Annotated in this window: 98 protein-coding genes and 6 pseudogenes (2 of these 104 only partly in view); 67 read left to right on the forward strand and 37 right to left on the reverse strand. The window is 55.6% G+C overall.

The genetic code is table 11. The features are described 5' to 3' along the window. Positions 1–17, forward strand: partial view of a hypothetical protein gene (locus AB5Y93_RS02045; protein WP_223929890.1) — the final stretch only. Its footprint begins 385 nt before the window's first position; the window shows 17 of its 402 coding nt (coding positions 386–402); the start codon falls outside the window, past its left edge; it ends in the stop codon at positions 15–17. 112 nt (positions 18–129) lie between these two features. Here AB5Y93_RS02045 and AB5Y93_RS02050 read toward each other — a convergent pair whose 3' ends face one another. Both AB5Y93_RS02050 and AB5Y93_RS02055 read right to left on the reverse strand, forming a co-directional pair. After that, positions 130–1,254 (reverse strand): anhydro-N-acetylmuramic acid kinase, encoded by a 1,125-nt coding sequence (locus tag AB5Y93_RS02050; RefSeq protein ID WP_324040987.1) that lies wholly within the window; start codon positions 1,252–1,254, stop codon positions 130–132. 64 nt (positions 1,255–1,318) lie between these two features. After that, the gene (locus AB5Y93_RS02055) at positions 1,319–2,629 is read right to left on the reverse strand and encodes a peptidoglycan DD-metalloendopeptidase family protein (protein WP_041212599.1); all 1,311 of its coding nucleotides are present in this window, start codon (positions 2,627–2,629) and stop codon (positions 1,319–1,321) included. 114 nt (positions 2,630–2,743) lie between these two features. Here AB5Y93_RS02055 and tyrS point away from each other — a divergent pair, with 114 nt between their 5' ends. After that, entirely contained in the window at positions 2,744–3,943 is a 1,200-nt protein-coding gene (gene tyrS / locus AB5Y93_RS02060; RefSeq protein ID WP_368228725.1) for a tyrosine--tRNA ligase, read from the forward strand. Between the two features lie 102 nt (positions 3,944–4,045). On the opposite strand, the gene AB5Y93_RS02065 is transcribed toward tyrS, so the two are convergent. The 3 genes from AB5Y93_RS02065 to AB5Y93_RS02075 all read right to left on the reverse strand — a co-directional run bounded on the left by AB5Y93_RS02065 (position 4,046) and on the right by AB5Y93_RS02075 (position 6,828). Continuing rightward, positions 4,046–4,849 (reverse strand): helix-turn-helix transcriptional regulator, encoded by an 804-nt coding sequence (locus AB5Y93_RS02065; protein ID WP_010673884.1) that lies wholly within the window; start codon positions 4,847–4,849, stop codon positions 4,046–4,048. Between the two features lie 11 nt (positions 4,850–4,860). Continuing rightward, positions 4,861–5,394, reverse strand: coding sequence for a YbhB/YbcL family Raf kinase inhibitor-like protein (locus AB5Y93_RS02070; RefSeq protein WP_049637270.1), 534 nt, complete (start codon positions 5,392–5,394; stop codon positions 4,861–4,863). Positions 5,395–5,571: 177 nt separating this feature from the next. Beyond that, on the reverse strand, positions 5,572–6,828 hold the full coding sequence (locus AB5Y93_RS02075; RefSeq protein WP_042880306.1) for an adenylosuccinate synthetase: 1,257 nt from the start codon (positions 6,826–6,828) through the stop codon (positions 5,572–5,574). A 190-nt stretch (positions 6,829–7,018) separates the two neighbouring features. Here AB5Y93_RS02075 and AB5Y93_RS02080 point away from each other — a divergent pair, with 190 nt between their 5' ends. Continuing rightward, a complete protein-coding gene (locus AB5Y93_RS02080; RefSeq protein WP_368228726.1) occupies positions 7,019–7,921 on the forward strand; it encodes a LysR family transcriptional regulator in 903 nt (300 codons plus the stop codon). A gap of 63 nt (positions 7,922–7,984) precedes the next feature. Here the strand turns inward: AB5Y93_RS02080 and AB5Y93_RS02085 are convergent, their stop codons facing one another. Both AB5Y93_RS02085 and AB5Y93_RS02090 read right to left on the reverse strand, forming a co-directional pair. Next, on the reverse strand, positions 7,985–9,340 hold the full coding sequence (locus AB5Y93_RS02085) for a TAXI family TRAP transporter solute-binding subunit (protein ID WP_368228727.1): 1,356 nt from the start codon (positions 9,338–9,340) through the stop codon (positions 7,985–7,987). A 148-nt stretch (positions 9,341–9,488) separates the two neighbouring features. Further along, positions 9,489–10,628 (reverse strand): MalY/PatB family protein, encoded by a 1,140-nt coding sequence (locus AB5Y93_RS02090; RefSeq protein ID WP_010673889.1) that lies wholly within the window; start codon positions 10,626–10,628, stop codon positions 9,489–9,491. Between the two features lie 164 nt (positions 10,629–10,792). On the opposite strand from AB5Y93_RS02090, the gene AB5Y93_RS02095 reads away from it, so the two are divergent. Then, positions 10,793–11,965, forward strand: a complete 1,173-nt coding sequence (locus AB5Y93_RS02095; protein ID WP_368228728.1) for an MFS transporter — start codon at positions 10,793–10,795, stop codon at positions 11,963–11,965. Positions 11,966–12,036: 71 nt separating this feature from the next. Here AB5Y93_RS02095 and AB5Y93_RS02100 read toward each other — a convergent pair whose 3' ends face one another. Both AB5Y93_RS02100 and AB5Y93_RS02105 read right to left on the reverse strand, forming a co-directional pair. Next, positions 12,037–12,921 (reverse strand): LysR family transcriptional regulator, encoded by an 885-nt coding sequence (locus AB5Y93_RS02100; RefSeq protein WP_049637266.1) that lies wholly within the window; start codon positions 12,919–12,921, stop codon positions 12,037–12,039. Between the two features lie 89 nt (positions 12,922–13,010). Next, positions 13,011–13,766, reverse strand: coding sequence for a YciK family oxidoreductase (locus AB5Y93_RS02105; RefSeq protein ID WP_368228729.1), 756 nt, complete (start codon positions 13,764–13,766; stop codon positions 13,011–13,013). A gap of 224 nt (positions 13,767–13,990) precedes the next feature. Here AB5Y93_RS02105 and sohB point away from each other — a divergent pair, with 224 nt between their 5' ends. Continuing rightward, entirely contained in the window at positions 13,991–14,998 is a 1,008-nt protein-coding gene (gene sohB / locus AB5Y93_RS02110) for a protease SohB (protein WP_368228730.1), read from the forward strand. A 165-nt stretch (positions 14,999–15,163) separates the two neighbouring features. Here sohB and astB read toward each other — a convergent pair whose 3' ends face one another. Beyond that, positions 15,164–16,501 carry an N-succinylarginine dihydrolase gene (astB, locus tag AB5Y93_RS02115; protein ID WP_161653753.1) on the reverse strand — a complete coding sequence of 446 codons (1,338 nt, stop codon included), beginning with the start codon at positions 16,499–16,501 and terminating at the stop codon, positions 15,164–15,166. A 360-nt stretch (positions 16,502–16,861) separates the two neighbouring features. On the opposite strand from astB, the gene topA reads away from it, so the two are divergent. Next, the gene (gene topA / locus AB5Y93_RS02120; RefSeq protein ID WP_368228731.1) at positions 16,862–19,483 is read left to right on the forward strand and encodes a type I DNA topoisomerase; all 2,622 of its coding nucleotides are present in this window, start codon (positions 16,862–16,864) and stop codon (positions 19,481–19,483) included. A gap of 115 nt (positions 19,484–19,598) precedes the next feature. Then, entirely contained in the window at positions 19,599–19,769 is a 171-nt protein-coding gene (locus AB5Y93_RS02125) for a hypothetical protein (protein ID WP_164882955.1), read from the forward strand. Between the two features lie 83 nt (positions 19,770–19,852). Here the strand turns inward: AB5Y93_RS02125 and AB5Y93_RS02130 are convergent, their stop codons facing one another. The 11 genes from AB5Y93_RS02130 to rimO all read right to left on the reverse strand — a co-directional run bounded on the left by AB5Y93_RS02130 (position 19,853) and on the right by rimO (position 34,332). Then, positions 19,853–20,203: an MGMT family protein gene (locus AB5Y93_RS02130; protein ID WP_039040524.1), complete on the reverse strand. Its 351-nt coding sequence runs from the start codon at positions 20,201–20,203 to the stop codon at positions 19,853–19,855. Between the two features lie 66 nt (positions 20,204–20,269). Then, positions 20,270–21,823, reverse strand: a complete 1,554-nt coding sequence (locus tag AB5Y93_RS02135; RefSeq protein ID WP_368228732.1) for a methyl-accepting chemotaxis protein — start codon at positions 21,821–21,823, stop codon at positions 20,270–20,272. Positions 21,824–22,015: 192 nt separating this feature from the next. Next, the gene (locus tag AB5Y93_RS02140) at positions 22,016–23,872 is read right to left on the reverse strand and encodes a beta-N-acetylhexosaminidase (protein ID WP_134996650.1); all 1,857 of its coding nucleotides are present in this window, start codon (positions 23,870–23,872) and stop codon (positions 22,016–22,018) included. Positions 23,873–23,939: 67 nt separating this feature from the next. Then, a complete protein-coding gene (locus AB5Y93_RS02145) occupies positions 23,940–24,812 on the reverse strand; it encodes a BadF/BadG/BcrA/BcrD ATPase family protein (RefSeq protein ID WP_039040527.1) in 873 nt (290 codons plus the stop codon). Beyond that, positions 24,805–26,532 carry a glycoside hydrolase family 9 protein gene (locus AB5Y93_RS02150; RefSeq protein ID WP_368228733.1) on the reverse strand — a complete coding sequence of 576 codons (1,728 nt, stop codon included), beginning with the start codon at positions 26,530–26,532 and terminating at the stop codon, positions 24,805–24,807. The genes AB5Y93_RS02145 and AB5Y93_RS02150 overlap by 8 nt, the downstream gene beginning before the upstream one ends. 107 nt (positions 26,533–26,639) lie before the next feature. After that, positions 26,640–27,638: an ABC transporter ATP-binding protein gene (locus AB5Y93_RS02155; protein WP_039040529.1), complete on the reverse strand. Its 999-nt coding sequence runs from the start codon at positions 27,636–27,638 to the stop codon at positions 26,640–26,642. Positions 27,639–27,649: 11 nt separating this feature from the next. Continuing rightward, complete coding sequence (locus AB5Y93_RS02160; protein ID WP_368228734.1) at positions 27,650–28,672, reverse strand: ABC transporter ATP-binding protein; 1,023 nt, start codon at positions 28,670–28,672, stop codon at positions 27,650–27,652. Beyond that, on the reverse strand, positions 28,669–29,574 hold the full coding sequence (locus tag AB5Y93_RS02165; RefSeq protein ID WP_010673904.1) for an ABC transporter permease: 906 nt from the start codon (positions 29,572–29,574) through the stop codon (positions 28,669–28,671). The genes AB5Y93_RS02160 and AB5Y93_RS02165 overlap by 4 nt, the downstream gene beginning before the upstream one ends. A gap of 1 nt (position 29,575) precedes the next feature. Continuing rightward, entirely contained in the window at positions 29,576–30,559 is a 984-nt protein-coding gene (locus tag AB5Y93_RS02170) for an ABC transporter permease (RefSeq protein WP_010673905.1), read from the reverse strand. A gap of 117 nt (positions 30,560–30,676) precedes the next feature. Then, entirely contained in the window at positions 30,677–32,359 is a 1,683-nt protein-coding gene (locus AB5Y93_RS02175) for an ABC transporter substrate-binding protein (RefSeq protein ID WP_010673906.1), read from the reverse strand. Positions 32,360–32,907: 548 nt separating this feature from the next. Continuing rightward, positions 32,908–34,332: a 30S ribosomal protein S12 methylthiotransferase RimO gene (rimO, locus tag AB5Y93_RS02180; protein ID WP_368228735.1), complete on the reverse strand. Its 1,425-nt coding sequence runs from the start codon at positions 34,330–34,332 to the stop codon at positions 32,908–32,910. 486 nt (positions 34,333–34,818) lie between these two features. Between rimO and AB5Y93_RS02185 the strand changes: the two genes are divergently transcribed. From AB5Y93_RS02185 to AB5Y93_RS02200, 4 genes are all read left to right on the forward strand, one after another. Further along, positions 34,819–35,844, forward strand: a complete 1,026-nt coding sequence (locus tag AB5Y93_RS02185; protein WP_104453241.1) for an IS110 family transposase — start codon at positions 34,819–34,821, stop codon at positions 35,842–35,844. Positions 35,845–36,639: 795 nt separating this feature from the next. Further along, positions 36,640–37,032, forward strand: coding sequence for a hypothetical protein (locus tag AB5Y93_RS02190; protein ID WP_128297483.1), 393 nt, complete (start codon positions 36,640–36,642; stop codon positions 37,030–37,032). Positions 37,033–37,056: 24 nt separating this feature from the next. After that, positions 37,057–38,766, forward strand: coding sequence for a hypothetical protein (locus AB5Y93_RS02195; RefSeq protein WP_202015444.1), 1,710 nt, complete (start codon positions 37,057–37,059; stop codon positions 38,764–38,766). 121 nt (positions 38,767–38,887) lie between these two features. Next, positions 38,888–39,610 carry a hypothetical protein gene (locus AB5Y93_RS02200; RefSeq protein WP_368228736.1) on the forward strand — a complete coding sequence of 241 codons (723 nt, stop codon included), beginning with the start codon at positions 38,888–38,890 and terminating at the stop codon, positions 39,608–39,610. A 370-nt stretch (positions 39,611–39,980) separates the two neighbouring features. On the opposite strand, the gene AB5Y93_RS02205 is transcribed toward AB5Y93_RS02200, so the two are convergent. Genes AB5Y93_RS02205 through AB5Y93_RS02215 form a run of 3 tightly spaced genes read right to left on the reverse strand, consistent with a single transcriptional unit; the run spans position 39,981 to position 46,213 of the window. Continuing rightward, complete coding sequence (locus AB5Y93_RS02205) at positions 39,981–42,194, reverse strand: DEAD/DEAH box helicase (RefSeq protein ID WP_368228737.1); 2,214 nt, start codon at positions 42,192–42,194, stop codon at positions 39,981–39,983. Beyond that, positions 42,169–43,464 (reverse strand): ATP-binding protein, encoded by a 1,296-nt coding sequence (locus tag AB5Y93_RS02210; RefSeq protein WP_039039928.1) that lies wholly within the window; start codon positions 43,462–43,464, stop codon positions 42,169–42,171. Before AB5Y93_RS02210 ends, AB5Y93_RS02205 begins: the two co-directional genes overlap by 26 nt. Next, positions 43,457–46,213: a TerB N-terminal domain-containing protein gene (locus AB5Y93_RS02215; protein ID WP_368228738.1), complete on the reverse strand. Its 2,757-nt coding sequence runs from the start codon at positions 46,211–46,213 to the stop codon at positions 43,457–43,459. The genes AB5Y93_RS02210 and AB5Y93_RS02215 overlap by 8 nt, the downstream gene beginning before the upstream one ends. 260 nt (positions 46,214–46,473) lie before the next feature. Between AB5Y93_RS02215 and AB5Y93_RS02220 the strand changes: the two are divergent. The 10 genes and pseudogenes from AB5Y93_RS02220 to AB5Y93_RS02265 all read left to right on the forward strand — a co-directional run bounded on the left by AB5Y93_RS02220 (position 46,474) and on the right by AB5Y93_RS02265 (position 57,407). Then, positions 46,474–47,436, forward strand: a pseudogene (locus AB5Y93_RS02220) (IS481 family transposase). Between the two features lie 714 nt (positions 47,437–48,150). Then, the gene (locus AB5Y93_RS02225) at positions 48,151–49,323 is read left to right on the forward strand and encodes an MFS transporter (protein ID WP_199770451.1); all 1,173 of its coding nucleotides are present in this window, start codon (positions 48,151–48,153) and stop codon (positions 49,321–49,323) included. Positions 49,324–49,589: 266 nt separating this feature from the next. Then, positions 49,590–50,453 (forward strand): AraC family transcriptional regulator, encoded by an 864-nt coding sequence (locus AB5Y93_RS02230; RefSeq protein ID WP_104452518.1) that lies wholly within the window; start codon positions 49,590–49,592, stop codon positions 50,451–50,453. Between the two features lie 54 nt (positions 50,454–50,507). Then, positions 50,508–50,915: a DUF2000 domain-containing protein gene (locus AB5Y93_RS02235; protein ID WP_104452519.1), complete on the forward strand. Its 408-nt coding sequence runs from the start codon at positions 50,508–50,510 to the stop codon at positions 50,913–50,915. 21 nt (positions 50,916–50,936) lie between these two features. After that, the gene (locus AB5Y93_RS02240; RefSeq protein ID WP_202015450.1) at positions 50,937–51,545 is read left to right on the forward strand and encodes a LysE family translocator; all 609 of its coding nucleotides are present in this window, start codon (positions 50,937–50,939) and stop codon (positions 51,543–51,545) included. Positions 51,546–51,802: 257 nt separating this feature from the next. Next, positions 51,803–52,783 carry an IS5-like element IS5 family transposase gene (locus tag AB5Y93_RS02245; RefSeq protein ID WP_234921232.1) on the forward strand — a complete coding sequence of 327 codons (981 nt, stop codon included), beginning with the start codon at positions 51,803–51,805 and terminating at the stop codon, positions 52,781–52,783. Positions 52,784–53,526: 743 nt separating this feature from the next. Continuing rightward, positions 53,527–53,814, forward strand: coding sequence for a hypothetical protein (locus AB5Y93_RS02250; protein WP_201896808.1), 288 nt, complete (start codon positions 53,527–53,529; stop codon positions 53,812–53,814). A gap of 163 nt (positions 53,815–53,977) precedes the next feature. After that, positions 53,978–55,789, forward strand: a complete 1,812-nt coding sequence (locus AB5Y93_RS02255) for a recombinase family protein (protein ID WP_202015454.1) — start codon at positions 53,978–53,980, stop codon at positions 55,787–55,789. A gap of 490 nt (positions 55,790–56,279) precedes the next feature. Further along, positions 56,280–56,513, forward strand: a pseudogene (locus AB5Y93_RS02260) (DUF4172 domain-containing protein); the annotation flags it as partial. Positions 56,514–56,579: 66 nt separating this feature from the next. After that, positions 56,580–57,407, forward strand: coding sequence for a Fic family protein (locus AB5Y93_RS02265; protein WP_368228811.1), 828 nt, complete (start codon positions 56,580–56,582; stop codon positions 57,405–57,407). A gap of 75 nt (positions 57,408–57,482) precedes the next feature. Here AB5Y93_RS02265 and AB5Y93_RS02270 read toward each other — a convergent pair whose 3' ends face one another. From AB5Y93_RS02270 to AB5Y93_RS02285, 4 genes are all read right to left on the reverse strand, one after another. Then, entirely contained in the window at positions 57,483–57,722 is a 240-nt protein-coding gene (locus AB5Y93_RS02270; protein ID WP_368228739.1) for a hypothetical protein, read from the reverse strand. Positions 57,723–57,804: 82 nt separating this feature from the next. Beyond that, positions 57,805–58,212, reverse strand: a complete 408-nt coding sequence (locus AB5Y93_RS02275) for an H-NS family nucleoid-associated regulatory protein (RefSeq protein WP_368228740.1) — start codon at positions 58,210–58,212, stop codon at positions 57,805–57,807. 351 nt (positions 58,213–58,563) lie between these two features. Then, a complete protein-coding gene (locus AB5Y93_RS02280; RefSeq protein ID WP_368228741.1) occupies positions 58,564–58,863 on the reverse strand; it encodes a hypothetical protein in 300 nt (99 codons plus the stop codon). 338 nt (positions 58,864–59,201) lie between these two features. Further along, positions 59,202–59,522, reverse strand: coding sequence for a hypothetical protein (locus tag AB5Y93_RS02285; RefSeq protein ID WP_202015473.1), 321 nt, complete (start codon positions 59,520–59,522; stop codon positions 59,202–59,204). Positions 59,523–59,775: 253 nt separating this feature from the next. Here AB5Y93_RS02285 and AB5Y93_RS02290 point away from each other — a divergent pair, with 253 nt between their 5' ends. The 4 genes from AB5Y93_RS02290 to AB5Y93_RS02305 all read left to right on the forward strand — a co-directional run bounded on the left by AB5Y93_RS02290 (position 59,776) and on the right by AB5Y93_RS02305 (position 63,383). Then, complete coding sequence (locus tag AB5Y93_RS02290) at positions 59,776–60,228, forward strand: antitoxin Xre/MbcA/ParS toxin-binding domain-containing protein (RefSeq protein ID WP_202015475.1); 453 nt, start codon at positions 59,776–59,778, stop codon at positions 60,226–60,228. Positions 60,229–60,879: 651 nt separating this feature from the next. After that, complete coding sequence (locus AB5Y93_RS02295) at positions 60,880–62,319, forward strand: SulP family inorganic anion transporter (RefSeq protein ID WP_327790219.1); 1,440 nt, start codon at positions 60,880–60,882, stop codon at positions 62,317–62,319. A gap of 132 nt (positions 62,320–62,451) precedes the next feature. After that, a complete protein-coding gene (locus AB5Y93_RS02300) occupies positions 62,452–62,715 on the forward strand; it encodes a hypothetical protein (RefSeq protein ID WP_231563164.1) in 264 nt (87 codons plus the stop codon). A 236-nt stretch (positions 62,716–62,951) separates the two neighbouring features. Further along, positions 62,952–63,383: a CopD family protein gene (locus AB5Y93_RS02305; protein WP_197055494.1), complete on the forward strand. Its 432-nt coding sequence runs from the start codon at positions 62,952–62,954 to the stop codon at positions 63,381–63,383. A 119-nt stretch (positions 63,384–63,502) separates the two neighbouring features. Here the strand turns inward: AB5Y93_RS02305 and AB5Y93_RS02310 are convergent. From AB5Y93_RS02310 to AB5Y93_RS02320, 3 genes and pseudogenes are all read right to left on the reverse strand, one after another. Then, positions 63,503–64,400, reverse strand: a pseudogene (locus tag AB5Y93_RS02310) (IS1595 family transposase). Between the two features lie 67 nt (positions 64,401–64,467). Continuing rightward, positions 64,468–65,145: a two-component system response regulator NarL gene (gene narL / locus AB5Y93_RS02315; RefSeq protein WP_139388398.1), complete on the reverse strand. Its 678-nt coding sequence runs from the start codon at positions 65,143–65,145 to the stop codon at positions 64,468–64,470. 9 nt (positions 65,146–65,154) lie between these two features. After that, complete coding sequence (locus AB5Y93_RS02320) at positions 65,155–66,750, reverse strand: histidine kinase (protein ID WP_162516530.1); 1,596 nt, start codon at positions 66,748–66,750, stop codon at positions 65,155–65,157. Between the two features lie 474 nt (positions 66,751–67,224). On the opposite strand from AB5Y93_RS02320, the gene AB5Y93_RS02325 reads away from it, so the two are divergent. Genes AB5Y93_RS02325 through narI form a run of 5 tightly spaced genes read left to right on the forward strand, consistent with a single transcriptional unit; the run spans position 67,225 to position 75,359 of the window. Continuing rightward, entirely contained in the window at positions 67,225–68,637 is a 1,413-nt protein-coding gene (locus tag AB5Y93_RS02325) for a NarK family nitrate/nitrite MFS transporter (protein ID WP_139388400.1), read from the forward strand. A 38-nt stretch (positions 68,638–68,675) separates the two neighbouring features. Next, positions 68,676–72,440, forward strand: a complete 3,765-nt coding sequence (locus tag AB5Y93_RS02330) for a nitrate reductase subunit alpha (RefSeq protein ID WP_042878717.1) — start codon at positions 68,676–68,678, stop codon at positions 72,438–72,440. Positions 72,441–72,442: 2 nt separating this feature from the next. After that, on the forward strand, positions 72,443–73,981 hold the full coding sequence (gene narH / locus AB5Y93_RS02335; protein WP_081999322.1) for a nitrate reductase subunit beta: 1,539 nt from the start codon (positions 72,443–72,445) through the stop codon (positions 73,979–73,981). Beyond that, positions 73,978–74,685, forward strand: coding sequence for a nitrate reductase molybdenum cofactor assembly chaperone (narJ, locus tag AB5Y93_RS02340; RefSeq protein WP_042878715.1), 708 nt, complete (start codon positions 73,978–73,980; stop codon positions 74,683–74,685). The genes narH and narJ overlap by 4 nt, the downstream gene beginning before the upstream one ends. After that, on the forward strand, positions 74,682–75,359 hold the full coding sequence (gene narI, locus AB5Y93_RS02345) for a respiratory nitrate reductase subunit gamma (RefSeq protein WP_081999321.1): 678 nt from the start codon (positions 74,682–74,684) through the stop codon (positions 75,357–75,359). The genes narJ and narI overlap by 4 nt, the downstream gene beginning before the upstream one ends. Positions 75,360–75,923: 564 nt before the next feature. On the opposite strand, the gene AB5Y93_RS02350 is transcribed toward narI, so the two are convergent. Continuing rightward, positions 75,924–76,346: a MarR family winged helix-turn-helix transcriptional regulator gene (locus tag AB5Y93_RS02350; protein ID WP_202015482.1), complete on the reverse strand. Its 423-nt coding sequence runs from the start codon at positions 76,344–76,346 to the stop codon at positions 75,924–75,926. 101 nt (positions 76,347–76,447) lie between these two features. On the opposite strand from AB5Y93_RS02350, the gene AB5Y93_RS02355 reads away from it, so the two are divergent. Together AB5Y93_RS02355 and AB5Y93_RS02360 are read left to right on the forward strand one after the other, a co-directional pair. Then, complete coding sequence (locus AB5Y93_RS02355) at positions 76,448–77,029, forward strand: flavin reductase family protein (protein WP_162516531.1); 582 nt, start codon at positions 76,448–76,450, stop codon at positions 77,027–77,029. Between the two features lie 63 nt (positions 77,030–77,092). Continuing rightward, the gene (locus AB5Y93_RS02360; RefSeq protein ID WP_050555278.1) at positions 77,093–77,461 is read left to right on the forward strand and encodes a putative zinc-binding protein; all 369 of its coding nucleotides are present in this window, start codon (positions 77,093–77,095) and stop codon (positions 77,459–77,461) included. Between the two features lie 72 nt (positions 77,462–77,533). Here AB5Y93_RS02360 and AB5Y93_RS02365 read toward each other — a convergent pair. After that, a pseudogene (locus AB5Y93_RS02365) lies at positions 77,534–78,126 on the reverse strand (IS1595 family transposase); the annotation flags it as partial. Positions 78,127–78,128: 2 nt separating this feature from the next. Between AB5Y93_RS02365 and AB5Y93_RS02370 the strand changes: the two are divergent. After that, positions 78,129–78,263: pseudogene (locus tag AB5Y93_RS02370) on the forward strand (IS5/IS1182 family transposase); the annotation flags it as partial. Between the two features lie 131 nt (positions 78,264–78,394). Here AB5Y93_RS02370 and AB5Y93_RS02375 read toward each other — a convergent pair. The 3 genes and pseudogenes from AB5Y93_RS02375 to ytfE form a co-directional block, all read right to left on the reverse strand. Continuing rightward, a complete protein-coding gene (locus AB5Y93_RS02375; RefSeq protein ID WP_227656876.1) occupies positions 78,395–78,685 on the reverse strand; it encodes a CZB domain-containing protein in 291 nt (96 codons plus the stop codon). A 63-nt stretch (positions 78,686–78,748) separates the two neighbouring features. Beyond that, positions 78,749–79,483 (reverse strand): annotated as a pseudogene (locus AB5Y93_RS02380) (methyl-accepting chemotaxis protein); the annotation flags it as partial. A gap of 492 nt (positions 79,484–79,975) precedes the next feature. Beyond that, complete coding sequence (gene ytfE, locus AB5Y93_RS02385) at positions 79,976–80,638, reverse strand: iron-sulfur cluster repair protein YtfE (protein ID WP_017408664.1); 663 nt, start codon at positions 80,636–80,638, stop codon at positions 79,976–79,978. Between the two features lie 161 nt (positions 80,639–80,799). Here ytfE and norR point away from each other — a divergent pair, with 161 nt between their 5' ends. Next, positions 80,800–82,341 carry a nitric oxide reductase transcriptional regulator NorR gene (gene norR, locus AB5Y93_RS02390; RefSeq protein WP_042655827.1) on the forward strand — a complete coding sequence of 514 codons (1,542 nt, stop codon included), beginning with the start codon at positions 80,800–80,802 and terminating at the stop codon, positions 82,339–82,341. A gap of 404 nt (positions 82,342–82,745) precedes the next feature. Here the strand turns inward: norR and AB5Y93_RS02395 are convergent, their stop codons facing one another. Beyond that, the gene (locus AB5Y93_RS02395) at positions 82,746–82,973 is read right to left on the reverse strand and encodes a helix-turn-helix domain-containing protein (RefSeq protein WP_080697938.1); all 228 of its coding nucleotides are present in this window, start codon (positions 82,971–82,973) and stop codon (positions 82,746–82,748) included. Positions 82,974–83,083: 110 nt separating this feature from the next. Here AB5Y93_RS02395 and AB5Y93_RS02400 point away from each other — a divergent pair, with 110 nt between their 5' ends. The 33 genes from AB5Y93_RS02400 to AB5Y93_RS02560 all read left to right on the forward strand — a co-directional run. After that, a complete protein-coding gene (locus AB5Y93_RS02400) occupies positions 83,084–83,323 on the forward strand; it encodes a hypothetical protein (RefSeq protein ID WP_042878959.1) in 240 nt (79 codons plus the stop codon). A 230-nt stretch (positions 83,324–83,553) separates the two neighbouring features. After that, entirely contained in the window at positions 83,554–83,856 is a 303-nt protein-coding gene (locus AB5Y93_RS02405; protein ID WP_202015484.1) for a hypothetical protein, read from the forward strand. A 947-nt stretch (positions 83,857–84,803) separates the two neighbouring features. After that, entirely contained in the window at positions 84,804–85,895 is a 1,092-nt protein-coding gene (locus AB5Y93_RS02410; protein ID WP_039039918.1) for an HD domain-containing phosphohydrolase, read from the forward strand. A gap of 383 nt (positions 85,896–86,278) precedes the next feature. Next, the gene (locus AB5Y93_RS02415) at positions 86,279–86,647 is read left to right on the forward strand and encodes a helix-turn-helix transcriptional regulator (protein ID WP_103243532.1); all 369 of its coding nucleotides are present in this window, start codon (positions 86,279–86,281) and stop codon (positions 86,645–86,647) included. An 84-nt stretch (positions 86,648–86,731) separates the two neighbouring features. Then, positions 86,732–87,796 carry an ACR3 family arsenite efflux transporter gene (gene arsB, locus AB5Y93_RS02420; RefSeq protein ID WP_279989828.1) on the forward strand — a complete coding sequence of 355 codons (1,065 nt, stop codon included), beginning with the start codon at positions 86,732–86,734 and terminating at the stop codon, positions 87,794–87,796. Positions 87,797–87,847: 51 nt separating this feature from the next. Beyond that, on the forward strand, positions 87,848–88,273 hold the full coding sequence (arsC, locus tag AB5Y93_RS02425; protein ID WP_368228742.1) for a glutaredoxin-dependent arsenate reductase: 426 nt from the start codon (positions 87,848–87,850) through the stop codon (positions 88,271–88,273). A 103-nt stretch (positions 88,274–88,376) separates the two neighbouring features. Then, on the forward strand, positions 88,377–89,153 hold the full coding sequence (locus AB5Y93_RS02430; RefSeq protein ID WP_041212621.1) for a lipoprotein: 777 nt from the start codon (positions 88,377–88,379) through the stop codon (positions 89,151–89,153). Between the two features lie 378 nt (positions 89,154–89,531). Next, a complete protein-coding gene (fliE, locus tag AB5Y93_RS02435; RefSeq protein WP_029314161.1) occupies positions 89,532–89,849 on the forward strand; it encodes a flagellar hook-basal body complex protein FliE in 318 nt (105 codons plus the stop codon). 55 nt (positions 89,850–89,904) lie between these two features. Continuing rightward, positions 89,905–91,605 carry a flagellar basal-body MS-ring/collar protein FliF gene (fliF, locus tag AB5Y93_RS02440; RefSeq protein WP_010673916.1) on the forward strand — a complete coding sequence of 567 codons (1,701 nt, stop codon included), beginning with the start codon at positions 89,905–89,907 and terminating at the stop codon, positions 91,603–91,605. Then, the gene (gene fliG, locus AB5Y93_RS02445) at positions 91,598–92,659 is read left to right on the forward strand and encodes a flagellar motor switch protein FliG (RefSeq protein WP_010673917.1); all 1,062 of its coding nucleotides are present in this window, start codon (positions 91,598–91,600) and stop codon (positions 92,657–92,659) included. The genes fliF and fliG overlap by 8 nt, the downstream gene beginning before the upstream one ends. 70 nt (positions 92,660–92,729) lie before the next feature. Continuing rightward, positions 92,730–93,533, forward strand: a complete 804-nt coding sequence (fliH, locus tag AB5Y93_RS02450) for a flagellar assembly protein FliH (RefSeq protein ID WP_042878970.1) — start codon at positions 92,730–92,732, stop codon at positions 93,531–93,533. Positions 93,534–93,607: 74 nt separating this feature from the next. Beyond that, complete coding sequence (gene fliI / locus AB5Y93_RS02455) at positions 93,608–94,939, forward strand: flagellar protein export ATPase FliI (RefSeq protein WP_029314163.1); 1,332 nt, start codon at positions 93,608–93,610, stop codon at positions 94,937–94,939. Positions 94,940–94,955: 16 nt separating this feature from the next. Further along, entirely contained in the window at positions 94,956–95,396 is a 441-nt protein-coding gene (gene fliJ, locus AB5Y93_RS02460; RefSeq protein ID WP_039039911.1) for a flagellar export protein FliJ, read from the forward strand. A gap of 87 nt (positions 95,397–95,483) precedes the next feature. Beyond that, positions 95,484–97,403, forward strand: a complete 1,920-nt coding sequence (locus AB5Y93_RS02465; protein ID WP_368228743.1) for a flagellar hook-length control protein FliK — start codon at positions 95,484–95,486, stop codon at positions 97,401–97,403. A gap of 57 nt (positions 97,404–97,460) precedes the next feature. Continuing rightward, positions 97,461–97,967 (forward strand): flagellar basal body-associated protein FliL, encoded by a 507-nt coding sequence (gene fliL / locus AB5Y93_RS02470; protein ID WP_010673922.1) that lies wholly within the window; start codon positions 97,461–97,463, stop codon positions 97,965–97,967. A gap of 10 nt (positions 97,968–97,977) precedes the next feature. Beyond that, a complete protein-coding gene (fliM, locus tag AB5Y93_RS02475; protein WP_041212627.1) occupies positions 97,978–99,051 on the forward strand; it encodes a flagellar motor switch protein FliM in 1,074 nt (357 codons plus the stop codon). A gap of 41 nt (positions 99,052–99,092) precedes the next feature. Next, positions 99,093–99,488, forward strand: a complete 396-nt coding sequence (gene fliN / locus AB5Y93_RS02480) for a flagellar motor switch protein FliN (RefSeq protein ID WP_010673924.1) — start codon at positions 99,093–99,095, stop codon at positions 99,486–99,488. Continuing rightward, complete coding sequence (gene fliO, locus AB5Y93_RS02485; protein WP_227263500.1) at positions 99,485–99,868, forward strand: flagellar biosynthetic protein FliO; 384 nt, start codon at positions 99,485–99,487, stop codon at positions 99,866–99,868. The genes fliN and fliO overlap by 4 nt, the downstream gene beginning before the upstream one ends. Beyond that, positions 99,855–100,613, forward strand: coding sequence for a flagellar type III secretion system pore protein FliP (gene fliP / locus AB5Y93_RS02490; protein ID WP_368228744.1), 759 nt, complete (start codon positions 99,855–99,857; stop codon positions 100,611–100,613). Before fliO ends, fliP begins: the two co-directional genes overlap by 14 nt. 123 nt (positions 100,614–100,736) lie before the next feature. Continuing rightward, positions 100,737–101,006 (forward strand): flagellar biosynthesis protein FliQ, encoded by a 270-nt coding sequence (gene fliQ / locus AB5Y93_RS02495; protein WP_010673927.1) that lies wholly within the window; start codon positions 100,737–100,739, stop codon positions 101,004–101,006. A gap of 85 nt (positions 101,007–101,091) precedes the next feature. Next, positions 101,092–101,889, forward strand: a complete 798-nt coding sequence (gene fliR / locus AB5Y93_RS02500; RefSeq protein WP_368228745.1) for a flagellar biosynthetic protein FliR — start codon at positions 101,092–101,094, stop codon at positions 101,887–101,889. Between the two features lie 74 nt (positions 101,890–101,963). After that, complete coding sequence (gene flhB / locus AB5Y93_RS02505) at positions 101,964–103,094, forward strand: flagellar biosynthesis protein FlhB (protein ID WP_010673929.1); 1,131 nt, start codon at positions 101,964–101,966, stop codon at positions 103,092–103,094. Positions 103,095–103,424: 330 nt separating this feature from the next. After that, positions 103,425–105,527 (forward strand): flagellar biosynthesis protein FlhA, encoded by a 2,103-nt coding sequence (gene flhA, locus AB5Y93_RS02510; RefSeq protein ID WP_183148779.1) that lies wholly within the window; start codon positions 103,425–103,427, stop codon positions 105,525–105,527. A gap of 16 nt (positions 105,528–105,543) precedes the next feature. Further along, entirely contained in the window at positions 105,544–107,043 is a 1,500-nt protein-coding gene (gene flhF, locus AB5Y93_RS02515; RefSeq protein ID WP_368228746.1) for a flagellar biosynthesis protein FlhF, read from the forward strand. Between the two features lies 1 nt (position 107,044). After that, positions 107,045–107,920 (forward strand): MinD/ParA family protein, encoded by an 876-nt coding sequence (locus AB5Y93_RS02520; protein ID WP_041212631.1) that lies wholly within the window; start codon positions 107,045–107,047, stop codon positions 107,918–107,920. Beyond that, on the forward strand, positions 107,913–108,632 hold the full coding sequence (locus AB5Y93_RS02525; RefSeq protein ID WP_041212632.1) for an RNA polymerase sigma factor FliA: 720 nt from the start codon (positions 107,913–107,915) through the stop codon (positions 108,630–108,632). Before AB5Y93_RS02520 ends, AB5Y93_RS02525 begins: the two co-directional genes overlap by 8 nt. Positions 108,633–108,742: 110 nt before the next feature. Continuing rightward, positions 108,743–109,126, forward strand: coding sequence for a chemotaxis response regulator CheY (cheY, locus tag AB5Y93_RS02530; RefSeq protein ID WP_010673934.1), 384 nt, complete (start codon positions 108,743–108,745; stop codon positions 109,124–109,126). Between the two features lie 12 nt (positions 109,127–109,138). After that, positions 109,139–109,879 (forward strand): protein phosphatase CheZ, encoded by a 741-nt coding sequence (locus tag AB5Y93_RS02535; protein ID WP_041212633.1) that lies wholly within the window; start codon positions 109,139–109,141, stop codon positions 109,877–109,879. Positions 109,880–109,890: 11 nt separating this feature from the next. Then, positions 109,891–112,041, forward strand: a complete 2,151-nt coding sequence (locus AB5Y93_RS02540) for a chemotaxis protein CheA (RefSeq protein WP_368228747.1) — start codon at positions 109,891–109,893, stop codon at positions 112,039–112,041. Positions 112,042–112,072: 31 nt separating this feature from the next. Beyond that, positions 112,073–113,188: a chemotaxis response regulator protein-glutamate methylesterase gene (locus AB5Y93_RS02545; protein ID WP_041215583.1), complete on the forward strand. Its 1,116-nt coding sequence runs from the start codon at positions 112,073–112,075 to the stop codon at positions 113,186–113,188. Positions 113,189–113,190: 2 nt separating this feature from the next. Continuing rightward, positions 113,191–113,928 carry a flagellar motor protein gene (locus AB5Y93_RS02550; RefSeq protein WP_199767353.1) on the forward strand — a complete coding sequence of 246 codons (738 nt, stop codon included), beginning with the start codon at positions 113,191–113,193 and terminating at the stop codon, positions 113,926–113,928. Positions 113,929–113,930: 2 nt separating this feature from the next. Then, positions 113,931–114,839 carry an OmpA family protein gene (locus tag AB5Y93_RS02555; RefSeq protein WP_045525215.1) on the forward strand — a complete coding sequence of 303 codons (909 nt, stop codon included), beginning with the start codon at positions 113,931–113,933 and terminating at the stop codon, positions 114,837–114,839. A 4-nt stretch (positions 114,840–114,843) separates the two neighbouring features. Then, on the forward strand, positions 114,844–115,343 hold the 5' portion of the coding sequence (locus AB5Y93_RS02560) for a ParA family protein (protein WP_010673940.1). The gene runs 295 nt beyond the window's last position; only the first 500 of its 795 coding nucleotides appear in the window; it begins with the start codon at positions 114,844–114,846; its stop codon lies off the right edge, out of view.

Consider the following 115,343-nt stretch of genomic DNA (forward strand, 5'->3'; position numbering starts at 1 on the left):
AAGAGCGGCTCGGGTAGGGAGCACAGAGTGACGGGTCTGCGCCATCTGGCGCCAGGCATAACAACAAGCCCGATCAGGTGCACCTGTTCGGGCTTGTTCCATTAGAGGGGAGGGCGCTCGGGAAGCGGCTCAGGCGGGATAGAGGGCGCCCAGCACCGCCGGGCGGCTAGCGCCGGTCACCGCAGGCAGGTTGCCTGGCTTTCGCTGGATAAAGCGTTGTGCCAGCCAGGCAAAGGCGGCCCCTTCCACCCAGTCCGGTGCAAGGCCGAGCTGGGCGGTACTGGTCAGATGCCAGTCGGGCAGCAGGGCAGCAAGCTCCGCCAGCAGCGGGGCGTTGTGGGCGCCGCCGCCGCAGACAAACAGCTCGGGCCGGGTTGGTGCGTCACTGTGGGCGGGCAACTGGCGGGCGATACTGTGGCAGGTGAGGGATTGCAGGGTACGCTGCACATCTGCGGGGGCGTATGTGCAGCCGTCCAGCTCGCCGTCGAGCCAGTCGAGGGTGAACATCTCACGCCCCGTGCTCTTGGGGGCGGGGGCGGCGAAGTAGGGGTGAGCCAGCAACTGCTCCAGCAGCGCAGGGATAAGCCTGCCGCTGGCGGCCCACTGGCCACCGGCATCATAGCTGTCACCGTGCGGATGGTGGCGGCGATACCAGCCGTCGAGCAGGGTATTGGCGGGGCCGGTATCGAAGCCATATACCCCTGAACCCGCCCCCCCGTCGGCCTGGCCGGGCAGCACCGAGATATTGGCAATGCCGCCGAGGTTCAGCACCACCCGAAGGGCGTCGGGGCGGGCAAAGAGCGCCTGATGGAAGGCGGGCACCAGGGGGGCCCCTTGACCGCCGAGGGCCATGTCCATGGTGCGAAAATCGGCCACCACGTCGATGCCGGTCAGGGCCGCCAGCAGGGCCGCGTTGCCTATTTGCAGGGTAAAGCCGAGGGCAGGGCGGTGGCGTATGGTCTGGCCGTGACTGCCGATGGCGCGAATCTCCTTGGGAGTCAGCGCCGCCTTGGCGAGCAAAGCCTGGGTGGCGGCGGCAAATTCGCGTGCCACCAGGTTGTCGGCTACCCCCATGCGGTCGATTTCGTTCTCCCCCGGGGTGCAAAGCGCATGCAGGGTGCGAGCCGTATCGGCAGGCCAGGGATGGCACAGCGCCGCCTCTACTCGAAGCGCTTCCCTATCCATCGTCACCAGCACGGCGTCGATACCGTCCATGCTGGTACCGGACATCAAGCCTATATAGCGTTCCGTCATGACAACCCCTTTCAATGATGCGGGGGAACCGTCCGATGCCGTGTTCCACCTTGGTCGACAGCGGTCAGCTGTCGTCGCCGTTGCCCTTGTTTCTGGCCAGTTGCAGCTCGGGGCTGTCCAGCTTGGCCAGCTGTGGCATGGCCTGGGCCTTGAAGCTGGCCAGCGCCCGCCCGCTGAGAGACTCCGCCTGGGGCAGGTTGAGGGTGCGCGGGTTTTTGTGCACGCCGCCCACCACGAATTCATAGTGCAGGTGCGGGCCTGTGACCCGGCCGGTGCCACCGAGCAGGCCGATGGTCTGGCCCTGCTTCACTCGCTGCCCCTTGTTGACGGTGCGCTTGGAGAGGTGCAGGTACTTGGTCACGTAGTTGCCCGCGTGCTTGATGAAGACGTAGTTGCCGTTGAACTGGTTGTAGCCGGCGGCCACCACGCTGCCGCCGCCCGCCGCCATGATGGGGGTCCCCACCGGCGCTACGTAGTCGATGCCGTTGTGGGGGCGCACCTTGCCGGTGACCGGGTGAAGGCGGCGCGGATTGAAGTTGGAGCTGATGTATTTGAAGTTGACCGGCGCGCGCAGGAAGCTTTTGCGCATCGCCTTGCCGTCCGGGGTGTAGTAGTTGCCATCCGTGTTCAGCACGGCGCGGTAGATGGCCCCCTGGTTGACGAACTCGGCGGCCAGGATGTCGCCGGAGGCAACCCGCTCGTCATCCTGGTATTTGTCCTGGTAGACCACCCGGAAGCTGTCCCCCGGTTGCAGGTCCTGGGCAAAGTCGATGTCCCAGCCGAAGATGGCGGCGAGATCCATGATCTGGTCTTCCGTCATGCCCGCTTCGACGGCGGCGCCCCAGAAGCTGGAGCGGATCTCCCCCTGGGCCACCTGTTCGCGGGTGTCGAGCTCGATCTTCACCGGCCTGGCCACGAAGCCGTCATCCCGGCGGTTCACCTTGAGCGCCTGCTCCAGGCTGTGGGGGTAATAGAGGCTGTGCAGCTCGCCGCCCTTGGTGAGCTTGAAGGTGAGCTCCTGACCGGGCTTGAGCAGGCGCAGGGTATCCGTGCCCTCGAGCTGATCGATGAGGTGCAGATCCGTGGTACTGAGGCCGAGGCGCTGGAAGATGACCCCCATGTTGTCGCCGCTGCGCACCTTCACCTGTCTGGTGACATAGCGCGGTTTGGGCGGAGTGACGGGCTCGGCCCGTGCCAGCTGCGCCTCCTCGTCGACCTGCTGCTCGACGGCCAGTTCGTTGTCGTTGTCATCGACCCGGGTGGCGACTGCCTGTTCGCTCGGCCAGGCCGCCAGCATCATCACCATGATGCTCAGGATAAGCACCATCTTGCGGTGCCAGTGAGGGAGAGAGTTGAAGGCGTGCCAAAGGACCATGAGAAGCAGACAAAGTTGAACCCGGAAGAAGGTCGGAGTTTACCGCCTTTCCAATTGGCCCGCCATTCCAGTAATATGTCTGGCCCTGTGGAATCGTGATTGGAGAGTCAAAAAATGTCCCAGCTCGAGGTGGCGCTAGCCGAGATCAAGCGCGGAGCGGAAGAAATTCTGGTTGAAGAAGAACTGATCGCCAAGTTGAAGGAAGGGCGCCCCCTGCGCATCAAGCTGGGGATGGACCCGACCGCGCCGGACATCCACCTGGGTCATACCGTGATCCTCAACAAGCTGAAGACCTTCCAGGATCTGGGCCATGAAGTGATCCTGCTGATCGGTGACTTCACCGCCATGGTGGGTGACCCCTCCGGCAAGAACGCCACCCGTCCGCCGCTCTCCGAAGAGGCCATCAAGCACAACGCCCTCACCTATGCCGAGCAGGCGTTCAAGATCCTCGACCCGGCCAAGACCCGCATCGAGTACAACTCCACCTGGCTGAGTGAGCTGGGCGCGACCGGCATGATCAAGCTGGCGGCCAAGCAGACCGTGGCCCGCATGATGGAGCGCGACGACTTCAAGAAGCGCTACAGCAACGGCCAGTCCATCGCCATTCACGAATTCCTCTATCCGCTGCTGCAAGGCTATGACTCGGTCGCGCTGAAGGCGGACGTCGAGCTCGGCGGTACCGATCAGAAGTTCAACCTGCTGATGGGTCGCGAGCTGCAAAAAGATGCCGGCATGGCGACCCAGTGCGTGTTGATGATGCCGCTGCTGGTAGGCCTGGACGGCGTCAAGAAGATGTCCAAGTCCGCTGCCAACTACATCGGCGTGCACGATGCCCCGGGGGAGATGTTCGGCAAGATCATGTCCATCACCGACGATCTGATGTGGAACTACTACGAACTGCTCTCCTTCCGTCCGCTCGCCGAGATTGAAGAGTTCAAGGCAGGTATCGCCGCCGGCACCCTCAATCCGCGCGACGTGAAGATCTGGCTGGCCAAAGAGATCATCGCCCGTTATCACGACGAAGCGGCGGCCGAAGCGGCCCACGAAGATTTCACCCAGCGCTTCTCCAAGAACGCCATTCCGGACGACATGCCGGAAGTCGAGCTGGCACTGGAAGGCGAAGGGCTGGCCATCGCCAACCTGCTCAAAGATGCTGGTCTGGTTGACACCACCTCCGAAGCGCTGCGCATGATCAAGCAGGGCGCGGTGAAGCGCGACGGCGAGAAGCTGGATGATGGCAAGGCCCTCATCGGTGCCGGTACCGCCGTCTACCAGGTCGGCAAGCGCAAGTTTGCCCGGGTGATCGTCAAGTAAGTCGCCACCTCTGGCGCCGCCATAAAAAGGCCTCCCTTGCGGAGGCCTTTTTGTTTTTTGGGAGCAGCATGGCGTTCGATGTCATGCAAAGGAGAGGGGCGATCAGCGTTCTCCTACCTGGCGAGCGGCATGGCTCCCAGGGCAGGTACGCAGGTATTGGTGGGGGGTCAGGCCGAACTCCTCCTTGAAGCGCGCGGCAAAGCGGCCGGGGGAGTCGTAGCCACAGGCGAGGGCGGTCTGAAGCGGCGTGAGCCCCTGTTGCAGCAGGGTGAGGGCGTGCCCCAGGCGTACCTGGGTCAGCACCTGGCGAAAGCTGCGCCCCTCGGCGGCCAGTTTGCGGACCAGGGAGGCGCGGCTCATGGCGAAGTGGGTCGCTACCGTCTCCAGCCGGTGATCGAGACCAGGCTCCACGCTGAGGTAACGGGCCAGCCGTTCCCCCAGGGTCATGGTGGTGGCAGGAAAGAGCAGGCCAAGGCCCCCCGCTTCCCTGAGCTCGCCATAAAACCCTTGCAGCAGCTGGGTCTGGGCCGTCTCGCAGAGCTGCCGCTGCGCCATGGTGGTGACGAGATCGAAGCAGAAGGCGAGGGCCGACGTCACCCTGATGGCCGGTGGCTTGAGGAGATCGAGGGGGCTCTCTGCCAGCCACTCGGCCGGTGGCGGGGCCAGCAGGGTGAGCGCCTGGGAGCGAAACGTGCCCTGCTCCGGCTGGTTGACGAAGGTGAGCCGGTGACCCGCCGGGATCAGCAGCCAGCTCTCCTTGTCAAAGGAGAGGCGCTGCTCCCGCCACCACAGCTGCTTGCGGCCCTGCTGCACCCAGATGAGGGTCGGCGCGTAGATGAGCACCCGGCGCAGGGGCTGCTGGCGGATCCCGAAGTAGTGATTCAGTTGCAGCAGGGGCGTGCTCATCGGGCGGGCTCCTAGGGGGTGGTGAAGGTGGCGGTCAGGGTGGCCTTGCCAAGGGCGAGGCTGTTGAGCATGTAGCCTACCATGGCGGGCGGGGTGTTGGCCTTCACCTCCAGCGCCTTGGGCAGGGCCCAGACGGTGAACTGGTAGCGGTGCATGCCGTGACCGGCGGGTGGGCAGGGGCCGCCATAACCCTGGGTACCGTAGTCGGTGCCAAGCTCCAGTCCCTGCTTGATCTTGCCGGAGGCATTGCTCGGCAGCTCGCTCTGGCTGGCCGGCAGGTTCACCACCAGCCAGTGCCACCAGCCGCTGCCGGTGGGGGCGTCCGGGTCATAGGCGGTGATGGCGACGCTCTGGGTGCCGGCGGGCAGGCTCTGCCAGCTCAACTGGGGGGAGCGGTTCTCGCCGCTGCAACCAAAGCCGTTGAAGCTGAAGACCTTGTCCATGGGTTCACCCTCGCGGATGTCGGTACTCTTGAGGGTCATGGCGCCGGCGGGCAGAGCCGCGAGGCAGAACAGGGGCAGCAGCGGGATAATGGGGGATCTCATGATGGGCACTCCTTTGTGTGAATATGGCATTCACTCTAAGGGGGCTGGCTCAAAACAGAGTGCCCGTATGGCTCAAATTATGCCATGCAGGCGGCTTTTGTGAGCTGTTCGGGGCTTTTGAGGGGCATAAAAAAACCGGCATCCTGGGATGCCGGTTTTTGGGAGAGGCGAGGGGCCTTAGCGCAGGATCATCTCGTCACGGCCCGGGCCGACGGAGACCATGGGCACCGGCACGCCCAGCAGGGCTTCGATGCGCAGCACATAGTCCTGGGCAGCCTTGGGCAGCTCGGCGAAGGTGCGGCAGGCGCTGATGTCTTCGCTCCAGCTCTCCATCTTCTCGTAGACGGGGGTGAGGGCGGCGGTCTGCGGCCAGATCGGGTTCTCGGTGTGGGCACCTTCGTAGGCCACGCAGATCTTCAGATCCGGCAGACCGGTCAGGCAGTCCAGCTTGGTCAGGGCCACTTCGGTAGCAGCCTGCAGCTCGACGCCGTTCTTGGTGGCGACGGCATCGAAGTAACCCACGTCACGGGGACGGCCGGTGGTGGCGCCGAACTCGTTGGTGATCTTGCGGAACTCGTCCTGGTTCTCCATGGCGGTCAGCAGGGTGCCGGTACCGACGGAGGAGCTGAATGCCTTGGCCACGGCGATGACGCGCTCCGGGCGCAGGCCCGGCAGACCGCCACCGATGCCGGCGTAGGCGCCGGAAACGTGGGAGGAGGTGACCCAGGGGTATTCGCCGTAGATGAGATCACGGCCGGCACCCAGCTGGGCTTCGAACAGCAGGGTCTTGCCTTCGGCTTGCAGCGCCTTGAGGGGCATGCTGACGTTGCAGACGGCGTCCAGCCAGGGAGCGGACACTTCCAGCAGCCAGTCGGCCATCTCCTGGGCGGTCTGGGTGAATTCGAAGTCCGGATAGAGAGCCTTCATCTGCGGCAGTTTCCAGTCCAGCATGAACTGGATGCGCTCGACCAGCACGTCCGGCTGTTTCAGCCAGCCCACCAGGATCGCTTTTTTCATGACCCGATCACCGTAAGCCGGGGCGATGCCCTGACGGGTGGAGCCGTAGGCGCCGTCACCCAGGCGTTGCTCTTCCAGGGTGTCTTCCAGCGCGTGCAGCGGCAGGCAGAGGGTGGCACGGTCAGAGATGGCGAGCTTGGGAATGACGCCGGAGGCCTTGACCTCTTCCAGCTCGACGGTGAGCTTCTCGGGGCTGATCACCATGCCGGGGCCCAGCACGACCAGGCAATCCGGGTTGAAGACGCCGCTCGGCACCTGGTGCAGCTTGAAGGTGCCCAGATCGTTGACCACGGTGTGGCCGGCGTTGTTGCCGCCCTGGAAACGAATACTGGCGCCAGCCTGGCCTGCCAGATAATCGACGATGCGGCCTTTGCCTTCATCACCCCAGTTAGCACCTACGACTACGATAGACGACATGACTCTTTCTCCTAAGACGTTAGGCGTCCATCCTAGGAGCCCCGTGAGGATTAGAAAAATTAATTATCTTTATAATTCCGATAAGGAAGCCATATAATTCCGGTGCAATTATCGACACCGCGCTCCCTTGTGTGGTGCCCGTGCCCTGGCGGCGCTGGCCCAGCCATCGACCCGGGAGAAGAGGAACCCCATGCTGGACATTCACTGGCTGCACACCTTCGTCACCCTGGCCCGGTTGCAGCACTTCGGCCAGACGGCCACCGAACTGCACATGACGCAACCCAATGTGAGCCTGCACCTCAAGAACCTGGAGCAGGCGACCCGGGTCAAGCTGGTGGAGCGCAGTCCGTTTCGCCTGACCCAGGCGGGGGAGCGGCTGCTGCAAAGCGCCGAGCGCGCCATCAACGAGCTGCAGCTCTGCCAGTCCGATCTCAATGCCCTGAGCCAGTTGAGCCAGGGGACGCTCGCCATCGCCGCCAGCGACATCATCTCGCGCCTGCTGCTCATCCAGCCGTTCCAGCGCTTCAAGCAGGCCTTCCCCGGTATCGACCTCACCCTGTTCAACACCACCTCGGATCAGGCGGCGGATCTGGTGCGGGCGGGCAAGGCGGATCTGGGCTTCGTGATGGCACAAAAGCGCAGCGAGCCGCTCTTCTACACCGAGTTGCAGCAGGTGACCTGGTGTGCCCTGGGGCGCGGCCTGGCCCGCTGGCAGGCGCGGGCCAGCTCGGGAGAGAGCGATCCTCTGGACGAGCCGACCCTGATCCTGCTGGGGCACGACACCCGGACCCGGGCATTGATCGATCCCTCCCTGCCCCTGCTCGGCCTGCCGAGCTGCCGCATCATGGAAGTGGGGAGCGTGGATGCCCAGCTTGACTGGGCCGAGGCGGGCTTTGGCGTCGCCATCGTGCCGGATTTCTCCCTGCACCCCAGGCTCAAGCTGACCGCCCCGGTGACCCGGCTCACCGATTTTCCCGGTACCAGCCTGGGGTACGTGGTGCGCCAGAACCAGGTGCTGTCGCGGGCCATCAAGCAACTGCTGCACTGGGTGGAGGAGGAGATCCAGAATCCGGCGCTGCTGCTGGCGCCGTGACAGGCCAGGCGCCCGTTCCCCATAACCAAGAGGCCACCCCTGGGGTGGCCTCTTTGTTGGTGTTCATTGCCCGGCGGGGGCTGTGGTCTCCACCGCGTGGCTGGGCGGGCTGGCCGGCATGGCCTGCGGTGATGGCGCCTCCAGCGGCGTTGCCGCCGAGGCGGGCGCCTCAGGCGGGGTCAGGGGATGGCCTGGCGCCAGGGTTGCGCTGCCCGGTGTGGGCGGCTCGGTCAGTGCCGGGGCCTGGTTGGTGGAGGCCGCCCCCGAACTGGTTGAGAGGGTCGCGGCGGCCGGCTGCTCCGGCAAGGTGTCGGACCCCTCCAGTGGCGCGGTGCCTTCCAGGGGGCCTGTCCCATCGGTCGGTGTGGCCGCGCTGCTCGCCGGGGACAAGGTCGGCAAGGCGCCCGAGGTGGCCTCTGCCCCGGATGCCGTGAGGGTGTCCGCCGGGAGGGTGGGCACGGCATCCAGCATGCCGGGATGGAGCAGGGCGATGCTACCCGCCTGCATGCCTTCCCAGGTGAGGGTGGTCAGTGCCGGATGCAGCCGGGTGAACTGCTTGAGCCGCTCGTTCAGCACGTCCCGCAGGGTGCGCACCTCGCTCTCGGGCAGACTGGCCAGCGCCACCAGTTCGGCGGTGACGGCGAAGGTATTGACGCCGCTGGTCTGCCCCGGATAGAGGTTGGCGCCGATGCGGCTGCGATCATAGTAGGGGTGCTGCTTGAGCAGCTTGTCCACCTGTTCCCCCTCGATGGGAATGAGGCGGGCCTGACAGCGGCCGGTGAGATCGCCGATGGCCTGATTGGGGTGACCGGCGACCACGAAGGCGGCATCCAGGGTGCCGTCACAGAGCCCCTCCAGCCGGTTGCCCGGGGAGATCACGGGCGGGCGGCTGAAATCGGCGACCCGCCACCCCATGGCATCGAGCAGGGCCCGGCTGGTGACGCTGTCCCCGGAGTTGGGGGCGCCGACATCGACCCGCTTGCCCTTGATGTCGGCCAGGGTGGTGATGTTGCTGGTGGCGCTGGCAATCAGGGTCAGGGACTCCTTGTGGAGCCGCAAGAGGCTGCGCAGCTGATCGTCCGGGGCCTGGCCCGCGAAGGGGCCGCTGCCGTGCACCGCATGGTAGAGCACATCCGACTGCATCAGGGCGAGCTGTACCTCTCCCTTGGCGAGCGCCGCCAGATTGGCGATGGAGCCCGAGGTACTCTGCACCGTGCAGTGCAGGCCGTGGCGGGCACTCTCCTCGTTGAGCAGGCGGCAGATGGCGCCTCCTGTCGGGTAGTAGACGCCGTTGAGGGCCCCCGTGCCGATGGTGACATAGGCGGGGGAGGCGAAGAGGGAGGGCGCCAGCACGGCCGCGAGCCAGGGCAGGGCGGTACGTGACAGACGCAACAGGGCAGAGAAGGCGAATGGGCGCATAGTGGACCGAAACCGTGGCTGAACATGAGGAGGAGGCGGGCTCATCCCGTGATGAGCCTCATCTTATCCGTATCAGACGGGAAGCTGAACGGATTTTACCGCTTTTGCGCGCACCGGGCGGCCTGGGGCCGCCGCCCGGGACGGTTCGCTAGCGGGTCTGGAGAATGGCTTTCTCCATGCGGGCCAGGGCCTCGGTGAGACGGGCCCGGGTGCAGCCAAAGTTGAGCCGCACGAACTGGCCGTTGCCGAACTGGGCACCGGGGGAGAGACCCACGCCCGCCTGTTCGAAGAAGGCGACGGGATCGTCCAGGCCCAGGGCGCTCATGTCGATCCAGGCGAGGTACGTGGCCTGGTTGCGGGCCAGCTTGACGCCGGGCCAGCGGGCCACGGCCTGCTCGATCAGGGCCAGGTTGCCGGCCAGATAGTCGAGCTGTTCATTCAGCCACTGCTCGCCCCCCTCATAGGCCGCCTCGGCCGCCACGAACCCCAGCAGATTGACGTCGGCGCTGATGCCGCGCATCGCCTGTTGCAGCTTGAGCCGCAGGCGGGCATTGGGGATCACGGCGAAGGAGCAGCACAGCCCTGCGATGTTGAAGGTCTTGCTCGGCGCCATCATGACGGCGGAGCGCTCGGCCGCCTCCGGGCTCAGGGCACCATAGGGGATGTGGCGGGCATCCTTGTCCAGCAGCAGGTCGCAGTGGATTTCGTCGGAGCAGATCACCAGGTTGTGGCGCTCGGCGATGGCGTCGATGGCCAGCAGCTCTTCCCGGGTGAAGACGGTGCCGCCCGGGTTGTGGGGGTTGCACAGCAGCAGCAGATCCGCCGAGGGGGCCTGACGCTCAAGCTCTTCGAGATCCAGCACCCAGCGACCTTCTTCCTCCACCACGGGGACGGTGAGCAGGGGGCGGTCATTGAAGCCCGGTGCCTGCAGGAAGGGGTAGTAGACCGGCTTGGGGGTGATGATGCCGCGCCCGTGCTGGCTCCAGGCCTTGCAGGCGAGATTGAGGCCCGGCACCACCCCGGGCAGGAAGACGAGCCATTCGGGCTGGATGGTCCAGCCATAGCGGCTGGCCAGACGCGATACGATGAGTTCGATGAGCCGGGGAGAGGGGCGCGAATAGCCGAAGATGCCGTGGGCGACCCGTTTGGTGAGGGCCTCCAGTACGGCGGGGGGAGAGACGAAGTCGGTGTCTGCGACCCACATGGGCAGGACATCCTGACCCTTGTATTTGTCCCATTTCAGGCTCATGGTACCGCTGCGATCTATTTCCCGGTCAAAATCAAACATGTTAAATCCTTGTACTGGCGCTGGATGGGCTTCCAATGTACGGACTTGGACGCCCCCCCGCAACCCTTGAGGTGGCTGTTGATAATGGCATAAAATAGCCGCCGCCATACGCCAAGCCCGCCCGCATCTGGCTCCTTTTTTTCTTCCATATCAATGGTATCTCTATGAGTTTGCTGTCTGCTGCCCGCAAGAGGCCGGATCCCGTCTCTCTCTCGTTTCTCGCCGTGACCTTCATGACCGGGGTGGCGGTGGCGCTGCAGGTGCCGACCTTGAGCCTGTTTCTGGCCGAGGAGGTGCAGGTGCGTCCCTTCCTGGTGGGGCTCTTCTACACGGTGAACGCGGTGATCGGCATCCTCATCAGCCAGTGGCTCGGCCACCGCTCCGACAACAAGGGGGATCGCAAGCAGCTGATCCTGCGCTGCTGCTTCGCCGGCATCGTGCTCTCCCTGCTGTTTGCCTGGAACCGGCAGTACTGGTTGCTGGTGAGCCTGGGGGTGCTGCTGGCGAGCCTGACCGCCACCGCCAGCCCGCAGCTGTTCGCCCTGGCGCGGGAATACGCCGACAGCCGCAACAAACAGGCCGACATGTTCAGTTCGGTGCTGCGGGCCCAGTTCTCCCTTGCCTGGGTGATAGGGCCACCCATCGCCTTCGCGCTCGCCATCGGCTACGGCTTCGAGGTGATGTATCTGGCCTCGGCGCTGGCCTATGTCATCTGCGCCTTCGTGGTGTGGCGCTGGCTTCCCTCCCTGCCGCTGCCGGTGATAGACAGCGAGGTGGAGCGGGTGAGCAGCTGGCGGGATCCGTCGGTGCGGGCGCTCTTCATCGCCTCCACCCTGATGTGGACCTGCAACAGCATGTACCTCATCAACATGCCCCTCTACATCACCCGCGAGCTGGGGCTGGAGGAGAAGCTGGCTGGTTTGCTGATGGGCACGGCGGCGGCCCTGGAGATCCCCTTCATGCTGCTGGCGGGCTACTACACCCGGCGCTTTGGCAAGCGGCCCATGATGCTGCTGGCGGTGCTGGCCGGGGTCGGTTTCTATGGCGGTCTCGTGACCCTGTCGAGCCAGCATGCCCTCATTGCGCTGCAACTGCTCAATGCCATCTTCATCGGCATCGTGGCCGGCATCGGCATGTCCTATTTCCAGGACTTGATGCCGGGGCGCGCCGGGGTGGCGACCACGCTCTTTTCCAACAGCATCCGCACCGGCTCCATCATGGCGGGGGCTATCGCGGGAACGGTGGCGGAGCTCTGGAGCTTCCACGGGGTCTTCATGGTGGCGGCGGCCCTGGCGCTGATGGCGCTGGCCGCCTGCTGGCGGGTCCCCAACGTATAGGGGATGCAAAGGGGAGCCGATGCCCGGATGTGCCGGCACCAGTGCCCCGGTCGTGCGGGGAAGAAGCGGTCTTACCTGGGGTTGTCTCCCTGGTATTCGATGCGCAGGCAGCGCAGCAGCAGCTCGGCCGCCGGCCCCAGCGCCTCCACCGAGGGGGTGAGCAGGTAGGTGTAGAGATAGCGCTCGCTGCCGCCGGTGAGATCGAGCTGCACCAGCGAGCCCTCGGCGAGCTCCTCCTGCACCAGGTGGCGGGGCACCCAGGCGTAACCCATGCCAAGGCGCACCATGTTGAGCACCTCATGATAGTGGGTCGCCTTCCAGCCGGTGTCGTCCGCATCGTTCCAGTCCACCGAGCGGTGGATGGGGGGATGCAGGCTTATCTGGTTGTGGCTGGCCAGCACCTCGGCGGTGATGGGCTCTCCCTGCTCCGCAAGGGGGTGGCCCGCTGCGCACAGAGGAAGCAGACAGACTTCGTCCAGCGGCAGGCCGGTGCGATCCTGGGGCAGGTGCTCGGAGAGCATCAGATCTCCCGCCTGCAGCGCATTGAAGTGGCAGTGGATCCGCTCGTGCAGGTTGATGCGGCAACCTCGGCTGCGGGGATAGAAGTGGGCCAGCGCCCGGTAGAGGCGCTCCCGCGGCTGCACCACGGACACATAGAGGTTGATCTGCGGCTCCCACTGCCGCTCCAGGTTGTTGGCCAGGTTCTCCAGCTCTTCCACCTGCTGGCTGAGCTGGCGCGCCCGCTTGAGGAAGATCTCCCCCGCCGGCGTCAGCACCGCCTTGCGTCCCCGCACCTCCAGCAGGGCCACCCCCAGACTCTGTTGCAGCTTGGCAACCGCATGATTGAGGGAGGATTGGCTCTTGTTCAGCGCCTCGGCAGCCTGGGCATAACCGCCGCAGTCCACCACTGCCTGAAAGATCCGCCATTGCTCAAACGTGCTCTTGGGACGAAACATAGTGCAACCTGTCTGGGGCCGATGGGATTCAACAGGGCGCGCCTTGGCACCCCCTCTTCACTGTAATCCCATCCGGTTGATTTGTTGATTTATTTGGGCTGGGCCACGAAGGTCTTGCCGCTCTGGCCCTGACTATCACGCCCCATCAGGTAGAGATAGAGGGGCATCAGATCGGCCGGGGTCTTGAGGGTTTGCGGATCTTCCGCCGGGAAGGCGCTGGCCCGCATCCTGGTGCAGGTGCCGCCCGGGTTCAGGGTGTTGACCCGCACCCTGGTGTTCTCCAGCTCGTCCGCCAGCACCTCCATCATCCCCTCGATGGCGAACTTGGAAATGGCATAAGTGCCCCAGTAGGCGCGCCCCTTGCGGCCCACGCTGGAGGAGGTGTAGACGATGGACGCCTCGCCGTGCTCCTTGGCGGTCTTACGAATGAGGGGCAGCAGCGCCTGGGTCAGCAGGAATTCGGATTTGACGTTGACCTGCATCACCTCGTCCCACTCCTGCTCCTGAATGTGTTCGAACGGCGACAGGGTGCCGAGCAGCCCGGCGTTGAACAGCACGCCATCGAGGCGGCCGAACTGCTGGGCGAAGGTCTCCGCCATACCGCGGTAGTGGGCGGCAGTAGCCCCTTTCAAGTCCACTGGTACGATGGCGGGCAGGGGGTGACCGGCCGCTTCAATCTGGTCGTAGACCGCCTCCAGCTTGGCACTGGTACGCCCGAGCAGGATCACGGTGGCGCCGTGGGCCGCATAGGTGAGGGCCGCTTCGCGGCCGATGCCGTCACCGGCACCCGTCACCAGAATGACCTTGTCCTTGAGCAGATCACGGGGGGCCTGATAGTCGAGCATGTGGACTCCTGTTAACAATGCCTGGCGGCTTGGCGCAACGAATCGAGTGGGCAAGTGTACTGACCCGGCCCGGCAGTTGACCAGTATGAGACGGCAAAAATGTGAATAAAACAGGGCGATAGCGTCGATCCCTCCGCCCTTGGCATGGGAGATGGCAGAGTTTTTGCGCGAGGGGGGCAAACTCCTTACTATGTGAAAAAACCGGACATTGAGCGGAGCATCAAGTGGCATTTTTGACCGAATACGGCCTGTTTCTGGCCAAGACCCTCACCTTCCTGTTGGCCATCGGCGCCGTCATCCTGATGGTGGCGAGCAGCCGCCAGCCCAAATCCCGCAAGGGGGAACTGGTGGTGACGGATCTCTCCGGCGAGCTGGAGCAGGGGCGCCATCAACTGCAGGCAGCCCTGGCGGGCAAGGCCGAGCGCAAGCAGATGGAGAAGACCCGCAAGGCCGAGCACAAGACCAAAGCCAAGGGGGAGGATGAGCGCAGCCGGCTGTTCGTCATCGACTTCAACGGCAGCATGGATGCCAAGGAGGTGGCCTCCCTGCGGGAAGAGGTGAGTGCCGTGATAGGCGTGGCCCGGCCCGGGGACGAGGTGCTGCTGCGCCTCGAATCCGGCGGCGGCGTGGTGCATGGCTACGGCCTGGCCGCCTCCCAGTTGCAGCGGCTGCGGGACAAGGACATCACGCTGACCGTGGCCATCGACAAGGTGGCGGCGAGCGGTGGCTACATGATGGCCTGCGTCGCGGACAAGATCCTGGCGGCGCCGTTCGCCATCGTCGGCTCCATCGGTGTGATTGCTCAGATGCCGAACTTCAACAAGCTGCTCAAGAAGCACGACATCGAATTCGAGATGCACACCGCAGGCCAGTACAAGCGCACCATCACCATGTTCGGCGAGAACGACGATCTGGGGCGGGAGAAGTTTCGCGAGGAGCTGGGGGCCATCCACGAACAGTTCAAGGCCTTCGTGGCCGAGCACAGACCCGGTCTCGACATCGACAAGGTGACCACCGGCGAGCATTGGCTGGCGAGCCAGGCCAAGCAGCTCGGACTGGTGGATGCGCTTTGCACCAGCGATGACTACCTGCTGGCCCAGGCCAGCCATCACAAGGTGGTCGGCATCCGCTACAGCAAACCCAGGACCCTGACCCAGAAGCTTGGCAAGCAGGCGGCACTGGGGCTGGAGGCCGGCCTTGGTCGGCTGTGGCAACAAAGCCCCTGGCGCTGAGGCGTCTTGTTGAATGAAAAAAGAGAGCCGGGCATTGCCCGGCTTTTTGATGGCTTTGTTGCGGCTTGGCACCTGTCTACGAGCTGTCGCGAGAGGTCGTCAGCAAGGCAAAGAGCAGTGCAGGAGTCTTGATCACGACCTGGCAGTCAGATCGTGACCAGGTTCTCAGCGTTGGAAGGGGTAGACGGAACCCAGTTTCAGGATCTGGGTCAGCTCGTCCAGGGCGGTGCGGGTCTCCAGCACCAGGGAGGGGTCGCGCAGATCGTCCAGCGCCAGGCTGTCGCGATAGTGCTTCTCGACCCACTGATCCAGGCGGGCAAACTGGTTGTCGGTGATGAGGCAGGCCGGGTTGACCGCGGCGAGCTCGGTGTCGTTCATGGCAACCCGCAGGCGCAGACAGGCGGGGCCGCCGCCGTTTCTCATGCTCTGCTTCACGTCCATGTAGTGGACGTCCTTGATGGGGGTGCCCAGGGTCACCAGCCTGGCCAGATAGGCGGACACCGCCGGGTTGTCGCGGCATTCGGTGGGGGCGATAATCGCCATCTCGCCGGATGGCAGGGTAAGGATCTGGGTGTTGAACAGATAGGACTTCACCGCATCCTGCACCGACACCTCTGCAGTCGGCACTTCGATGAAGTGCAGTTCCCCGTCGCCGAACTTGGTACGCACCTCGGCCAGCGCCGCCTCGGTATGGAGGAACGCCTGCTGGTGGAAGAAGAGCACGTTCTGGTTGCCCACCGCGATGACGTCGTTGTGGAACACCCCCTGATCGATCACGTCCGGGTTCTGCTGGATAAAGACGGCGCTCTCATCCCCCAGGCCATGCAGGCGGGCGATGGCCTGGCTCGCTTCCAGGGTCTGGCGGGCCGGATAGCGTTTGGGGGCGGGCTGGGAGACGTCGAAGGCGCTGCGGCCATAGACGAACAGCTCGACCCCCGCTTCGCCATAGGCGCGGCACAGCCGGGTGTGGTTGGCGGCGCCTTCGTCACCGAAGTGGTCGTTCTCCGGCAGATGCTGGTGGTGATAGAAGTGGCGATCGTTGTTGAACACGGCCCGCAGGATGCGCCCGGTCACCTCGGGCTCCAGGGAGCGGTGGAACTTGTTGGTCAGGTTGGCGGGGGTGAAGTGAATGCGGCCATCCTGGGTGTCGGCGCTCGGGGAGACGGTGGCGGCGTTGGCAGTCCACATGCTGGAGGCCGAATAGCAGGCGGCCAGCACGGCGGGGGCCTGTCTGGCGGCCTGGGCCAGGACGCTGGCGTCGTTGCCGGTGAAGCCCAGGCGGCGCAAGGTCGCGAGATCCGGCCTCTCCTGGGGCGCCAGCACGCCCTGCACCATGCCGAGGTCGGTCAGCGCCTTCATCTTGCGCAGCCCCTGCTTGGCCGCTTCCTTGGGGTTGGAGGCCTCTTTGGCGTTGCTCTGGGAGGCGACGTTGCCATAGGAGAGGCCGGCATAGTTGTGGGTGGGGCCGACCAGGCCGTCGAAGTTGACCTCGAAGTGCTTCATGATCACATCCTTTCGATTTTTATATGGGGAGCGGTTCCTTCCGCGCACAAAGCTGCGGTGTGCGGCCATTATAAAGAGATTTCATCCTTTGTAACAAGCTGATAACCAGAATGGGTTTTTATGTCACAAGGGTGGCTGGATATGTCATTTCCAATCTAAAAAAGGGGGGGATATAGCATAAAAACAAAAAAGCGGTTGCTTCCCGCGCCCCGGCTTCGCATTAATAAATAAAGCAGCAGGGCGGTTCGGGCTGTCGGGCAAATTGACCCGCAAGATTGCTTTTTCCCGTCAAATCTCTTATACAGCCCCACAAAACCGCACGCCAACCCCGTCGGGTGCAATGAGGATAATAGTTACAGCATGGGCAAATCACTGGTCATCGTGGAGTCTCCGGCCAAGGCCAAGACCATCAACAAATATTTGGGCAAGGACTACGTGGTGAAATCCAGCGTAGGCCACGTGCGCGATCTGCCGACCAGCGGCAGCGCCAGCACCGAGCCCAAAAAACCTGTCATTCGCGGCATCAAGCTCAGCGAATCCGAGAAGGCGGCCAAGGATCGCAACGCCCTGTTCTCAAGGATGGGCATCAACCCGACCGCAGGCTGGCAGGCCAACTACCAGATTTTGCCCGGCAAGGAAAAAGTGGTCAGCGAGTTGCAAAGTCTGGCCGCCAAGGCCGACACCATCTATCTCGCAACCGACTTGGATAGAGAGGGGGAAGCGATCGCCTGGCACCTGCGCGAGATCATCGGTGGCGACGACAGCCGCTACAAGCGCGTGGTGTTCAACGAGATCACCAAGAGCGCCATCCAGGAGGCGTTCGCCCAGCCGTCCGAGCTGAACATTCATCGCGTCAACGCCCAGCAGGCCCGTCGTTTCCTCGACCGGGTGGTGGGCTACATGGTCTCCCCGCTCTTGTGGAAAAAGCTGGCCCGCGGCCTCTCCGCCGGTCGGGTGCAATCCGTCGCGGTGCGCCTCATCGTCGACAAGGAACGCGAGATCAAGGCGTTCGTGCCGGTGGAGTTCTGGGATCTCAACGCCGACCTGCTCACCGCCGAGAAGAGCGAGCTGCGCATGGAGGTGGTCAGCCGCAACGGTGCCGATTTCAAGCCGGTGACCCAGGCCGAGACCTTCGCCGCCGTGGCGGCCCTGGAAGGGGTCGACTACAAGGTGGTCAACCGGGAAGACAAGCCGACCGGCTCCAAGCCGTCCGCTCCCTTCATCACCTCTACCCTGCAGCAGGCCGCTTCTACTCGTCTGAGCTTCGGGGTCAAGAAGACCATGATGATGGCCCAGCGTCTCTATGAAGCGGGTTACATCACCTATATGCGTACCGACTCCACCAACCTCAGCAAAGAGGCGGTGGACGCGGTGCGGGAATACATCGGCGAGCAGTATGGTGCCGCCTACCTGCCGAGCGATCCGAACTTCTATGGCGCCAAGGCCAATGCCCAGGAGGCCCACGAGGCGATCCGCCCCTCCAGCGTCCAGGTGACTGCCGAGATGCTGGAAGGGATGGAGCCCGATGCCATGCGGCTCTATGACCTCATCTGGCGCCAGTTTGTCGCCTGTCAGATGACCCCGGCCCAGTACGACTCCTCCACCCTGACCGTCAAGGCAGGGGAGTTCGAGCTCAAGGCGCGCGGTCGCACCCTGCGCTTCGCCGGCTGGACCAAGGCCCTGCCGCCCATGGGCCGCAAGGGTGAAGACAGCCAGCTGCCGGCGGTGACCGTCGGTGAGGTGCTGAAACTGGTCAAGCTGGATCCGCGCCAGCACTTCACCAAGCCGCCCGCCCGCTTCACCGAAGCGGCCCTGGTACGCGAGCTGGAAAAGCGCGGCATCGGCCGTCCGTCCACTTACGCCTCCATCATCTCCACCATCGTCGACCGTGGGTATGTGCGGGTCGAGAGCCGCCGCTTCTTCGCCGAGAAGATGGGGGAGATCGTCACCGACCGCCTGGTGGAAAACTTCGTCGAGCTGATGAACTACGAGTTCACCGCCAAGATGGAAGACAAGCTCGACGGCATCGCCGAGGGGAGCCTGGAGTGGAAGAAGGTGCTCGACGCCTTCTACGCCGAGTTCACCCAGGAGCTGGAGCAGGCCGACAAGGCGCCGGAAGAGGGAGGCATGCGTGCCAACCAGATGGTGCTGACCGACATCGACTGCCCGGATTGTGGCCGCAAGATGGGTATCCGTACCGCCACCACCGGCGTCTTCCTCGGCTGCTCCGGCTATGCCCTGCCGCCCAAGGAGCGCTGCAAGAAGACCATCAACCTGGTCAGTGCGGACGAGTTCGTCTCCGCCACCGACGGGGACGAGGCGGAAACCGATGCTCTGCGTGCCAAGCATCGTTGCGGGATCTGCGGCACCGCCATGGACGCCTACATCATCGACGACAGCCGCAAGCTGCACGTCTGCGGTCGCAACCCGGATTGCGATGGCTACGAGGTGGAGCAGGGGCAGTTCAAGCTCAAGGGCTACGAAGGGCCGAGCATCGAGTGCGATCGCTGCGGCTCCGAGATGCAGCTCAAGAACGGCCGTTTCGGCAAATACATGGGTTGCACCAACGAGAGTTGCAAGAACACCCGCAAGATCCTGAAAAATGGCGACATTGCGCCGCCGAAAGAGGATCCGGTACCCCTGCCCGAGCTGAAATGCACCCAGTCCGACGCCCACTTCGTGCTGCGGGACGGCGCTGCAGGTCTCTTCCTGGCCGCCAGCAACTTCCCCAAATCCCGCGAGACCCGTGCGCCCCTGGTGGAGGAGCTCAAGCGCTTCCGCGATCGCCTCTCTCCCAAGCACCAGTACCTGGCGGACGCCCCGGCGTCAGATCCTGACGGAAACGCCTCCGTGGTGCGCTTCAGCCGCAAGACCAAGGAGCAGTACGTGATGACCGAGGTCAACGGCAAGGCGACCGGCTGGACAGCCCATTACGACAACGGAAAATGGCAGGAGAGCCTGCCCAAGGCGAAGAAAGCCTGATGGCGACGCCGCTCACAGCATGATGAAAGAGGCCCCTTGCGAGGGGCTTCTTTGTTGGTGGATGGCGATATACTGGAATGGCTGCATGGATGGCAGCGCAAGACAGGGAGTTGTCATGGAGATACATGAAATACGGCCGGGCATGACCTGCCTGACCCGTGAAGGGACGGCCTATGTGCTGGAGGTGGACAGACAGAGTCTGCTGGTGCTCTTGCAACGGGAGGATGAGACCATCCCGGTACAGGTGCGCAGCGATGACATTCTGGGGCCCATTGCCGGCGACTAGGGAAGAGAACGTGACGGAGGGCGACCACAGAGGCCCTCCCTTTGTTGCAAGAGCCCCCATCCCTTCGGGGCGTGCCAGCCTCGTCAGAAGGGAACCAGAAAGAGCAGCTCGGCCAGGTCGGGCTGCCACTGCCACTCCCGCATCCTGACCCGCCCGCCAATCACGGGCACCCCCTCCTCCTGCAGCAGCCCCGCTTGCTTATCAAAGCCTGCGGATCCTTTTGGCAGCGAAATGGTGCCTGCCGCCCCCAGCACCCTGTGCCAGGGCAGCACCTTGTCGGTCTCCCGCAAGACTTTTCCCACCAGTCGTGCCCGTCCGGGGAGGCCCGCGAGATCCGCCACCTGGCCGTAGCTCACCACGCGGCCGGGGGGGATCAGGGCGAGGATCGCCTCGATGCGGGCCGTCTTGTCCAGGGGGGGCGCGTTCGTTCTCATGATGATGGCTCGTCAAAAACAGCAGAAGCGCCATTGTGGCGCTTCTGTCATGGGGCTTGCAATCTGTCAGCCGAAGGTCTGGCTCAGTCCCCTGAGCTCGCGGGCCCGCCTGAGCAGCTCCTGGCTGGAGTCGTCCACCGCCTGGATCTTCTGGCTGTTGGCGCGGGAGTATTCGGAGATCTGGTGGATGTTGCGGCTGATCTCCTCCACCACCACCTGCTGCTGCTCCGCGGCGGCGGCGATCTGGGTGGAGAATTCGGTCACCTGATCGATTTCACCCAGCACCAGGTGCAGGTTGCCTGATCCCTGGCGGGTCATCTCGACGCATGCCCGGGTCTGGGCCAGGTTGTCCTGCATCATGCCCTGCCAGCGCTCCAGGGTGTGCTGGATCTGGCTGATGCTGCCCTGGATCTGCTCGGTCGCCTTGTGGGTACGGGTCGACAGGGTGCGCACCTCGTCCGCCACCACCGCAAAGCCGCGCCCCTGCTCGCCGGCACGGGCGGCTTCGATGGCGGCGTTGAGGGCCAGCAGGTTGGTCTGCTCGGCGATGCCTTGGATTTCACCCATCACGCTGCCAATGCGCTCCGACTCGCTGGCGAGCTCCACCGCGGAGTGGAAGGCCTGCTCCGCCTGGCTGGCCAGCCTGGTCATCTGCTGCTGGGTCTGATCCAGCTGTTCCACCGTGCTCTGGCAACTGCTGCGCGCCTCGCTCACCTGGCCGTTGGTGTCCTGGATGTTGCGGGCGATTTCGTGGGCGGTGCTGGCCATCTGGGTCATGGCGGCCGCCATCTGCTGGGTCTGGGCATCCTGCTCGTTGATGTCGAGGAAGGCGCGGTGTGAGGAGTCCTGCAGATCGGTTGCCAGGGCCTGAAGCGGATGAGTGGCATCGTCGACCCGCCCCAGCACGGTGCGGATCCGGGCCTGCAGCATCTTCAGGTGAAAATCGGCGATGGCACCCGGGGCATCCCCCGAATAGACCAGCCGGGTCAGGCTGTCATATTGCTGACCGAGCTGCCTGAGATAGCGGGGCAAGGCGATGAGCTCGCGCCAGTAGGCGCCCGCAATGGCGAGGGGGGGAAGCAGCATCAGCAGCGCGGTGAGGGGGCCCTGGGTGAGGGCGGCCCAGACCAGCAGCGCCAGCAGCGGCAGGCCGAGCATCAGCGGCCTGAAACGGCGCAGCGAGGGGCGGGCAGGGGTGCCCCGTTGCTCGGCCGAAAGCAGTGCCCGATAGGCCTGGGCGGCTGCCTGCTTGAGCTGGGGGTCGGGCTTGCAGCGCACCGACTGGTAGCCGCTTATCTTGCCGTGCTCGTAGATGGGGGTGACGTAGGCGTCGACCCAGTAATAGCGGCCATCCTTGCAGCGGTTTTTCACCACTCCCCGCCAGGGGTTGCCCTCCTTGAGTCGATCCCAGAGGTCGGCGAAGGCGGCCTTGGGCATGTCGGGGTGGCGAACCAGGTTGTGGTTGTGGCCGACCAGTTCATCGACCTGGTAACCGGCGATGCGGCAGAAGGCGGGGTTGGCGTAGGTAATGACGCCGCGCAGATCCGTGGTGGAGACGAGTTGCACGTCGGCGGGAAATTCCACTTCACTGTCCACGACCTGGGCGTGTTTGCGGGCCATAAGGGTAAGCTCCGATCTGTTTGCTGATTGTTATTGTGGCGGAACCGCAGGGAGGTGCATCCCCTGTCTGGTTTCATCGGGGGCCTTATTTTGCCAACAAAGGCAGATGAAAAGTAGGGGCTAGGTTGGGTTTTTGTTGTTGATGGGTAAAAAAACGGCGACCAAAAGGTCGCCGAAAAGAAAAAGATAACACTACCTCTGTGGTACCCGGTAACGCACTTGCAACTGGTCGAGGATGTGCAGCTGGCCGGGCAGACGGGCGACGAAGTGCTCCCACACCTTGCGGGCGGGAGTGCTCCAGGCCACCTCTGCCGTGGCCAGCATGCGCGGGAACAACATGTAGTCGAGACGATCGCGAGAGGTGATCAGTTCCGACCACAAGGGGCTCAGCACCCCCAGGATGTTATCGTTGGCATGGAAATCGGCCGGGGCAGGATCGCATGCATGCACCTGCGCCAGGTTGAGGGTACCCGCCCAGTAGAGTCCCGGCTCGTGGATGTCCTGACTCCAGGCGAGATCCAGATAGAGGTGCTGGGCAGGCGCCATCACCACGGGGTAACCGGATGCGGCGGCATCCAGGCCGGCCTGGAAGCTGGTCCAGGCGAAGACGGTGGCCTCCCGGCTCACCTTGTCACCGTGCAGTATCTCCTCCCACCCCAGCATCTGTTTGCCCTTGCTGGTCAGGTACTGCTGGCAGTGGCGCAGCAGGTGGCCCTGCAGCTCGCGGCAATCCTGATACCCTTGCTCGGCCATCAGCTGCTGGCAGGCGGGACTGTCGGTCCAGACGCCGGTGGGCACTTCGTCCCCCCCCATGTGAACCTGACTCCCGGGGAAGAGATCGCACACCTCGTCCATCACGGCGTCCAGGAACCGGTAGGTGCCTGGCAGGGCCGGGTTAAGCACGTTGTCGTCGAAATATTGCACCGAGAGGTAGCGGGAGCGGTCTGCCTCTTCCACCAGCAGCTCGGGCAGCGCCTTGATGGCGGCGTGACAGTGCCCCGGGATGTCTATTTCCGGAATGATGGTGATGCCAAGCCCGGCGGCGTAGGCGACCAGCTCGCGCACCTCGCTCTGGGTGTAGTAGCCGCCGTAGGGATCGGGGCCGCCGCTCAGCTGGGGCCCCACCGCCAGGCCATGGCCGCGCCAGGCTCCCACGGCGGTCAGCTGGGGGAAGGCCTTGATCTCCAGGCGCCACCCCTCGTCATCGGTCAGGTGCCAGTGGAAGCGGTTGAACTTGTAGAGGCTCATCTGCTTGAGCAGGCGCTTGAGGGTGGCGATGGAGTGGAAGTGGCGGGCACAGTCGAGGAAGATGCCGCGAAAACCGAAGCGAGGTGCATCCCGCACCGTCAGGCAGGGCAGGCTCTCTCCGTGTTGCAGCGCCCACTGGGCCAGGCTCACCAGCCCGTGGCGCCAGCCCGCCTCGCCGGCGGCCCGGATGACGATCTCCTCAGGGGTGATGGTGAGCTCATACCCCTCGGGGGGAAGTGTCGCCTCGACGAGGTGGATCTCCGCATCGTGATCCTGGGTCAGGGCCAGGCCTGTCAGCTCGTTGAAATGGGCGAGCAGGGAGGCGAGGGGAACGGGGCCGTCGACGTGGGCCCGCTCGGCCAGCCGGAAGTTGCCTTCTGTATAAATCAGGTGGGCGGGCTGGGGCACGAGGCCGTTGACGGCCTCTACCGGTGGCAGGTCGGGGCCCGGGGAGGGCGGGTTGGTCAGGCCAAGGTCTTCCCCCTCCAGCACCAGGGGTTGCAGCTGTCCCTTGCTCTCCAGGCTCAGGAAGAAACCCTTGGGCATATCGGAGTCATGCTTGAGCGGGGTGTTGCGACAACAGAAGCGCAGCTCGCTCACCCCCTCATGGGGCACCATGACCTTGTAACTGCCGCTCTGGCGCTCCAGGGAGCCCCCTTCGATCGAGTGCGGATCGATCTGGCGGGCGAGGCAGAAGTGGAGTTTCCAGGGGGCTGCTGGCAGTTGGCTCAGGGTGAAGCGAAACCAGACATCGTCACCGTCACGGTGATCGACCCGGGTGTGGATCAGGGGTGCGGACATGGGAATTCCTCTGATGGGGTGAAGGAAACGGGAGCCTGTCCCGCAGGGGTTGTCGGCCCGGCAAGGCTCAGGGGTGCAGACATGGCAGCGCCTCCGTCCTGGCAAACAGGATGGCCCCCTCCAGCGCATCGCGCTTGGGGGCGACCAGATGGAAGTGGCCCAGACGGGGGGCGAGGCGCGTGCCAATGCCGCCCAGCAGGGCGATCCGGTCTGCCCCGAGCTGGGTCATGCCCTCCAGCAGCATGCCGAGCTGGGCACAGGTCTCATCCAGCAGGGCGGTGGCGAGCTCGTCCCCGTCGCTCGCGGCATCGAACACCCAGGGGGCGAAGCGGCCATAGTCGGCCGGGATGGCGCGCGCAGCCCAGCGCACCACCTCGGCCTGATCCCGCTTGAAGTGATCCATCAGGCGCACCGCCAGGGTGCTGGGGGGCAGGATGCCGTCGTGGCAGAGCAGGGATTGCTGGATGGCGCGCAGCCCGAGCCAGGCGCCGCTGCCGAGATCCGAGACGGGGAATCCGCGACCCGAGCAAGTGCGAAGGCGTCCCTCCCGGTAGATGAGCCCCGCCGAGCCGGTGCCCGCGATCAGGATGGCCCCCTCCTGGCCGTCGAAGGCGCCGAGGCAGGCACCAAAGGCATCGGAGGTGAGCTTCACCCGCGCAAACGGGAAGGGCATGGTCAGCATGGCGTGGTAGCAGTCGGCGAGCTCGGCGGAGGCGAGTGCGAGCCCGACTCCCATCCGCTGTTCGCTCTCCCTGGGCAGCCCTGCGTCGATGCGGGCCTGATCGATGGCAGCCAGTACATGGCCGTGGGCGAGGGCGATACCCAACTCAAGATTGGAGCCGGCGGCGCGCCCCTCGCCGAGCAGCTTGCCTGCGTTGTTGCGAATGCGGGCCCGGGTGTGGGTGCCGCCGCCGTCCACCCCGACCCAGAACTCAATCATGGGGGCCTCCCTGCGCGCTTTGCCAGGTGATGGCCAGGGCGAACCAGGCGGCGTGCGGGATCCATTGCTCCCCCCAGCGCCAGTTCTGATCCAGCCGATCCTTGTACGCCTCTGGAATAAAGGCCACGTCATTTTCGTCATCGAAGCCGGCGGTGATGCCGTTGCAGATCCCCCCCTGCGCATTGGGGTAGCCGGCGGTGTATTCCGGGTTGTTGATGCCCTGACCCGCCAGCATGCAGGCGTTGAAGGGGTTTCTCCCCAGGATCCAGTCGAGCTGCTGCTTGCCGAAGGTGCGCAGCAGTGCGCTCTGCCCGGGCAGGTGCTGTGCGGCAGCAAATGCCATGGTGGCGAGCGACGCCAGCCGGGCGTTCTCCCCCTGCCACCAGTAACCGGATTCGTTGTGGTGGGGCATGAAAAAGCTCACCCGGGGCGCCTCATCGACCCCTTTCACATACTGGCGGGCGAGAGCGAAGGGATTGCCTGCCCGGGCCGCGAGGGCCAGCTCGGCGGCCAGGGCCTGCTCGGCGACGGTCCTAGCCGCCCACTGGCGCGCCGGATCCGGCTCGATGGCGAGATACTCCAGCAGCGCCAGCACCGGCAGGCCCGCCTCGGCGGCGTGGTAGTAGGGGCGAGAACCATCGTCGTTGGCGGCCCAATGGTGGCCGAGATCGGGGTGGGCGCGCTGGCGGGCGCACAGCCGGCCGGCCCGATCCCGTGCCTCGGCGAGCCACTCGGCGCCCAGCGTTCTGGTGAGCTCGACAGCCGCCAGCAGGGCGCAGTAGTCGTCGATGATGTTCTCGACCCCGTCGTCCAGGTAGGCGAGGTTGTGCTCGCGCAGGTGCAGGTAGCCGCGTCTGGCCGCTTCAGCGTACTGGCTTGTGTCAAGGTCGCCGCCGCTCGGTTCCCGGGCGGCGCGGGCCAGGGCGGCGATGGTCATGCCGCCCCCCTGGCGAAAACCTGCCTGCCAGCAGGCGGACTTGATCCCCTGCTGGGTCGAATAGGCGCATAGCTCCCGCTGCTCGGGATCCTTGCTCCACTTGTCGAACAGGGTCATGTAGAAGAAGCCGCTCTCGTCCTGCATCCGGCAGAGAAAATCCGCCCCGTGCAACCCCTCGTCATTGAGCCGTTTGCACAGGTTCACCCCGTCGATGTCACGACGTGTCGCCAGGAGTTCCCGGCACTTGAGCAGGGACCAGACCACCATGGGGGTCTGCTGGGGATTGAGGTAGTTGGCGTAGGAGAGGTGACTCAGGTACTTGCTCATGTCGCCGCTGGCGTCGAACCAGCCGCCATGTACGTCCCGGCGCTGATCGGTGCCAAAGAGGCGTGCCCTGCGGTCCGCCCGGTCGAAGGTACCGCTGGCGCGTTGTCCCTTGAAGTAGTGGATGACATCGGAGAGGCAGCGGCGCGCCAGCAGCCCCCGGCCGATGGCAAAGGGGGGGGAGCGCACCAGATGCTCCTGTGCTCCTGTGGTCACGACGGCCTCCAGCCGGTAGTGGCCGGGCTCGGTGAAGGCGGAGAAATCGGCCCGCCAGTAGTGGCGCCCCTGCCAGCCGGGGACGCATCCCGCCGCCACCAGCGGCGTCTCCAGCAAAAGGTGGTCGTCCTCCTGGCGCAGCAACCTGACGTGGCCGCGGATATCGAGGTCGGCGCCGCACTGCAGCAGGGCGCTCTTCTCCCCGTCACATTCGTAACCCACCTGGTTGATCAAAAGTTCCATCAAGGTCTTACTCCGAAGGCTCGCCCCTGGCGGGCGAGGCTCATTGCGGGGCCTTGCGGCCCCGACGCGAGGCATGGCCGGGCGACGGCGCCCGGCCGCGGGCCTGCTTACCCCTGTTCGTGTAGGTAGCAGCGCACGAAGTGGTTGTCGGCGAGCCGGGTCACCGGGGGCAGGCTCTCCTTGCAGCGGGGCATGGCCTGATGGCAGCGCCCGGCAAAGGGGCAGCCACGGGATTCCGGGGTCCAGAGCGGGATTTCCCCCTTGCGGCCTCCCTCCAGCTCGGCGTGGATGCTCTTCTCGGGATCCGGCACCGCCGAGATGAGCAACTGGGTGTAGGGGTGCTGGGGGTGGTGCAGGATCTCGTCCACCTCCCCCCACTCCACCATGTGACCCACGTACATCACCGCCAGATCTTCCGCCACGTAGCGGGCGGTGGCGATGTCGTGGGTGATGTAGAGCATGGAGACCCCGAGCTCGTTCTTCATCTGCTCCATCAGGTTGAGGATGCCGATGCGAATGGAGACGTCGAGCATGGAGGTGGGTTCGTCCGCCAGCACCACTTCCGCCTCCACCGCCAGGTTGCGGGCGATGTTGACCCGCTGGCGCTGGCCGCCGGAGAGCTGGTGCGGGTACTTGGCCGCGGTCGCCTTGGCGGGGGTCAGCCCCACCTTTTCAAGGAGGCCATAGACCATGTCGGGCAGATCCCGCTTGTCGCTCACCTTGCTGTGCAGCAGCAGGGGGCGGGCGATGTGGTGGTAGATGGTGTGGGTCGGATTCAATGAACCGAACGGATCCTGCCACACCATCTGCACGCTCTGGCGATAGTCCAGCAGGGCGGTGCCCTTGTTGAACTCCTCGAGGTCCCGGCCACGGTAGAGGATGCGGCCGTTGGAGAGCTTGTACATCTTGGCGATGATCTTGGCGATGGTGCTCTTGCCGGAGCCGGATTCCCCCACCACTGCCAGGGCGCGGCCCCGGTGCAGGTTGAAGGTGATGTCGGACAGCGCCCGCATCTTGCCGCTCTTGATGGCGTTGGAGTTGACGGCGAAGTCCTTGTAAAGGTGCTGGACCTCGATGATGGGCGCGTCGGTTTGGGCGATTTGCATGACAGACATCCTTAACAGCCAGCGGCCTTGTCCAGATGGATCGGAAGATCCGGTTGTTCCTCTGCTGCCTCATGAAGGTGGCAGGCAGCTTGTTGGCCGGGCCGGATCTCGGCCAGCCGGGTATATTCCTGGCGGCAGCGCGCGTGCACCTTGGCGCAGCGTGCCTGGAAGCGGCAGCCCACCGGCACCTCCAGCAGATTGAGTGGGCTGCCAGGGATCCCCTCCAGCACGGTCTTGGGCCCGTGCAGGGGGGGGAAGGAGTTGCCAAGGCCCCGGGTATAGGGGTGCAGGGGCGCGGTCAGGATCGCCTTGGCCGGCGCCACCTCCACCAGCTCTCCCGCGTACATGATGCCGATGCGATCGCAGAACTCGACCATGAGTGAGAGGTCGTGGGTGATGAAGAGGATGGAGAAGTTGAACTTCTCTTTCAGGGCATAGACCTTCTGCAGGATCTCCCGCTGCACCACCACATCGAGTGCCGTGGTGGGCTCGTCCATGATGAGCAGCTCAGGGTTGAGGGCCATGGCGATGGCGATCACCAGCCGCTGGCGCATGCCGCCGGAGAACTGGTGCGGGTAGTCCTTGAGCCGGCTCGGGTGGATGTCGACGATCTCCAGCAGCTCCTGGGCGCGCTTGATCGCTTCATAGCGGGTCAGCCCAGGGTTGTGGGCCAAGAGCACGTCGCAGAACTGCTCCTCCATGCGCAGCACTGGGTTGAGCGCATTCATGGCGGACTGGAACACCACGCTCGCCTGGCGCCAGCGGTAGCTGCGCAGTCGCTCGTCGTCGAAGGCGAGGATGTTCTCTCCCTTGAACAGGATCTCGCCGCCGCTGATGTAGGCGGGCGGCTTGTGCAGGCGCGCCACCGAGAAGGCGACCGTGGACTTGCCGCAGCCGGACTCGCCGGCGAGGCCGAACACCTCACCCGGCATGATGTCAAAACTGACCGAATTGACGGCGCGCACGTCGCCGCTCTCGGTGATGTAGTCGACGCAGAGCTGGCGCACCGACAGCAGGGGTTGTTGCGGCTTCATGCTGTCTTCTCCTGAGCAGTGATGGGAGTGGCAAGCTGCTTCCAGCGACGCAGGCCCTTGTGGGAACGAAGCTGCGGGTTGGCGATTTCGTCGATGGCGAAGTTGAGCATGGCGAGGCCCGCCCCCAGGGTGGCGATGGCGAAGCAGGGGGCCAGGATCTCCCACCAGGCGCCCACTAGGATGGCGCTCGAGGTCTGGGCGTTGTAGAGCATGATGCCCCAGCTCACGACGGTGGGGTCGCCAAGGCCCAGGAACTCCAGGGTCGCCTCGGTGACGATGGCGTAGATGATGGACCCGATGAAGCTCACCCCGATGATGGAGATGAGGTTCGGCAGTATCTCCACCAGGATGATGCGCCAGGCCGGCTCACCCAGCACCTCGGCGGCGATGACGAACTCTTTCTCCCGCAGGGCCAGGGTCTGGGCGCGGATGACCCGGGCGCCATAGGCCCAGGAGGTCAACCCTATGATGAGGGCGATCACCATGGGGGAGGCCTCTCCGATGAAGCTTGCCAGCACCAGCAACAGGGGGAGGTTCGGGATCACCAGCACCACGTTCATCAGGAAGGTGAGGCACTCGTCCACCACGCCGCCGAAGTAGCCGGCGGTGATGCCCACCGTGATGGCCAGGGCGCACACCAGCAGGCCTGCCCCGAAGCCCACCATCAGGGAGATGCGGGCGCCGTTGGTGAACTGGGCCCAGAGATCGTGGCCCATGCGGTTGGAACCCATCACCAGCTCCACGCTGGGGGGCTGGTGGGGGCGGGCGACCCGCTTGGTGGGTTCGTTGCTGGCGAGCAGCGGGGCGAACAGGGCCATCAGCACGAAGGTGACCACGATGGCGAGGCCGAAGGCGGCCTTCTTGTTGCCCAGCAGGATTTTCAAGATAGTCGGCATACGCATCTTATTTGCCTCCTGTACGCAGACGGGGATCCAGGAAGACGTAGAGCACGTCCGCCAGGAAATTGAAGCTGAGCATGGTGATGGTCATGATGAGCAGTTGCCCCTGGATGAGGGGGTAGTCACGGGCCAGGATGCCCTGATAGAGGGTCAGTCCCAGGCCGGGGTAGTTGAAGATCACCTCGGTGATGAGGGATCCGCCGATGACAAAACCGAGCGCCATGGAGAGGGCGGTGACGCTGGGCAGCACGGCGTTGCGGGCGCCGTAGTTGAAGATCACCCGGTTGCTGGAGAGCCCCTTGGCCTTGGCCATGGTGATGTAGTCCTCGCCCAGGAGGTTGATCATGTTGTTGCGCATGGTGATGAGAAAGCCTCCTACCTGCACGGCGGCCAGTGTGCCCACCGGCATGATGGCGTGCAGCAGGATGCTCTTGATGTGCTCCCAGCCAAAATCGGCGGGGATCTCGGGGCTGTAGGCGTAGCCGATGGGCAGCCAGCCGAGGCTCACTCCGAACAGGAAGAGGGCGAGCAGGGAGACCACCACGGGGGGGATGGCCTGCATCACCAGGGTGAGCGGGGAGAGGATGCTGTCCATGCGTCCGCCCCGGTACCAGGCGGCGAAGATGCCGACGATGGAGCCGATGGAGAAGCTCAGAATGGTGGAGGTGCCCACCAGGAACAGGGTCCAGCCGATGGCGCGGCCGAGGACGTCGGCAACCGGTTGGGGGTAGTAGCGCACCGAGGTGCCGAGATCCCAGGTGAAGACGCTCTTCACATAGGTGAGAAACTGGGTGCCGATGGGGCCGTCCACGAAACCGAAGGTGGCTTTGAGGGCTTCCAGTGCGGCGGGTTCCATCATGGCGCCGGCCCGGGCAAACATGACGGAGACGGGGTCCCCCGGCATGGCTCTGGGTAGCAGGAAGTTGATGGTGGCGGCCACCAGGAAGGCGACCAGATAGAAGGAGAAGCGTCTAAGTATAAATCCCATGGTGATACCTTTTACTGCAAGCCTGCCCCGCGCCGGGCAAAGCTCCCCCAACCCCGGCAGGTGCGGGGGATGGAAGACATGGCGGGGAAGAGGGCCCCCCGCAGGGGGCCGGGGTGATTAGCTGTTTGGCTTGAGTGACAGCACGTGCAGCAGACGCTCCGGAGTGTCCGGGTGTACCTGCGGCTTGGCGACCGGGTTGTCGGCACTGAACCAGCCATTGAAGCGCTTGGTGCTGTATTCGTACCAGGTCGGGTTGTTGAACACCGGGATGATGGTCTGGTTGGCCCCGACACGCTCCTGGATGGCGAACATGATCTCCTTCTGCTTGGCCGCATCGGCGGTCTGGGTGAAGTCGTCGATCAGCTTGTCGAGCTCGGGATCCTTGTAGCGGGGCGCCGCGAAGCGGTTGCCGCGCTCACCCATGTTGCGGGAGTGGAAGGCGGTCTCGAAGTACTTGTGCGGGTTGGCACCGGCAAAGTAACCCTGCAGGGCGACGTCGAAGTCACCGGTGATCAGGGACTCGGTCCAGACGGTGGCTTCCGGAGTGGCGGTCTTGGCGTTCAAGCCCAGGGCCTGCAGGCCTTCGACCCCGATCTGGACGGTGTTGACCCAGTCGGTCCAGCCGTTTGGTACCAGCACCTTGAACTCGATCTTCTTGCAGCTCGGGGTGTCGAGGAACTTGTCGCCGTCACAGTCCTTGTAGCCCGCCTGTTTCAGCAGGGCCTTGGCCCCTTCCAGGTCGAACTTGTTGTACTTGCCGTACTTCTTCTCGACGTCCGGGTTGTCCCAGGAGGCGAATGCCTTGCCAAGCCCTGACGGGTACTCGTTGACGGTGGGGTAGCCGTAGCCCGCGATGTCCACCATGGACTGGCGGTCCATGGCCATGGAGAAGGCGCGGCGGAAGTTGATGTCGTTGAAGGCTTCGTGGTTGCCCGGGTTCTTGCTCTGGAAGTTGACGTTGAACGCCACTGTGCCGGAGGCGGGGAACCAGTACTTGTTGTTCTTCGGATCGTTGCCGACGTAGAGACGCTCGATGTCCGGCACGAAGGAGCCGAACCAGTCCACGTCACCCTTCATCACGGCGGCCAGTACCTGGTCGTTGGTGGCCATCTGCGGCATGCGCAGGCAGTCGATGGAGAGGCTGGCGTTGTCCCAGTAGTGCGGGTTGCGGCACTGGGTGTAGAGCTGGGCGGAGAAGTTGTCCACTTCGGTGAAGGGACCGGTCCCGACCGGCTTGTCGTTGGTGAAGGCCACCGGGTCTTTCACCGACTTCCACTGATGCTCCGGCACGATGGGCACCAGCACCAGGTCGTTCACCACGTTGGTGTTGATCTCGGCCAGGTCGAATTTGACCTTGTGGTCACCCAGCTTCTCGACACCCTTGATCTGAGTCCAGATGGAGCGCTCGTCCAGCGCCTTGTTGGCCTTTACCAGGTTGAAGGAGAAGAGGATGTCGTCGGCGGTGAAGGCTTCACCATCGGACCACTTGACCCCTTCGCGCAGGTCGAAGGTGACGGATTTCAGATCATCGCTGAAGGCGTAGTGGGTAGCCAGACGATAGACGGGTTTGCCACCCTGCATATCGTTGAAGATCACCAGCGGCTCATAGATGAAGTGACGGGTGGTGTGGAGCAGACCCGCTTGCAGGAAGGGGTTGAAGTTCTTGACCCATGCGGTTTCCTGCTGGGCAACCAGGGTCAGCACCGTCTTGTTGTCGGCGGCCATGGCTGTGCCGGTGGCACCGGCGAGCAGAGTTCCCAGCATGACTGAGGTTGCGATTTTGGATACTTTGGCAAGCATATTTTTTCCTTTCTTATTGGTCTTCCATGGTTTTGGAATGGAGCACCGACATCGCATGCTTGGATACCGGCCCTCGCTGTTGGTCAGGTTTTGCACCCTTGTAGTTGTGTCGTCCAACGCCCTTAGAAAAGCAGAATTAACAGGAAAACAACAACTCTTCATTTCGTCGATATCGTAAAAATTGCACGGCGCACGTCATTATCGTCAAAATGCATTTTAAATCCTTTTAAATTATAAAGTTGCATTAATTCTCACAAAGTAAAAAGTCACCTTCCCACTCCCTGTGACAACGATAATGTGAGCTGGATCGTGCTCGTTTTTTCCCCGTTGACACGGCTTATTTTTGCGCAGGAAACAAGCGGCTCATGTGGCAGGAGAGAAGTGTGCGCTGGTTCACGGGCGCGTGCGAAAAGAGGGAGGGGAGGGAGATCGGTGATGAGGGGCGGGACAGGGGATGACAGGGGGGCATGCAAGAGCCTGACGGGCGGCGGACATTAAAAAAGCCAGTCGGTGAGACCGACTGGCTTTGAGGGGGAGTGGCGTGATTATTACACCAGGCTGGCCCAGAGGTCGTACTCGTCCGCTTCGTCGATGCGGACCTTGACCATGTCGCCGGGCTTGAGGCCGGTCTCACCGTTCAGGTAGACCAGGCCGTCGATCTCGGGGGCATCGGCGGCGGAGCGGCCGGTGGCACCCTCTTCGTCCACCTCGTCGATCAGCACCAGCATCTCTTTGCCCACTTTACGGGCCAGCTTGCGGATGGAGACCTGCTGTTGCAGCTCCATGAAGCGCTGGAAGCGTTCTTCCTGCACCTCGGCCGGCACCGGATCCGGCAGCTCGTTGGCCTTGGCACCCTCGACCGGGCTGTATTTGAAGCAGCCAACCCTGTCCAGTTCCGCCTTGTCGATGAAGTCCAGCAGCATCTGGAACTCTTCTTCGGTCTCGCCGGGGAAGCCGACGATGAAGGTGGAGCGCAGGGTGATCTCGGGGCAGATCTCGCGCCACTTCTGGATGCGCTCCAGGGTGCGCTCGACGGAGCCGGGGCGCTTCATCAATTTGAGGATGCGCGGGCTGGCGTGCTGCAGCGGGATGTCGAGGTAGGGGAGGATCTTGCCGTCGCGCATCAGGGGGATGACGTCATCCACGTGCGGGTACGGGTAGACGTAGTGCAGGCGCACCCACATGCCGAGCTTGGCCAGCTCTTCGCACAGGGCCACCATGCTGGTCTTGACCGGCATGCCGTCGTAGAAACCGGTGCGGTGCTTGACGTCCACGCCGTAGGCGGAGGTGTCCTGGGAGATCACCAGGATCTCCTTCACGCCGGCCTCTTTCAGGCGCTTGGCCTCGGCCAGTACCTCGCCGATGGGGCGGCTCACCAGATCCCCGCGCATGGAGGGGATGATGCAGAAGGTGCAGCGGTGGTTGCAGCCTTCGGAAATCTTGAGATAGGCGTAGTGGCGCGGGGTCAGCTTGACGCCGTGGGCCGGCACCAGGCTGGTGAAGGGGTTGTGGGTGGGTTTTTCCACGTATTTGTGGACGTGGCCCAGCACCTCTTCATAGGCGTGCGGACCGGTGATCTCGAGCACCTTGGGGTGGATCTCGCGGATCTGGTTCTCTTTGGCACCCAGGCAGCCAGTGACGATCACCTTGCCGTTCTCGGCCAGGGCCTCGCCGATGGCTTCCAGGGACTCCTGCACCGCGCTGTCGATGAAGCCGCAGGTGTTGACCACCACCAGCTCCGCATCGTCATAGCTGGGCACCACGTCGTACCCTTCGGTACGCAGCTGGGTCAGGATGCGTTCGGAATCGACCAGGTTTTTGGGGCATCCCAAGCTCACAAAACCAATCCTTGGGGGATGAGACCTAATAATGCTGGAAGTCGCTTGTTGGACAGGTTGGTTGTCCAATGGCTGAGCCTGCGTGGTTGCAGGCGTCAGGCTGTCTGAGCTGGGGTCAAAACGGTTGACAGTCATAGGGGGTCGCTGGTCACTGATGCAAAAAAAGATGGCGGATTATACCTGATGAGCAGGAAAGAGGAAGAAGTGATGTGTGTATTTTTTGACCTGCCATATTAGGTTTCAATACACGATATTTTGTGTCTTTTCCTGAGAGATGAAGATGATGCGCTCATCAACGACAGGGGCCTCGGTTACGAGTTCTGCCTCTAAGTCTTCAAGCCATCTTCGGCCGCCAGCATGTGCGGGAGACCTACATCAAGCAGTCCAGTACTGCCGTTGATTGCGACCGGCAAAATGAATCGCAGCTTGCTGATGATCCTAGCGTTGTTTCCTGATACCACGATTCGGAACATCCTCAATAGTTCAGCCCTCTAGGGTCGCTACTAGTTCAGATATGGCGATGGAGGGCGTTGTTAATGGGATGGTCGCCCCTACCCAAAACGGCATCTGAAGTGCCAAAGTGGCGAATGTACGTTCCCACTGATGAGAGAGGCGACCACCATGAAGGCTACGACAATCGGCATAGATTTGGCAAAAGAGGTATTCCAGGTTCACGGGGTGGGCGAGCACGGTAAGCGGTTGTTCAACAAGCAACTCAAGCGTTCACAAATGACCTCCTTTTTTGCCAATATCCCACCCTGTTTGATCGGCATGGAGGCCTGTGCCTCTGCCCACTTTTGGGCCAACAAGCTGAGCGCATTGGGTCATCGCGTCAAACTGATGGCTCCCCAGTTCGTCAAACCCTATGTCAAAACCAACAAACATGATGCTGCTGATGCAGAAGCAATCTGCGAAGCCGTCACTCGACCCAACATGCGGTTCGTGCCTATCAAGACCCCTGAACAGCAAGCAGTGCTGGCACTTCATCGGAGCCGTCAGGGATTCATCAAGCAGCGGACTGCACAAGCCAATCAAATCCGGGGTCTATTGGCTGAATTTGGCATCATCGTGCCCCGAGGGATCCATCAACTACAGCAACGGTTACCGGAGATTCTGGAGGATGCCGATAATTCGTTACCCAGCCTGTTTCGCGTGCAATTGAGTTTGTTACAGAAACATATGGAGTACTTGTTTGATGTTGTGGCTACGCTCGACAAGCAGATTGAGCAGTGCCATCAGCAAAATGCGCTATGCCAGCGTATCGGTAAGATCCCTGGCATCGGCCCTATCACTGCCAGTGCGTTGATTGCGACTATCGGCAACGCCAACAATTTCGAGAATGGCAGACAACTTGCGGCCTGGCTTGGCTTGGTGCCACGCCAGCATTCCAGTGGTGGTAAGCAAGTACTGCTAGGGATCAGCAAACGAGGCGATACCTATTTGCGGACTTTGCTTATCCATGGCGCCAGGGCGGTGTTGCAGTCAGTCAAACGTAAACAGGATACTGTATCGGGCTGGGCCAGTCGGCTATTGGAGCGCCGGAATAACAACATTGCCTCGGTAGCATTGGCCAACAAGAATGCACGGATTGTGTGGGCGCTCTTGGCCAAAGACCAGGAGTACTGTGCGCCAGTGATGAGCATTTAAGCTTCTGAGCCAGTGAGACAGAAAAAACACCACCGATTGCTCAGGCAAGTATGAAGTGATGGCAGGACAGGTCAGACCGTGATGGGGAAAACCCGGTTTAGGCAAGGCTCTTGAGAGAGCGCGTTGTTGATAGAGGCCTCCATCAGCACATTCCATCAGGGACAGAGGTGTTTCATCACCTCAGAAAAGTCCGGATCTATGGCTGCAACTGATGACCCGTAAACCACCACAGCATATTAGCTTGGCAAACTGGGGGCGACCATCTATGCCCAAATCAGCGATCCAGTAATGACTTCTCCAGCCCCAGGTGACAGCTACATTCAGGGCCTTCTGACAGGCGGGCCCAGCATATTCAGTTTGTTTATGGCCTCGTGCTTGTCAATCAGAGTTAGTAATCCAGATTATTACTAAATCGACTTTCGCAATTCATATGTGATAAGTAGTGAATAGAATTATTACTACAGGCATTACTTAATGTAGTAATTAATTAATGCACTATCACTCGCAATGAAAATCAATGCTTTATTTATTTTAAGTGTTGATTGTTTTACCTGAGACGGTTTAATATTAAGTAGAGAGAGAAGGAACACGCGAGCTATATTATTTGACCATCAAAACATCACTTCGTGAGTTTTCATGGTCAAATAAGCCCGCCCCACATAGCTCAAACCCTGCGGGTTCTGCGCTAATGGGGGATGTACGTGCTCAAACCCAATGGGTTCTGCGCGGTCAAAATTCTCTTCAGATAATGCAGTGTTACTCCAGCATAAAAACAATAACAACAACGGTGCTACCATGAATGAAAGCAAAGATACGAGAAAAAAACCAAACTGTCGCGGTGGTCGTCCACCAAAAAAACAAGATGAGAAAGTGACTCATTTTATTAAAATAGGTCTAACTGAAAAACAGTTTAAGCATTTTTACAATGCATTTAAGGGGCGTAATGAGAGAGTTAATCTTTCCTCTTGCATGCGGAAAATGATTGTCGGATTTCTTAACGATGGTCGTTTCATAGTTAAGAATCCTAGTGAAATTGATGACCAAGCATTGTATGAATTAAGGCGACTAGGTAAAAACATAAATGGATTTTTGATAAATAGTAGTATTGGTAAGGATTACTCACAGCTAATCATTACCTTGTCATCTACTCAGCAACTGATCAACCAAATGATAGAAAAGATAAAATAATAATACTATGAGGCTTGGCAGTTGATGACGATAACAAAAATTAAAAAAAAGACAAAATCCTTTAGGGCTAGGCTGAACTATGTATTTCGTGGTGATAGTCATGAGCATAAACTGCATGATGAGCAGGGGAAGTTAAATGTCAGATTCATCAGCGGGTCTACATTTCAACGTGATCCATATGTAATTACTGGGGATGTGGTGAATGTTAATATAGATTTATTAGAGTCTGAGTTTCTAGAACGCTCGGCTCAATGCAGGGGTAAAAATGAGTCACATTGTTGTCACTATATTATTAGTTTGGCTCCACAGGAGACTCTATCAGATCAGCAGTGGCAGAATGCTGGAGAGATTCTTTTACGACAACTAGGATACGATTGCTCTGTAGTCTGGTGTGGTGCCATCCATAACGATTCTCAATGCCAACATATGCATATTGTTTCATCCAGCATTTTATCTAACGGTCGCAGCATTAACCAACATAATGATTATCATATGGCAATGAGGGCGGCTCGAATTATAGAGCGAGAATTTGGCCTAAGCATCAATATAGATGCTGATAAAAGTTTCAACAAGGATTCTAAAACAGAACCGGTGCTGTTGAGAATCAGCCAAAAACACAAATTTGAGGATCATGCTGAAACAATTCGAAGAAAGCTAAAGATTATATATAAGACAAGTAAACCTTCAACAATGTCTGATTTTGTCATGAGGCTTAGGAATGTTGGGGTAGCTACACAGATATGCAAAGATCTGAATGGGTTACCCAATGGAATTCGCTACTCAGTTGATGGTAATAAGTGGTTAAGTGGCAGTAGTATAAAAAAAACTAGGTTTACATGGCGGGCATTACAGACCCATGAGAAAATCAGTTATGTCCCAGAGCGTGATAATGTTGCACTAGGACTTGACTGCGTTACTCCATTATTAAGGGTGCATGATTCTAACGATGATATTTCTTATATCAGAGGGAAGCTTAATAGTACGATTTTATACAATAAACCTAAAACGATGACTGATTTAGTTGTCAAACTGGCTAGATGCGGGGTATATGTCCAGGCTACAGTAGATGAATCAGGAATCCCCGATGGTATAAAATTTTCTCGAGATGGGAATGTTTGGCATTCTGGCTCAGCTATACAAAAAACTAAATTCAGTTTTAACAGACTTATCGAACGATATGGTATTAGTTATACATCAATAGATAACATTGCCCTCGGGATAGGAGGAGCTAAACAGTTAGATATTTCTGTTTCAATGATGATTACACCGCGAGGAGTTCAGTGTGTTCGTGGTCTTAAAAAACAAGGGGTCTACCATCATGACTTATCTGTATATACGAATGGAGATAAATATCGAGTGTGTATACCATATCGATTTTTTATAAGTCAAAAAGAGTTTGTTAATGTTGCAGTCGGCGGGACTCTTGAATATACATCGATTATGTCAGCTATAGTAGAATCATTTATTGAAATGATAAAGAAGATAATTCATGCGATCTTTGGTTGTTCTCCTATGATGCAGCTATGTATTGTTGAGGGGGATCAACAACCAATCGATAATGAGTGGCAATCAGTATCACTGATTGATAATAATAAAAAGACGGTTGACCATAACCTGATAGAGTCTAGAGATTATCTTGAAATAAAAAAAGATTTAGATCGTGGATTGCAATGGCGACTCAATCCAAATAATCTTGAGCATGTCATGTTAGATGAAAATATTAAGATAAGATGACAATGATAAAATTTATATTATACAAGAGAAATGTATGTTTTTTTCTTGTGAAAATTTCTCATTGAGCTATCATAATTATAAATGATATTAACTGTTATAATTACAACAACAAAGGTTTATCATGACAACGGCAAAATTGAGACAGTGTGGTGATAGTATAAAAGTGATTTTTTCAAAAAGTATATCTAAAAAAAATGATGTTGGAGGGGAGAGGTCTATATCTAGCATGGTTGTGGCCACAGTAGATATAAATTCTGATTTTAGTCGTATTGACAGTTTGAGTGAAAATGAGGTTGTTGATTTCAGGTTATGGGCTGACAAGCAGCAGCGTCTAATACGGAATGCATTTGCAAAAAATGCGAGTCGAGGGATTTATGGTGGCAGGCCAGTAATTAGAGATTCTAAATCTACGTTTGAATTTTATGGTTCTCATATAGATTATATCACTGGCTGTCGATATGGTGAGTTTACTGGAATTATCAGTGAAACGTATCAGACGGGGCATGCCCTGGAATACCCTAATAATACGGACGAAATTTATGCATGGTTAGACCGGTGTAAGGATGCTGGCAGGTTAGAAGAAATATTAGATCCTGTTATCGACTGGGTTAACCAGAAAATGGAAAGTTCATATGAGAAAAATGGAGTTTCTGCGTATTCTGAACCTGAGGAAATTGAGTTATATATGAGTTTGAGACGGTGGTATGGATGTCTGAGAATCACATTTGACTTGCCTGGTGGGAAAATTACAGATAGTGAGCGTGAGAGGGATGCTATATGGAGTGAGAGTTATCAACAAAGGGTTGACGAATATATGTGTGGAAAATATGAAAAGACAACTTGATTTTATAGATTAAATGGGCATTATTACCCAATTCAATACAGCCTGAATGGCACTAACTGAGGACTCGGTGATTTGATCACCACTATCCTTTTCAAGTCTGCATCGTGGACACGTCGCTTAACGCCATCATTAACTGGCATCAATACAACAAGTATCTGATTAACCCTGGTTCGCTCATAATTCTCGCAGAGCGAGGAAAGGCCATAGTTATTATATAGGTGTATTCTGTCAGCTAGCCAGCTCAGTAGCAAAGGTAAGTGGGCCTATATTGCACCACTAGTCGTGGTGCATGTGTTCCAGCTATCTGTCTAGTCGGAGTTTTGTACACTATTTCAGTAATATATGTCCGTATTGTTTAAAACATGATAGATTATTTTCCATACATGAGTATGACTTTTTTACAGATTCCTAATGCACCTTCCAGATCTAACCGAAGTGAGGAGAATGATTTACGCAAAAGCCTATCAGGAAGTGCCCAATCCCACTTTTCTCTATTTAAGTTTTGGACTCCGTCCAGTAGATCTGTCGATAGTATATGTGAGTCATTAATGCTGGCCATAACATTCAGCATTTTTTCTTTGGTGCAATTAATTAAGATGTAAACGCCTTCATTAACAGCATCAATATCATTTTTTTGCATCAACAGAACAAACGCATCATGTGCAATATCACTGGACCACGGGAATAGCAGCACGGCATTACTGTCCACTTCAATCAATGTAGTCGAGTCAAGATCATAGCGTTTAAAGTTTTCTCTTGCTTCGGCCAGTAGCTCTTTTGCTTTGGCATCAAGAAATGGAACGTCAAAGCCACCAGTAAGCACATTGCGCATTTCACCCCTGACTCTTTCGTTAACAGTGGCCAAGCAGTTATCAAAGACAGGAGGAGTCCCTCCTTTTGAGGGGGCCACCAGTATAAATTTCTTTTCTTCATTCACTTCGAGAACTTGCCAGCGGCGACCGGCAAAAATGATCTTTTGGCCGGTGATCAGTGGCCTGCTGATTGGGAGCAAACCAACCTGAGTAGAGGCGCAGATCAGCCTGTATTCTTCATCACTGACAAATGATGCGAAGAATTCGTGATTGTTCACGAGTTTTTCGCCAACCTCCCCATGCAGCAGCAAACCTGATGAGTCCTGTTGTATCAATTTCAAGCTGCCCATCTGCTTGAGAAGCCCGATGAAGTCATCAGGTGTGAACCCCTCAAAAGGTGCACCAGGGGAGAGCAGGCTATGCCAAAGGTCTCTGGCCATGATGCCGCCGCGCTCACTGATAACAGAAAGGATCTGTTGAACCAGAGTTGAGGCGTGCAAGCCACCAGCAAGCGGAGGCTCAAACCAACCGCTGATCAGTAGCCTGACCATAGCGATAGTCTGGATCAGGTCCTCACGTAATGAATCCGAGATGCTTGTCTTGGGGGAGAGCTCACGCTCGATGATGTAGCCGCGAAGAATGGCGGATTCTCCCTTACGGCGTCCGGATCTACCCAGACGTTGCCGCAATGAAGATACGGCAGGGGGGCGACCGATCTGGCAAATGCTTTTAACGGAGCCAATGTCGATCCCGAGCTCCAACGTACTGGTGCAAATCGCTGTCGCTGGCACGTCACCCGACTTCAATGCTTGTTCGGTTTCTTCACGATATGTTTTCGACAAACTCCCGTGGTGCGCCCAAAACTGGTTTGGGACCCTGTCTTGTTCACAAAGACGACGTAAACGGTCTGTGTACTTTTCAACGTTCGATCTGGAGTTGGGAAACACCAGGTTGTTTGATCCCCTCAGTGCTCGATACAAGTCGTTGCCGATGGCCACATAGGGAGAAGTCGGGTCGTCTTCATCTCGTTCTTCGTCTGGTTCCGTTTTACCTTCGATATAGCCTTTGATGAGGACCTTTAGCTCCTGGCCCCCATCCTTTGACTCGATGAGCTGGACGCTATCAGGTAGGGAAGGGCGCAAGAATTTTGCCGCGAGCGACATATCCCCGAGAGTAGCAGAGAGCCCAACGCGGGGGACCTGACGACCGATGGCCAGCTCAACACGATGCATCAGGGATTGGATCTGTTTTCCTCGCTCAAAGCCGATGAAGGCATGCAGCTCATCAATCACGATGTACTTGATGTTAGCCATCATCCCTGGGATGGATGGCCCCCGATTAACAAAGAGGGCTTCCAGGGATTCAGGGGTGATCAACAACACCCCGTTGGGGTGCTTCAAGAATTTCTGCTTCTTGCTGTAGGTGATATCACCATGCCAGCCAGTAACGGGGATCTCTAATGAGTCACAGAGCTCGTTGAGCCGTCCCCATTGATCATTGATCAGCGCTTTGAGAGGACTGATGTATAGAACCGTAGCGGGCTCGGGGCTGTTCAGTAGCACCGTGAATATCGGCAAGAAGGCCGCTTCAGTTTTACCCGCAGCGGTGGCAGCAGCGATGATCACGTCTGTATCTGCCCCCAATAAGGCCGGTATCGCCCGCTCTTGCGCATCACGAAGAGAGGTCCACCCCTTTTGCCACACCCAGCGCCGGATCCGCTCATCCAGCCGTTCAAAATGTCGGGAGTCAGAGCTGGAACGAGGTGAATTCATCATCGGGCTCCACTGCCAGTTCTAACTCCGCTCCCTGATCAGATTTGATGTCAGTAAAGCCAATGAGCTCTTTCCAGTTTGCATCAGGGTTCTGCTCCAGGACGGCCAGCAGGTTCACAAAGGCGGTGATCGTCGTTCTGGGGGTTCTGAAATAGCTTTCCCCCAACCGGCTCTCACAATGGGCCATAAATGCCGGTAACGCTTCGTCTGGCAATGTGTAACGGGTTTCATCACCACAGGCATAGACATGCCGCAACTTCTCAAGGAGAACGTAGAAATCCTCAGGGGTCAGGCTTGAGAGGCGCAGTACTGGCCCTGAGTAATCCACCAGCCCATCCTGAGCAAAGCTGTTCTCGGCCAAACGGGATTGCAGGGCTGAATAGCTGAAGAGGCCGCGTCGGGTGTCCATCAAAAACTCGGGAGTGCCGCCAAGGATGAACCCGAGCCCGACCGACGTCCCTTGCAAGGAGTCATTGAGGATCCGCAGGATTTGTTCGTAGTTGGAGTTGCGAGCTTGGGTGTTGGCAAGCTTATAAAGGTTCACCATCTCATCAAGGCATACCAGCAAGCCTGAATAGCCTGCCAGCTGAACGAAACGGGCCATCAGCTTGAGCTGATCATACATGGTGGCATCATCAACGATGGTCCGGACACCCAGCGCCATGCGGGCATCGGTCTTGGTTGAGAATTCGCCCCGAAGCCATCTGATGGCATCATGCTTCAGCTGGTCATTGCCATCTTCGAACCCTTTGCAGTAGGCGGCGATCACCTCGGCAAAGTCATAGCCATTGACCATCTCGGCGAGATCTTCCAGCTTCTTCCGGATGACCGCTTCAGGTTGTGAGCCATTCGCCTTGGCTTCATTTTTCGCTTGAGCGATGAACTTCTCCACTACACCAGCAAGTGCACCGCCATCAGGTTTCGTGCGGGTGGACATATTCTTGGCGAGCTCAGAATAGAGGGACCGCGCTTGGCCGCCGCTGGCATGCAGTCGGCGATCGGGATTGAGATCGGCGTGAACGGTAACAAGCTGCTTCTCAAGCGCGATTGCTCGCACAAGGTTGAGAAGGAAGGTTTTACCGGCACCATACTCCCCGACAACGATCCTGAATGATGAACCTGTATCGGCAACGCGATTGATGTCTGCCATGAAGGCGTCAATTTCGTTTTTGCGGCCAACTTGGATGAGATGCTGACCCACCTTGGGCACGACACCCGCTCTTAAGGATTGAATGACGGCGTCACGCTCTTTTGGCCTGATTTTACTCATGAGGAATTTGCTCCAGAAGGTCAGTGTTCAATTCAATGGTGTCATCACCCTCGATCAGCATTTCATCAAAGTGATCGAGCATGACTTCGTTAATTTGTTCAAGTGCACCATCGAGCATCAGGCCCATGGTGTTGGCAAGTGCAGACAAATCATCACGAGCCCATTCCGGACGGGCAAGCAGAGCCCTGAGGAATTGACTTAGGTCATCATCAAGGCCAAATAGAGAACGAGTGTCCCCAAGGGTTGTCGGCTCGTCCGCTTGATCTGATGACGCTTCGGTCTTGGCCTGTTGTGGCTGGTGGATATCATCATGTTCACCATCATTCTCTGTAAACACGGATGCGAGCATTGCAGTGACTTGAGAGGTCTCTTGTTTGAGCTGTGCCACCCGAGCCATATCCAAACTGGAGGCACTGCCAGTAGCCTTGGTCACGCTGCCAGATTTGCTCGTTGATACGATCCTGGCCTCATTTGAATGGAGGTCTGAGTAGACCTGTTTCACATCCAAAGAGATCAGCTTATACAGCTGCTCCAGTACCTTCACTTTGGCTGGGGTGATCGAGTTGTCAGCTTTCACAAAGGCGACGAGCAGCTTGCCGACTAAAGCCTTTTGCTCATCATCGAGGCCATCGATGGTTTTCTTTACGATCGACAGGGTAGGTGAGGCTTGAGTGCCCAGCAGCGCTTTTGCGACCAGTCGAACTGATTGAGAGTGGGTCAGGAAGGTCATTGAACCGATCTGCTCCTTGAGGAAAGCGATCGTGACTTCCGATTTATCTTCGTCGGTATTCAGGACAACACAGGCCAGATCTACAAATGCGGACACAGTATCCACACTGCTCTGATTTTTGTTTAGTGTCTCTTGCGGATTTATCGGATAGATGACAACAGGTTCTTCTCCCTTCGGGCGCTTATTGCTTCTCTCTGGGTTGGGCTCAATGCTCATATGATGGCGAGCTAAGATGTTAGCCAAGCCTTCATACTGCGCTTTATTGAGGCCTCCTGTGCTGTTGATGTTGATACGCGCTGCAAGGTCAGACCAAGGCAGGAGCATTGCATCAACACCAACAACCTCTCCCAGCGACACGAAAGGTTGCTTCATGGCCATTGGCCAATACTGATATGGCAGATGAAGCAACGCTTCCAGGGTGTTTTCTGACCCAATATTTCTCCCTAGATACCGGCTATATGGTTCAAGTAAGGAGGTGCAAAGGTCAACAACCTTACTCAGCTTTTTGATGTATGGCTGTGAGAAGGAGACATCAGATAGATTGGTGACGCAGCGTTCAATGAATTGGCTGACGGCATAAGAAGACGGTGCATAGGAAACCTCGACACGAGATTTGAGCTCTTTCAGTTTGATGCCATCGCCATACTCGCGTTTATAGGTGTCGATGAACATAACCTTGAAGATATCAAAGCAGCGCTGTGCAGGGGTCCGTAAGGAGATTGTTGCGTTACAGGTCGCCCAGAGCAAAGCCCAATCGGCAGGAACCGGCTTACCGTCTCTAACCAGCTGCCCGAGGCAGATTTTCAACGAAATTGGGACGTGGTAGCTGAGCAGGTCGGCCTCTTGAGCGGGGAAAAGGTAATATTCTTTGCTGATGTTCTTCGCCATCCCATATTCGAGAAAATTGGTGGCGTATCTTGCAAAAGAGGGGTGCGCCGAATAGATGCTTACCAATCTGGCTACTTCGGAGAGAATATATGGCATCTCTCTTTTGGCTAATTCATCTCTCTTGGCATCAATAAAATAACGGCGCTCAAGTCCATAGAAAAAAATGAAAACAAACCCAATTGCGACGTCTGGGTCTTTGCGCCCATTCGCCATCCATTGCAAATATCTTTTCTTGGCATCGGCAGTGAGATTTTTATAGCTCGGATAGTATCCATGCAAATGAAGATCTGAGGGCGCATCTTTGATGGTGACAAGAGCTTGTGGATCGATGAGGGATGGCTCCTCAAAGAGTCCTCCGTCCAGCCTTGTGCTACCGACATAGAACATGCCGCCACTAATTTTGAGACCGGCAAGAGTGATATCTTCACCTGGGGACATCCAGCGGCCAACCATGCTGGGTCCCGCAGGCATTAGCTCAGAAGGGGTGAAGAGTACATTTTGCTCAGAAGGCACAACGGATGGGCTGTGTTCTCCGAATGAAAAAGATATGCTGAACTCGGGCGCGGGTAGTTCCGTATCGTTATTTGTCAGGGACAAAACAGTAAAAACATTGTCATCAAAATCAAGGTAGGCTGGCGGCGCATCAATAGCTGGATCTGGCTTTGTGTTGGCAAAATAGTTTGCATCCAAGGTCGTGGGCTCAAAAGGGGTTGATACTCCAGAAATCATGAGGTCAGTGGCCGATACCTTAATGAGATCTTCAGTGTCTGGATTCGGTTGCTGGTGGGGTAACGCCTCTGGTTGCATCTTTGTATCCGCGTTGGCTATAGCATTCGAATGACTGGGTGCCGGTGATGGCGCGAAAGCTGCCCTCGGCGGCTCTCTATGCACTGGTGAAGTGTGCTTAGTTGGATGAGGTGTGGCTGTAACTGTTGGCTTTTCTGCTTTGTCGGTGGTTTTTTTGTAACGGTATGTGAAAAAAAGAAATGCAACGCAGAATGCACCCACCCAAAATTGCCAAGGAACCGCTTTGATAGCTTCAATCATCTTGATAGTAATAAAGATAACGATGGCAAGTATAATGAGATAAAAATCTCCAAGTTTCTTTGATGTCCGCCTTTTCCTTGCCATCTGTCCTCTCCAAACAGTAATACTTAAGCTAAGTGAAATTACTAAGTTAAATAGCAACCTTAAAGTAAGATGTACCTAATGATAAAGTTCACGTATACACGAGTAAAGGTTCTATCACCTGAAGATGTTCACTCTGTGAGGAAAGGCTAGTGTGTATGGAGATGGTATTCACCTGACAGTTGCCCACAAAAGGGAGTGGTCATACGGCTTCAAACCGGATAACAAAACGGTACCCCTACCGTGTTATCCGGAGTCACCGTATGACCACCAACGAGAAAGTAGCACGTCGTAAACTCAGCCTGCTAGAGCTCGCCAAATAGCTCAATAACGTCAGCAAAGCCTGCAAGCTTATCGGCTACAGCCGTCAGCAGTTCTACGAAATTCGCCGTAACTATCAGACCTATGGCGCCGAGGGCTTGCTCGACAAACTACCCGGCTGTAAAGGGGCGCATCCCAACCGGGTCGCTCCCGAGATTGAACAGGCCATCCTCGATTACTCTCTCACCAGACCAACCCATGGCCCGCTGCGGGTCGCGCAAGAACTGGCTCTGCAAGGCATCAACGTCAGTGCGGGCGGTGTGCGTGGCGTGTGGCAACGTCATGACTTGCTCTCCAAACATGACCGTTTGTTGCGCCTCGAGAAAACCCATAGGGAACAGACCATTGAGCTCAATGACGAGCAAATTCGCCTGCTCGAGCGCTTCAGTCCCGAGTTCCGCGAACGCCAGATAGAGGTCCACTACACCGGGGAACTGGTGGCGGTCGATACCTTCTTCGTCGGTGCACTCAAGGGGGTAGGCAAGGTGTATCTGCAAACCGTGCTGGACTGCTACAGCCGCCACGCCTGGGGACGACTCTACACCAGCAAGCTGCCGGTGACTTCGGTCTATGTACTCAACGAAACGGTGCTGCCGTTCTTCGAGGCTCATGAGGCACGGGTCTATACCATCCTGTCGGACAATGGGCGCGAGTTCTGCGGGCGCCCTGACCATCATCCCTACGAGATGTTCCTGCAACTGGAGGGGATTGAGCACCGGACCACCAAGGTACGCAGGCCGCAGAGCAACGGCTTTATCGAACGGCTGCATCGAACCTTGTTGGATGAACACTTCCGTATCAAAGGGAGGACAACCTGGTATGAGTCGGTGGAGCAGATGCAGACAGACCTGGATAGCTATCTGGATCACTACAACAACCAGCGTGCATATTCCGGTCGAAAATGAACACCTATTCCGGTTTAAAATGAACGCTGATTCCGGCTTGCGTGTACACCGATTCCGGACACCTCAGTGCACGTACTCTGATGTCAGATGAACCGTCCTGTTCCAACGTCTTGGATCCACAACTGCCGCGCTGCGCTTGGCTGCTGGCTTGTTCAGTGAGTCGAAAAGATGCCTCCCCTCAAAGCTCAGCTTCTGCTCGAAGAATCCCTGTCCGCATACTTTCCGGAAATGGTGTTCACAGATTCCGGAATCACTGTTCAACTTCACCGGAATACGCACAGCGACCACATCAGGGCAGGATGATGGAGGGTCAGACCCCCTACAGCATGTTCAAAAAGGGTCTGAAATTGATACCGAAGGAAGTGCGCTCTAAAGTAGCGTAAACAAGACACCGGTTTGAGGCCGGTGTCAGGTGATAACTAGATCTGTACATTGCCGAATTGAGCACTGCACTTACAGGCATAGCAAGACTGCGGCTTGAAGTTCGTCAGCCAGAATCCCGACTGGCCTTGTAAGGACAAATATTCATCTTGAACAGCTAACAGTAGTTCGTGCGTGGGAGACAAATAAAATTCTTAACCAACTATGCTGCCGCTTCTATCCGTTGATTGGCTGTGAGGTTATTCCATGCTCGGTGAGCCCAAACTAACTCTACTGAATAAACAACACTAGGACACTTTCACAATGATTACTGCATGGCGTAGGAGTTTCTGGGTGCTGCTAGGTGCTGCATTGATTCTTTTCTTGTCATTAGGCACTCGTCATGGCTTCGGTCTGTTTCTTTCGCCGATGAGTATGGAATTCGGATGGGGCCGCGAGATTTTCGCCTTCGCCATGGCACTTCAGAACCTAGTGTGGGGGATCTTCCAGCCCATTACCGGTGCTTTGGCTGACCGCTTTGGTGCACGGCGAACCATCGTCGTGGGGGGACTCCTATACACAGTCGGCCTAGTCTTGATGAGCTTTGCAAGCTCTCCACTATCGCTGTCCATTAGTGCGGGGGTTCTAATCGGAATAGGTCTGTCGGGAACTTCATTCTCCGTAATATTGGGCGTTGTTGGTCGTGTCGTACCACCGGAAAAACGCAGTATGGCGATGGGTATCGCCGCAGCAGCAGGATCTTTAGGTCAATTTGCCATGCTGCCAGGATCATTGGGGCTGATCGAGTGGCTTGGCTGGTCGGCCGCATTGATTGTGCTTGGTATAACTGCTGCGTTCATAATGCCGCTTGCCGTAATGATTAAGGATAGCCCCCCCATCTCGCACGGACCACAACAAACACTAGAAGAAGCTCTGCGGGAAGCATGCAACCATTCGGGCTTCTGGTTATTGGCATTTGGATTTTTCGTCTGTGGCTTCCAGGTAGTGTTTATCGGTGTACATTTACCAGCCTACTTGGTCGATCAGCAATTGCCGGTGATCGTCGGCACTACTGCACTTGCACTCGTGGGGCTGTTCAATGTGTTCGGTACCTATATAGCTGGCTGGCTCGGCAGCAAACATTCCAAACCGCGTCTGCTGAGTGCCTTGTATCTGGTGCGTGCTGTTGTGATCGCGTTGTTCATTACGTTTCCTGTCACAACCTGGACTGCCTATGCGTTTAGCATTGCAATGGGGCTGCTGTGGCTCTCCACTGTTCCGCTGACCAATGGAACCGTGGCTACGATGTTTGGTGTCCGGAATCTCTCCATGCTCGGGGGCATTGTGTTCTTTTTCCACCAAATAGGTTCATTCCTCGGTGGATGGCTGGGTGGTTACCTGTTCGATCGTACCGGCAGCTATGAACTGGTCTGGTACATCTCCATCGCGTTGAGCTTTGTTGCTGCCGCATTGAACTGGCCGGTGAAAGAGCAGTCGGTGGCACGCATCGAGAGGGCGCAAGCATGACGATTCGCAAAGTCTGGTTCGTCCTCGCCGCCTGCGCGGCAATGGCGGTGTTAAGCTTAATCCTCTACGGCTGGCGCCAGGGGGGATTAGCTCTTCTCCAGTTGGACATGGGCCTGTGCTGAAACACGTGAAGTGTCTGGATCTATGGGGGCAAATCCAGCCCCCCTGAATTGTCCTCAGTTTCAGTTTCAGTTACATACAAGACATCACGTTCAGGCTAAAGTTAGGTGACAACTAGTTATTGTATAGATTAGGCATTATCGACCATGGGTGATGAACGAACACATGCTGAGGAGCAAAGTTCTGGAGATTGGCTGCAACTACAGCATGACAAGGAGACTGGGATAGAAAGCGTACAAGCCCATTTTCGTGGGCACGCTTATGATGCACACGACCATGATGAGATGTTAGTTGGCATTACCTTACAGGGCGTTCAGCGCTTTCATTGCAGAAGTGCTCTACACACTAGTCAGCCGGGACGAGTCATACTGATCGAGCCTGGTGCCGTACATGATGGTCACGCACCTGAAGAGCAAGGTTTCACCTATTCAATGCTCTATCTGCCACAGCCATGGGTCAACACCGCCTTGATAGCACGAGGTGGCAATGATGTTTCACAGCTCCAAGCTACCTTCCGTGATACACTGACTGATGATCGTCAACTTGCAAGTGCTATTCAACAAGCATTCATAGCCATTCACGGTCGAGAAGGGCGTTTGGCTCGCGATTTGAGCTTGGATTTACTCATGTCCCACCTAGCACAGCATGTCCAGCTCCATCCGAGCTCTGTGCGCTCCAATTCACAGCAACAAGTCCTACGTGCTCGTGACTTTTTACATGATCAGATGGCTAGAGATGTCAGCCTGGATGAATTAGCCTTATATACAGGAATCGACCGTTTTCGCTTAAATAGGCAGTTCAAACAAGTTTTTAACTTGTCCCCCCATGCCTACCTAGTGCGTTTGCGGCTACGTGTTGCCCGCCAGCGCCTAGCCCAAGGTGCCTTACCTTCACAAGTAGCCCTAGAGGTTGGCTTTGCTGATCAAAGCCATCTTGGGCGCTGGTTTCAACGTGCTTATCGCTTGTCGCCTGCAAGTTACCAGCGACTGTGCACAAATGTTCTAGATTAACCCTGCCCTGATCTCCGAACATTACCCTATGGTAAATGCAAAGGAGAAGATTGAATGTTTGATACCAAAATCGCCTTGATAGTTCGTGATGATCTTGCTATTTGGCAGCGTTTGAATGTAGTGGCATTTTTATCTAGTGGAATTGCCGCAGCATCCCCAGAGGTTATGGGGAAACCCTATATTGATGCCCTTGGTCGTCAGTATGGGAACATGCTTGGCCAACCTATGTTGGTGTTCCAGGCAAATTTGGCTGGATTACAAAAAGCACACAAAAAAGGGATTGTTGAGGATATATCTATCATTCCCTATGTCCATGCTATGTTTTCTACTGGCCATGATGAGGCGAATCGACAAGTGTTCCTAGCTGAGGATGCGAATAACTTGGATTTAGTTGGTCTTGCACTACGAGGTCCTAAAAAGATCATCGACAAGGCCATTAAAGGCTTGGCATTGCATAAATAAAATTTTATTGCGGTATATTCTATGTCTTGGGATTTGCTTGTCTCATTTTGGGCCTTTTCACTGGTATTTGTTGTAACTCCTGGAATCGATTGGTCTTTTGCTATAGCAGCAGGAATTCGAGGTCAAGGAGTTCTGATTAGCATAGCAGGGTTGTTGGTTGGCTATTTGGCCTTGACGGCGTTTGTTGCGTTTGGTGTCGGTACGGTGCTTGCTCAGCATGACTATCTAATGCGATTAATGACACTTGGTGGGGCACTTTACATTGGCTGGCTAGGGGTAGGTATGATCCGGCAACCCACTTATATCCAACTTGGTGCAGAGAGTGTTGCAGCAGTTGATAGATGGAGGAGTTTTAGACATGGCATTGGTGTCAGTGGGTTGAATCCCAAGGCGTTGTTATTCTTTGTGGCGTTCTTGCCGCCTTTTACTTCTCCTCACTACCACTGGAGTTTGGTCCAACAAATTATGGTGATGGGGTCGATCCACACGGCCAGCTGTGCAGTTGTCTACACCTGTGTAGGCTATTCTAGTAAATGGCTACTGAGTTCTCGGCCCTATGCTGCTATGGTGGTCAGCCGCCTCGCTGGCGTGATTATGGTGTGCCTTGCTGTTGGCTTGTTGGTTCATTGAGAGAGCGCAGTACAAATTATTTGCATATTGCTCAACCAAATATTAACTCTGTGTTAGACCTATTTTCGGCTTCTTTTGGCGGTATTCATAAATTATATGGATACCGCCATTTTCAGTAATCCAACAGGTAAGACATGGCCTCAGTACAATACCAGCTCTATTTTGAGACCCTGACTCCGAGTGACCTAGGGAAGGTGCGAACAAGTCCCTGATATGAGATCATGTTTGTCATCTGGAGCCATGAAAAAGGGTTCATCATGAGTCATCAGCTCACCTTCGCCGACAGTGAATTCAGCAGTAAGCGCCGTCAGACCCGAAAAGAGATTTTCCTCTCCCGCATGGAGCAGATCCTGCCATGGCAGAATATGACCGCCGTCATCGAGCCGTTTTATCCCAAAGCCGGTAATGGTCGTCGGCCCTATCCGCTGGAAACCATGCTGCGCATTCACTGCATGCAGCATTGGTACAACCTGAGCGATGGCGCGATGGAAGATGCTCTGTACGAAATCGCCTCCATGCGTCTGTTTGCCCGGTTATCCCTGGATAGCGCCTTGCCGGACCGCACCTCCATCATGAATTTCCGCCACCTGCTGGAGCAGCATCAACTGGCCCGCCAATTGTTCAAGACCATCAATCGCTGGCTGGCCGAAGCAGGCGTCATGATGACCCAAGGCACCTTGGTCGATGCCACCATCATTGAGGCACCCAGCTCGACCAAGAACAAAGAGCAGCAACGCGATCCGCAGATGCATCAGACCAAGAAAGGCAATCAGTGGCACTTTGGCATGAAGGCCCACATTGGTGTCGATGCCAAGAGTGGCCTGACCCACAGCCTATTCACCACCGCTGCCAACGAGCATGACCTCAATCAGCTGGGTAATCTGCTGCATGGAGAGGAGCAATTTGTCTCAGCCGATGCCGGCTACCAAGGGGCGCCACAGCGTGAGGAGCTGGCCGAGGTGGATGTGGACTGGCTGATCGCCGAGCGCCCCGGCAAGGTAAGAACCTTGAAACAGCATCCACGCAAGAACAAAACGGCCATCAACATCGAATACATGAAAGCCAGCATCCGGGCCAAGGTGGAGCACCCATTTCGCATCATCAAGCGACAGTTCGGCTTCGTGAAAGCCAGATACAAGGGGTTGCTGAAAAACGATAACCAACTGGCGATGTTATTCACGCTGGCCAACCTGTTTCGGGCGGACCAAATGATACGTCAGTGGGAGAGATCTCACTAAAAACTGGGAATAACGCCTTAAATGGCGAAGAAACGGTCTAAATAGGCTGATTCAAGGCATTTACGGGAGAAAAAATCGGCTCAAACATGAAGAAATGAAATGACTGAGTCAGCCGAGAAGAATTTCCCCGCTTATTCGCACCTTCCCTAGATGCACATGCAGCTAACCTCACTTGGGTGGTGAAGATGGTAACAAAAGTGTTGCAAGCTTAACGATTTAGAAACAATTCGTTTTATTTAAAAATTTAAATATAAAATCTTTTTTTGTTCTCAAACATATATATCTATTCCGCGCTTTCACTTCGTTTCAGCGCGAAGGGGAGCCAGGTATTTAAAGATGTGAGGTTTTAAGGTGTTAAAAGAAGAAAATCTTTATAAAGAAAGTGAAAAACAAGACATTTATGGCGTATTTTTTTTGATAAAAAATACAACATTAAATTATCATGGAAAATGAAGTTGTGCAATGTTTTTTTGCGTGAAACTGAAAAAAAACCTCCTGTCAATATGTTTGTGAAATGTTGCAAAATAACCAGTGACGCTTCTGGGGGGTGGGCGCTAGGTTGTCAGCGTTAACACCGCATGGCTTTATCAGCCCCTCCCCACTTCGAACCTGGAAAATATAAGTAAAAATAAATATTAGAGAATATAGATAATTCCATTCTGGTGATGAAAATATTTTCCAGCGGGGGTTGATATCTAGTGTTTTCGGATATAATCTTCCACCAAAAGGTCGGCGAGGGATATATGAAGATAACCGGTAACAGTGTTGATAGTGAGAAAATGAAAAGAGCTGAATTATTGTATCGTAGACGGCAGGCTGGTCTGGATATGCCTGACGGCCACTATACACAGGATATTTTTCAATTGAGCAACAAAGAATGGCAGCCCTGCTGTCGCAATATCATGATCGGCGATGATATGCACCCCATTAGGGCGAAGCAGCACGCAAAATCAAAACAGCATATTGCGAATCTGTGCGGTGTTCGCCCAGCGGATTTCATTAAGTATCTCAAAACATCAAAATTAAAATAGAACCGACTGAGATCACCCTGTGATATAAATCATCGCTGTGGTTCTTCATTTTTATTGGATGTCATATATCTGTTTTTTAATCTAATCGTACAGATAGCTTACAAATATAGTGATTTATCTAGCATATAGATCTTCGTCATAGAGTCGATTTTTTGGAGATGTTATGAATTTAATGTCATCTGCACCAACACTATATTTGTATAGTCGTGTAAGTACTGAAAAACAAGCCGCTGGTAATAAAACTGGCGTGCAACGTCAGACTGAAGGTGCATTGGTTGAAGCAACAAAGGCAAAATATAGTAATATGCCTGTTGTTCATATGTCAGATAACGGCATGTCAGCCAGTAAAGGGGAAAATATTGAACATGGACGTCTTGGCGATTTTATTGAACTATGCCGTTCAGGTCAAATCGCCCCCGGCTCTGTTTTGGCCATGGAAAATATAGATCGTTTCTCTCGCTTAGCGTTAACAAGAGCAAGTGAGTATTTAACATGTGTACTTGCTGCTAATGTTTTTGTTTATACCTGGATTGATGGGGCGGTATATCAAAAAGATAATTTGGCATCTGCCATTTCCGCACTTGTTAAACTTGAAAGTAGTAATGATTATACAAATAAGCTTTCTGCTCGAGTTACTGGTGCTGCACGTGTTGCTTTAAAGCGGCACCTAGATGGTGTTCGCGATACGGATGGTTATCCGGCAGCGATTAATGGTTTCGGAAAGAACAAATTTTGGGTTGATACTACAACCGGATTTGTTCGCCCTCATCCATATTATTTCCCCGTGATTAAAGAAATCATTTCGATGATTTGTGAAGGGAAGGGGCATATAACAATAAAAAAATATTTAGATGAAAACTATACTCCCCCTACAATAGCTCAAAATTCTAATAAGGAAGGGTGGGGGATAAACCTTATTAAAAAGGTTATCAGTGATCGGGCAGTCTTAGGTGAAAAAATAATTCATATTGATGGTCGTGAGCATCTATTGGAAAACTATTACCCCCTAGCTTGCACTGAGGCTGAATTCGCACAAGCTAGGCATGTGCGTAGTGAAAAAAAGCAGTTTACTAGTAAGATGAAAAGCGCTGCGGGTATCATTACGGGAATGCGTATCGCCACTTGCGGGGATTGTGGCAGTTCACTTCAGGTCTACCGCAGTAAAGCCGGAAAAAAAGATGAAAAACTTCGTTATAAATGCAGCGGAAGATCAGACACATCGGTGAAAAGCTGCACAGCTGCAACATTTGATAACCGATATTTTGAGTACGCACTCATGTTGCTGATTGGCAGTGTCATCCTTCAGCCCCAAAAAAATGAAAATGAGAATAAGGTTGCTTCGCTAAATAATAAAATAGAGTCGATAAATTCAAAAATAAAGAGTACGTTTCAATCTATAGAGGCAGCCACAGAGGGTGATATACATATTTTATTTACTGAACGATTAAATAGTCTATCTAGGGAGCGCAAAAAGTTAAATGAAGAATTGATCATTGAAAGAAGTCATGCAGAGATCTCTATCAATCCAGATATATATATGCATATACCACCAAGCTTCATTGACTACAATCAGACTGATATAAGAAATGAGGTCAGAGATACAATATATAAGACCGTTAAATCCATAAAAGTACATTCTGTTACTAGCTGTTTCTACATTCAGGTTGAGTTATTTGGTGGGATGAGTACTGATGGTATTGTCATTGACAATAAGTATATCGCTGATTTCGGTTTTGACCTGCATCATCAGCAGGAAAATGAGGAGGCATTCTTAGCCTACAACAAATTCGTCAATAACTTCGAGTGTATCGATAAAGATGGAAAGTGTATTAGGATGTTGGACTTGGTGAATGGCACACATTTTATCACGTCTGATGACTTTTATCTCAATCAAAGGGTAAATGGCTTAAAGACTCAGGCCATGAGTGAGGAAATGCGTGCTGCAATTGAAAAATTTGAAAGCTGGGTCCTTTAAATCCAATAGAGAATGGGTAGGTTGTAAGTTCTTTGATTTTTGCTAATGATTGATGTGTAAACTCGCTAAGATTATCCTGAGAGGATAAGCAATGCTATATATTGACATCATGATGTGTACCGTTAGGCATATTAATGAGCAGACCCGATGGCACTTTCTTGGGCGTGGCTTCATGCAGCGCAAGCTGCAAGCTCACAATAGCCCTCCGAAACGAAAATGAGTTCCCGCCTGAGAACCCATTTCACAACCTATTTTTATACTGACTGTACCGATACCCCGCCTGGCTTATCTACTGATTGCTGTAGCGCCATCCAGCAGCAATAAATCCAGTTTTTCGTCAGCTCCGGTCTGAGATTTTCAGCCTGTATCTCCATCCTCATTACCAGCTCTGCTGGTCTGCTGCATGTGTTACATTCGGCTCAAACATTGAGCTGAATGATGGGCTGGGTCGGCTCATTATTGAGACCCTAGCATGTTGGATGAGGAAATAATGGAACCATTTTGGATTTGGCAACAAGCAGATTGGCCCCATTTTCGTTGGCGGGATAGCGAGATATTGCCCAGATTACGGCATGCTCAACGCAGGCTGGGAATGCTAATAGGTAGTCATTCCAGATTGGGGAACTCCGACCAAACGTTGGATACGTTACTGGCTAACATCATCTCCTCATCCGCTATTGAGGGTGAGCGTCTCAATGCCCAATCCGTGCGTTCTTCCCTGGCTAGGCGGTTAGGGGGATCAGAAACTCCGTCCTATCCCGTGTCAGATCGCTCAGAGGGGCTCGCGGCCATGATGTTGGATGCCATCGACAACCATGAACAACCACTGACAATTGAACGACTTTACCAATGGCATCGTTGGCTGTTCCCCGTCAACGAATGGTCGGTGCAGCGACTGAATGTAGGGCAGTTGCGAGGCGATGAGCCGATGCAGGTTGTCTCTGGGCGTGTTGATCGTCCCACCGTGCATTTTGAGGCTCCGCCCAGAGCAACTCTGGACGATCAACTGGCCGCGTTTATCTTCTGGTTTAACCAGACTCAGCATGACCCCACGATGGATCCACTGCTTCGTGCGGCGATCTGTCATTTCTGGTTCGTGACCCTGCATCCCGTTGATGATGGCAATGGGCGGCTCACGCGGGCATTGACCGATCTCGCGCTGTCACAGGCTGACAGCCAAGGCATCCGGCTGTATGCCATGTCAGTTGCGATTCTAGAGCTGCGGGGTGACTACTATCGAGCGCTTGAGTCAGCGCAGAGGGGCTCGCTAGATATTACCTCCTGGATCTGTTGGTTCCTCGACACACTGGATTACTCCATAGAGCTGGCATTACACGTTATTGATCGTTCTCTCGCCAAGACATTTTTCTGGTTGCGGCACTGTAATGAAGCTCTGAGTCCAGAGCAAACCAAAGTGCTGAATCGTTTACTGGATGGCGGCAAAGAAGGTTTTGAAAATGGCATCAATGCAAGCCAGTATCAAAAAGTGGCAAGAGTCAGCAAAGCGACCGCTACACGCCATCTTGCGCAACTGGTGGAGAGGGGTTGCATTGAGAAATTACCTGGTGGCGGACGCAATACACGCTATCAGATCCGCTTGCACACCGAGGGAGTTTGAAAAAGCATCGCCATGGGATGTCATTTTTATTTGGTAGATAAAATCTGCGATTAACGTACCGATGACGATCTTTAGTTAAATATTGACACCATGATGAGTGCCGTCAGGCATATGAACAAATAAACTCAACCGACAATCATGGCTCTCAACTGATTTTTTGAGCGACAACAAACCATCGAGAACATCGGTATCTATCGTAGGAACATCACCCGTCCCGAGATTTGCAAGCAATTTAGTCACACTCAGACGAACCAATTGCTCGTCTGCGATCTCTTGGGCTCTCTGGACAACCTCGGGTGATTCGGATGAAATCATATCCTCCAATGTCCTCCCCATACGGTGCTCCTACTACAGATAGAATTAAAGGCCCACGCCGAACTGGCATGGGCTCTCAGCATTAGATCAGGAAATCTTCCAGAGTCTTGCCAGCCGCAACAGCGTCTGCAATGGCCTTGGGCATGCGACCTTGACCAGTCCAGGTCTTCTCTTGACCATCTTCGGTGTAGCGATACTTTGCAGGACGAGGAGCGCGCTTGCTCTTTACTGTACCCTCTGCTTTTGCAGTGGTTGCAGTACCAACCAGCTCACTCGGATCGATGCCTGCCTGTTTCAACATTTCGGTAAACTCAGCAAGTTTTTGCAGACGCTCAGCAGACTCAGCTTTGATTTTGTTTTCTTGCTGCTCACGCTCAGCAAAAATCTCTTCGAATTTTTCTCTGATTTCGACCAGCTGCTCAAATGACAGCTCACGCAGTACAGCTCGCAGACTACGAATATTCATCAGTGTTTTCAAAAAATCGTTCATTGATAGCCTCATGTATCACATTTTTATATCAGGAAAATTATCTCTCAATCCCAGCATCAGCTCCACTGTTTTTAGCACCAAGATGATTCTAAAATAGCATCATTCAAAAATCGTGAGCTAAATCGCGTTTGGATCTGCTTAGTGGCCTAGCTCCAATCTTCTATGAAACTGTGTAGCTAAAAATTAAATCCAAGTGGTAGTGAGCGTTGAGACCACCTCACCAGATGAGCCGATGAGCGATCTTGATCGGCTCACGAAATGAGCCGATTGGAGAATATCATTGGCTCACAGAATGAGTCGATGATAGGAAATATTTCTCTCCACACAAACTAGGGTATGGGAGCATATCATTCATATTATTTCCCTATTAGAATAATCACGCCCAAATGTGTCTGGGTTTGCAGCCTCATAGTCATCGTCAAACATATGATCCCCGCGATGCATCTCCCTCATTGTTGCGAGTATACCGAAAAAACACATTTCACACAGATGCACCAGATAACGCTCACCATCGTGACGGGAACCATAGCCAAAATTCGCCGATAACGAGCCATATTGATTGGTTCCAACAGTTGTTTTTGTACTACGACCACAGACATCACAGAGAATGTCAACAACCTGTTCTGTTGGCACAATCCCTTTTACGAGCATACTAAGCTCCTAATCTGATGAGAATAGGAGTTATCATACGCGGACACACTATATATATTGCAACTTGTTTTGGTTATTTTCTGGTATCCATGCGAATGAGAGCTTTCACCTCGACAACAGTGGCTCCGATAGGAACACCTATCGAACTCAATAACTCGCCGTTTTCAGTTCTGGTAACCTCGGGGTCGCCTTTGTACCAACACCATTCTCGGCCAGTTTTTGTGTCGGCTGCCTCTAAGATTCCACAACGATAATCAAAATTGATAGCCATCGATGTTTCTCTCGACCGGATGTTTAGTTATTAGCATCATCACGCTCAGCTTCTTGCATTAAACGAGTCAGTTTCTCAGCGGATTTTCAACACCAATATCATCCGTCAGAACGATGATCTGCTTTCCAATATCAAAAGCTGGGGCAGCAACAGCTCGCCCTGCAAGATCCAATGATTCGAGGACGGCAGTTGCCTTCTTTAGCGTTTTGAAGGCTTTTGCTGTTTCAGGGCTCAACCCCCACCACATACCCGTCATATCAGAGTTTGATGTGTACTTAACCAGAAACTCGTCCTTGTAGGGGTCATGCAGTAGCCACCCCAGCATTTTTGCGTGAGCAGGTAGTCCCCACGTCTGTTTTAGTTCATGTGCGGACGGTTCTTTACTCATGACGTCATCCTCTGTATACGGCGCTAGCTAGTATGATGGTTAGAACATAGTCAATACATCATAAAAAGGGCCTCATAAAGACCTCAGATAGAATTATGCCCAGAGATTCACGAAAAAGTTGGTATTGTCCGAATGGGGCTCTTCAACCTCTGCATCCAGTGCCTCATCCAACACAGTCCTCATCCCCCTCGCCACCGCCACAGGGAACAGATAGGATGCGGTAATCACGCATTGCAAATTCAGGGGAGAGACTATGTCCTATGCCAGTTATCATCCAGGTAAGGCTACGGCCTCTACTAAGACAATATTTGACTCTCTTGGCATACCGAGTGACCCGTTGGGGGCACATCTATGGATTGTTGCTGGCGTAGCTCCTGGCATCATTCATCGACTGGCTGAATTGATGAGTACAGACGCTGGTTTGATATGCCGCTTAGCAGGCATTAGCCGAAGCACAATTGCCCGCAAGTTCAAGACAGAGACTCCCCTGTCAACATCGCAGGGTGCCAGGGTATACGGCGTTGTACAGGCCCTCGATGCGGTGCTCTCCCTCAACAAGTACGACACCACCAAGGCATTATCATGGTTAGAGCGTCCAGCCTGGGGCCTTGGTGGCGTTGACCCAGCTAAGTTGTTGACTACACCGATGGGGGTTCAGGCTGTTGTCGATCAGGTGGGACGGATTGAACATGGGGTTTGCCAATAAGTCGGGGGACTAATAGCATAAAATCAGCACAATAGGTTAAATTTTAATCAATCAAATTGATTTTGGAAATTTTTTCACATCCCCCCACTTGAAAAAATCGAAAAACTGTCCATTTACTAATTATGAGAGCTTGAATTAAATTTCAGCGTTTCAACATTCCGCTGCTACGCAGCGAAGAGAGCCCAGTTTTACAACCCCTCACACGATCTTATTGAAGAGAGCAAAAGAAAGTCGCTTTTATAAATTAAGATTAATTAAGTTGATTTAATAAATTAATGCTCTATCACTTAGTAATGAATTGAAAATCTATAAACGTATAGAAAATAGAAAATTAACCTTAGTAAAAGAATGGTTATGTTCGCCCTGTAGGGCGGAAAGTTAAAAAAGTGTTTTTTCAAAAATGAGAGCTCTATCTAGACAAGCTCTATCATCCTCAACCCATGAACAAATCGCATACTGGCGTGACTGTAACGCCGCCCTAACCCCTCCCTCTGCGGCTCCTGCCGCCTGACTCTGGTTGTCACAACCGGAGCGCTTTCTTACACCCATTAGATCCCAATACAACAATCTGATCCTGCCCGAACTCCATCTGACCCCCAAGCCGATGGGGGCGTTGTGCTATGGATCCTAAACAAGCGAGAAAATCTCCCCATGCTAGAACGTGCAAGACAAGAATGGTTCTCCAACATCCGTGGTGACCTGTTAGCCGGAATCGTGGTCGCCCTGGCGCTGATCCCAGAAGCCATCGCCTTCTCCATTATTGCTGGAGTAGACCCCAAAGTCGGCCTCTATGCCTCCTTCTGTATCGCCGTGGTCATAGCCTTTGTTGGCGGTCGTCCAGGCATGATCTCGGCAGCCACAGGCGCAATGGCACTCCTGATGGTGACCCTGGTCAAAGAGCATGGCCTGCAATATCTGCTGGCAGCAACTCTGCTCACTGGGGTACTCCAGATCGCGGCTGGTTACTTGAAGCTCGGCAGCCTGATGCGGTTTGTCTCCCGTTCCGTGGTCACCGGCTTCGTCAATGCGCTGGCGATCCTCATCTTTATGGCCCAGTTGCCTGAGCTCACCAACGTCACCTGGCAGGTCTATGCCATGACAGCAGCTGGCCTTGGCATCATCTATCTGTTCCCGCTTATTCCGGTGGTTGGCAAGCTAGTGCCTTCTCCGCTGCTCTGCATCGTCATCCTGACGGCAGTCGCCATAACCATGGGCATCGATATCCGTACTGTAGGCGATATGGGCGAGCTGCCCGATACTCTGCCCATCTTCCTGTGGCCCGAAGTGCCGCTCAATCTGGAGACGCTGGCGATCATCTTCCCATATTCCGCAGGTCTGGCCGTGGTCGGTCTGCTCGAATCCATGATGACGGCAGCCATTGTCGATGACCTGACGGATACCAGCAGCGACCGCAATCGCGAGTGCAAGGGCCAGGGGATCGCGAATATCGGCGCGGGCCTGATGGGTGGCATGGCGGGCTGCGCCATGATTGGTCAGTCCATCATCAATATCAAATCCGGTGGTCGTGGCCGCCTCTCTACCTTTGTCGCAGGCACATTACTCATTCTGATGGTTGTATTCATGGATGAGTGGATCCGCCAAATCCCCATGGCAGCCCTGGTAGCCGTGATGATCATGGTCTCTATCGGGACGTTCTCCTGGGATTCACTGCACAATCTCAAAAAGCACCCGCCCTCAACCAATATCGTGATGGTGGCAACAGTGGTTGTTGCTACCCATAACCTGGCGCTCGGGGTACTTGTCGGGGTACTGCTCCTTCCCTGTTCTTTGCCAACAAGGTTGCCAGCTTCATGCTGGTTAAAAGCGACAGCGAGCGGAAAAGGTGAGGTACGCACCTATCTGGTACGGGGCCAGGTATTCTTCGCGAGTGCTGAACAGTTCTTTGCCGAATTAGACTTCAAGGAGGTGGTAGAAAAGGTGGTGATCCGTCACCTTACTGCACGTTTTGGAAAAAACGAGTTTGAAGGACATAGCTATCTCTCCGGCAACATTGGTCTTGGCAGTCGCGAGCTTCTGCTCCAGGAGCTCGCCGAGCTGGATCACCAACGCAGCCGTCTCGCCCATGAGTAGGGGGGCATCCTGCTGGACAGCGGCAAGGAATATCTTGCTGGCTTGGGTATGACGGGGGGCGAGACCCTGCAACACCAAGGCCAGTTGGTAGAGACAATCCATGAACTCTCATCCTACATGCGGATGTTGATCATGGGCAAACAGGGCACGACCCATGCCCACGATCTGATTGGCAGTAATATCGAGAACGTCGTCATCCATTCCTTGGCGAATCTCATCATGGTGGTGCAACCAAGCTTTCAGACATCGAGCCACTTTCCGTTTACCTATGACGCCAGTCCGATTGCCAAGCAGGTGTTGAAGAGTTCGGGCATCAGGGTTGAAGCAATGCTGCTGCAAGGGGATGTCGTGTCAGTGATTTGCCTGGGCTACGACTTCATCGTGATGGGGACCTAGGGTCACTCACGGATCACTTTATCGTGGGTAGTACGACACCAGAATTGGTGAAGTAGACTGCGGCTTCACTCTACCTACTCAGGTAAAAACCATCGATTACGCCTTCTTTCTCATTACCCACATCTAAACGAGGGGGATTTTTCTTCATAGTTTTATGCTAGGAAAAACAAAATTACTGAGTTATATTTGGCATTTAAAATGCTAATTTGGTTGGGATGTATATAATGCATGGCGTGATGTTATTTTTCCATATATTAGGTGCAACAATCTGGACGGGGGGACACATTGTACTAGCTCTTATCATTCTTCCTAAAGCACTAACAGAATCGTCAACTAAAATATTATTAGATTTTGAGTCCGTGTACGAAAGAATTGGAATGCCGGCTTTAATAATGCAGATAATTACAGGTTTCTATCTAGCATTGAACATTGAGAGTAATGTGTTGACTTGGTTTGATTTTGATAACAAAGTGACAAATGTCATTCTCATAAAATTGACATTACTGACTATGACGGCCTGTCTTGCGATAAATGCAAGGTTTCGTGTAATTCCTAATTTAAGCAAATCAAATTTAGCTTTAATGGGATGGCATATACGAGCTGTGACCATCATATCCATTCTATTTGTTTTTGTAGGCGTTTCGTTTAGGACCGGCTGGTTATACTAGAAAGCTAGTATTAGTTAAACCACATTGCTGCTCTGTGAATGTATAAACACAGACTTAAAACCAAAATCGGTATTTTGTAAAAAATGAGGTATGCAAAAAATAATTAGCCTTTAATTAGGCTATGTCCCAATTACGTGTTGCATGAGGCGCTCCAGCACCTCATGCAAGCAACGTGAGACAGTCACGTTCCGTCCATAGCGCTCCAACATCCTTCGCCAACCCAGATGATTCCTCAGATAATGGATCGCTACCCTATGGAACCGCTCCATCCACTACTTCAACTGCCTGTGGTACCCGTTCACATGCTGGATGTGATATGCCCCCACCACCCGTTCTCCCGCACGGTTGCGCACCACCTGATGCGTTATCCCTTGTCCCTCGCTGAAACTGGCATACACCTCGACGCCATCACTGCACAGTAGTGCATCTGGGGCAATAAGCGGTTGCACCGCCGTGACGGTCTTGGCATTGAGTCGCTCCAGATGGATTCGGCCAGGTGGCCTGCTCTGTCTTGCACCACCATCACCAGGATGTAATCCGGCCCTGTGCCTCGGATACGGCCTTTGCCGCCACGATGACGGGTAATCTGCACTGTCCTTTGAATGACTCCAGGAAGAATCCCGTGCCGCCTGGTGGCTCGCCATGGCTTTCAGGAAGCGGTGACGCCACAAGAAAGCAGTGTTATTGCATACCCCACAGAGGGCGGCAGCCTGTCGGACGGTCAGCCCGTCGATGAGGGCCTGGGCGTAGTCTTCCCAGCATTGTGCCTTGCGAAGTCGTGCCAGCGGCGTCTTGGTGAGAACGGAACTGGTGCGTAGACACTGCTTGCAGCGATAGCGACGTAACCCTCGACTCCAGCCCCAGGTAGCCAATTGCGCGGCCTCAGCCTGGCAGTGAGGGCAACATTGGCAAAGGGGAAGTTGAGTGGCCAACGAGGTGATGGGGTGCGGGGCGACGCTAGCGCAAGGTGAGTTGTGGGAAGAGAGACAGTAGGTGTTGAAAGGCTTGGGTATCAATGATAGAGGCTCTCAAGGTGATGACCTACTTCAAGATTAGCCTTTCAACACATAATTGGAACAGCGCCTTAATTAAAGGTAATTTTCTCATTGTGAACCCACACTGCAACTTCAATTCTTGAATGTAGGTTCAATTTTTTTAGAATGTTTTTCACATGGACTTTAACTGTTCCTTCAGAAATAAATAAACGCCTTGATATAAGTTTATTTGGTAAGCCTTGTGCAATTAACTTCAAAACATCTATTTCACGATGACTTAAAATCTGGAGGTTCTTATCTTTAAGTCTATCCTTTTTTCTGGACTGCATGCTTTCAATCAGGATTGCGGTAAGTTTAGGGCTTACAACCAGTTTTCCCATACATGCCTGTTCAATCGAGCTAATCAACTCCTCAGGCTCCATGTCTTTTAACAAATAACCATCCGCGCCAGCAATAATAGCATCAGAAACATCATCTTCGTAATCTGACACAGTGAAGATTACGATGCGACTAGATACGTTGTGTGCTCGTAATGACTTTAATGTATCTATACCACTAAATTCAGGCATGTTTAGATCTAACAATATTAAGTCAGGTTCGTACTCTAATGCTAACTGAACACCATCTTGTCCTGTGCTAGCCTCTGCTATAACGGTTAAAAAGGGGTTGGTACGTAAAAGTTGCTTAATTCCGTTACGTAGGACAGGATGATCATCAATTAGTAAAATTGAAAAGACATCCGCATTGGTTGCTAAAGATTTTTCCATGTGTGTTCCTCAAACAACGTGAAGGTCAATTTTCACTTGCGTCCGCTCATTAATAAATAAAATATTTTTTTCTTTTAGAAAAACCACCAAACCTGCTATAGCGTCCTCAAATTCAACTTCACCTTTCAGAATAACAATGACATGTTCCGCTAAGGCTCTTATATGTAGCTCAATTCGTGATGGAGACATGTCCATCCTCAGGCATTCAAACAATTTATTGAAGAAGTCCAGTATGTATACTTCCTGTTCATATGAATAGTCTTCATAAAAATCTTTATAATCCAACCTAATATTAAAGCCATATGTGTCATTAAATAATACTATTGCATCTCTTAATAAGATTAATGTTTCTACCTTTTTATATGGCGTTCTGAATGTTGAAATCAATTTCCTGATATTTGAGTATGCTTCATTCAGCTCAGATCTCATCTCAGCAATATTCTCAACCTGAGAAGAATTGATGATTGTCGTGTCTCTTTGTAGGAGACTAATCTTAATCTTTAAATATGATAAGGATTGTGCTATTGAATCATGAAGTGTTTGAGCAATTGTGTTTCTTTCTTTAAATAAAATTAGTTGCTGCTGCTGCTGCTCCTTGTAGTGGAGAGATAAGGTTTGCGACAATAAATTGCAAAATGCAAATATAAGTTGTTCTGTATCATTTAATATAGTGACTTCATTTGAAAAGAAAAACTCTATGTAACCATAGTCATTATGCGCATCACCGATATTCCAGCGCCTGCTCTTATATTTATTGTCAGTGAATGTATTGGTATCAACGTTATTAATACATAATGAGCAACGTAAAGAGCTACAATGTGGTGGTCTCACGTTTTCACCAAAAGTAAATAAATGCTTTACTTCATTTTTATGTGGGTCATAAATATATATTTTTATCTTACCAGCGCCTGTATATCCAATGAGCTCTCTCATAAAGGGAGCAACGACTTTGCAGCTAAGTTCTTGATTTTGAAATAATTTACAGCTTCGATAAAGAAATTCCAAATGTAAATTCTGTAAATTCAGCTTATGCGTTTTGTCGGCTACCATCTGTTCCAGATCGTTGTAGGTATGCTTAACAACCTCTGACATATTATTTAAAGCATTGCCAAGTTGCCACATCTCATCGCGGTAGTCGTGTGATACTGAATCAAATTTGGAACTAAAGTCACCATGCTGAATATTTTTAGCCATTGTCAACAATTTAGACCAAGGCCTAAAAAAACGTTTATTCAAACTATAAATGGCGATGAAAGAAAATAATATAACAATGAAAGAGGATGCTTTTTGAAGACCATTAATCACTACAATCTTAGACTCAGTTTTGTTCTCAATGTTTTTGATTATCTTCTGTAGTAAACTAATGAATTCTTTAGAGCTATTAATGCTTAATAGCGTTGCTACATCACCAGATTTTAAGTTGGAAAGAATGCCTTTTAATTTTGAACCCCACAAGACTTTTAATTTTATGTATTCTTGATTAAGGTTATGCTTTTCAGCAGCCTTGATGAATGAGGCATCATTAATAATTGATTCAACACTATTAACAGCTTGTGCTTTCTCATCTATAGACAGTGTTCCTGAGAGGAGTGAATATACTTTCATTCTAATTGAACCAATGCTATTTATCACATATGCATTACCCTGGATGCTTGATGACAAATAAATTGATGCACTCATATTAAATATGGATATGAAGCACAGTGTACATATAATTGATGTTATAGAAATTGTAATGGACAGCCTCTTCCAGTGCTTCAATAGTATGTTCACGATGTTGACACTTCCTAAGATTGTCATTAGTAGATATTTATACCTTTTGGGTACCCCAATAAAAATACCTCCAAATAAATACCCACAATATTCCAAACAATATTACGTTCGTGCTAAACAAGCACCGACACAGATTAACCATATGATATTTAAGTGTTTTTTGTTTTTACTACCTCCCTGAAGTAGGTAGTTAATGAAATATTCATACTATGTAATACATATGTTCAGTTGATCTAAATCAATAAAAAGTATCCATTTAAATTGTCTATTGGGAATTGTGTACCCCCACACTAACCGGTGAGCAAAATGTCCATATATCAAAAATACAAAGATGGATGTGAATATAGTCACATAAATAAAAGAAAAAACAAGACGCTCGTTGATTGGAACCCTGATGACAAATGCTTTTGGGTTGAGAATGGTTCTCATATCGCAAGGAGAAACTTACTAGTCTCCATTCCTTGCCTGCTAATCTCATTCTCTGTTTGGATGATATTCAGTGTAGTAGCAATGAACTTGCCTTTAGCTGGCTTCAACTTTACAACAGATCAGTTGTTTCTGCTGACAGCACTCCCATCTCTTTCAGGTGCATTAGGACGGATTCCGTATTCATTTGTGATACCGGTATTTGGTGGCCGGAGATGGACTGCATTTAGCACCTTATTACTTATGATTCCTATGTCATGGTTAGCTATTGCAGTTCAAGATACCTCCACACAGTATTCAACGTTTCTGATAATCTCTCTATTATGTGGATTTGGTGGTGCCAACTTTGCATCCAGTATGGCTAACATCAGCTTGTTTTATCCCAAAACTCAACAAGGAAAGGCTCTTGGTTTAAATGGAGGGTTGGGCAACTTAGGCGTCAGTGTCATGCAGATACTTGTCCCTATTGTCATTTCTATAAATATCTTTGGCCCTTTCGGTTTAGGTCAGGGAAACCCCGACGCATCAATATGGCTTAGTAATGCGGCCTTAGTATGGATACCAATAATATTGATATTGAGCATCACAGCATGGCATTTTATGAATGATATTACAGCACCAAAAGCCTCATTTAAAGAACAATGGGCAATATTAAAACAAAAGCATCTTTGGATTATGAGTATTTTGTATTTAGCCGCCTTTGGATCATTCATTGGATTCTCTGCTGGGTTTGCAATGCTTGCTAAAACTCAATTTCCTGATGTAGAAATCATGAAATACGCATTCATAGGGCCATTGTTCGGTGCATTGATGAGACCAGTTGGTGGCATTTTATCGGATAGGCTGGGAGGTGTAAAAGTTACCTTTGTTAGTTTTTGCTTAATGGCTACGTTAGTTTCAGCTTTGTTTTCAACTCTCCCATCAGAGACAAGCCAGGGCAGCTTCATCTATTTTTTAGTTGTTTTTATGGCCCTCTTCTCATGCGCAGGGATTGGGAGTGGTTCTACATTTCAAATGATCGCCGTTCTGTTTAGAGGGATGATGATAAAAAGAAATATCAAACGGTATGATTCAGAAGTTCAAGCTATAAAGAAATCAGCAAATGATACGGCCACAGCGTTGGGATTTATCTCAGCCATAGGTGCGATTGGTGGTTTCTTTATTCCAAATGCATTCGGCTTATCAATAGCTCTCAGTGGAACGCCGATGAATGCGATGAAAGCTTTTTTACTCTTCTATGTTATTTGTGGGCTAATAACATGGTTTGTATATGGAAAAGAACTCAATAAATAGAACATTACTATTAATGCATGCGTATATGGAGCAGTAAAATGAGCAAGTTTCTTGACAGGTTTAATTATTTAAAGACATTAGGCGAAAAATTTTCTGGTGAACATGGCCAAACATACAATACGAACAGAGATTGGGAAGATGGTTATAGAGATCGCTGGCAACATGACAAAATTGTACGTTCAACACATGGCGTCAACTGTACAGGCTCATGCAGCTGGAAAATCTATGTAAAAAATGGCTTGGTTACATGGGAAACTCAGCAAACTGATTACCCAAGGACAAGACCAGATCTTCCAAACCATGAACCGCGTGGTTGCCCGAGAGGTGCAAGCTACTCATGGTATCTGTACAGTGCAAATCGACTGAAGTATCCGATGGTCAGGAAGGCACTGGTTGAACTTTGGCGAGAATCAAAAAGTAAGCACAAAGACCCTGTTTTAGCATGGGGTGCTATTGCTTCCGATAATAATGTATCCAAAAAGTATAAGGCTGCCCGAGGAAGAGGTGGTTTTGTTCGTAGCACTTGGAATGAAGTTAATGAGATCATTGCAGCAGCAAACATTTACACCGTAAAAGAGCATGGCCCAGATCGCGTTGTTGGCTTCTCACCAATCCCAGCGATGTCCATGGTGTCTTATGCCGCAGGTGCAAGATATTTATCGCTCATAGGTGGCTCTTGCCTTAGCTTCTATGACTGGTATTGCGATCTTCCTCCCGCATCACCGATGACTTGGGGAGAGCAAACAGACGTACCAGAGTCAGCAGATTGGTACAACTCCTCATACATCATAGCCTGGGGCTCAAATATTCCTCAGACTCGTACTCCTGATGCTCATTTCTTTACTGAAGTTAGATACAAAGGCACCAAAACTGTCGCCATAACTCCAGACTATGCTGAAGTAGCTAAGCTTTGTGATCATTGGCTTAACCCCAAACAAGGTACAGACAGTGCGTTAGCATTGGCTATGGGCCATGTCATCTTGAACGAGTTCCACGTTCAACATAAAAATGAATATTTTGTTAGTTACGCAAGGAAATATACCGATTTTCCGATGTTGGTCAGATTGACCAAACGACCAGACGGTAGCTATGAAGCAGGACGCTTCCTGAGAGCATCAGATTTGGTCAATAACATAGGTGAACAGAACAACCCCGAATGGAAGACCATAGCGATTGATGAGGTTTCTGGTGATCTGGTCGCGCCACAGGGCTCTATTGGCTATAGATGGGGAGAGGATGGAAAGTGGAATCTTGAAGAGACCGCGGGGCAGTCCAAGACACCAGTCACCTTGTCTGTTGGAATAAAGGAACATCAACATTTAGTTGAGGTGGCTTTCCCATATTTTGGTGGATTGGAAAGTGAGCATTTCACACCCGTTGAATTAGAAGAAGTTATCAGAAGGAAAATTCCGGCTAAATCCATCGTGTTGGCAGATGGAAGCGAAGAATTTGTGACCACCGTTTACGATCTCACCGTGGCTAACTATGGTGTTGAAAGAGGGTTTAATGACCCTAGCTGTGCACATACCTACAAGGAAGTGAAGGCATATTCACCCGCCTGGGCAGAAAAAATAACGGGTGTACCACAAGATGAGATCATCCGCATCGCTCGTGAGTTTGCTGATAATGCAGCTAAAACACATGGGCGTTCAATGATCATCGTTGGTGCAGGCATGAACCACTGGTATCACATGGATATGAATTACCGTGGCTTGATTAACATGCTGGTATTCTGTGGTTGCGTAGGGCAGAGCGGTGGCGGGTGGGCTCACTATGTAGGGCAAGAGAAACTTCGTCCTCAGACAGGCTGGCAACCGTTGGCTTTTGGCCTGGATTGGCAGAAGCCTCCACGTCACATGAATGGTACATCTTTCTTCTACAACCACTCTAGCCAGTGGCGATATGAGAAGTTAGATGCCCAAGAATTGCTTTCTCCTTTAGCAGATGCCAGTAAATATAGTAAGCATCTCATTGACATGAATGTGAAGGCAGAGCGGCTTGGTTGGCTTCCTTCAAGCCCTCAGCTGAATACTAACCCACTCGATATTGCTGAACGTGCAAAAGCGCTTGGGGTAACCCCTGTAGAGTTCACGGTTAACTCGCTGAAGGATGGCAGTATTCGCTTTGCTGCTGAATGCCCCGAAGACCATTATCCACGCAATATGTTTATTTGGAGATCAAACCTTCTTGGATCTTCAGGTAAAGGCCATGAATACATGCTCAAGTACCTGTTGGGCACAGAGCATGGCATTCAAGGGAAAGATCTTGGCTCATTCAGTGATAGCAGGCCGTCTGAAGTTGATTGGAAAGACACTCCAACCCAAGGCAAGCTTGATCTCGTTGTGACTCTGGATTTTCGGATGTCGAGTACCTGTCTGTTTTCAGACATCGTGTTGCCTACTGCAACCTGGTATGAAAAAGATGATATGAATACCTCGGATATGCATCCATTCATTCACCCATTGTCAGCAGCGGTAGATCCAGCCTGGGAAGCAAAATCCGACTGGGAAATTTACAAGGCAATTGCAAAGACTTTCTCTGAGCTCTGTAAAGGGCATCTTGGCGTTGAAACCGATGTGGTTACAATGCCAATGCAACATGACTCTCCAGCAGAAATAGCCCAGGCGTTTGAAGTAAAAGACTGGAAATTGGGTGAATGTGATCTCATTCCAGGAAAAACTGCACCACATATAATGACCGTTGAGCGAGATTATCCTAACACCTACGCAAGATTTACATCGTTAGGCCCACTCCTTGATAAACAAGGAAATGGTGGCAAGGGCATTAATTGGAACACAGAAACTGAGGTAGACCTCCTTAAAAAGCTTAACTACACACACCATGATGGCGCGAATGCTGGGCGGCCAAAGATTGACACTGCAATTGATGCGGCTGAAGTAATTCTTACTTTAGCCCCAGAGACTAATGGTCATGTGGCAGTTAAGGCCTGGAATGCATTAAGTAAGCTGACTGGCCGAGAACATGCACATCTTGCTATCAACAAGGAAGAGGAAAAAATTCGTTTCCGTGACATCCAGGCTCAGCCGAGAAAAATCATATCTAGTCCAACATGGTCTGGTTTGGAAGACGAGCATGTCTCGTATAACGCTGGTTATACAAACGTTCATGAGTTAATCCCATGGCGAACCATTACTGGTCGTCAACAGCTGTATCAGGATCACCAATGGATGCGTGATTTTGGCGAAAGTCTCATTTCATATCGACCACCAATCAATACCCAGACTATTAAAAATATTATGGGTAAGAAGGGTAACGGTAACAAAGAGAAAGCTCTGAACTGGATCACTCCGCACCAGAAATGGGGTATTCACTCAACATACAGCGAAAACTTGTTGATGCTTACGCTCTCTCGGGGTGGGCCAATTGTTTGGATAAGTGAAGATGACGCTAAAGATCTAAAAATTGAGGATAACGACTGGATCGAGGCATTTAATATCAATGGTTCATTAACTGCACGTGCAGTGGTGAGTCAGCGCGTCCCTGCTGGAATGGTAATGATGTACCACGCTCAAGAGCGTCTGGTGAATATTCCAGGCTCCGAAATAACAGGGCAACGTGGTGGGATTCATAACTCCGTTACTCGTGTCTGCCCTAAACCAACTCATATGATTGGCGGATATGCACATCAGGCTTATGGGTTTAATTATTATGGCACCGTAGGCTCTAACCGCGATGAGTTTGTTGTCGTCCGCCGCATGAATCAGGTTAAATGGCTTGATGACGAAAATAATGACTATACACAGGCTGACAATATGTACAGTAACAAGGCAGGGGAGAAGTAAAAATGAAAATTCGTGCGCAAATTGGAATGGTGCTAAACCTCGATAAATGCATCGGATGTCATACTTGCTCTGTTACTTGTAAGAACGTATGGACAAGTCGCGAGGGAATGGAATACGCCTGGTTTAACAACGTAGAAAGCAAGCCTGGTGTGGGCTATCCAAACGATTGGGAAAACCAGGATAAATGGAAGGGTGGCTGGGTTCGAAATATCAATGGAAAAATCGTTCCAAGAATGGGTAGCCGGATTGGCGTTTTAGCCAAGATTTTTAACAACCCTGACATGCCGACTATTGATGACTATTATGAGCCTTTCACCTTTGACTATGAGCATTTACATAATGCTAAACAAGGTGCGCATCAGCCAATAGCACGTCCACGTTCACTGATTACTGGTCAACGTATGGACAAGATCAACAGTGGCCCAAACTGGGAAGAAATCCTGGGCGGAGAGTTCACTAAGCGTTCACAGGACTACAATTTCAACCACATCCAAAAGGAGATGTATGGACAGTTTGAAAATACGTTCATGATGTATCTCCCTCGGCTTTGTGAACATTGCTTGAATCCGGCATGTGTGGCTACTTGCCCTAGTGGGGCAATATATAAACGCGAAGAAGATGGCATTGTTCTTATTGACCAAGACAAATGTCGTGGTTGGCGTATGTGTCTTACCGGTTGCCCCTACAAGAAGATTTACTTTAACTGGAAAAGTGGTAAATCTGAAAAATGTATCTTCTGCTACCCCAGAATTGAGTCTGGTCAACCAACCGTCTGCTCTGAAACATGTGTAGGACGAATTAGATATCTGGGAGTAATCCTTTATGATGCAGATCGTATTGAGCAAGCAGCCTCAACTGAGAATGACAAGGATTTATACAACAAGCAACTGGAGATTTTCTTAAATCCACATGATCCGGCCATCATTGAAGAAGCTTTAAAGCAAGGCATCACTCAAAATGTTCTCGATGCTGCTCAGAAGTCTCCTGTGTACAAGATGGCGATGGAATGGAAGCTTGCACTCCCATTACACCCTGAGTATCGCACGTTACCAATGGTATGGTATGTACCACCTCTTTCTCCTATCCAATCAGCCAAAGATGCAGGCTATTTAGGTGATGATGGTGTTCTGCCAGATATATCTAGCTTGCGAATTCCTTTACAGTATTTGGCGAATCTGTTGACCGCTGGCGATATAGCACCAGTTAAGAGTGCTCTGAATCGGATGTTGGCAATGCGTCATTATAAGCGAGCTGAAACTGTAGATAAAAAAGTGGATATCAGCGCATTAGAGCAGGTTGGTTTAACTGAACACCAAGCGCAGGAAATGTATCGTTATTTGGCTATAGCTAACTATGAAGACCGCTTTGTAGTTCCTTCCAGCCATCGCGAGCTAGCACGAGAAGCATTTCCTGAAGCTAAAGGATGTGGCTTTAGTTTTGGTGATGGTTGTAAAGGTAGCGATACCAAGTATAACCTGTTTAATAGCCAGAGAATTAACGCTATTAATGTCTCTTCAAATCCAAGTGAGGATAAAAAATGAAATCCTTAAAGATTATATCAATCCTCTTGGACTACCCAGATATTGATCTGTGGGAAAACAAAGATGAAATCTTTGATTCCATAGCTGAATGTAATGAACTGGCATCGGAACAAAAATCATCAATATATGATTTTGTAACATATGCGTTTGATCGTTCTCTACTTTCATTCCAAGAAATATATTGCGATATCTTCGACCGTGGCCGTTCCACCTCTCTGCTTCTTTTTGAGCATGTTCATGGTGAGTCACGTGATCGCGGACAAGCAATGGTAGACCTGCTTAAGCAATATGAGGATGCTGGATTTTCTCTTAATAAGAGAGAATTACCGGACTTTCTTCCTGTTTACTTGGAATACCTTTCAACAAGGAATAACGCTGAGATCATAGAGGGGTTATGTTTCATCACTCCGATCTTGGGGTTGCTTAAAGAGCGGCTCCTCAAAAGAGAAAGCAAATATCACGTGCTATTTAGTGTGCTGATTGAGCTATCCATGACAGAGTACGATAGTGCTCTTATAAGCATACAAGTTATGAAAGAGGCTGATGATGCAACACCTGCTGCGTTAGATTCTGTTTGGGAAGAAGAGCAGGTGAAGTTTCTAGGGGGAGATTCATGCCCTAGTTCAATTCAATCAATTCATAGTAACCGATTTAAGAATGCAGTCGTACCACAGTACCTTGAAATTGGTGAGGCAAACAAATGAACTATATTCATAGCTTCTTCTTTGATATATACCCATATATTGCAGTTACCATTTTTCTACTTGGTAGTTGGGTTCGTTACGATTATGGGCAGTACACTTGGCGAGCAGGATCAAGCCAGTTGCTTGATAACTCGAATATGAGGTTGGCATCTGGACTGTTTCACATTGGTATTCTTGGTATCATCTTTGGCCACTTTTTTGGTCTATTGACACCTCACTGGATATATGAGTCATTCTTATCATTGCAAGCAAAGCAACTTATAGCAATGTTTGCTGGCGGTGTCTTTGGTGCAATGACGTTGTACGGTGGATATCTGCTCTTAAAGCGGCGTCTGACAAACGTAAGGGTCAGAGCAACATCATCAACTGCGGATATTTTGATTTTGGTATTATTAGTTTCCCAGGCAGCGCTTGGTCTTCTGACAATTCCATTTTCTGCCTTCCATCTTGACGGCAGTGTCATGATGAAGCTCGTAAGTTGGGCGCAAGATGTTGTGACGTTCCAAACAGGGGCCTCTAAAAATTTAGAAGGGGTATCTTTTATCTACAAAATTCATATGATTTTAGGTATGACTTTGTTTGTTGTCTTTCCATTCTGTCGATTAGTACACGTTTGGAGCGTACCGCTTGAGTATTTAACTAGACGCATCCAGATCGTAAGGTCTCGTCGGTAACATGATTAGGGTAGTAGTCGCAGTGTAAACTGCGACTACTATTTATCAGGCGTAGTATGGTATATCATGTATCAAATAAAAAGTTTGTGACTAAGTTAGTCGAACCTTTCTTTGTTGCTATTTTCTGGCCGATGCTGCTGTTGTTGGCATCCGAAGTTTCTGGTTTATCAATAACCGAAGAGTTATATCGAAATACTGTTTTATTCTCATTTCTAGTCTTTATTATCACGGCGGCTATAAACATGAGATATATTTATGTCGCAAGAAAAGTAAAGCTGGAATTAAGCCCTGATGGTATTGAATTTCATTGTCATAAAAAGCATTTATTTTTCCCATGGCGTCGAATATCCTTGATCAAATTGGTCGAAAGCAAACCTGGCTCTAGAGTGATACACATCCTTCCTGATAACGAAAGTATTGATTTAATCCTTTTCGCAGACCACGAAAAAATATATTCACAAGTCATATTTTATTGTAAGCAGTTCAATGTGAATTATGACTAGAGTATTCTGGTAATTAAGTATGAGCAATTCACTTGCTCATACTCTTAGTACATAATGTTTTTTACTGGTCAGCATCATAGTTTTCATTCAGTGCTGTAATACGTGCTACTTGGAAAGTATTTTGAAGCGATTGTAATTCTGTTTTATGCTGCTGTGCCAATTGCTGTAAATATTCTCTCCCTTTGTCTGTTAAATACACATCTACTTTGCGCTTGTCATTTTCATTTTTCCGCCGTTCAACAAGGTCCAACTCCTCACATCGCGTAAGTAAAGCTACGGTAGCATGATGACTCATTTGTAGCCTTTCCGCTAGTTCACCCACGCTTGCCCAGTTGCGCCCTGGGTATCCTTGAATGTGCAGGAGGGATAAATATTGTAATGGTGTGAGCCCGAGCTCCTTGGCCGCAGTTTCACTAAAGTGAAGAAAACGCTTTAACTGATAGCGAAACTCAGAAAGTGCCTCAAATTGAACTTTTGTTAGCATAGCTTACTCGGTTGTTGACTTCTTAGGTGAAATACAATAAGTTCAATTATATCACATTGTGATATATAATTTGTAGTGTTTCTGTTACAAAGGAGATGGCAATGCATAAGCAAGTTCACCCAAAATCACTTTATTGGGGAAACACCGTAATTCTACTGAGTACCATCGATGATACTGATACAACTAACATTACACCAATATCATCGAGTTGGTCTCTTTCGAATAATATTGTCATCGGCCTCAGTCTAAATTCAAAGGCTATCGAAAACATTGAGAATTGTCCAGAAGTCGTATTGAATGTTGCATCAGACAACCTTTCGGATAGAATTGAATCTATTGCCAAATTGACCGGAAAGGATCCTGTCCCATCTGAAAAGATAGGTTTCAGTTATTGTGGTAATAAATTTGCTCTTGGTGGATTTACAGAGCTGGCGTCCTGTACCGTTAAACCATCTCGTATCCAAGAATGTTTAATTCAGGTCGAGTGTTTAGTTGAACATATAACAAAGCGCAATAATTTTGCTATCGTTGAATTGCGAGCCACTCATGTGCATGCAGATGCATCTTTACTTAAAAAAGATGACGTTATTGACGCGGATTTGTGGAGCCCTCTGATTTATAATTTCAGGAGTTACCACGGAATTACCAGCGCTATTGGTAGAAACTTTAAATTTGATAATTGATTTCGCAGATGCCCTATTTATTAAGGGCATCTTCATGGGACTATGATTTTTAAAGGATGTTTTATGAGTGAATGTTTACGTTCTTTACCATTGGTTTATTCATGCTCTGGTTGTTCAAGTGCAGCGCAGATGGCAAACTATATGGCTATTCAGCTAGATAAACGAGGTGATGCAGAAATGTCCTGCATTGCAGGTGTTGGTGGAAACGTAAAGCATTTAGTCCGTATAGCAAAGTCTGGTAGATCGATCATTGCTATCGATGGATGTCCTTTACAATGTGTCAAAAGTTGTTTGGCTATTCACAATCTCACTCCTACAAATCATGTCTTATTGAATGAGCATGGAGTCAAAAAACTTCAGAAAACAGATTTTGATTCTGATGAAGCGGATAGGCTTGTTTTTGAAATCGCACAGTTATTAACTCTTCTATAAGAGGTTGCTCCTCAAATTTATCGGTATGTATTATTCATACGTGGCTATAGATATGGGGTACCACCTATCCGATTACCCATGATCTTCCCGATATGGCATCAGATGGATTTCCTCTATCGTGTGGTTCAATTCAACCAGCATGCTCTTGATGCCAAAACGATGCTTAAATCGGAAGCATCATTCCGTCAGATGATTTGGTAGAGGCTTGGTTCCAAGCGTATGGCAACTGCTCCGCAGCGAGTTCTGCACATTCCCTATTATCGTGCTTACCCAGTTGAACGCAAGATGCTCCAGTAAATCCAGGTTGCCTCCAGTGACGACACTCAGGTACTCACAGTTGGCTTCCTTGACTGCCCTGAAACGGGATAACTCATCAGATATCACGGCACTCCCGTTAGCAAGATGTCGTTTAGCCCACTTGCCAATGGTCTTAGTTTTGAACCCATCAACCACCGTCATCCACATTTTGATTGGATTTCTTTCCTTCTTCAGGGACACTGCCGCCACAAAGGTGTCTTGCAAACGGTACCACAACCCCGCTTGCCACCACGGCGTTCACTGCCCCAGTAGACATCATCGAGTTGAATGATACCGCTGATGGGATGCTTGTCGTCAGACTCCTTCATCGCTTGCAGCAGCTTGCGCTTGAGCAGCCAGGCGAGATCTCCGTCGCTCGTTGGTAGAGACGGCGATGTCCCGGTTCAAACAGCTGATGGTAGGAAGAATCAGTCAACGAAACTACAACGACCAAGTGGGGGAAGTGATGGCGTATGTGAGTGTGATAAACAAACTGACGACCTTGGCCTGCCGGTCAGAAAGCCCAAGTGTAACGGTCACTTGGGGCTGGGGAAGCTACGTTTTTACGACTGATTTGGGAAGCAACGCCGTTCGGAGTGACTGCTAATCATGGGTAATCAGGAATCGTTGTTAGAGTTATAATTTTAGAAAATGGCTCATACCCTTCATGACCGTTATATTTGCCTGCTCCATTGCAGCTAAAGCAGAAAGTGCCCCATCGTAATCGCCACTATGGAAACGAGCTACCGCATTTCTGGCATTGTCATGTACAGCTTGATGTGGTTTTTCCATCTCGCGATAACCTGATGATTTAGAGAAACTGGCTTTACCTTCACCAGCGTAATACCACTGGCCGAGTCGACACTCAGTGTAATCAGGAAGCTGCTCCGCAGTTAGGTTGGATAATCCCATTAATACTTTATACACTTCTAATTTAAGACTGAGTTCTTCCAGATTGGCTAATTCCGCATTGGAAAGCAGCGAAGCTCCTGTAATTGATTGCTCTAAATTTTGCGAAAGCTCCGTTAATTGCGACATGCCATTAGTTGCAGAAAGACTATCTGCACTGTAACGACGAGCATTGATGGCGCCTTGTTCCATAACGTTTTTGGCCTGTTGGGTATCGGACTGGATTTCGCTCACCAACCCAGCAATTTCTGTTGTCGCTTTGCTGGTCCGCTCCGCCAGACTTCTAACCTCATCAGCCACTACAGCAAATCCGCGCCCTTGTTCGCCAGCGCGGGCGGCTTCAATTGCTGCATTTAACGCTAATAAATTTGTTTGATCGGCAATACCTTTTATTAATTGAACAATACCATTGATTTGACTAGCGCGCTCATGTAGCGAGGCCACATTTTCTGAGGCTGCCGTAATTTGTTCAAACATCGTGTGCAGATTGTTAGCCATTTGCTGAAAAGCAAGACGATTTGTTTCTGATTCCCGAGAGGATGAAATAGCAGTTATTTTTTGTTGATTCAGCTGTACAGCTAGGCCCAAAAAAGAATCACCGAGCCCATGTAGTGATTGCCCAAAATTTGCAATATTGGTAAACATTCCAAGGAAAAATCGCTCTCTAGATTGTGTATTCCTTAGCCTTATCTGAATTTCTTGACTTTCTTCGCATGCTATCTTATAGCTGGATTGTAACTGCTCTATCTCTTCTTTTAGCATCTGATTTTCGTCAGATAAGATCTGATATTGTTGTTTAAGCTTTAAGCCAAACATAAGTTACCTCGAAAAAAATAATGCGCATTTAAAAACATTCACGTTGCCAATTAAACTATGGAACGTAGATAAAATGAAGTGATTTATGCGCGTTCTAAACAATAAAAATGGGTTCCAGCCTATCCAGAAGCCGCCCAGGTAGGGTGATTTTTAATACAGCACGGATTCAAATGTGATAAACATATTAGTTGATTAGATATATATTTTTGTTGACAATATAAGCAAGTGTGTTTATGAGCGATACTGATAGATAAAAAAGATGGATCGTAAACATTACCTACTTTATGAACAATAACTACCACAAGAGATTCTTGCTGCCAACCTTAATTCTCGTTTCCGATTAAACCTATTTTTAAGTTCGATATTATGGATGAACATGCATTGAACAAATGCTTTCTCTTATTTTCTCACAAAGTCAACATAACCAAAATACGCGACTACCAAATCCACGGGGATATGCAGATATCCCCGAGAATAATAGATGACTGGTCATTAATTGGTGGTGGCGTTTGCGAATAAAATATTATTTTCCAAATGAATATGTTGCATCAGGTCTTCTCGCAATTGTGTCAGGCCGGTATAGAGTGCACGCCATGTCACGCAAGCGTCTACCGGAGGCGTAATGTCATTGGTCAGGTGCATTATTTCGTCCAAACATTCACCATGCTGTTCATGTTCAATACGCATCATAGCAATTGGGCCTTGTACTGAGTTGTTAAGACCCTTTTTCAGCATAGGGAATAGGATCTGCTCTTCTTTCTGCATGTGACCTTCCAGCTCCCGCAGCATATCAACCAGATGAGCCCCCAGACCTAACGGACAGCCTATTTTATCCGCATGGACATGTTCCACTCGATTTGTAAGGCGGATCAGTTCTGGTAATTGAATTCGATGCTGAGCATGGAAGCGTTCCAGGATAAAATCAATTAGCGCAGAAGGTGTTGCAGTACGCCAATCAATTTCGTGGCTTGGTAACTGTTGTACTTGCTCTAATTCAGTAATAACCAGCGTGGCATCGAGGTTACGGTGAGCGATGGCATCTTTTAACGGTTGTTGACCACCGCAGCAAAAATCTAGTTTAAATTTGTGGAATACTCGTGTTGCACCAGGAATTTCACAAGCAATATTGGCAATAGTTTGTTCGAGTAAGACCATGAAAGCGCTCCTTGATAAATAATAGAGTAATTTTATCTCGATAAGTAAAGGCATAAATCATGCCATATCTAACACATTGAAATATATGGATTATATATTTTTGTGGTGTTTTTTACCATCTCCTGATAGGGTTAAAAAAACCATTTCTGGTAATAAATACCATGTTTGAAACATCATTGTTACTTGATCTCACTACTGAACTACCGCGTTCCGTTCGACAGGAACGGCTGGTTTCCGCGATTCGAACTAATTTTGGTTGTAGTGCAGTTGGTTTATTGAAATTGGATGGTGATTGCCTTTGTCCTGTGGCAGTGGATGGCTTAGTGCATGAAACATTGGGGCGCCGTTTTGTCGTGGCACAGCACCCTCGTCTGGCCACTATTTTATCCAGTCGTTCAGCAGTGCGATTTGAACCGGAAAGTCTGTTACCTGATCCGTATGATGGTTTACTGGACTCACAACGTGGGCTGCCATTACCCGTACATGATTGCATGGGGATCAGCCTCTATCTAGGAGGGCAATTGTGGGGCGCATTAACGCTAGATGCTTTTGAGGGTTTTGTTTTTGACGATGAAGCAGTTGATAAATTAACGCACAGTGCTTCTCTGACTGAAGTGGTGATACGTATGAGCCGTTTAGAAGAAGAGATTCTAGCGTTACGAGTTGGTAATCGAGCATCAGAAGCGTTATTGCTGGGTGAACAAAATACTAGTGATGGTGAAATCATTGGGCAAAGTGCGATTTTGCTGAAGTTATTGCATGAGCTGGATGTGGTAGCAGATTCCGAACTTCCCGTGTTGTTGCTGGGCGAGACTGGTGTAGGAAAAGAGCTATTTGCTCGCCGCTTACACAGTAAATCACCACGACATATTGCACCGCTGATCCATGTCAATTGTGCGGCATTACCAGAGTCACTCGCGGAAAGTGAACTGTTTGGTCATGTTAAAGGTGCATTTTCTGGTGCGATAAGCGATCGCCCCGGTCGATTTGAAGCAGCACATGGCGGTACGCTTTTTCTCGATGAGGTTGGTGAATTACCACTGACTGTGCAGGCTAAATTGCTACGCACGTTACAGAATGGCGAGATCCAACGACTCGGTACAGATCAGCAGCAGAAAGTCGATGTTCGGATCATTGCGGCAACCAATCGACAGTTGCATGAGCAGGTAAGAGAAGGGCAATTCCGGGCTGATTTGTACCATCGGTTGTCGGTTTATCCAGTGCCGATCCCCCCACTGCGGAAGCGTGATAACGATGTGTTATTACTGGCAGGGAATTTTCTAGAGCTAAACCGTGCCCGTCTTGGTTTTCGTAGCCTGCGATTATCACGCGAAGCAGAACAGGCTTTGTTTACTTATGACTGGCCGGGCAATGTACGCGAACTAGAGCATGTGATCAGCCGGGCTGCTTTGCGTGCACTCAGTCGGGGAGCTGTCAGAACAGAAATTGTCACATTGGAACCAGAGCATCTGGCATTGGATGCCAACGCGATTTGTTCGACAAAAACCGAACATATACTGTTATCACAGGTTTCGCATGATGAACAGACTGTATCGCTAAAGATTGCCGTGGATGGTTATCAGCGTAAGGTTATAAGTCAGACTTTGGATGCCTGTCAGGGCAATTGGGCTAATGTGGCTCGTCGGTTAGTTCTTGACCCAAGTAATTTGCATAAACTGGCTAAACGGTTAGGCTTAAAATAACGTTGATACCGTTAAATCTGTTCACGCGGCTTTCCCAGAAACCACTTGGTCAGAGACAGTTTGACATTCTCGAGAATCGTAGATGACACTGACGATTTCCTAAATAAGGTCTCCTTTCCCTACAGGCCTAATGAGAGGACTGCCTAGTATCATCGCTACTCTGTGAGGGTCGACGGAGCACCGGATGTAGCGTTTGTGGGCAAACTTCTGGCCGAATGCGACGCATCTCCCTGATGCGTCCGATGACAACGAGTGTGGTTTCGCCTGGCACTGGCTGGAGCTGAAACTGTACCAAACCAGCTCAGGGCGGTTTGTATGCAGTGATAAGGTGAGGTGTTTGGCGTGTTCGAGTTTATTGCAAATCCAGGGCGGGCCATTGGGTAAGAGCAACAGCCATGCTATGGCTATGGCAGCAATGATGCAGGCGAGACCCCAAGGGCCTTTGCGATCAAATAAACTTTTTCAAGGGTTACCCTAGTCTCCCCGCGTTCGATTTTTCCCATATGACCACGGTCTATACCAGCAATTAGCGCTAGTTTTTCCTGTTGCATACCTCGTGCAGACCGCAGTTCTCGTACATTTTTACCGAATGCAGTTGCGAGCATCGTCAGCTCAAACTCGTCAGAATCCATGTTATCTCCTCACAAGAGGAGCTATGTTCTACGTTATACGGCGCACTGTACACGGCCATCAGTACACTCGTATAATGACACGGCATATAAGCATCATTTGAGGGTGGATAATGTCCAATCAACAGATCATCCTGAGCCAGGATCAAAAAAGTGGCACAGTGACATTAATTTTTCACAATGCGGATTTCCTAGCCGCAGTAGGAGATTCGCTGAGAGTGGATTCACTCTTACATGTCACTATCAATCAATCCATATATGATGAATTTGTTAAGAGTGTGATGGGTTCGTTTGTTGCTGAGTTTATGGATTTTAAGAAAAATTGGCCGATACCTCAGGAGCTAAGGAAGTGAACAAGTCTCTGATATGAGATGTTTACACTCATATGGAGCTGTATCTCAGAGAGCCATCATTAGTCATGCCTGGTATTCCAGCCAGTCTACAGCCCTTGGGTGAATCACATAGAGCGGCAGTGGCACAAGTTAGAGAGACCATCACGCGCAATCATCAATGCAGAGAAGTGGTCAACCTGCGGACTCGATGCAGTTGATTCGCAGATGTTGCATGAATGGAGTAACAAAAGATGAAAATCATGACCAAAAAAGAGATCGAGGTAATCAGCGATATTCGCTGTGATGTTTGTGAAGAGAGTTGCCAAACAGAAGGGGATGTTAGCAATATCGAGTTTGGCACATTGAGTGCCCACTGGGGTTATGGAACTCAGCACGATGGCGAAAGTTACGAAGTTCACCTGTGCGAGAGTTGCTTTTTTCAGGCCATAGCAAATCTGAAAGAGCAGCGGCGAGGTGCACTGATGTTTTCAGAGAAAGGCTATGAACCAGTTGCTGATTTTGGATTGATTAACCGGCACCTTGAACTTATCTGAATAGATTCGATATTGGTCTTTGTGTGCAGTAGAAGCGTGAACAAATCTGGGGGCGTTGAGCCACCCAGCATGCTCATCCCCAAAATATGTACTTTAACGTGGTAAACAACACGATTGCGCCCTCCAAAAAGAGGCTGTGTTTGAGACAAGTTGCGTCAGCCCTGATGTCTGCCAACGGAAGATCACCGCTCTTCGCTCATCGTGGTTTGCCACAGCGGCGGGCGCATTTGTCGCTGGACCTAGTAAAGTAATGCCAACACTGCCTCAGCTTGTTTTGGATTATAACTGGCGTCAATCAGCGTTTTAATCCCCCTATGAGTCTCCATGGGGGCGGGCTTCATTAAGCACCTCTTCAATGTCGGTCAACCCAACATAACATCCTAGCCTAGGCGTTAAGCCAGGATTCCATGCTCCATGCTCGATGCGGCTGATGCGGTCGAGCAGAGCTTGAGCGTGTTCGGGCGTATCCTGATGGTTGATCGGACGAACACCTCCTAGGTAACGGGAGACATGACCCTGTGTGAAGCGACATATCAGTACTACAACTTTCAGCACCAGCACAGTGATGGGATACCGCCAGCACAAGCCTGACTGACTGTATTAGCTATGGATTGGTCTTGTGCTCTTAGGGCAACCCAAGGAGACGAATCCTACTTTGGGGGCCTGTTTTGTGTTGGACATCGCTCAATCACTCTTAGGTGGCTCTTATTCAAGGGCGCGGATTTTACCGGAATGGCTAACCAAAAACTATACAGCCGACACGTCGGAAGCGAACAATCTCTTTGCCCGGGGAAGCGGGGTGGGGCGGCGTGACATGACCACGGGCAGGGAGGGGGCCGTCGCCAGTGCGGGCGGGATCACGATCCCTGTGCGCCGTCACCATTTGGCAGGAGGGGCAAAACGGGTGTCACTATACTCCCAACAGGCCTATCAGAAGGATGTGCGGGATGGAGAGTTCATTTGGTGAGAAAGTGCAGAACGTGCACGCCACCCTCAGGCAGCGGTTTGACAAGTTGAGCCGGGTGGCGATCGCCATCTACGACCCGCAGACGGACCAGCTCAAGACCTTTGCCCACAGCACGGACGGGGGCTCGCCGCTGTTGCAGTACGAGGTCAGGCTGAGCGAGGTGCCTTCCCTGCGCTACCTGGCCGAGCACCAGCAGCCCAGGGTGCTCGATACCCTGGATTCCCTGCTGGGCTCCCCCTCCGAGCACAGCCGCAAAGTGCTGGCGGCCGGGTACGCGTCGAGCTATACCGAGCCGCTGCTGCTCAACAGTCGCTTGTTCGGCTTTCTGTTTTGCGATGCCAAAGAGCCCGGTTACTTCGATGGCGCCATTTGCGGTGAGCTGGCGGCCTATGCCCAGATCCTGGCGGCCATCATCGCGGTGGAGTTCTTCTCCATCCAGACCCTGAACGGGGCCCTGACCACGGTGCGGGAGTTCAGCCGCTACCGGGACGAGGAGACCGCCAATCACCTGCACCGGATGTCGGCCTATTCGCGGCTCATCGCCCGGGAGGTGGCGGCCCATTACCCCTTGAGTGACGAGGAGGTGGAGTTCATTCACCTCTTCTCCGAGCTGCACGATATCGGCAAGATTGCGGTGCCCGACGCCATCCTGCTCAAGCCGGGCAAGCTCACGGCCGAGGAGTACGGGGTGATGAAGACCCACCCCTTCAAGGGGCGAGAGATGATCGCCCTGATGATCCGCGAGTTCGGCCTCGACGGCATCCATCACACCGACATGCTGAAGAACATCATCGCCTACCACCACGAGCGTTTCGACGGTCAGGGCTACCCGGAAGGACTGGCGGGGGAGGCGATCCCCCTGGAGGCCCGCATCGTTGCGGTGGCAGATGTGTTTGACGCCCTGACCAGCGAGCGCCCCTACAAGCAGGCCTGGCCCCTCGAAACGGCCTTTGAATACCTCAAGACCCATGCCGGCAGCCAGTTCGACCCTGTCTGCGTCGCGGCGGCGCTGCAAAGCCGGGAGGCGTTTTGTGCCATCCACCGGCAATATCGGGATCCCGTGATCACCTGATTGCGCCTCCCTCTCTCCTCCCCGGCTTCTCCCGGATTCCCCAGGCCCCGTCATCTGATGGCGGGGCCTGGGGCCCTCTCTTGTTTCATCGCCTTGAGGTGCATCCGGCGCCGGGGGTTGTTCTGCGGCTTTGGGCGGGGCAGGGCGCGGCGGTGAGCGGGGCGGCCAACGGGGGGATTATCCGGATTACGGTCATAAGAGTGTCTTATGAAGAGAGGCCACATATTAGCCATATGACTGGCATGAGGCCGCTGACGGGCACGACATGGCCGGGGCGGCGCCTCTGGTGGCCAGTCCCGTCGCGATGTCGGCTCGGTGGTGACACTTTGATCATTTCAATAATTCTTGTATAGTTGAAATGAAGCATCCAAGGGGGGAGACCCATGAACAAAGAGACGGCCACCAAGGTCTTTGAATCGCTGGCTTCCGGCATCCGGCTCGAGGTGTGGCGGCTGCTGGTCAAGGCCGGGCTGGAGGGGCGGGTCGCGGGGGAGCTGGCTGGCGAGCTCGACATCGCCCCCAATACCCTCTCGTTTCACCTCAAGGGGATGCTCAACGCCGGTCTCTTGTCGGTGGAGCAGGAGGGGCGCTTTCTGCGCTACCGCGCCAACATCCCCCTGATGCTGGGGGTGATCGCCTACCTCACCGAGGAGTGCTGCGCCGGCCATCCCGAGGCGTGCGGCCTGCTGCCCGCCGGGCCCGGCAGCGCCTCCCGCGCCGAGGGGTCGTCGTCCTGCTGCGGCGAGTCGTAACAGGCCAGGGATGTCTATGCCCATGCGCCGTGTCATTCATCTATTCAACCTGGGGTGTGAGCGTGGATCGCACCGGGAGTCATCATGTCTGCAATCTGTGAGGCCAAGGCAGCCCCTGCCATCGGCTTTTTTGAACGTTATCTGACCGCCTGGGTCGCCCTCTGCATCCTGGTGGGCATTGGTCTGGGGCAGGGGTTGCCGAGTCTCTTCAAGGCCATCGGCGCCATGGAGGTGGCCAGGGTCAACCTGCCGGTGGGGCTGCTTATCTGGGTGATGATCATCCCCATGCTGCTCAAGATCGACTTTGGCGCCCTGCACCAGGTGAAGGGGCACCTCAAGGGAATCGGGGTCACCCTCTTCATCAACTGGCTGGTCAAGCCCTTCTCCATGGCCTTCCTCGGCTGGCTCTTCATCCGCGTGCTGTTTGCCGACTGGCTGCCGGCGGATCAGCTGGATAGCTACGTGGCGGGCCTCATCTTGCTGGCGGCAGCCCCCTGCACCGCCATGGTGTTTGTCTGGAGTCGCCTCACCAACGGCGATCCCTACTTCACCCTGTCGCAGGTGGCGGTGAACGACCTCATCATGGTGTTTGCCTTTGCCCCGCTGGTGGCGCTGCTGCTCGGGGTCTCCAGCATAGTCGTGCCCTGGGATACCCTGCTCACCTCGGTGGTGCTCTACATCGTCATCCCCGTCATCCTCGCCCAGCTGCTGCGCAAGGCCTTGCTGAGAAAGGGGCAGGCCCATTTTGACGGCGTCATGACTTGCATCCAGCCCTGGTCGGTGGCGGCCCTGCTGCTCACCCTGGTGCTGCTGTTCGCCTTCCAGGGCAACGCCATCATCGAGCAGCCGCTGGTCATCGCCCTCCTGGCGGTGCCCATCCTGATCCAGGTGCTGTTCAACTCCGGGCTCGCCTACTGGCTCAACCGCAAGGTGGGGGAGAAGCACTCGGTGGCCTGCCCTTCCGCCCTGATCGGGGCCTCCAACTTCTTCGAGCTGGCGGTGGCCGCCGCCATCAGCCTGTTCGGCTTTCATTCCGGCGCGGCGCTCGCCACCGTGGTCGGGGTGCTCATCGAGGTGCCGGTCATGCTGCTGGTGGTGCGGGTGGTCAACGCCAGCAAACCCTGGTACGAGGCGGGACTAAGGCGCTAACGGATGGCCACTAACCCATTTCTATTCACTTGAGTCATGAGAGACAGGCAGATGAGTGCAATCACTATCTATCACAACCCGGAGTGCGGCACCTCCCGCAACACCCTGGAGCTTATTCGCAACAGCGGCGTGGAGCCCACCATCATTTACTATCTGGAGACGCCCCCCTCCCGTGACGAGCTGGTGGCCCTGATCGCCGCCATGGGGATGCCGGTGCGCGATCTGCTGCGAAAGAACGTGTCCCCCTACGAGGCGCTGGCGCTGGCAGAAGATCGCTTCAGCGATGACGAACTGATCGATGCCATGCTGGTCCACCCCATCCTCATCAACCGGCCCATCGTGGTCACCCCCCTCGGCACCCGGCTGTGCCGCCCGTCGGAGGTGGTGCTCGATATCCTGCCTGACCCGCAGCAAGGGGCGTTTGCCAAGGAGGATGGCGAGCAGGTGGTGGACGGCCAGGGCAAACGGCTTCGTTGAGACCCTGCGCGTCAGCGTCTGACCCGCGCCGGGGGGATGCCCTTAACGGGCAGGCGCCAGATCTGCTACTGTGACCTTCGACTCATCACAGAGGGTGGAAACAATGAAGATTCGATTCCTGGTGATAGCCACGGCACTGGCGCTGGCCTCAACCCCCGGTCTGGCCGACTGGGCAAAGCTGAAGGAGGCCGCCTCCGAACTCGGAACCGCGGTGAGCGATACCAGCAAGGAGGCGTGGAAGGGGATCACCGATTTTTCCAAGGAGACCTGGGAGTCTGTGTCCAGCTGGGGGGCCGAGGCCTACAACAAGGCGGGGGCCTGGACGGCAGAGAGTGCGGCCACCGGCAAGGAGTGGCTGACCGCCGCCGACAAGAAGCTCGACACCATGCTCGAACCCAAGACCCCGGAGGAGGCGAGAACCGCCCTCGATACCATGGCCGATACCGCCCTGGTGCGGCTATTCAACGAGCAGCCCTCGGCCAAGTTGCTGTTTGACAAGGCTTATGGCTATGCGGTGTTCGACTCGCGCAAGTTCTCCCTGATGATCCATACCAATCAGGGGGCCGGGGTGGCCGTCAATCGCACCAGTGGCAAGCACACCTACATGAAGATGTTCGGTGCCGGTCTCGCGGCCGGGATCGGCGGCAAGTTCTACCAGCAGGTGATCCTGTTCGAAGACAAGGCGAGGTTCGATGCCTTCGTCAGCAAGGGGTGGGAAGCCACCTCCGAGGTGGGCGCCGTGGCGGGCAAGGAGAGCGCCGAGCTCACCGCCAAATACAATGGTGGCATGGCCATCTACCAGATTGGCGAGAAGGGACTGTTGCTTGACGCCAACATCTCGGGCTCCAAGTACTGGCTGGATGATGACCTGAACAAGTAACCCCTGCCGATCTGACCCGGTCTTTCATGGATGGCTAGAGATGCACCCTGTTTACTTGTCGGGACTTGCAGTAAAAAGAGGGCCTTGGGCCCTCTTTTTCATGGGCGCCGCACAGAGTTCGGCGACCAGGAGAGCAAGATGGCCCATGAGGCCGAGCAGGATCGGATGGCTGCCCACCGCCGGGAGTGGGACAAGCAGAGCATCTATCTGCGGCTGCTGCTGGGCGATCCCCCCGGCTCTCCGGCCTGATCCCCGGATGGCCGGTGCCCGCCGGCCTGATCGCGCCCCGCTTTTATCCCTGATCTCGAGATCTCGCTCTGGTTGGCACCTTTATTGCTTCAAGCCAGTCAGTGTCAATGATTTGTCTGGGAAGGGAAGATGGAAATTAGCGCAAGCAGCCTGATGCAAGAGATGCAGGCCCTCAAGGTGGAAGCCGGTGCCACGCCGTTGACCCAGCCCGGTCGTCCGGTCAGCTCGGATTTCGGCCAGATGCTGCAACAGGCCCTGGACAACGTCAACGAGTTGCAGGGCACCGCCAACGATCTGCGTACCCGCTTCGATCTCGGCGACAAGTCGGTGGATCTCTCCCAGGTGATGATCGCCGGCCAGAAATCCTCCATCGCCTTCGAGGCGACGGTGCAGGTGCGCAACAAGATGGTCGATGCCTACAAGACCATCATGAACATGCCGGTGTAACTCGGGCCCATGGCGACCGAGCATCATGAAGATGTCAGCAATAAGGACATAAACCGTGGCAACTGATCAAAACGGCGATCTGCTGATCAACAACGAGGGGGCGGCCGCCCTCGACGAGCACGAGCAGAAAAGCTCGGCGCTGGGCTTCCTGTCCAACACCGATGTGTTGCGCCAGATCACCCTGATCCTGGGGCTGACCATCTGTCTGGCCATCGCCGTCTTCATCCTCTTGTGGGGCAAGGAGCCGGAGATGCGTCCCCTCGGCACCTTCACCACCCAGGAGCTGGTCTCCACCCTGGATTACCTGGATCAGCAGAAGATCCCCTATCAGGTGGATGGCAAGAGCGTGCTGGTCAGTGCCGAAAACTATGCGGACATCCGGTTGCGCCTGACCCGCGCCGGTCTGGCCAACAACAGCGACGCCAGCAACGACGGCGAAGCCATCCTGCTCAAGGACTCCAGCTTCGGCGTCAGCCAGCGCATGGAGAGCGAGCGCCTGAAACTGAGCCGCGAGCGTCAGCTGGCGAGCGCCATCGAGCAGTTCCAGAACGTCGCCAAGGCCCAGGTGCTGCTGGCCATCCCGAAAGACAACGTGTTCGCCCGCAACGAACGCAAGCCCAGCGCCACCGTGGTCCTGAGCCTCAAAGGCAACGCCCTGGGCCAGGGTGAGGTGGATTCCATCGTCGACATGGTCGCCTCCGCCGTTCACGGTCTGGAGCCGACCCGCGTCACCGTGACCGACCAGAACGGTCGCCTGCTCAACTCCGGCTCCCAGGATCCCCTCTCTGCCCAGACCCGCAAGGAGTTTGCGATGCAGCAGAAGCAGGAGCTCGAATACAAACAAAAAATTGACGCCATCCTGATCCCGGTGCTGGGGGCCGACAACTATACGGCGGAGGTGGATCTCTCCCTCGACTTCTCCCAGCAGGAACAGACCCGCAAGACCTACAACCCGGACCTGCCGGCGGTGCGCTCCGAAATGACCATGGAAGAGAACAGCGCCAGCGGCAGCAACGGCGGGGTGCCCGGCGCCCTCTCCAACCAGCCGCCCGCCGCGTCCAACATTCCCGAGCAGGCTGCCGGCGCAGAAGGAACCGCCTCTTCCGGCCGTTCCCGCAAGGAAGCGACCCGCAACTTCGAACTGGACACCACCGTCAGCCACATCCGGCGCCAGCAGGGCGGCATTCGCCGCATGACGGTGTCGGTGGCGGTGGACTACAAGGCCATCCCCGGCGCCGACGGTGCCGTGACCCGGGAAGCCCGCAGCCAGGCCGAACTCGATACCCTGCGCCGTCTGCTGAGCGGCGGTCTGGGCTTTGACGTGACCCGGGGGGATACCCTGGAGGTGGTCGCCATTCCGTTCAACCGCCCGGAACTCGAGACCGTGGCCGACATCCCCCTCTACGAGCAGCCCTGGTTCTGGCGCGCGGTGCGCATCGCCGCCTCCGTGCTGGTCATCATAGTGCTCATCGTCACCGTGGTGCGGCCCATGCTCAAGCGCCTGCTCTACCCGGACGCCAAGCCGGAAGGGGAGCTGGACTTCGACAACCACACCGTGCTGGGTGGCGACGACGAACTGAGCCTGCTGGCCGCCCAGGCCGAGGCCGAACCGGTATTCGGTCTGCGGGATGGTCAGCTCAAGCTGCCTGACCTGCACCGTGACGAGGATCTGCTCAAGGCCGTGCGCGCCCTGGTAGCGAACGAACCTGACCTGGCCGCCCAGGTCATCAAAGAATGGGTAACCAAAGATGCCTGAAGAGAATAAAAGCCAGGTCACCGGCAACGACATCACCGAAAGCCAGCGCCTGATCCTGGATCAGATGGGCGGCATGGAGATGGCGGCGGTACTGATGCTGAGCCTCAACGAGGAGGACGCGGCCCAGATCTTCCGCCACCTCGAGCCCAAGCAGGTGCAGCGGCTCGGCATGTCCATGGCCTCCATGTCGGATTTCAGCCACGATCGGGTGGCGGCGGTGCATCGTCAATTTATCGACGACATCCAGAAGTACACCAACATCGGCATCGGCAGTGAAGACTTCGTGCGCAAGGCCCTGGTGGCGGCGCTCGGGGAGGACAAGGCCAGCAACCTGGTGGATCAGATCATCCTGGGGTCAGGTGCCCGTGGCCTCGACTCCCTCAAGTGGATGGATGCCCGCCAGGTGGCCAGCATCATCCAGAACGAGCACCCGCAGATCCAGACCATCGTCCTCTCCTACCTGGAGCCGGAGCAGTCCGCCGAGATCCTGAGCCAGTTCCCGGAGCAGGTGCGCCTGGATCTGGTGATGCGCATTGCCAACCTCGAAGAGGTGCAACCGGCGGCGCTGCAGGAGCTCAACGACATCATGGAGAAACAGTTCGCCGGTGCAGCCGGTGCCCAGGCGGCCAAGATGGGCGGCCTGAAGGCGGCGGCCAACATCATGAACTACCTGGACACCAACATCGAAGGGCAGCTGATGGACTCCATCCGCGAGTCGGACGAGGAGATGAGCCAGCAGATCCAGGATCTAATGTTCGTGTTCGAAAACCTCATCGACGTGGACGATCGGGGCATCCAGACCCTGTTGCGGGAAGTGCCCGGGGATCTGCTGCAACGGGCCCTCAAGGGGTCGGACGACCAGATGCGGGAAAAAGTATTCAAGAACATGTCCAAGCGGGCCGCCGAGATGCTGGCGGACGACCTCGAGGCCATGGGGCCGATCCGGGTCTCCGAGGTGGAGGCCGCCCAGAAGGAGATCCTCTCCACGGCGCGCCGCCTGGCGGATGCGGGCGAGATCATGCTGGGGGCGGGTGGTGGCGAAGAGTTCCTCTAAGCCATGGGCCATGGAATGTGCGATGATGTCGGCCCCTGTACCCGGCCCTCGATAGGAGTCTCTTCGGCACATGAATGACAAGAACAGCAAACTGCGCGGCTATCTGAGGCCCGAGTCCGACACGGCGCAGATTGAGACCTGGGGCTGGCCAGAGATGGAGACCGAAGCCGAGGTCGAGACCAATGCCCTGGGGCTGGCTCCTGACTGGTATCGTCAGGAGCAGGCCGATGCGGCCCTGCCGGAAGAACAACCCGAAGAGCCCGCCCCCAGCATCACCGCCGAAGAGGTGGAGGCGATTCGTCAGGCCGCCTGGGAAGAGGGGATGCGCGATGGGCGCGAGGCCGGTTTTGCCAAGGGGCTGGAAGAGGGCAAGCTCGAAGGCTTGCAGCAGGGCCACCAGGCCGGGCTGGAGCAGGGCAGGGAAGAGGGACTCGCCATGGGGCGGGAGCAGGTGGAGCTGGAGATAGCCCGCTGGCAAGCCCTGGTCTCACGCCTGGCCACTCCCCTTGGCGAGATGGACGAGGCGGTGGAGCAGCAGCTCATCGCCCTGGTACAACAGCTCGCCCGCGCCCTCATCCGCCATGAGGCGCAAACCTCCCCCACGCTGCTGCTGGAGGCCCTCAAGCAGGGGTTGGCCCTGCTCCCTGCCGCCGAGCAGGGGGTCACCCTGATGCTGCACCCGGAGGATGTGACCCGGGTAGAGGCTGCCTTTGGCGCCGAGGAGTGCGCCAGGCGCCACTGGCGGCTGCAAAGCGAGCCCACCTTCTCCCCCGGCGATCTGCAACTGGCCACCGAGCTTTCCAGCATCGATCTCACCCTCTCCGGGCGCATCGATCAACTGCTGCGCAATTTCCTGCGTGACAACGCGAGCTGAGCCATGGCCCGGTTCGAACCCGTCGTGCAGCGTCCTGCTGACGGCATCATCAGGCACTCATCGTCGGAGGCGACATGACGGCACCCCTTCTTGATCGGCTTAAAGGCTACCGGGTTCGCGAGCAGGCCCCCATACCGCCGGTGGCGGGCAAGCTCACCCGGGTGGTGGGGTTGACCCTGGAAGCCATTGGCTGCCGCGCCGCCATCGGCTCCCTGTGCCGCATTGATACCCAGGATGGGGCCTTGGAGGCCGAGGTGGTGGGGTTTGCCGGGGATCGCCTGTTCTTGATGCCGAGCGAGCAGCTCAAGGGGGTTATTCCCGGCGCCCGGGTGGTACCCGTCACCGAAGATCACGGCATTCCGGTGGGCATGAGTCTGCTTGGCCGGGTCATCGACGGCATCGGCCAGCCCCTGGACGGGCTCGGCCCCATCCTCTCGTCCCAGACGGTGCAGTTCGCCCAGCACCGCATCAATCCCCTGGCTCGTCGCCCCATCCATCAACCCATGGACGTGGGGGTACGCGCCATCAATGCCGTGCTCACCGTGGGCCGGGGTCAGCGCATGGGGCTGTTCGCCGGCTCCGGTGTCGGCAAATCCGTGCTGCTTGGCATGATGACCCGGGGCTCGGTGGCGGATGTCGTCGTGGTGGGCCTCATCGGCGAGCGGGGCCGGGAGGTGAAGGAGTTCATCGAGGAGATCCTCGGCGCCGAGGGGCGCGAGCGCGCCGTGGTGGTGGCCGCCCCTGCCGATGCCTCGCCGCTGATGCGCCTCAAGGGGTGCGAGACGGCGCTCGCCATCGCCGAGTATTTCCGCGAGCAGGGGCTCAACGTGCTGCTGCTGATGGACTCCCTCACCCGCTACGCCCAGGCACAGCGGGAAATTGCACTGGCGGTGGGGGAGCCGCCGGCCACCAAGGGCTATCCCCCCTCGGTGTTTGCCAAATTGCCGGCGCTGGTGGAGCGGGCCGGCAACGGCAGCGACGGCCAGGGCTCCATCACCGCCTTTTTCACCGTGCTGACGGAGGGGGACGATCTGCAGGATCCCATCGCCGACGCGGCCCGGGCGATCCTCGATGGCCACATCGTGCTGGCGCGGGAGCTGGCGGATGCGGGCCACTATCCGGCCATCGACATCGAAAAATCCATCAGCCGGGTCATGCCCATGGTGACCTCACCGGAGCACATGGAGCTGGCGCGCACCTTCAAGCAGTTCTACTCCCTCTACCAGCAGAACCGGGATCTCATCACCATCGGCGCCTACAGCCAGGGATCGGATCCGCGCATCGACCGGGCCATCATCCAGAAACCCTATCTGGATCAGTTCTTGCAGCAGAAAATGCGCGAGGTCATTCACTACGATGAAGGCCTGCAATCCCTGCAACTGGTGGCCATGCCCCTGATGCGTTGACCGGTGGAGAGCCCTTATGAGTAAAGGATTGACGTTGCTGGCGAGTCGGCTGGAGGAGGCCGAACAGCAGGCCGCCATGGCGCTGGCCAAGGCCCAGCAGGATCTCAAGCTGTTCATGGATCAGCAAAACGCCCTCAACCAGTACCGCCAGATCTACCACCAGCAGTGGACGGAGCGCGGTCTGCAGGGGATCAGCCCCCAGCAGAACAGCCAGTATCACGCCTTCATCAACAAGCTCGAAAACGCGGCGACCCAGCAGTACCAAGGGGTGTTGCAGGTGCGCGAGGCGCTGGCCGAGTGCCGCACCCAGTGGCTCGAAGCCCAGCAGCGGCGCAAGGCGGTCGAGCTGCTGCTGGAGAAGAAGGCGGACAAGGTGCGCCAGAAGGCCCAGCGCCAGGAGCAGAAGATGCTGGATGACTACGCCATCTTGCGTCGTTATCACCAATCTGGCCTGTAATTTGCTTTCTTCCGGTCATGCGAGGCCGATGGGCCAAGCCATGACCGCACGTGCGGCCGTCACCGAATCGTCGTCAGGGATCCCAGCATGATACAGACCCCCTTGATTAGCACTCTCCCCCAGGCGCCTTCTGCCGATGGCAGCGCCACCCTGCTGGCTCCCACCGTCGGGGGCGAAGGGGGCGTGCAGCCGTCAGGCGAGGGCAAGGCCGCCTTCTCGCAAGCCATGGCCATGGCCCAGCTGATGGGCAAGGCGCCAGTCAGCCAGGGCAACCCAGCGCTCCAGGGGCCCGCCGAGGGCGCCCGGGAGGGGCTTGCCCCGGCTGCCAAATCTTTGGCGTCTGACGAGCCCGCCACCGAGTCCGCGTCTTCCTCGAAGGGGGCGGACGACGAGGGCGAGCTGCCTCCCGACGACTTCCTGCAACAGTTGCAAGCCTCCCTGCGCCAGGATGTGAGCCTGGTGGTGCCCCCGACATCGCCCGCCATGGCCGGTGAGGCGGCGGCGCCTGTGGACGGCAACCCCTTGCCGCCTGGCGCCGCTGCGCTTGGGATGGCAGAGGGGGTGGGAATGGCAGAGGACGTGGGGTTGGCAGAGAGCGTGGAGGCGACAGAGGGGAGCGCCTCCCTGCCGCAGATGGCGCCAGAGCGTCAGCATGAAGGGAACAAAATGAAAGCCATCCCCGGTGCTGCCCAAGGCGCCAGCGCCGTGCCGAGCGGTCAGGGGGCTCTGCCGCTGGGGGCGGAAGAGCCCCCCTTGGCCGATGACGCTGCCGTGGCCGACCAGGGCGGAGCGACCCGCCAGCCCATGGCAGGCAAGGGAGCGGAGCCGGATGCCAAGGGGGTCGAGCCCCCTCTCTCGGGTCAGGAGCGTGCCGCCCTGCTCGCCAAAGTGGTGGCAGGAGAAAACGCCCAGGCTCCCACTGTCACCCGGGTTGACTCATCGCAAGAGGCACAGGTGACCGATCCCCTGGCGTCGGCCGGACAGGGGGCAACCGCTTCCCGTGCCGCCAGCGCCTATGGCGATGGCGTGATCCGGACGGTGGCGCAGGGGCCAGCCCCTGCAGCCACACCGGAGTCCGCTCCGCCCGCGACGGCGGCAGGGGCAGAGAAGGACGCCCCTGTCGCCGGTGAGGCCAGACAGGCTGAGGCCGCGAGCGGGCAGGGAGCCCGTGCAGGGGCCGAGCCTGCGGTGAATGCAGGGAGCAGCCAGCCCGTGACGACGGAGGACCCGGCCCCCGTGCAGGTGGCGCCGCAGATCCTGGCTCGTCATGAATCCCAGGGGGCACAGGCTCCCCTGACGGCCCTCTCGGCTGGCCTGGACCAGATGGAGAGCGCCCCCGTGGTGGCCGCCGGCGCTGCCGTGTCGGTGAAGCCCGCGGTGGACAAGTCCCGGCTCGAAGAGCTGGGCAAACAGTCGGGGATGGAGGTCAAGGGCAGTGAACCCGCCGAGGGGAGCCAGCCTTTGCATCAGGCACAGAGCCAGGTCGGCGAGAACAGACCGCTGGCCGAGGCGACCGTCAGACGGGAGCCTCAGAGCCTGCCCCACCTCAAGCTGGCGACCCCTGAGGCCCCCGAGCAGTTGCACCACAAGGTGAACCTGATGCTGGCGGACAAGCTGCAACAGGCGGAGATCCAGCTAGACCCCCTGGGGCTTGGCAAGATGAAGATCCAAATCCAGATGGATGCCTCCAGCCAGGCCAGCGTGCACTTCGTGGTGCAGCATGGCCAGACCCGTGAGATGCTGGAGCAGGCCATGCCGCGCCTGCGCGACATGCTGGCAGGGCAGGGGATCCAGCTCGGCCAGACCGTGGTGCAACAACAGGCGCAGCAGCAAGCCTTCCAGCAGCAGGGGCAGTCATCCTCCCAGGGCCAGTCCGGTTTCGGTGACCAGGGGCGACAGGGGGGAAATGGTGGCGGCAGCGATGGCAGAGAGGCCGAGAGGAGCGCTCGCAACCTCACGCTGCTGGTGGAATCGGCAAACGATGCCGGAATCGATTTCTATGCTTGATGCATTCTTAAGTAAGTTTATGATACCGAACAAGTTTGAGACTAGGGTGGACAAGGGATGGCAGACGATAACGAACTGACGCTGAAGGATCCGGCTGCAGGCAAGAAAAAGAAGCTGATCATGATAGTCGCCCTGGCCGTCGTGCTCCTTGGCGGGGGCGGCGCCGGCGCCTGGTTCATGCTCGCCGGTGGGGATGAGCCCGCCGCCGAAAAGAGCGAGGCCAAGCCGGAGGCGAACACGCCCCAGCCCTCGCTCTATGTGGGCATGCCCCGTCCCTTCGTGTTCAACGTGGCGGGAGGCCAGCGGGATCGACTGGTGCAGATCAAGATCCAGCTGATGGTGCGCGGCACCGCCGACGAAACCCTGGCCAAACAGAACATTCCCCTGATCGAAGGCACCTTGCTGCGGGTCTTCAGCTCGGCGACCGCCGAACAGCTGATGACCTTCGAGGGCAAGGAGAAGCTGCGTCAGGATTCGCTGGAAGAGTGCCGCCGGGTGCTGAACGACCTGGTCTCTTCTCCCGTAATCGAACAAGTGCTGTTTACCGGCTTTGTCATGCAATGAAAGGTGAAGCGTGAGCGATCTGTTAAGTCAGGACGAGATTGATGCCCTGCTGCACGGCGTCGACGATGTCGAGGAGGAGGAGCTGGGATCAGCCGGGGATCCCGGTATCGCCCAGTTCGACTTCTCCTCCCAGGACCGCATCGTCCGCGGCCGCATGCCGACCCTGGAGCTGGTGAACGAACGGTTTGCCCGCCACATGCGCATCAGCCTGTTCAACATGATGCGACGCACCGCCGAGGTCTCCATCAACGGCGTGCAGATGCTCAAGTTCGGCGAATATGTTCACACTCTGTTTGTGCCCACCAGCCTGAACATGGTGCGTTTCCGCCCCCTCAAGGGGACGGCGCTCATCACCATGGAGGCGCGGCTCGTCTTCATCTTGGTGGAGAACTTCTTTGGCGGTGATGGCCGCTACCACGCCAAGATCGAGGGGCGGGAATTCACCCCCACCGAGCGGCGCATCATCCAGATGCTGCTCAAGCTGGTGTTCGAGGACTACAAGGATGCCTGGGCGCCGGTGATGGACGTGGGCTTTGAATACCTCGACTCCGAAGTGAACCCGGCCATGGCGAACATCGTCAGCCCCACCGAGGTGATCGTGGTGAGCTCCTTCCACATCGAGCTGGACGGCGGCGGCGGCGACTTCCACGTGGCCATGCCCTACTCCATGCTGGAACCCATCCGCGAACTGCTGGATGCGGGGGTGCAGAGCGACAAGGGGGATACCGACGTGCGCTGGAGCAAGGCCCTGCGCGACGAGATCATGGACGTCAAGGTGGAGCTCAAGGCCAAGCTGCTGGAGACCGAGCTCTCCTTGCGTGAGCTGATGGAGCTCAGACCCGGGGACATCATCCCGGTGGAGATGCCGGAGAACCTGCTGGTCTTTGTGGAGGATCTGCCCACCTTCCACGCCAAGATGGGGCGCACCAAGGAGAACGTGGCGCTCAAGATCACCGACAAAATCAAGCGCCCTGACGGGGTCAAGACAGAGATGCATCTGGTGACCCGCGGGGGCGTGCGCATTGATGGCGAAGCCGAGCTGGAAGAGCTCGAGCGAAGCATCTCTGACAAACACCCTGATTGATCCTCCCCCCGGGGAGGTGTTGCAACACTGAGGAATTGAAGATGAGCGGAACCGATGACGAGCAGGATTTGATGGCTGACGCCTGGGCGGCCGCACTGGAGGAGCAGGTCACGGCCGAAGCCAAGCCTGCCCCCCTTGAGGAGTTGAAGGACGAAGCCCCCATCAGCGCCGAAGAGCGGCGCAAGCTGGACACCATTCTGGACATCCCGGTGACCATCGCCATGGAAGTGGGCCGCAGCCAGATCAGCATTCGCAACCTGCTGCAACTGAACCAGGGCTCGGTGGTGGAGCTGGATCGGGTGGCGGGTGAGCCCCTGGACGTGCTGGTCAACGGCACCCTGATCGCCCACGGCGAGGTGGTGGTGGTGAACGACAAGTTCGGTATCCGCCTCACCGACGTCATCAGTCAGATTGAAAGGATCAAGAAGCTCAAATGATCCGTGTGCTCCCGTTGTGGCTGTTTTCCCTGCCCGCCCTGGCCAACCCGGGGGTAGGTGCCAATCCCCCCAGCCTCACCTCCTGGCTGCTCTCCAGCCTGATGGTGATCGGCCTCATTCTGGTGCTCGGCTTCCTGCTCAAGAAGAGCAAGCTCTCCCAGGTGATGGGAGGGGGCCAGATGAAGGTCATCGCCACCCTGCCCCTTGGCTACAAGGAGAAGCTGATGGTGGTCAAGGTGGGCGGCCAGCAGCTGCTGGTCGGGGTGACGCCGCAGCAGGTCAACTTCCTCTATCGCCTGGAGGAGCCGCTGGACGAGAGCCAGCATCAGGCGTTCTCCGAGCAACTGGGCAAACTGATGGGCAAGCATGAAAAACGTTAACTGGATCGGGTGGCTGGCACTGCTCTCCCTGGTGCTCTCGCCCCTGGCGATGGCCCAGGACGGCATGTCGGCACTCACCGTCAAGACCATGGCGGATGGCAGTCAGGAGTACAGCCTGACCCTGCAGGTGCTGGCGCTGATGACCGCGCTCTCCTTCCTGCCGGCCATGGTGATCATGATGACCTCCTTCACCCGGATCATCGTGGTGCTTGGCATCCTGCGCCAGGCCATCGGTCTGCAGCAGAGCCCCTCCAACCAGGTGCTGATCGGCATCGCCCTCTTCATGTCGTTTTTCATCATGTCGCCGGTGCTGGATCGCATCAACAACGAGGCGCTGCAGCCCTATCTGGCCGAGACCATCGGGGCCAAGGAGGCCCTGGAGAAGGCGGAGCTGCCCATTCACCAGTTCATGCTGTCCCAGACCCGGGTCAAGGATCTCAATACTTTCATGGAGATAGCGAACGTGCAGGTGGCCGAGCCTGCGGACGTTCCGCTGCGGGTGCTGATCCCGGCCTTTGTCACCAGCGAGCTCAAGACCGCCTTCCAGATAGGCTTCATGCTGTTTCTGCCCTTCCTGGTCATCGATCTGGTGGTCGCCAGTATCCTGATGGCCATGGGGATGATGATGCTCTCCCCCATGCTGGTCTCCCTGCCGTTCAAGCTGATGCTGTTCGTCATGGTGGATGGCTGGAACCTCATTCTGGGCTCCCTGGCCACCAGCTTCGGGCTGGGCTCGGGTGGTTAGGGGAGGGCAGACCCTCCCCCTGGCTCTCCCCTTCACTCGGGGAGGGCGCGAGGCCTCTCTTTCTCTCGAAGGAGGAGGCCGGGAGGATGCGGCCCTGGGCAAACCCATCACAAGGAGCGAGCAATGAGTCCTGAAACCTTCGTCGACGTCTTTCGCGAGGCGCTTTGGCTGGTGACCATCATGGTGTGCGCCGTGATCCTGCCGAGCCTGATGGTGGGGTTGGTGGTCGCCATCTTCCAGGCCGCCACCTCCATCAACGAACAGACCTTGAGCTTCCTGCCCCGTCTGGTGGTCACCCTGCTGGCCCTGGGAGCGGGGGCCCACTGGGGATTGCAGAGTCTGATGGACTTCTTCCAGCTGATGGTGAGCCAGATCCCCGAGGTGGTGGGCTGATGCCAGCCAAGGGCCACCCTTTCGCTCTGGCAGACCGGTGCCTGCGTCCTCCCGTTGGCCTGCCCGTGCCGGGAGTGTTGCTGTCATGACCTACACCACGGCGCTCATCATGGAGTGGCTCTCCTCCATCCTCTGGCCCCTGGCCCGGGTGAGCAGTCTCCTGATGGTGATGGCGGTCTTTGGCAGTCGGCTCGCCCCCGCCCATATTCGCATCGGCCTGGCGCTGGCGATCACCCTCATCATCGCCCCCCTGCTGCCCCCCATGCCGAAGATCGAGCTCTTCTCCCTCGGCAGCTTCCTGGTGCTGGGGCAGCAACTGCTCATCGGCATCGCGCTCGGCCTCATGACCCAGTTCCTGCTGGAGACCTTCGTGATGGCGGGTCAGGTCATCGCCATGCAGACCAGCCTGGGCTTTGCCACCCTGGTGGACCCCATGAACGGCCAGTCGGCTCCCGTGGTGGGCCAGTTCTACCTGATGCTGGCGACTCTGGTGTTTCTCGCGGTGGACGGCCACCTGCTGATGCTGCGCATGGTGGTGCTGAGTTTCGAAACCCTGCCGGTATCTGAGAGCGGGCTCACCCTGCCTGCCATCCGCAGCCTGGTGAGCTTTCTCGGGGTCATGTATCAGGCTTCTCTGGTGATGGCGCTCTCGGCCATCATCGCCCTGCTGCTGATCAACTTCGCGTTCGGGGTGATGACCCGTGCGGCCCCCCAGCTCAACATCTTCAGCATCGGCTTTGCGGTCAGCATGATGTCGGGCCTGTTCATCCTCTGGCTCACCATCGGTGGCTTCATGGGGCACTTCGACGCGCTCTGGGAGCGGGTGCAGGAGACCAGCTGCGAGCTCATCAACGTCCAGTGCTTCGGGGGCCAGCATGACTGAGGCCCTCCGGGTTGCGGCCCTTTTGCTGCCAGTCTGGCGGGCCGCCAGTCGGCTGATGCCGGCAGGAGGCCAGCATGGCTGATACCGATCAGGAACGCACAGAACAACCCACGGGCAAACGACTGCAACAAGCCCGGGAAAAAGGGCAGATTGCACGTTCCAAGGAGCTGGGTACCGCCAGCGTCCTGCTGGCGACCGTGTTCGGCCTCCTGATGATCAAGGAGAGTCTGGCAGGGGCCATGATCAAGGTACTCACCATGGGCTTTACCCTGGACCGGGATCAGGCGTTCGACCCCAATGCCATGGGGGCCATGGTGCCTGCCCTGCTGGGGGAGCTGATCCAGCCTCTGGGGCTGCTGTTCATGCTGGTGATCATCGCCGCCTTCGTCGGCAACACCCTGCTCGGCGGGATGAACTTCTCCTCCGAGGCCATGTTGCCCAAGTGGAGCAAGCTGAGTCCCCTGAGCGGCATCAAAAGGATGTTCGGGGTGCAATCCCTGGTGGAACTTGTCAAATCCATCGCAAAAGTGGTGTTTATTAGTCTGTTCGCCTGGTGGATGCTGTCGAGCCAGTTCAACCATCTGCTGAATCTCTCTCTTGAGGGCTTTCCCGGCGGCATCGTCGATGCCCTGGACCTGCTGCTCTGGATGCTGATCATCCTCTGCTGCGCCCTGATCCCCATTGTCGCCATCGATGTGCCGTTCCAGAGCTGGAACCACAATCGCCAGCTCAAGATGACCAAGCAGGAGATCAAGGACGAGTTCAAGGACAGCGAAGGCAAGCCCGAGGTCAAGGGGCGGATACGCCAGTTGCAGATGCAGATGGCCATGCGCCGCATGATGGGGGATGTCCCCAAGGCCGATGTGATCATCACCAACCCGACCCACTACTCGGTGGCGCTCAAATACGATGCGGGCAAGCCGGGGGCTGCGCCCAAGGTACTGGCCAAGGGGGTCGACGAGGTGGCGATGAAGATCCGGGAGATCGGGCGCGAATACGACATCCCCGTCATGTCCTCCCCGCCGCTCACCCGGGCCCTTTACCACGCCACCGAGATTGGCCAGGAGATCCCGGAGGGGCTCTTCGCCGCCGTCGCCCAGGTGCTGGCCTATGTCTATCAGCTCAAGAAGTTCCGCCGTGGCCGCGGCCGGCGCCCGACCCCCATCGCCACGGATCTGCCCATTCCACCCGAGTTTCGCAAATAACGCAGTGGTGGCAGCCTGATCCCGGGTGCTCTCCCTTGTGCCCCCCGCGTTTCGCAAATAAAGCGGTGGGATGGCCCCACCATCCGATCTCTCCCTTGTGTCGCAAACAAGGCCGCAATCTTCCTGTTGAGGCGCGGCGCCTCGCCCCATGGCCTGGGCTGGCCTTTGGCCTGCTTGGTGAAGGCAGCTTCCCCCCTGTCACCATTCCCCGTGACGCCAACGACGGACTTCTGACAGCGTTAAAATAAAAGCCTTATAAATCAATATATTGAATCCTTGGCTTGATATTTGCTTTAATCTGCTATTGGCAGTTTATCATTGAGATGCACGATGGGATTCAAAGCGGGACTGGGCCGTTTCAAAGAGTACAAGTGGCTGCTCAGCAGAGGGGTAGGGACGCCGCTGCTGGTATTGGCCTCTCTGGGGATGGTGGTACTCCCCATTCCGCCCCTGATGCTGGATATCCTCTTTTCCTTCAATATCGCCCTCTCCATCGTGGTGCTGCTGGTGGCGGTCTATACCCGCCGCCCCCTGGAATTTGCCGCCTTCCCCACCGTCTTGCTGATTGCCACCCTGCTGCGGCTCGCCCTCAACGTCGCCTCCACCCGGGTGGTGTTGCTGGAAGGCCACAACGGCAGCGCGGCGGCAGGCCATGTGATCGAGGCGTTCGGCAACGTGGTGATCGGCGGCAACTATGCCGTGGGCATCATCGTCTTCATGATCCTGGTGATCATCAACTTCGTGGTGGTCACCAAGGGTGCGGGCCGGATCTCCGAGGTGAGCGCCCGCTTCACCCTTGACGCCATGCCAGGCAAGCAGATGGCCATCGATGCGGACCTGAACGCCGGTCTCATCAACCAGGAAGAGGCCAAGAAGCGCCGTCAGGACGTGACTCAGGAAGCGGACTTCTACGGCTCCATGGACGGTGCCTCCAAATTCGTGAAGGGGGATGCCATCGCGGGCATCATGATCCTCTTCATCAACATCATCGGCGGCTTCATCATCGGCATGATGCAGCACCAGCTCACCTTCGGCGAAGCGGCCCAGGTCTATACCCTGCTCGCCATCGGTGACGGTCTGGTCGCCCAGATCCCCTCGCTCCTGCTCTCCATTGCCGCGGCCATCATCGTCACCCGTCAGAATACCGACCAGGACATGGGGACAGCGGTACTCGGCCAACTGTTCGAAAATCCTAAGGCGCTGGTGATCTCCGCCGGCATCCTGTTGATGATGGGCAGCGTGCCCGGCATGCCGCACCTGGCTTTCCTGAGCCTGGGGGCGGTGGCGGCGGCGGGCGCCTGGTGGCTGCTGCGCCGCGAGAAGCAGAACAAGGCGAGGGCGGCGAGCGGCGAACTCATGCCGGCCCAGGGGGATGCCCCGGTGGAGCAGAAGGATCTCAGCTGGGACGACGTCATGCCGGTTGACATCATCGGCCTGGAGGTGGGTTATCAGCTGATACCTCTGGTGGACAAGAACCAGGGGGGCGAGCTGCTCAACCGGATCAAGGGGGTGCGCAAGAAGCTCTCCCAGGAGCTGGGCTTTCTGGTGCCTGCCGTCCACATTCGCGACAACCTGGATCTTGCCCCCAACCAGTACCGCATCACCCTGATGGGCGTGAGCACGGGGGAAGCCACCGTTTATCACGACAAGGAGATGGCCATCAACCCGGGGCAGGTGTTCGGTCAGATCCACGGTATCGCCACCCAGGACCCGGCGTTCGGGCTGGAGGCGGTCTGGGTCGCCAAGGAGCAGGTCTCCCAGGCCCAGACCCTTGGCTACACCGTGGTCGATGCGGCCACCGTGGTGGCTACCCACCTGAGCCAGATCCTCTCCAACCATGCGGCGCTGCTGCTGGGTCATGACGAGGTGCAACAGCTGCTCGACATGATAGGGAAGCATCAGAGCAAGCTGGTGGAAGGACTGGTTCCCGAGGTGATCAGCATGGGCAACCTGGTGAAGGTATTGCAGAATTTGCTCAATGAAGGCGTGCCAATTCGCGATATGCGCACTATCCTGCAGACCCTCGTGGAATATGCGCCTCGCAGCCCGGACCCGGAAGTGCTGACCGCAGCCTGCCGGATCGCCCTGCGCAGATTGATTGTGCAGGAGATTGCCGGCCCCGAGCCCGAGCTGCCGGTGATCACCTTGTCACCAGAACTGGAACGTATATTGCATCAATCCCTGCAAGCAGGTGGGGGAGATGGCGCCGGTATCGAACCGGGACTGGCGGAGCGGATGCAACGCTCCCTGGTGGAAGCCACTCAACGACAAGAACTGGAAGGCCAGCCGGCCGTGCTTCTGACATCGGGGATATTGCGCAATACCCTGGCGAAATTTGTCAAGAATGCCATTCCTGGATTACGCGTGCTGTCCTATCAGGAAGTGCCTGACGACAAGCAGATCCGCATCGTCAGTGCGGTGGGACAGGGCTAGTTAGCGGAGATGACGGGTGAAGATTAAGCGGTTTTTTGCCAAAGACATGCGCACGGCGCTGGCCGAGGTCAAGGAGACTCTCGGACCCGATGCCGTCATCATGTCCAACAAAAAGGTCACCGGTGGGGTGGAGATAGTCGCGGCCGTCGATTATCAATCCCAGGTACCGGGGCCCAAAGACGCGCCGGTTCGCCGTCAGTTGAATGAAGAGAGCGTCAATATCTCGTCTGCGGGCAAGCAGATGACGAGGTCGGCGCCACCCAAGGAACAGAACGAATACTACGCCGATACCCTGGCGGCCCTGCTGGCACGCCAGCAGAAGCTCAATCCGGCCAACCCGGCGGGTGGCAATGCCGCACCGGGATCATGGTCTGGCAGCGGAGCGGGCAACGGTCAGCCAGCCTCGGCCTCCTGGCCCGCCAATGGCGCTGCCGGCACCCAGTCCGCCGGACTGGTGGGCGCGGCCAGTGCTCCCAGAACCCTGGCCGAACAGGGCCAGTGGGGCGCCGCTCCCGAGCCCGCCAAGCCCAAGGCCCGTCCTGCCGCCGCCCCGCGCCAGGCCCAGTCCGCCCAGCGGGATCAGGAGATGGAGGGGATGCGCAAGGAGATGGCCAGCATCCGCAAGCTGCTGGAGCACCAGATCTCCGGCCTGATGTGGCAGGAGGTGGAGCGCCGCGAACCCATGCGCGCCCTGCTCATCAAGGAACTCAAGAAGATGGGGTTCGACGACGCTTTCGCCGATCAGCTGGCGGGCCTCATCCCCGAAGACATGCCGATCCATCAGGCCATGGCCCAGCTGGCCGAGGTGCTGACGGCCCAGCTCAAGATCAGCGAGGACGAGATCCTGCGTCAGGGGGGGGCGGTGGCCCTGCTCGGACCGACCGGGGTGGGCAAGACTACCACCATCGCCAAGCTGGCGGCCCGCTTTGCCATGAAGTATGGCGCCGAGCAGGTGGCGCTCATTACCACGGACAACTACCGGATCGGGGCCCACGAACAGCTGCAGACCTATGGTCGCATCATGGGTTGCCCGGTGCGTCAGGTGCGGGACGCCGAAGAGCTGGCCAGTGCCCTCTATCAGTTCCGCCATCGCCGGCTGGTGCTCATCGACACCGCCGGGGTGGGTCAGCGGGATATCCGCCTGACCGAACAGCTCGACACCCTGGTGAAGAATGCCAAGGTGCGCATCCGCAGTTATCTGGTCATGTCGGCCACCTCCCAGCGACGGGTGATGCAGGAGGCGGTGGATCACTTCCGGCGCATTCCGCTCTCTGGCTGCATTCTGACCAAGCTCGACGAGAGCCTGAATCTGGGTGAAGTGATCAACGTGTGCATTCAAAACGCCCTGCCCATCAGTTACATCACCGACGGGCAACGGGTGCCGGAAGATATTCAAGTTGCCAACGCGGCGCTGCTGGTCGGTGCCGCCATGGGGTCGCTGGAACGGGAAGCAGAAGATCCCTATTTCTGGGGATCGGGTTTTGGCGAATCCGAAGATTCGGAGTTTTATGAGTAACATGTATATGGATCAGGCGAGTGGTCTGCGCAAAATGCGTCAAAACAATCGAGTGAAAGTGATCGCCGTGTCCGGAGGCAAGGGGGGCGTCGGCAAGACCAACGTGACCCTGAACGTGGCGGGAGCCATGGCCGCCCAGGGCAAGCGGGTGTTGGTGCTGGACGCCGACCTTGGCTTGGCCAACGTCGACGTCATGCTGGGGCTGAGGGTGCATCGCAACCTCTCCCATGTGCTGGCCGGGGAGTGCACCATAGACGACATCATCGTCGAGGGGCCCTACGGCATGATGATAGTGCCGGCCACCTCGGGCACCCAGTCCATGGTCGAGCTCTCCCCCGTGCAGCATGCCGAGCTCATCCGCGCCTTCAGCGAGATGAAGACCCAGGTGGACGTGTTGCTGGTGGACACGGCGGCGGGGATTTCCGACATGGTGCTGAGTTTCACCCGTGCCGCCCAGGACATCATGGTGGTGGTGTGCGACGAACCCACCTCCATCACGGATGCCTACGCGCTCATCAAGATCCTCTCCAAGGATCACGGTGTGTTCCGCTTCAAGGTGGTGGCCAACATGGTCCGCTCCCTGCGCGAGGGGCAGGAGCTGTTCGCCAAGCTGACCCGGGTCACCGACCGCTTCCTGGATACCTCCCTGGAGCTGGTGGCCTGCGTGCCTTACGACACCAACCTGCGGGCCGCGGTGCGCAAGCAGAAACTGATAGTTGAGGCGTTTCCAAAATCCCCTGCCGCCCTGGCATTTCGTGCCCTGGCGAACAAGGCGGCGAGCTGGCCCATCCCGAATCAGCCGGGCGGCCACCTCGAATTTTTCCTGGAAAACTTGTTGCAAAAGCCGGTCATAACACAGGAAGACTCCCGTGAATAAAGCCCAAGCATACTTGCGTCATCAGGATTCCTACGTGCTGGTTGAGCGACACGCTCCGCTGGTCAAGCGGATTGCCCAGCATTTATTGGCTCGCCTGCCAAGCAGTGTCTTGCTGGATGACCTGATCCAGGCAGGTATGATTGGGCTGCTCGAAGCTTCCCGCAACTTTGACGGCAGCAAGGGCGCCAGCTTTGAAACCTATGCCGGCATCCGCATCCGTGGTGCCATGCTCGACGAGATCCGCCGTGGGGACTGGGTGCCCCGCTCGGTGCACCGCAACAGCCGTGCCATCGCAGAAGCGATCGAGAACGTGGAGCAGGCCCATGGCCGGGATGCCAGAGACACCGAGGTGGCCGCCAATATGGGGGTCTCCCTCGGGGAGTACCATGCCATGCTGCAGGATGTCTCCTGCGGCAAGATCATCGGCATCGAGGATCTGGGCGTCAGCGAAGATGTCATCGGTCATCCCGATGACGGCAACGGTCAGGGAGGATTCGACGATCTGGCGGCCGAGCGCTTCCAGGGCGCCCTGGCGGAGCACATCGCCCGCCTGCCGGAGCGGGAGGCGCTGGTGCTGTCCCTTTATTACGATGAAGAGTTGAATCTGCGCGAGATCGGTGAAGTATTGAGTGTGAGTGAGTCTCGCGTGAGCCAGATTCATAGTCAGGCCATGCACAGGTTGCGCGCCCGTTTGCGAGATTGGAATTTATAAGTGGTTGTACTGGCTACACTGGAGCACAACTCTAAGGCATAATCCGCACCATAAAACCTGCGATCTGCATCATGTAAGTGAGCCGTCTTGGCGGCTATTTAGGAGGAACTTTGGACAAGAACATGAAAATCCTCATCGTCGATGACTTTTCAACGATGCGCCGGATTATCAAGAACTTGCTGCGTGACCTGGGATACAACAATACCCATGAAGCAGACGATGGCAACACGGCGTTGCCGATGCTGAAAAATGGCGACTTCCAGTTCGTGGTCACCGACTGGAACATGCCCGGCATGCAGGGCATCGACCTGCTCAAGGCGATTCGCCTCGACGACAAGCTCAAGCACCTGCCGGTTCTGATGGTGACTGCCGAAGCCAAACGCGAGCAGATCATCGAAGCCGCCCAGGCCGGGGTCAATGGCTATATCGTCAAGCCGTTCACCGCTGCCACCCTCAAAGAGAAGCTCGACAAAATCTTTGAACGTATCGGCTAAGGAGCGGCAGGGATGAAGGCCAAAACGAGTGCCATGATCTCGCTTGACCAGGCAAGGATGCTGGTTGCCCACCTGGAGCGGGAAGAGTTTGAACAGGCCGATACCATCCTCGCCGATGTGTGCGCCCCCAATGCGGCGGCCCTGTTTGACAAGGTGGGGCAGCTGACCCGCCAATTGCACAACTCATTGCAGGATTTTCGCCTGGATCCCAGGATCCCCGACCTGGCCACCCATGAGATCCCGGATGCCCGGGAGCGTTTGAGCTATGTCATCGACATGACGGACAAGGCGGCCAATCGCACCATGGATGCGGTCGAGGCAAGCCTTCCCATCGCCGATCGACTCAACGACAACATTCAGCTGGTCATGCCCAACTGGAATGCCCTGATGAGCCGGGATCTCGAGCTGGGTCAATTCAAGGCGCTGTGCCATCAACTGAATGATTTTATTAAGGCTTCTGAGACGGATGCCGATAAGTTACGTCAACTGCTGACGGAAATTCTGATGGCTCAGGATTTCCAGGACCTGACCGGTCAGATGATCCGCAAGGTGATCAAACTGGTGCAGGAAGTTGAAACGAAGTTGATAGAGATGCTGACCATGTTCGGTGAGGGCGTTAGCGACAATTCGGCACGTAGCCTGCCAGTGAGCGGCATCGAGGCGGAAGGCCCCATCATGAACCCGCAGACCCGCTCAGATGTGGTCAATGGTCAAGATGATGTGGACGATCTGCTGTCTAGCCTGGGATTCTAATGGAGTGACGCATGGCCTTCGAAGTTGATGAAGACATACTGCAAGACTTTTTGGTCGAAGCATCAGAAATATTGGAACAGTTGTCTGAACAACTGGTCGACTTGGAAAAGCGGCCCGATGACAAGAACCTGTTGAACGCCATCTTCCGCGGTTTCCACACCGTCAAGGGGGGAGCGGGCTTCCTCTCCCTCACCGAACTGGTGGATGTCTGTCACGGTGCCGAGAACCTGTTCGACATGCTGCGCAACGGCAAGCGGACCCTCAGTGCCGAGCTGATGGATGTCATCTTGCAGGCGCTGGATGCCATCAACGTCATGTTTGCCCAGGTCCAGAACCGCGAAGAGATAAGCCCCGCTTCTCCCGATCTGCTGCACGATCTGCACGAGCTGTGCAAGCCGGAAGGGCAGGAGCAGCTGCGTACCGCCAGCGTGGCGACCCAGCCAGAACCCGAACCTGAGCCCGAACCCGCACCAGAACCCGAGGTCATCGCCGAGGTGGCGCCTGTCGCCGTCAATGGCGGTGGCTCCATCGACGAGATCTCCGCCGACGAATTTGAACGCCTGCTCGATGAGCTGCACGGTGTCGGCAAAGCGCCGACGGTCTCTGCCGCCCCCGTGCTGAGCGGTTCAGGTGACATCACAGACGACGAATTCGAGGCTCTGCTCGACCAGCTCCATGGTCAGGGCCAGCACGGTGGTGCCCCCGATCTGGCCCCCCTGCAGTCGGTCCAGAAAGAGGTGGACGAGCTCATCGACGACGACGAGTTCGAGCGCCTGCTGGATGAACTGCACGGCCGTGGCCAGGCGCCCCAGCACAGTCTGGCACCTGCGCCCGCTCCCGAACCCAAGGCCCCGGCACCCGCTGCCCCCGCAGCCCCGGTGACGCCGCCCAAGGCGCCAGTGGCCGCCAAACCCGCGCCGGTAGAGCCCCCAGCGCCAGCCAAGGCCGCCCCTGCCAAGCAGGCCGCTCCCGCCGAGAGCAGCGCGGTACAGAGCGATACCACGGTGCGGGTGGATACCAAGACCCTGGACGTCATCATGAACATGGTGGGCGAACTGGTGCTGGTGAGAAACCGCCTGGTGAGCCTCGGCATCGCCAGCAATGACGAAGAGATGTCCAAGGCTGTCGCGAACCTCGACGTCGTGACCGCCGATCTGCAGGGCGCGGTCATGAAGACCCGCATGCAGCCTATCAAGAAAGTATTCGGCCGCTTCCCGCGCGTGGTGCGCGACCTGGCTCGTACCCTCAAGAAGGAGATCGAGCTGGTGATGGTGGGTGAGGACACGGATCTGGACAAGAACCTGGTGGAGGCCCTGGCCGACCCCCTGGTTCACCTGGTGCGCAACTCCTGCGACCATGGTGTCGAGATGCCGGATGTGCGCGAGAAAGCGGGCAAACCCCGTCAGGGTACCATCACCCTGAGCGCCTCCCAGCAAGGAGACCACATTCTGCTCTGCATCGAGGATGACGGCGCAGGGATGGACCCGGAGAAGCTCAAGTCCATCGCCATCAGCCGTGGCGTGCTCGATGCTGACAGCGCGGCGCGCATGAGCGACAACGATGCCTACAACCTGATCTTCGCCCCCGGCTTCTCCACCAAGTCGGAGATCTCCGACATCTCCGGCCGTGGAGTGGGCATGGACGTGGTGAAGACCAGCATCGTCAGCCTCAATGGCTCGGTACACATCGATTCCACCTGGGGCAAGGGCACCCGTCTCGAAATCAAGGTTCCCCTGACCCTGGCCATTCTGCCGACCCTGATGGTGGAGGTGGGTCAGCAGACCTTCGCCCTGCCCCTCGGTTGCGTGAATGAAATTTTCCACCTGGATCTGAAAAAGGCCAACGTGGTGGATGGCCAGCTCACCATCATCGTCCGTGACAAGGCGATTCCGCTGTTCTACCTGCACAAGTGGCTGGTACGCGGTGCCGGCAAGACGGCCCGCCAGGACCAGGGTCACGTGGTCATCGTCCAGATAGGGACCCAGCAGGTGGGCTTCGTGGTAGACAACCTCATCGGTCAGGAAGAGGTGGTGATAAAGCCCCTGGACAACCTGCTGCAAGGTACCCCCGGCATGGCCGGCGCCACGATTACCAGCGACGGCGGCATCGCCCTCATTCTGGATGTGCCCAGCCTGCTCAAGGCCTATGCCCGTCGCCACTGAGCGCCAGGCTCAAGGAGTTAAAAGAATAACAATGGCAGTCAAGGTATTAGTGGTCGACGATTCGAGTTTCTTCCGCCGTCGGGTCAGCGAAATCATCAATCAGGATCCCCTGATGACGGTGATCGACACGGCCCAGAACGGGCGGGAGGCGGTAGACAAGGCGCAGCAGTTGCGGCCCGACGTCATTACCATGGACATTGAAATGCCGGTGCTCGACGGCATCAGCGCCGTGCGCGAGATCATGGCCAAGTGTCCGACCCCCATCCTGATGTTCTCCTCCCTGACCCACGAGGGAGCCAAGGCAACTCTGGATGCGCTGGATGCGGGCGCCCTCGATTTTCTGCCCAAGAAGTTTGAAGACATCGCCCGGGACAAGGACGAAGCCGTCAACCTGCTGCAGCAGCGGGTCAAGGAGATCGCTCGCAAACGCTTCCTGATGGCGACCCGGCCCCGTGCCCCCGAGCCTGCCGTCCGGCCCGCCGTCACGGGGACCCTGAATCGTCCCTTGGCCGAACGCCAGCCCGAGCCTGCGCGGGCAGCGGCGGCTCCCGCCGCGTTCAAGCGCAGTGGCAAGAGTTACCAGCTGGTTGCCATCGGTACCTCCACCGGCGGGCCGGTGGCACTGCAGAACGTGCTGACCAAGCTGCCGGGAGATTTCCCTCATCCCATCCTGCTGATCCAGCACATGCCGGCCACCTTCACCGCTGCCTTTGCCGCCCGCCTCAACGGGCTGTGCCAGATAGGCGTCAAGGAGGCGCAGGATGGCGACGTGCTCAAGCCGGGTCAGGCCTATCTTGCCCCCGGTGGCAAGCAGATGTTGCTGGAAGGGCGCGGGCCCGGTGCCCGTCTTCGCATCATCGATGGCAATGACAAGGTCAACTACAAACCCTGCGTGGACATCACCTTCGCCTCCGCTGCCAAGACCTATGGCGACAAGGTGCTGGCCATCGTCCTGACCGGCATGGGTGCGGATGGCCGCGACGGTGCCCGTCTGCTCAAGGAGCAGGGGGCGACCATCTGGGCGCAGGATGAAGCCTCCTGCGTGGTCTATGGCATGCCCCAGGCCGTTGCCAAGGCGGGCATAGCAAGCGAATCCCTGCCGCTGGATCGGGTGGCCCAGCGCATTCTGGTCGAGTTGGGTCGCTGACCATGGGCATGCTCGGCCTGGTGCTGGCGCTGGGGGCCGTCGCCATCGCCCAGTGGTGGCATGGCGGCAGCCTGCTGACCCTGCTGGATGGCCCGGCCTTTGTCATCGTCGTCGGGGGAACCTGGGGGGCGGTGATCTTGCAGACTCCCCGCAAGTACCTGCTCAGTGCCCTGAGGCAGGCAACCTGGATGCTGTTTCCGCCGCAGCTGGATCTTGCGGAGCAGGCCGAGCGCCTGAAGGCGTGGGCCCAGTTCGCCCGCCAGCAAGGCTTGCTGGCGCTGGAAAACCAGGCCGAGGCCGAGCCCGATCCCTTCACCCACCAGGGGCTTTCCATGATTGTGGATGGCGTCTCCATCGAGGATATCCGCAGCTTGCTGGAGGCGGACATCGACATCGAGCAGGAGCGCAACGAGCACTCGGCCAGGGTGTTCGAGTCCATGGGGGGGTACAGTCCCACCATCGGCATCATCGGGGCCGTGATTGGCCTCATCCAGGCCATGTTTCATCTGGAGGAGCCAGGCACCCTGGGGGCGGGCATTGCCGTGGCCTTCGTCGCCACCATCTACGGGGTGGGCTTTGCCAACTTGCTCTATCTGCCGATTGCGAATCGGCTGCGCGCCTTCCACTACCATTACGGCCTCTATCAGGAGATGACCCTGGAGGGGCTTCTGGCCATCGCCCACGGGGAGAACGGCCCGCAGGTTGAAAGGCGGTTACGGGCTTATCTGAAAGGGGAGTAGCCATGCGCAAGCGCTATCGTTTGCACCTGCAAGGGCGAGAGCATCTCGATCGCTGGCTGGTCTCCTATGCCGATTACATGACGCTCATCTTCGCCCTTTTCGTGGTGCTCTACTCCGTTGCCATCGTCAACAAGGAGGAGTACCGCGCCGTCATCGAGGGCATGACCCAGGCCTTCAACCAGGCGCCGCGCAGCGATGGCCTGCTGGAAGGGCGGGGTAATTCCTTGCTGGACAACTCGGTCTCGGCCGCCCCCAGCCTGCTGGAGAGCCAGGCCTCTGCGTCCCCCTCGCGTGCCCCCATCACGGGTACGCCCGTCTCGCAAGATGGCACGGCTCTTGCGCAGATCGACATGCAGATCCAGGAGTCCATGGGCGCCCTGGTCGATGCGGGGGTGGTGAAGCTTGCGCAGGATGACAACTGGCTGACGGTGGAGCTGAGTTCAGGTCTCCTGTTCAACAGTGGCAGCGCTTTTCTGGGTAACAATGCCGCCCCTGTGCTCGATACGCTTTCAGGTATTCTCAAACCGGTCGATAACTATGTCAGGGTGCGGGGCTACACGGATAACCAACCGATAAACAACGAAATTTTCCGCTCCAACTGGACATTGTCAGCGGCCCGCGCCGAGGCAGTGCTCAATGCCCTGGTGGGCAAGGGGGTGGCTCCCGGTCGGCTCGCCTACGAGGCGTACGGAGAGTTTTCCCCCTTCGTCGACAATGGCACCGAGCAGGGACGATTACAGAATCGCAAGGTGGTGGTCGCCATATCCAGGTTCGCCTGGGTGCCACCAGCCCCCGTCAAACCGCTGACGGTGGCACCGGTGCAGGACGCACCGCAGAGTGTCGACAGTGAAAAGATCAGGGTGATCGCGCTGCCCGGTGGGGGCATACGCATAACAACAAGGCAGGATTGATACAGTGATTGTTTGGACGGTTGCCAATCAGAAAGGTGGAGTCGGTAAAACCACCACGGTCGTCTCCCTGGCGGGCATTCTGGCCCAGCGTGGCCAGCGGGTACTGCTGATCGACACCGACCCCCACGCCTCCCTGACCTCCTATCTCGATTTCGACTCGGACAGGCTGGAAGGCACCCTGTACGAGTTGTTCCAGGCGGCCAAACCCAGCGCCGAGCTGGTCAACCGGATGACCCTCAAGACCCGATTCGAGAACATCAGCCTGCTGCCCGCCTCGATTACCCTGGCCACGCTGGATCGGGTGATGGGCAACCGGGAAGGGATGGGGCTGGTGCTCAAGCGCGCTCTGCTGCGGGTGCAGGATCAGTTCGACTACGTGCTCATCGACTGTCCGCCGGTGCTGGGGGTCATGATGGTGAACGCGCTGGCGGCCTGCGATCGCATCCTGGTGCCGGTACAGACCGAATTCCTGGCCCTCAAGGGGCTGGAGCGGATGATGAAGAC

The organism is Aeromonas sp. R10-1, assembly GCF_040908465.1.
Lineage (GTDB): Bacteria > Pseudomonadota > Gammaproteobacteria > Enterobacterales > Aeromonadaceae > Aeromonas > Aeromonas caviae.

Coding starts and splice junctions, on each gene's coding strand:
- AB5Y93_RS02550 (WP_199767353.1), top strand. CDS start 113,191: ATGGGCATGCTCGGCCTGGTGCTGGCGCTGGGGGCCGTCGCCATCGCC.
- AB5Y93_RS02155 (WP_039040529.1), bottom strand. CDS start 27,638: ATGCAAATCGCCCAAACCGACGCGCCCATCATCGAGGTCCAGCACCTT.
- AB5Y93_RS02050 (WP_324040987.1), bottom strand. CDS start 1,254: ATGACGGAACGCTATATAGGCTTGATGTCCGGTACCAGCATGGACGGT.
- AB5Y93_RS02150 (WP_368228733.1), bottom strand. CDS start 26,532: ATGGAACTTTTGATCAACCAGGTGGGTTACGAATGTGACGGGGAGAAG.
- AB5Y93_RS02320 (WP_162516530.1), bottom strand. CDS start 66,750: ATGAAAGTATATTCACTCCTCTCAGGAACACTGTCTATAGATGAGAAA.
- AB5Y93_RS02405 (WP_202015484.1), top strand. CDS start 83,554: ATGAAAATCATGACCAAAAAAGAGATCGAGGTAATCAGCGATATTCGC.
- AB5Y93_RS02165 (WP_010673904.1), bottom strand. CDS start 29,574: ATGCGTATGCCGACTATCTTGAAAATCCTGCTGGGCAACAAGAAGGCC.
- AB5Y93_RS02065 (WP_010673884.1), bottom strand. CDS start 4,849: ATGAGCACGCCCCTGCTGCAACTGAATCACTACTTCGGGATCCGCCAG.
- AB5Y93_RS02170 (WP_010673905.1), bottom strand. CDS start 30,559: ATGGGATTTATACTTAGACGCTTCTCCTTCTATCTGGTCGCCTTCCTG.
- AB5Y93_RS02175 (WP_010673906.1), bottom strand. CDS start 32,359: ATGCTTGCCAAAGTATCCAAAATCGCAACCTCAGTCATGCTGGGAACT.
- AB5Y93_RS02190 (WP_128297483.1), top strand. CDS start 36,640: ATGAATGAAAGCAAAGATACGAGAAAAAAACCAAACTGTCGCGGTGGT.
- AB5Y93_RS02135 (WP_368228732.1), bottom strand. CDS start 21,823: ATGGCCCGCAAACACGCCCAGGTCGTGGACAGTGAAGTGGAATTTCCC.
- AB5Y93_RS02265 (WP_368228811.1), top strand. CDS start 56,580: ATGATGTTGGATGCCATCGACAACCATGAACAACCACTGACAATTGAA.
- AB5Y93_RS02415 (WP_103243532.1), top strand. CDS start 86,279: ATGAACAAAGAGACGGCCACCAAGGTCTTTGAATCGCTGGCTTCCGGC.
- AB5Y93_RS02395 (WP_080697938.1), bottom strand. CDS start 82,973: ATGGATTCTGACGAGTTTGAGCTGACGATGCTCGCAACTGCATTCGGT.
- fliH (WP_042878970.1), top strand. CDS start 92,730: ATGAATGACAAGAACAGCAAACTGCGCGGCTATCTGAGGCCCGAGTCC.
- AB5Y93_RS02305 (WP_197055494.1), top strand. CDS start 62,952: ATGTTATTTTTCCATATATTAGGTGCAACAATCTGGACGGGGGGACAC.
- narJ (WP_042878715.1), top strand. CDS start 73,978: ATGAAATCCTTAAAGATTATATCAATCCTCTTGGACTACCCAGATATT.
- ytfE (WP_017408664.1), bottom strand. CDS start 80,638: ATGGTCTTACTCGAACAAACTATTGCCAATATTGCTTGTGAAATTCCT.
- AB5Y93_RS02355 (WP_162516531.1), top strand. CDS start 76,448: ATGCATAAGCAAGTTCACCCAAAATCACTTTATTGGGGAAACACCGTA.
- AB5Y93_RS02130 (WP_039040524.1), bottom strand. CDS start 20,203: ATGAGAACGAACGCGCCCCCCCTGGACAAGACGGCCCGCATCGAGGCG.
- AB5Y93_RS02360 (WP_050555278.1), top strand. CDS start 77,093: ATGAGTGAATGTTTACGTTCTTTACCATTGGTTTATTCATGCTCTGGT.
- tyrS (WP_368228725.1), top strand. CDS start 2,744: ATGTCCCAGCTCGAGGTGGCGCTAGCCGAGATCAAGCGCGGAGCGGAA.
- AB5Y93_RS02200 (WP_368228736.1), top strand. CDS start 38,888: ATGACAACGGCAAAATTGAGACAGTGTGGTGATAGTATAAAAGTGATT.
- AB5Y93_RS02285 (WP_202015473.1), bottom strand. CDS start 59,522: ATGAGTAAAGAACCGTCCGCACATGAACTAAAACAGACGTGGGGACTA.
- topA (WP_368228731.1), top strand. CDS start 16,862: ATGGGCAAATCACTGGTCATCGTGGAGTCTCCGGCCAAGGCCAAGACC.
- AB5Y93_RS02095 (WP_368228728.1), top strand. CDS start 10,793: ATGAGTTTGCTGTCTGCTGCCCGCAAGAGGCCGGATCCCGTCTCTCTC.
- AB5Y93_RS02205 (WP_368228737.1), bottom strand. CDS start 42,194: ATGAATTCACCTCGTTCCAGCTCTGACTCCCGACATTTTGAACGGCTG.
- AB5Y93_RS02430 (WP_041212621.1), top strand. CDS start 88,377: ATGAAGATTCGATTCCTGGTGATAGCCACGGCACTGGCGCTGGCCTCA.
- AB5Y93_RS02330 (WP_042878717.1), top strand. CDS start 68,676: ATGAGCAAGTTTCTTGACAGGTTTAATTATTTAAAGACATTAGGCGAA.
- AB5Y93_RS02215 (WP_368228738.1), bottom strand. CDS start 46,213: ATGGCAAGGAAAAGGCGGACATCAAAGAAACTTGGAGATTTTTATCTC.
- AB5Y93_RS02085 (WP_368228727.1), bottom strand. CDS start 9,340: ATGCGCCCATTCGCCTTCTCTGCCCTGTTGCGTCTGTCACGTACCGCC.
- AB5Y93_RS02400 (WP_042878959.1), top strand. CDS start 83,084: ATGTCCAATCAACAGATCATCCTGAGCCAGGATCAAAAAAGTGGCACA.
- AB5Y93_RS02535 (WP_041212633.1), top strand. CDS start 109,139: ATGAAGGCCAAAACGAGTGCCATGATCTCGCTTGACCAGGCAAGGATG.
- AB5Y93_RS02105 (WP_368228729.1), bottom strand. CDS start 13,766: ATGCTCGACTATCAGGCCCCCCGTGATCTGCTCAAGGACAAGGTCATT.
- AB5Y93_RS02100 (WP_049637266.1), bottom strand. CDS start 12,921: ATGTTTCGTCCCAAGAGCACGTTTGAGCAATGGCGGATCTTTCAGGCA.
- AB5Y93_RS02520 (WP_041212631.1), top strand. CDS start 107,045: ATGTATATGGATCAGGCGAGTGGTCTGCGCAAAATGCGTCAAAACAAT.
- AB5Y93_RS02280 (WP_368228741.1), bottom strand. CDS start 58,863: ATGCTCGTAAAAGGGATTGTGCCAACAGAACAGGTTGTTGACATTCTC.
- AB5Y93_RS02070 (WP_049637270.1), bottom strand. CDS start 5,394: ATGAGATCCCCCATTATCCCGCTGCTGCCCCTGTTCTGCCTCGCGGCT.
- fliQ (WP_010673927.1), top strand. CDS start 100,737: ATGAGTCCTGAAACCTTCGTCGACGTCTTTCGCGAGGCGCTTTGGCTG.
- narH (WP_081999322.1), top strand. CDS start 72,443: ATGAAAATTCGTGCGCAAATTGGAATGGTGCTAAACCTCGATAAATGC.
- AB5Y93_RS02300 (WP_231563164.1), top strand. CDS start 62,452: ATGGGCAAACAGGGCACGACCCATGCCCACGATCTGATTGGCAGTAAT.
- flhA (WP_183148779.1), top strand. CDS start 103,425: ATGGGATTCAAAGCGGGACTGGGCCGTTTCAAAGAGTACAAGTGGCTG.
- AB5Y93_RS02230 (WP_104452518.1), top strand. CDS start 49,590: ATGGGTGATGAACGAACACATGCTGAGGAGCAAAGTTCTGGAGATTGG.
- AB5Y93_RS02255 (WP_202015454.1), top strand. CDS start 53,978: ATGAATTTAATGTCATCTGCACCAACACTATATTTGTATAGTCGTGTA.
- AB5Y93_RS02145 (WP_039040527.1), bottom strand. CDS start 24,812: ATGATTGAGTTCTGGGTCGGGGTGGACGGCGGCGGCACCCACACCCGG.
- AB5Y93_RS02240 (WP_202015450.1), top strand. CDS start 50,937: ATGTCTTGGGATTTGCTTGTCTCATTTTGGGCCTTTTCACTGGTATTT.
- flhB (WP_010673929.1), top strand. CDS start 101,964: ATGGCTGATACCGATCAGGAACGCACAGAACAACCCACGGGCAAACGA.
- rimO (WP_368228735.1), bottom strand. CDS start 34,332: ATGACTGTCAACCGTTTTGACCCCAGCTCAGACAGCCTGACGCCTGCA.
- astB (WP_161653753.1), bottom strand. CDS start 16,501: ATGAAGCACTTCGAGGTCAACTTCGACGGCCTGGTCGGCCCCACCCAC.
- AB5Y93_RS02080 (WP_368228726.1), top strand. CDS start 7,019: ATGCTGGACATTCACTGGCTGCACACCTTCGTCACCCTGGCCCGGTTG.
- AB5Y93_RS02245 (WP_234921232.1), top strand. CDS start 51,803: ATGAGTCATCAGCTCACCTTCGCCGACAGTGAATTCAGCAGTAAGCGC.
- AB5Y93_RS02465 (WP_368228743.1), top strand. CDS start 95,484: ATGATACAGACCCCCTTGATTAGCACTCTCCCCCAGGCGCCTTCTGCC.
- narL (WP_139388398.1), bottom strand. CDS start 65,145: ATGGAAAAATCTTTAGCAACCAATGCGGATGTCTTTTCAATTTTACTA.
- AB5Y93_RS02090 (WP_010673889.1), bottom strand. CDS start 10,628: ATGTTTGATTTTGACCGGGAAATAGATCGCAGCGGTACCATGAGCCTG.
- arsC (WP_368228742.1), top strand. CDS start 87,848: ATGAGTGCAATCACTATCTATCACAACCCGGAGTGCGGCACCTCCCGC.
- fliO (WP_227263500.1), top strand. CDS start 99,485: ATGATCCGTGTGCTCCCGTTGTGGCTGTTTTCCCTGCCCGCCCTGGCC.
- AB5Y93_RS02350 (WP_202015482.1), bottom strand. CDS start 76,346: ATGCTAACAAAAGTTCAATTTGAGGCACTTTCTGAGTTTCGCTATCAG.
- AB5Y93_RS02540 (WP_368228747.1), top strand. CDS start 109,891: ATGGCCTTCGAAGTTGATGAAGACATACTGCAAGACTTTTTGGTCGAA.
- AB5Y93_RS02325 (WP_139388400.1), top strand. CDS start 67,225: ATGTCCATATATCAAAAATACAAAGATGGATGTGAATATAGTCACATA.
- AB5Y93_RS02275 (WP_368228740.1), bottom strand. CDS start 58,212: ATGAACGATTTTTTGAAAACACTGATGAATATTCGTAGTCTGCGAGCT.
- narI (WP_081999321.1), top strand. CDS start 74,682: ATGAACTATATTCATAGCTTCTTCTTTGATATATACCCATATATTGCA.
- AB5Y93_RS02410 (WP_039039918.1), top strand. CDS start 84,804: ATGGAGAGTTCATTTGGTGAGAAAGTGCAGAACGTGCACGCCACCCTC.
- AB5Y93_RS02295 (WP_327790219.1), top strand. CDS start 60,880: ATGCTAGAACGTGCAAGACAAGAATGGTTCTCCAACATCCGTGGTGAC.
- AB5Y93_RS02140 (WP_134996650.1), bottom strand. CDS start 23,872: ATGTCCGCACCCCTGATCCACACCCGGGTCGATCACCGTGACGGTGAC.
- fliI (WP_029314163.1), top strand. CDS start 93,608: ATGACGGCACCCCTTCTTGATCGGCTTAAAGGCTACCGGGTTCGCGAG.
- AB5Y93_RS02270 (WP_368228739.1), bottom strand. CDS start 57,722: ATGATTTCATCCGAATCACCCGAGGTTGTCCAGAGAGCCCAAGAGATC.
- AB5Y93_RS02555 (WP_045525215.1), top strand. CDS start 113,931: ATGCGCAAGCGCTATCGTTTGCACCTGCAAGGGCGAGAGCATCTCGAT.
- fliE (WP_029314161.1), top strand. CDS start 89,532: ATGGAAATTAGCGCAAGCAGCCTGATGCAAGAGATGCAGGCCCTCAAG.
- AB5Y93_RS02210 (WP_039039928.1), bottom strand. CDS start 43,464: ATGAGTAAAATCAGGCCAAAAGAGCGTGACGCCGTCATTCAATCCTTA.
- AB5Y93_RS02055 (WP_041212599.1), bottom strand. CDS start 2,629: ATGGTCCTTTGGCACGCCTTCAACTCTCTCCCTCACTGGCACCGCAAG.
- arsB (WP_279989828.1), top strand. CDS start 86,732: ATGTCTGCAATCTGTGAGGCCAAGGCAGCCCCTGCCATCGGCTTTTTT.
- AB5Y93_RS02195 (WP_202015444.1), top strand. CDS start 37,057: ATGACGATAACAAAAATTAAAAAAAAGACAAAATCCTTTAGGGCTAGG.
- AB5Y93_RS02290 (WP_202015475.1), top strand. CDS start 59,776: ATGTCCTATGCCAGTTATCATCCAGGTAAGGCTACGGCCTCTACTAAG.
- norR (WP_042655827.1), top strand. CDS start 80,800: ATGTTTGAAACATCATTGTTACTTGATCTCACTACTGAACTACCGCGT.
- fliG (WP_010673917.1), top strand. CDS start 91,598: ATGCCTGAAGAGAATAAAAGCCAGGTCACCGGCAACGACATCACCGAA.
- fliN (WP_010673924.1), top strand. CDS start 99,093: ATGAGCGGAACCGATGACGAGCAGGATTTGATGGCTGACGCCTGGGCG.
- AB5Y93_RS02075 (WP_042880306.1), bottom strand. CDS start 6,828: ATGTCGTCTATCGTAGTCGTAGGTGCTAACTGGGGTGATGAAGGCAAA.
- AB5Y93_RS02545 (WP_041215583.1), top strand. CDS start 112,073: ATGGCAGTCAAGGTATTAGTGGTCGACGATTCGAGTTTCTTCCGCCGT.
- AB5Y93_RS02235 (WP_104452519.1), top strand. CDS start 50,508: ATGTTTGATACCAAAATCGCCTTGATAGTTCGTGATGATCTTGCTATT.
- AB5Y93_RS02125 (WP_164882955.1), top strand. CDS start 19,599: ATGGAGATACATGAAATACGGCCGGGCATGACCTGCCTGACCCGTGAA.
- fliL (WP_010673922.1), top strand. CDS start 97,461: ATGGCAGACGATAACGAACTGACGCTGAAGGATCCGGCTGCAGGCAAG.
- fliJ (WP_039039911.1), top strand. CDS start 94,956: ATGAGTAAAGGATTGACGTTGCTGGCGAGTCGGCTGGAGGAGGCCGAA.
- fliP (WP_368228744.1), top strand. CDS start 99,855: ATGAAAAACGTTAACTGGATCGGGTGGCTGGCACTGCTCTCCCTGGTG.
- AB5Y93_RS02160 (WP_368228734.1), bottom strand. CDS start 28,672: ATGAAGCCGCAACAACCCCTGCTGTCGGTGCGCCAGCTCTGCGTCGAC.
- fliR (WP_368228745.1), top strand. CDS start 101,092: ATGACCTACACCACGGCGCTCATCATGGAGTGGCTCTCCTCCATCCTC.
- AB5Y93_RS02185 (WP_104453241.1), top strand. CDS start 34,819: ATGAAGGCTACGACAATCGGCATAGATTTGGCAAAAGAGGTATTCCAG.
- AB5Y93_RS02250 (WP_201896808.1), top strand. CDS start 53,527: ATGAAGATAACCGGTAACAGTGTTGATAGTGAGAAAATGAAAAGAGCT.